This is a genomic window from Acinetobacter sp. BHS4, from assembly GCF_018454425.1.
In the GTDB taxonomy this organism is placed as follows: Bacteria; Pseudomonadota; Gammaproteobacteria; order Pseudomonadales; family Moraxellaceae; genus Acinetobacter; species Acinetobacter pittii.
In genome coordinates this window covers 461,370-576,120 of record NZ_CP075323.1, presented here as the reverse complement: position 1 = coordinate 576,120, position 114,751 = coordinate 461,370, and the positions used below count along the sequence as shown (strand labels likewise).

Annotated in this window: 119 protein-coding genes, 8 tRNA genes, 6 rRNA genes and 2 pseudogenes (1 of these 135 running past the window's edge); 51 read left to right on the top strand and 84 right to left on the bottom strand. The window is 40.0% G+C overall.

Annotation, left to right across the window (positions count from 1 at the left end):
* Positions 1–90 precede the first annotated feature (90 nt).
* The 4 genes from tgt to secF all read left to right on the top strand — a co-directional run bounded on the left by tgt (position 91) and on the right by secF (position 4,578).
* Entirely contained in the window at positions 91–1,224 is a 1,134-nt protein-coding gene (gene tgt, locus KIP84_RS02855) for a tRNA guanosine(34) transglycosylase Tgt (protein WP_213689285.1), read from the top strand.
* A 97-nt stretch (positions 1,225–1,321) separates the two neighbouring features.
* Complete coding sequence (gene yajC, locus KIP84_RS02850) at positions 1,322–1,651, top strand: preprotein translocase subunit YajC (RefSeq protein WP_002116168.1); 330 nt, start codon at positions 1,322–1,324, stop codon at positions 1,649–1,651.
* 51 nt (positions 1,652–1,702) lie between these two features.
* Positions 1,703–3,604, top strand: coding sequence for a protein translocase subunit SecD (gene secD, locus KIP84_RS02845; protein ID WP_002116237.1), 1,902 nt, complete (start codon positions 1,703–1,705; stop codon positions 3,602–3,604).
* Between the two features lie 8 nt (positions 3,605–3,612).
* A complete protein-coding gene (gene secF, locus KIP84_RS02840) occupies positions 3,613–4,578 on the top strand; it encodes a protein translocase subunit SecF (RefSeq protein ID WP_016802533.1) in 966 nt (321 codons plus the stop codon).
* A gap of 66 nt (positions 4,579–4,644) precedes the next feature.
* Here the strand turns inward: secF and coaBC are convergent, their stop codons facing one another.
* A complete protein-coding gene (gene coaBC, locus KIP84_RS02835; protein WP_002116235.1) occupies positions 4,645–5,898 on the bottom strand; it encodes a bifunctional phosphopantothenoylcysteine decarboxylase/phosphopantothenate--cysteine ligase CoaBC in 1,254 nt (417 codons plus the stop codon).
* A gap of 100 nt (positions 5,899–5,998) precedes the next feature.
* On the opposite strand from coaBC, the gene radC reads away from it, so the two are divergent.
* Positions 5,999–6,718, top strand: a complete 720-nt coding sequence (gene radC / locus KIP84_RS02830; RefSeq protein WP_085920667.1) for a DNA repair protein RadC — start codon at positions 5,999–6,001, stop codon at positions 6,716–6,718.
* Positions 6,719–6,779: 61 nt separating this feature from the next.
* Positions 6,780–7,691 carry a bestrophin family protein gene (locus KIP84_RS02825; RefSeq protein WP_213689284.1) on the top strand — a complete coding sequence of 304 codons (912 nt, stop codon included), beginning with the start codon at positions 6,780–6,782 and terminating at the stop codon, positions 7,689–7,691.
* 3 nt (positions 7,692–7,694) lie between these two features.
* On the opposite strand, the gene KIP84_RS02820 is transcribed toward KIP84_RS02825, so the two are convergent.
* Positions 7,695–8,546, bottom strand: coding sequence for a PHP domain-containing protein (locus KIP84_RS02820; protein WP_213689283.1), 852 nt, complete (start codon positions 8,544–8,546; stop codon positions 7,695–7,697).
* Between the two features lie 44 nt (positions 8,547–8,590).
* Between KIP84_RS02820 and KIP84_RS02815 the strand changes: the two genes are divergently transcribed.
* Genes KIP84_RS02815 through mnmC form a run of 4 tightly spaced genes read left to right on the top strand, consistent with a single transcriptional unit; the run spans position 8,591 to position 11,939 of the window.
* The gene (locus tag KIP84_RS02815) at positions 8,591–9,205 is read left to right on the top strand and encodes a septation protein IspZ (protein WP_005064166.1); all 615 of its coding nucleotides are present in this window, start codon (positions 8,591–8,593) and stop codon (positions 9,203–9,205) included.
* A gap of 34 nt (positions 9,206–9,239) precedes the next feature.
* A complete protein-coding gene (locus KIP84_RS02810; RefSeq protein WP_002116400.1) occupies positions 9,240–9,542 on the top strand; it encodes a YciI family protein in 303 nt (100 codons plus the stop codon).
* 4 nt (positions 9,543–9,546) lie between these two features.
* The gene (locus tag KIP84_RS02805) at positions 9,547–10,041 is read left to right on the top strand and encodes a hypothetical protein (RefSeq protein ID WP_213689282.1); all 495 of its coding nucleotides are present in this window, start codon (positions 9,547–9,549) and stop codon (positions 10,039–10,041) included.
* 23 nt (positions 10,042–10,064) lie between these two features.
* Complete coding sequence (mnmC, locus tag KIP84_RS02800; RefSeq protein WP_213689281.1) at positions 10,065–11,939, top strand: FAD-dependent 5-carboxymethylaminomethyl-2-thiouridine(34) oxidoreductase MnmC; 1,875 nt, start codon at positions 10,065–10,067, stop codon at positions 11,937–11,939.
* Positions 11,940–11,975: 36 nt separating this feature from the next.
* On the opposite strand, the gene KIP84_RS02795 is transcribed toward mnmC, so the two are convergent.
* Positions 11,976–12,290 carry a rhodanese-like domain-containing protein gene (locus KIP84_RS02795; RefSeq protein ID WP_002116171.1) on the bottom strand — a complete coding sequence of 105 codons (315 nt, stop codon included), beginning with the start codon at positions 12,288–12,290 and terminating at the stop codon, positions 11,976–11,978.
* A gap of 91 nt (positions 12,291–12,381) precedes the next feature.
* Between KIP84_RS02795 and KIP84_RS02790 the strand changes: the two genes are divergently transcribed.
* From KIP84_RS02790 to KIP84_RS02780, 3 genes are all read left to right on the top strand, one after another.
* The gene (locus KIP84_RS02790; RefSeq protein ID WP_002051423.1) at positions 12,382–12,870 is read left to right on the top strand and encodes a YajQ family cyclic di-GMP-binding protein; all 489 of its coding nucleotides are present in this window, start codon (positions 12,382–12,384) and stop codon (positions 12,868–12,870) included.
* Between the two features lie 34 nt (positions 12,871–12,904).
* Complete coding sequence (locus tag KIP84_RS02785; RefSeq protein ID WP_005804736.1) at positions 12,905–13,399, top strand: DUF4442 domain-containing protein; 495 nt, start codon at positions 12,905–12,907, stop codon at positions 13,397–13,399.
* A gap of 76 nt (positions 13,400–13,475) precedes the next feature.
* Entirely contained in the window at positions 13,476–13,982 is a 507-nt protein-coding gene (locus KIP84_RS02780) for an ester cyclase (protein ID WP_017400288.1), read from the top strand.
* A gap of 70 nt (positions 13,983–14,052) precedes the next feature.
* Here KIP84_RS02780 and KIP84_RS02775 read toward each other — a convergent pair whose 3' ends face one another.
* Genes KIP84_RS02775 through KIP84_RS02765 form a run of 3 tightly spaced genes read right to left on the bottom strand, consistent with a single transcriptional unit; the run spans position 14,053 to position 15,805 of the window.
* A complete protein-coding gene (locus KIP84_RS02775; RefSeq protein ID WP_002116010.1) occupies positions 14,053–14,469 on the bottom strand; it encodes an acyl-CoA thioesterase in 417 nt (138 codons plus the stop codon).
* Position 14,470: 1 nt separating this feature from the next.
* Complete coding sequence (trxC, locus tag KIP84_RS02770) at positions 14,471–14,908, bottom strand: thioredoxin TrxC (protein WP_003655112.1); 438 nt, start codon at positions 14,906–14,908, stop codon at positions 14,471–14,473.
* On the bottom strand, positions 14,909–15,805 hold the full coding sequence (locus tag KIP84_RS02765; protein WP_075383769.1) for an alpha/beta hydrolase: 897 nt from the start codon (positions 15,803–15,805) through the stop codon (positions 14,909–14,911). It lies immediately after the preceding gene.
* 192 nt (positions 15,806–15,997) lie between these two features.
* On the opposite strand from KIP84_RS02765, the gene KIP84_RS02760 reads away from it, so the two are divergent.
* The 3 genes from KIP84_RS02760 to KIP84_RS02750 all read left to right on the top strand — a co-directional run bounded on the left by KIP84_RS02760 (position 15,998) and on the right by KIP84_RS02750 (position 19,351).
* A complete protein-coding gene (locus KIP84_RS02760; protein WP_002116083.1) occupies positions 15,998–16,333 on the top strand; it encodes a TIGR01244 family sulfur transferase in 336 nt (111 codons plus the stop codon).
* Positions 16,334–16,698: 365 nt separating this feature from the next.
* The gene (locus tag KIP84_RS02755; protein ID WP_213689280.1) at positions 16,699–17,895 is read left to right on the top strand and encodes a hypothetical protein; all 1,197 of its coding nucleotides are present in this window, start codon (positions 16,699–16,701) and stop codon (positions 17,893–17,895) included.
* Positions 17,896–17,977: 82 nt separating this feature from the next.
* Positions 17,978–19,351 (top strand): dihydrolipoyl dehydrogenase, encoded by a 1,374-nt coding sequence (locus tag KIP84_RS02750; protein ID WP_086393606.1) that lies wholly within the window; start codon positions 17,978–17,980, stop codon positions 19,349–19,351.
* 62 nt (positions 19,352–19,413) lie between these two features.
* Here the strand turns inward: KIP84_RS02750 and KIP84_RS18960 are convergent, their stop codons facing one another.
* The 7 genes from KIP84_RS18960 to KIP84_RS02715 all read right to left on the bottom strand — a co-directional run bounded on the left by KIP84_RS18960 (position 19,414) and on the right by KIP84_RS02715 (position 25,419).
* Positions 19,414–19,944 (bottom strand): hypothetical protein, encoded by a 531-nt coding sequence (locus KIP84_RS18960; RefSeq protein WP_336031740.1) that lies wholly within the window; start codon positions 19,942–19,944, stop codon positions 19,414–19,416.
* Between the two features lie 136 nt (positions 19,945–20,080).
* Positions 20,081–20,195, bottom strand: a 5S ribosomal RNA gene (gene rrf / locus KIP84_RS02735).
* Positions 20,196–20,227: 32 nt separating this feature from the next.
* Positions 20,228–20,362 (bottom strand): hypothetical protein, encoded by a 135-nt coding sequence (locus tag KIP84_RS18915; protein WP_017481231.1) that lies wholly within the window; start codon positions 20,360–20,362, stop codon positions 20,228–20,230.
* A 21-nt stretch (positions 20,363–20,383) separates the two neighbouring features.
* Positions 20,384–23,274 (bottom strand): 23S ribosomal RNA (locus KIP84_RS02730).
* Positions 23,275–23,614: 340 nt separating this feature from the next.
* A tRNA-Ala gene (locus KIP84_RS02725) sits at positions 23,615–23,690 on the bottom strand.
* 55 nt (positions 23,691–23,745) lie between these two features.
* A tRNA-Ile gene (locus KIP84_RS02720) sits at positions 23,746–23,822 on the bottom strand.
* A gap of 59 nt (positions 23,823–23,881) precedes the next feature.
* Positions 23,882–25,419 (bottom strand): 16S ribosomal RNA (locus tag KIP84_RS02715).
* Together the 16S, 23S and 5S rRNA genes with 2 tRNA genes alongside form the textbook arrangement of a ribosomal RNA operon.
* A 541-nt stretch (positions 25,420–25,960) precedes the next feature.
* Between KIP84_RS02715 and KIP84_RS02710 the strand changes: the two genes are divergently transcribed.
* Genes KIP84_RS02710 through KIP84_RS02700 form a run of 3 tightly spaced genes read left to right on the top strand, consistent with a single transcriptional unit; the run spans position 25,961 to position 28,187 of the window.
* A complete protein-coding gene (locus KIP84_RS02710; protein ID WP_002117836.1) occupies positions 25,961–26,464 on the top strand; it encodes a YfiR family protein in 504 nt (167 codons plus the stop codon).
* Between the two features lie 5 nt (positions 26,465–26,469).
* On the top strand, positions 26,470–27,693 hold the full coding sequence (locus KIP84_RS02705; protein ID WP_005065229.1) for a diguanylate cyclase: 1,224 nt from the start codon (positions 26,470–26,472) through the stop codon (positions 27,691–27,693).
* 14 nt (positions 27,694–27,707) lie between these two features.
* Positions 27,708–28,187, top strand: a complete 480-nt coding sequence (locus tag KIP84_RS02700) for an OmpA family protein (RefSeq protein WP_213689279.1) — start codon at positions 27,708–27,710, stop codon at positions 28,185–28,187.
* 50 nt (positions 28,188–28,237) lie between these two features.
* Here KIP84_RS02700 and KIP84_RS02695 read toward each other — a convergent pair whose 3' ends face one another.
* Positions 28,238–29,248, bottom strand: a complete 1,011-nt coding sequence (locus KIP84_RS02695; protein WP_005804928.1) for a metallophosphoesterase — start codon at positions 29,246–29,248, stop codon at positions 28,238–28,240.
* 106 nt (positions 29,249–29,354) lie between these two features.
* Here KIP84_RS02695 and KIP84_RS02690 point away from each other — a divergent pair, with 106 nt between their 5' ends.
* Positions 29,355–30,980: a phospholipase D family protein gene (locus tag KIP84_RS02690; protein ID WP_005804927.1), complete on the top strand. Its 1,626-nt coding sequence runs from the start codon at positions 29,355–29,357 to the stop codon at positions 30,978–30,980.
* Here the strand turns inward: KIP84_RS02690 and KIP84_RS02685 are convergent, their stop codons facing one another.
* The gene (locus tag KIP84_RS02685) at positions 30,981–31,790 is read right to left on the bottom strand and encodes a lysophospholipid acyltransferase family protein (protein ID WP_005804926.1); all 810 of its coding nucleotides are present in this window, start codon (positions 31,788–31,790) and stop codon (positions 30,981–30,983) included.
* 218 nt (positions 31,791–32,008) lie between these two features.
* Between KIP84_RS02685 and hflX the strand changes: the two genes are divergently transcribed.
* The 4 genes from hflX (at position 32,009) to KIP84_RS02665 (ending at position 34,968) form a co-directional block, all read left to right on the top strand.
* Positions 32,009–33,352: a ribosome rescue GTPase HflX gene (gene hflX / locus KIP84_RS02680; RefSeq protein WP_213689278.1), complete on the top strand. Its 1,344-nt coding sequence runs from the start codon at positions 32,009–32,011 to the stop codon at positions 33,350–33,352.
* A gap of 33 nt (positions 33,353–33,385) precedes the next feature.
* Complete coding sequence (locus KIP84_RS02675; RefSeq protein ID WP_005299915.1) at positions 33,386–33,757, top strand: hypothetical protein; 372 nt, start codon at positions 33,386–33,388, stop codon at positions 33,755–33,757.
* Positions 33,758–33,767: 10 nt separating this feature from the next.
* The gene (locus KIP84_RS02670; protein ID WP_005804924.1) at positions 33,768–34,442 is read left to right on the top strand and encodes an LrgB family protein; all 675 of its coding nucleotides are present in this window, start codon (positions 33,768–33,770) and stop codon (positions 34,440–34,442) included.
* Between the two features lie 82 nt (positions 34,443–34,524).
* Positions 34,525–34,968: a DUF2147 domain-containing protein gene (locus KIP84_RS02665; protein ID WP_213689277.1), complete on the top strand. Its 444-nt coding sequence runs from the start codon at positions 34,525–34,527 to the stop codon at positions 34,966–34,968.
* Between the two features lie 90 nt (positions 34,969–35,058).
* On the opposite strand, the gene KIP84_RS02660 is transcribed toward KIP84_RS02665, so the two are convergent.
* From KIP84_RS02660 to pdxA, 3 genes are read right to left on the bottom strand one after another with little or no spacing between them, the layout of a single operon-like run.
* Entirely contained in the window at positions 35,059–35,901 is an 843-nt protein-coding gene (locus KIP84_RS02660; RefSeq protein WP_213689276.1) for a symmetrical bis(5'-nucleosyl)-tetraphosphatase, read from the bottom strand.
* Positions 35,902–36,714: a 16S rRNA (adenine(1518)-N(6)/adenine(1519)-N(6))-dimethyltransferase RsmA gene (gene rsmA, locus KIP84_RS02655; RefSeq protein ID WP_005065242.1), complete on the bottom strand. Its 813-nt coding sequence runs from the start codon at positions 36,712–36,714 to the stop codon at positions 35,902–35,904.
* 23 nt (positions 36,715–36,737) lie between these two features.
* Positions 36,738–37,721 carry a 4-hydroxythreonine-4-phosphate dehydrogenase PdxA gene (gene pdxA, locus KIP84_RS02650; RefSeq protein ID WP_079381136.1) on the bottom strand — a complete coding sequence of 328 codons (984 nt, stop codon included), beginning with the start codon at positions 37,719–37,721 and terminating at the stop codon, positions 36,738–36,740.
* 173 nt (positions 37,722–37,894) lie between these two features.
* On the opposite strand from pdxA, the gene rplM reads away from it, so the two are divergent.
* The 9 genes from rplM to KIP84_RS02605 all read left to right on the top strand — a co-directional run bounded on the left by rplM (position 37,895) and on the right by KIP84_RS02605 (position 43,395).
* Positions 37,895–38,323 carry a 50S ribosomal protein L13 gene (gene rplM, locus KIP84_RS02645; protein WP_002117832.1) on the top strand — a complete coding sequence of 143 codons (429 nt, stop codon included), beginning with the start codon at positions 37,895–37,897 and terminating at the stop codon, positions 38,321–38,323.
* A 12-nt stretch (positions 38,324–38,335) separates the two neighbouring features.
* Positions 38,336–38,722, top strand: coding sequence for a 30S ribosomal protein S9 (gene rpsI, locus KIP84_RS02640; RefSeq protein ID WP_002048725.1), 387 nt, complete (start codon positions 38,336–38,338; stop codon positions 38,720–38,722).
* A 174-nt stretch (positions 38,723–38,896) separates the two neighbouring features.
* The gene (locus KIP84_RS02635; RefSeq protein ID WP_005065247.1) at positions 38,897–39,550 is read left to right on the top strand and encodes a glutathione S-transferase N-terminal domain-containing protein; all 654 of its coding nucleotides are present in this window, start codon (positions 38,897–38,899) and stop codon (positions 39,548–39,550) included.
* 6 nt (positions 39,551–39,556) lie between these two features.
* A complete protein-coding gene (locus tag KIP84_RS02630; RefSeq protein WP_213689275.1) occupies positions 39,557–39,991 on the top strand; it encodes a ClpXP protease specificity-enhancing factor in 435 nt (144 codons plus the stop codon).
* 17 nt (positions 39,992–40,008) lie between these two features.
* Positions 40,009–40,665: a hypothetical protein gene (locus KIP84_RS02625; RefSeq protein WP_213689274.1), complete on the top strand. Its 657-nt coding sequence runs from the start codon at positions 40,009–40,011 to the stop codon at positions 40,663–40,665.
* Between the two features lie 341 nt (positions 40,666–41,006).
* The gene (locus tag KIP84_RS02620) at positions 41,007–41,366 is read left to right on the top strand and encodes a roadblock/LC7 domain-containing protein (RefSeq protein WP_213689273.1); all 360 of its coding nucleotides are present in this window, start codon (positions 41,007–41,009) and stop codon (positions 41,364–41,366) included.
* An 82-nt stretch (positions 41,367–41,448) separates the two neighbouring features.
* A complete protein-coding gene (locus tag KIP84_RS02615) occupies positions 41,449–42,414 on the top strand; it encodes a hypothetical protein (RefSeq protein ID WP_213689272.1) in 966 nt (321 codons plus the stop codon).
* An 8-nt stretch (positions 42,415–42,422) separates the two neighbouring features.
* Entirely contained in the window at positions 42,423–42,983 is a 561-nt protein-coding gene (locus KIP84_RS02610; protein ID WP_213689271.1) for an ATP/GTP-binding protein, read from the top strand.
* Positions 42,976–43,395: a roadblock/LC7 domain-containing protein gene (locus KIP84_RS02605; protein ID WP_213689270.1), complete on the top strand. Its 420-nt coding sequence runs from the start codon at positions 42,976–42,978 to the stop codon at positions 43,393–43,395. The genes KIP84_RS02610 and KIP84_RS02605 overlap by 8 nt, the downstream gene beginning before the upstream one ends.
* 54 nt (positions 43,396–43,449) lie before the next feature.
* Here KIP84_RS02605 and KIP84_RS02600 read toward each other — a convergent pair whose 3' ends face one another.
* The 6 genes from KIP84_RS02600 to KIP84_RS02575 are packed head-to-tail and all read right to left on the bottom strand — an operon-like array spanning position 43,450 to position 51,791.
* A complete protein-coding gene (locus tag KIP84_RS02600; RefSeq protein WP_213689269.1) occupies positions 43,450–45,390 on the bottom strand; it encodes an acetyl/propionyl/methylcrotonyl-CoA carboxylase subunit alpha in 1,941 nt (646 codons plus the stop codon).
* 18 nt (positions 45,391–45,408) lie between these two features.
* Positions 45,409–46,245, bottom strand: a complete 837-nt coding sequence (locus KIP84_RS02595; protein WP_213689268.1) for an enoyl-CoA hydratase-related protein — start codon at positions 46,243–46,245, stop codon at positions 45,409–45,411.
* 16 nt (positions 46,246–46,261) lie between these two features.
* The gene (locus KIP84_RS02590) at positions 46,262–47,419 is read right to left on the bottom strand and encodes an acyl-CoA dehydrogenase family protein (RefSeq protein WP_213689267.1); all 1,158 of its coding nucleotides are present in this window, start codon (positions 47,417–47,419) and stop codon (positions 46,262–46,264) included.
* A 42-nt stretch (positions 47,420–47,461) separates the two neighbouring features.
* A complete protein-coding gene (locus KIP84_RS02585) occupies positions 47,462–49,075 on the bottom strand; it encodes an acyl-CoA carboxylase subunit beta (protein WP_213689266.1) in 1,614 nt (537 codons plus the stop codon).
* Between the two features lie 2 nt (positions 49,076–49,077).
* Positions 49,078–49,965: an SDR family oxidoreductase gene (locus KIP84_RS02580; RefSeq protein ID WP_032006036.1), complete on the bottom strand. Its 888-nt coding sequence runs from the start codon at positions 49,963–49,965 to the stop codon at positions 49,078–49,080.
* 20 nt (positions 49,966–49,985) lie between these two features.
* Positions 49,986–51,791, bottom strand: a complete 1,806-nt coding sequence (locus KIP84_RS02575) for an acyclic terpene utilization AtuA family protein (protein WP_213689265.1) — start codon at positions 51,789–51,791, stop codon at positions 49,986–49,988.
* A 186-nt stretch (positions 51,792–51,977) separates the two neighbouring features.
* Here KIP84_RS02575 and KIP84_RS02570 point away from each other — a divergent pair, with 186 nt between their 5' ends.
* Positions 51,978–52,577, top strand: a complete 600-nt coding sequence (locus KIP84_RS02570; RefSeq protein WP_069122268.1) for a TetR/AcrR family transcriptional regulator — start codon at positions 51,978–51,980, stop codon at positions 52,575–52,577.
* A 31-nt stretch (positions 52,578–52,608) separates the two neighbouring features.
* On the opposite strand, the gene KIP84_RS02565 is transcribed toward KIP84_RS02570, so the two are convergent.
* From KIP84_RS02565 to rlmJ, 11 genes and pseudogenes are all read right to left on the bottom strand, one after another.
* Complete coding sequence (locus tag KIP84_RS02565; RefSeq protein ID WP_130122076.1) at positions 52,609–53,772, bottom strand: acyl-CoA dehydrogenase family protein; 1,164 nt, start codon at positions 53,770–53,772, stop codon at positions 52,609–52,611.
* Between the two features lie 141 nt (positions 53,773–53,913).
* The gene (locus KIP84_RS02560; RefSeq protein WP_057068173.1) at positions 53,914–54,477 is read right to left on the bottom strand and encodes a DUF4256 domain-containing protein; all 564 of its coding nucleotides are present in this window, start codon (positions 54,475–54,477) and stop codon (positions 53,914–53,916) included.
* 167 nt (positions 54,478–54,644) lie between these two features.
* Positions 54,645–55,040 (bottom strand): DUF2007 domain-containing protein, encoded by a 396-nt coding sequence (locus tag KIP84_RS02555; protein ID WP_213689264.1) that lies wholly within the window; start codon positions 55,038–55,040, stop codon positions 54,645–54,647.
* Positions 55,041–55,186: 146 nt separating this feature from the next.
* A 5S ribosomal RNA gene (gene rrf, locus KIP84_RS02550) occupies positions 55,187–55,301 on the bottom strand.
* Between the two features lie 186 nt (positions 55,302–55,487).
* Positions 55,488–58,378, bottom strand: a 23S ribosomal RNA gene (locus KIP84_RS02545).
* A gap of 340 nt (positions 58,379–58,718) precedes the next feature.
* Positions 58,719–58,794, bottom strand: a tRNA-Ala gene (locus tag KIP84_RS02540).
* A 55-nt stretch (positions 58,795–58,849) separates the two neighbouring features.
* A tRNA-Ile gene (locus KIP84_RS02535) sits at positions 58,850–58,926 on the bottom strand.
* A gap of 59 nt (positions 58,927–58,985) precedes the next feature.
* Positions 58,986–60,523, bottom strand: a 16S ribosomal RNA gene (locus KIP84_RS02530).
* Between the two features lie 443 nt (positions 60,524–60,966).
* Positions 60,967–62,053, bottom strand: a pseudogene (locus KIP84_RS02525) (DUF6670 family protein).
* A gap of 17 nt (positions 62,054–62,070) precedes the next feature.
* On the bottom strand, positions 62,071–62,904 hold the full coding sequence (gene pssA, locus KIP84_RS02520) for a CDP-diacylglycerol--serine O-phosphatidyltransferase (protein ID WP_151302285.1): 834 nt from the start codon (positions 62,902–62,904) through the stop codon (positions 62,071–62,073).
* Positions 62,905–62,945: 41 nt separating this feature from the next.
* Entirely contained in the window at positions 62,946–63,803 is an 858-nt protein-coding gene (gene rlmJ / locus KIP84_RS02515; protein WP_002119552.1) for a 23S rRNA (adenine(2030)-N(6))-methyltransferase RlmJ, read from the bottom strand.
* A gap of 117 nt (positions 63,804–63,920) precedes the next feature.
* Here rlmJ and KIP84_RS02510 point away from each other — a divergent pair, with 117 nt between their 5' ends.
* Positions 63,921–64,526, top strand: coding sequence for a 2OG-Fe(II) oxygenase (locus KIP84_RS02510; RefSeq protein WP_213689262.1), 606 nt, complete (start codon positions 63,921–63,923; stop codon positions 64,524–64,526).
* A gap of 67 nt (positions 64,527–64,593) precedes the next feature.
* Positions 64,594–65,121 (top strand): hypothetical protein, encoded by a 528-nt coding sequence (locus KIP84_RS02505; protein ID WP_005804635.1) that lies wholly within the window; start codon positions 64,594–64,596, stop codon positions 65,119–65,121.
* Positions 65,122–65,183: 62 nt separating this feature from the next.
* Here the strand turns inward: KIP84_RS02505 and KIP84_RS02500 are convergent, their stop codons facing one another.
* The 4 genes from KIP84_RS02500 to KIP84_RS02485 all read right to left on the bottom strand — a co-directional run bounded on the left by KIP84_RS02500 (position 65,184) and on the right by KIP84_RS02485 (position 69,463).
* Positions 65,184–65,429 carry a DUF2789 family protein gene (locus tag KIP84_RS02500; protein WP_002119522.1) on the bottom strand — a complete coding sequence of 82 codons (246 nt, stop codon included), beginning with the start codon at positions 65,427–65,429 and terminating at the stop codon, positions 65,184–65,186.
* Between the two features lie 172 nt (positions 65,430–65,601).
* Complete coding sequence (locus KIP84_RS02495) at positions 65,602–66,588, bottom strand: malate dehydrogenase (RefSeq protein ID WP_002119517.1); 987 nt, start codon at positions 66,586–66,588, stop codon at positions 65,602–65,604.
* A 211-nt stretch (positions 66,589–66,799) separates the two neighbouring features.
* Positions 66,800–67,462: a hypothetical protein gene (locus tag KIP84_RS02490; RefSeq protein ID WP_005804634.1), complete on the bottom strand. Its 663-nt coding sequence runs from the start codon at positions 67,460–67,462 to the stop codon at positions 66,800–66,802.
* A gap of 57 nt (positions 67,463–67,519) precedes the next feature.
* On the bottom strand, positions 67,520–69,463 hold the full coding sequence (locus KIP84_RS02485) for a lytic transglycosylase domain-containing protein (protein ID WP_213689261.1): 1,944 nt from the start codon (positions 69,461–69,463) through the stop codon (positions 67,520–67,522).
* Positions 69,464–69,750: 287 nt separating this feature from the next.
* On the opposite strand from KIP84_RS02485, the gene miaB reads away from it, so the two are divergent.
* From miaB to ybeY, 3 genes are read left to right on the top strand one after another with little or no spacing between them, the layout of a single operon-like run.
* Positions 69,751–71,202 carry a tRNA (N6-isopentenyl adenosine(37)-C2)-methylthiotransferase MiaB gene (miaB, locus tag KIP84_RS02480; RefSeq protein WP_063097843.1) on the top strand — a complete coding sequence of 484 codons (1,452 nt, stop codon included), beginning with the start codon at positions 69,751–69,753 and terminating at the stop codon, positions 71,200–71,202.
* A 37-nt stretch (positions 71,203–71,239) separates the two neighbouring features.
* On the top strand, positions 71,240–72,328 hold the full coding sequence (locus tag KIP84_RS02475) for a PhoH family protein (protein WP_002119513.1): 1,089 nt from the start codon (positions 71,240–71,242) through the stop codon (positions 72,326–72,328).
* Between the two features lie 9 nt (positions 72,329–72,337).
* Positions 72,338–72,814: an rRNA maturation RNase YbeY gene (gene ybeY / locus KIP84_RS02470; protein WP_213689260.1), complete on the top strand. Its 477-nt coding sequence runs from the start codon at positions 72,338–72,340 to the stop codon at positions 72,812–72,814.
* A gap of 51 nt (positions 72,815–72,865) precedes the next feature.
* Here the strand turns inward: ybeY and KIP84_RS02465 are convergent, their stop codons facing one another.
* The gene (locus KIP84_RS02465; RefSeq protein ID WP_213689259.1) at positions 72,866–73,750 is read right to left on the bottom strand and encodes a TonB family protein; all 885 of its coding nucleotides are present in this window, start codon (positions 73,748–73,750) and stop codon (positions 72,866–72,868) included.
* A 232-nt stretch (positions 73,751–73,982) separates the two neighbouring features.
* Between KIP84_RS02465 and KIP84_RS02460 the strand changes: the two genes are divergently transcribed.
* The 3 genes from KIP84_RS02460 to KIP84_RS02450 all read left to right on the top strand — a co-directional run bounded on the left by KIP84_RS02460 (position 73,983) and on the right by KIP84_RS02450 (position 76,174).
* Positions 73,983–74,654, top strand: coding sequence for a hypothetical protein (locus tag KIP84_RS02460; protein WP_213689258.1), 672 nt, complete (start codon positions 73,983–73,985; stop codon positions 74,652–74,654).
* Positions 74,655–74,812: 158 nt separating this feature from the next.
* Positions 74,813–75,526: a DUF3108 domain-containing protein gene (locus KIP84_RS02455; RefSeq protein ID WP_002119525.1), complete on the top strand. Its 714-nt coding sequence runs from the start codon at positions 74,813–74,815 to the stop codon at positions 75,524–75,526.
* A gap of 72 nt (positions 75,527–75,598) precedes the next feature.
* On the top strand, positions 75,599–76,174 hold the full coding sequence (locus KIP84_RS02450) for a xanthine phosphoribosyltransferase (RefSeq protein ID WP_002119547.1): 576 nt from the start codon (positions 75,599–75,601) through the stop codon (positions 76,172–76,174).
* 51 nt (positions 76,175–76,225) lie between these two features.
* Here KIP84_RS02450 and wrbA read toward each other — a convergent pair whose 3' ends face one another.
* The gene (gene wrbA, locus KIP84_RS02445) at positions 76,226–76,828 is read right to left on the bottom strand and encodes an NAD(P)H:quinone oxidoreductase (RefSeq protein ID WP_171518721.1); all 603 of its coding nucleotides are present in this window, start codon (positions 76,826–76,828) and stop codon (positions 76,226–76,228) included.
* 361 nt (positions 76,829–77,189) lie between these two features.
* On the opposite strand from wrbA, the gene KIP84_RS02440 reads away from it, so the two are divergent.
* Positions 77,190–78,437: a YihY family inner membrane protein gene (locus tag KIP84_RS02440; RefSeq protein ID WP_213689257.1), complete on the top strand. Its 1,248-nt coding sequence runs from the start codon at positions 77,190–77,192 to the stop codon at positions 78,435–78,437.
* A 103-nt stretch (positions 78,438–78,540) separates the two neighbouring features.
* Here the strand turns inward: KIP84_RS02440 and KIP84_RS02435 are convergent, their stop codons facing one another.
* Positions 78,541–79,182 carry a fumarylacetoacetate hydrolase family protein gene (locus KIP84_RS02435; protein WP_005078301.1) on the bottom strand — a complete coding sequence of 214 codons (642 nt, stop codon included), beginning with the start codon at positions 79,180–79,182 and terminating at the stop codon, positions 78,541–78,543.
* Between the two features lie 39 nt (positions 79,183–79,221).
* Positions 79,222–79,719, bottom strand: a complete 498-nt coding sequence (locus tag KIP84_RS02430) for a YcxB family protein (RefSeq protein WP_213689256.1) — start codon at positions 79,717–79,719, stop codon at positions 79,222–79,224.
* A gap of 223 nt (positions 79,720–79,942) precedes the next feature.
* On the opposite strand from KIP84_RS02430, the gene KIP84_RS02425 reads away from it, so the two are divergent.
* Positions 79,943–80,635: a nitroreductase family protein gene (locus KIP84_RS02425; RefSeq protein WP_174723009.1), complete on the top strand. Its 693-nt coding sequence runs from the start codon at positions 79,943–79,945 to the stop codon at positions 80,633–80,635.
* A 114-nt stretch (positions 80,636–80,749) separates the two neighbouring features.
* On the opposite strand, the gene KIP84_RS02420 is transcribed toward KIP84_RS02425, so the two are convergent.
* Together KIP84_RS02420 and KIP84_RS02415 are read right to left on the bottom strand one after the other, a co-directional pair.
* Positions 80,750–80,826, bottom strand: a tRNA-Arg gene (locus tag KIP84_RS02420).
* A gap of 88 nt (positions 80,827–80,914) precedes the next feature.
* Complete coding sequence (locus tag KIP84_RS02415) at positions 80,915–81,034, bottom strand: hypothetical protein (RefSeq protein WP_227504977.1); 120 nt, start codon at positions 81,032–81,034, stop codon at positions 80,915–80,917.
* A 372-nt stretch (positions 81,035–81,406) separates the two neighbouring features.
* Between KIP84_RS02415 and KIP84_RS02410 the strand changes: the two genes are divergently transcribed.
* Positions 81,407–83,611, top strand: a complete 2,205-nt coding sequence (locus KIP84_RS02410) for a hypothetical protein (RefSeq protein ID WP_213689255.1) — start codon at positions 81,407–81,409, stop codon at positions 83,609–83,611.
* Positions 83,612–83,675: 64 nt separating this feature from the next.
* On the opposite strand, the gene KIP84_RS02405 is transcribed toward KIP84_RS02410, so the two are convergent.
* From KIP84_RS02405 to KIP84_RS02390, 4 genes are all read right to left on the bottom strand, one after another.
* Positions 83,676–84,269 (bottom strand): HAD-IB family hydrolase, encoded by a 594-nt coding sequence (locus KIP84_RS02405; protein ID WP_213689254.1) that lies wholly within the window; start codon positions 84,267–84,269, stop codon positions 83,676–83,678.
* Between the two features lie 105 nt (positions 84,270–84,374).
* Positions 84,375–84,451: transfer RNA gene (locus KIP84_RS02400), tRNA-Arg, on the bottom strand.
* 39 nt (positions 84,452–84,490) lie between these two features.
* Positions 84,491–84,567 (bottom strand) — tRNA-Arg (locus tag KIP84_RS02395).
* 10 nt (positions 84,568–84,577) lie between these two features.
* Positions 84,578–84,668, bottom strand: a tRNA-Ser gene (locus KIP84_RS02390).
* Between the two features lie 261 nt (positions 84,669–84,929).
* On the opposite strand from KIP84_RS02390, the gene rnr reads away from it, so the two are divergent.
* From rnr to KIP84_RS02370, 4 genes are all read left to right on the top strand, one after another.
* Positions 84,930–87,347 (top strand): ribonuclease R, encoded by a 2,418-nt coding sequence (gene rnr, locus KIP84_RS02385; RefSeq protein WP_213689253.1) that lies wholly within the window; start codon positions 84,930–84,932, stop codon positions 87,345–87,347.
* Positions 87,348–87,482: 135 nt separating this feature from the next.
* A complete protein-coding gene (locus KIP84_RS02380; protein WP_213689252.1) occupies positions 87,483–89,537 on the top strand; it encodes a M3 family metallopeptidase in 2,055 nt (684 codons plus the stop codon).
* 40 nt (positions 89,538–89,577) lie between these two features.
* Positions 89,578–89,787 carry a YheV family putative zinc ribbon protein gene (locus tag KIP84_RS02375; protein WP_002117042.1) on the top strand — a complete coding sequence of 70 codons (210 nt, stop codon included), beginning with the start codon at positions 89,578–89,580 and terminating at the stop codon, positions 89,785–89,787.
* Between the two features lie 11 nt (positions 89,788–89,798).
* Entirely contained in the window at positions 89,799–90,230 is a 432-nt protein-coding gene (locus KIP84_RS02370) for a hypothetical protein (protein WP_213689251.1), read from the top strand.
* Between the two features lie 163 nt (positions 90,231–90,393).
* On the opposite strand, the gene KIP84_RS02365 is transcribed toward KIP84_RS02370, so the two are convergent.
* From KIP84_RS02365 to KIP84_RS02345, 5 genes are all read right to left on the bottom strand, one after another.
* Positions 90,394–92,589, bottom strand: a complete 2,196-nt coding sequence (locus KIP84_RS02365) for a TRAP transporter large permease subunit (RefSeq protein WP_063097833.1) — start codon at positions 92,587–92,589, stop codon at positions 90,394–90,396.
* A 179-nt stretch (positions 92,590–92,768) separates the two neighbouring features.
* On the bottom strand, positions 92,769–93,344 hold the full coding sequence (gene rrtA / locus KIP84_RS02360; RefSeq protein ID WP_005078319.1) for a rhombosortase: 576 nt from the start codon (positions 93,342–93,344) through the stop codon (positions 92,769–92,771).
* Between the two features lie 84 nt (positions 93,345–93,428).
* Positions 93,429–94,517 (bottom strand): hypothetical protein, encoded by a 1,089-nt coding sequence (locus KIP84_RS02355; RefSeq protein ID WP_014207738.1) that lies wholly within the window; start codon positions 94,515–94,517, stop codon positions 93,429–93,431.
* Positions 94,518–95,287: 770 nt separating this feature from the next.
* Positions 95,288–95,677 carry a hypothetical protein gene (locus KIP84_RS02350; protein ID WP_014207739.1) on the bottom strand — a complete coding sequence of 130 codons (390 nt, stop codon included), beginning with the start codon at positions 95,675–95,677 and terminating at the stop codon, positions 95,288–95,290.
* A gap of 6 nt (positions 95,678–95,683) precedes the next feature.
* Entirely contained in the window at positions 95,684–95,941 is a 258-nt protein-coding gene (locus tag KIP84_RS02345) for a succinate dehydrogenase assembly factor 2 (protein WP_002117064.1), read from the bottom strand.
* A gap of 188 nt (positions 95,942–96,129) precedes the next feature.
* Between KIP84_RS02345 and KIP84_RS02340 the strand changes: the two genes are divergently transcribed.
* Positions 96,130–97,302, top strand: a complete 1,173-nt coding sequence (locus KIP84_RS02340) for an acyl-CoA dehydrogenase family protein (RefSeq protein ID WP_213689250.1) — start codon at positions 96,130–96,132, stop codon at positions 97,300–97,302.
* Positions 97,303–97,352: 50 nt separating this feature from the next.
* On the opposite strand, the gene KIP84_RS02335 is transcribed toward KIP84_RS02340, so the two are convergent.
* From KIP84_RS02335 to KIP84_RS02190, 30 genes and pseudogenes are all read right to left on the bottom strand, one after another.
* On the bottom strand, positions 97,353–98,843 hold the full coding sequence (locus KIP84_RS02335; protein WP_213689249.1) for an NAD(P)/FAD-dependent oxidoreductase: 1,491 nt from the start codon (positions 98,841–98,843) through the stop codon (positions 97,353–97,355).
* 181 nt (positions 98,844–99,024) lie between these two features.
* The gene (gene rplQ, locus KIP84_RS02330) at positions 99,025–99,402 is read right to left on the bottom strand and encodes a 50S ribosomal protein L17 (RefSeq protein WP_002049717.1); all 378 of its coding nucleotides are present in this window, start codon (positions 99,400–99,402) and stop codon (positions 99,025–99,027) included.
* A gap of 18 nt (positions 99,403–99,420) precedes the next feature.
* A complete protein-coding gene (gene rpoA, locus KIP84_RS02325; RefSeq protein WP_002116730.1) occupies positions 99,421–100,428 on the bottom strand; it encodes a DNA-directed RNA polymerase subunit alpha in 1,008 nt (335 codons plus the stop codon).
* 17 nt (positions 100,429–100,445) lie between these two features.
* A complete protein-coding gene (gene rpsD, locus KIP84_RS02320) occupies positions 100,446–101,072 on the bottom strand; it encodes a 30S ribosomal protein S4 (RefSeq protein WP_000135204.1) in 627 nt (208 codons plus the stop codon).
* 12 nt (positions 101,073–101,084) lie between these two features.
* Complete coding sequence (gene rpsK / locus KIP84_RS02315) at positions 101,085–101,471, bottom strand: 30S ribosomal protein S11 (protein WP_001040166.1); 387 nt, start codon at positions 101,469–101,471, stop codon at positions 101,085–101,087.
* A 19-nt stretch (positions 101,472–101,490) separates the two neighbouring features.
* The gene (gene rpsM / locus KIP84_RS02310; protein WP_000090816.1) at positions 101,491–101,847 is read right to left on the bottom strand and encodes a 30S ribosomal protein S13; all 357 of its coding nucleotides are present in this window, start codon (positions 101,845–101,847) and stop codon (positions 101,491–101,493) included.
* A gap of 106 nt (positions 101,848–101,953) precedes the next feature.
* On the bottom strand, positions 101,954–102,070 hold the full coding sequence (gene rpmJ / locus KIP84_RS02305) for a 50S ribosomal protein L36 (RefSeq protein WP_000867907.1): 117 nt from the start codon (positions 102,068–102,070) through the stop codon (positions 101,954–101,956).
* Positions 102,071–102,090: 20 nt separating this feature from the next.
* A complete protein-coding gene (gene secY / locus KIP84_RS02300; RefSeq protein WP_213689810.1) occupies positions 102,091–103,410 on the bottom strand; it encodes a preprotein translocase subunit SecY in 1,320 nt (439 codons plus the stop codon).
* 45 nt (positions 103,411–103,455) lie between these two features.
* Positions 103,456–103,896 carry a 50S ribosomal protein L15 gene (gene rplO / locus KIP84_RS02295; protein WP_002116985.1) on the bottom strand — a complete coding sequence of 147 codons (441 nt, stop codon included), beginning with the start codon at positions 103,894–103,896 and terminating at the stop codon, positions 103,456–103,458.
* Positions 103,897–103,899: 3 nt separating this feature from the next.
* Positions 103,900–104,076 carry a 50S ribosomal protein L30 gene (gene rpmD / locus KIP84_RS02290; protein ID WP_000849088.1) on the bottom strand — a complete coding sequence of 59 codons (177 nt, stop codon included), beginning with the start codon at positions 104,074–104,076 and terminating at the stop codon, positions 103,900–103,902.
* A gap of 6 nt (positions 104,077–104,082) precedes the next feature.
* On the bottom strand, positions 104,083–104,580 hold the full coding sequence (gene rpsE, locus KIP84_RS02285) for a 30S ribosomal protein S5 (protein ID WP_001141025.1): 498 nt from the start codon (positions 104,578–104,580) through the stop codon (positions 104,083–104,085).
* Between the two features lie 2 nt (positions 104,581–104,582).
* Positions 104,583–104,933 (bottom strand): 50S ribosomal protein L18, encoded by a 351-nt coding sequence (gene rplR, locus KIP84_RS02280; protein WP_002049741.1) that lies wholly within the window; start codon positions 104,931–104,933, stop codon positions 104,583–104,585.
* Positions 104,934–104,947: 14 nt separating this feature from the next.
* A complete protein-coding gene (gene rplF / locus KIP84_RS02275) occupies positions 104,948–105,481 on the bottom strand; it encodes a 50S ribosomal protein L6 (protein WP_002116801.1) in 534 nt (177 codons plus the stop codon).
* Positions 105,482–105,494: 13 nt separating this feature from the next.
* Positions 105,495–105,890: a 30S ribosomal protein S8 gene (rpsH, locus tag KIP84_RS02270; RefSeq protein ID WP_002049732.1), complete on the bottom strand. Its 396-nt coding sequence runs from the start codon at positions 105,888–105,890 to the stop codon at positions 105,495–105,497.
* 11 nt (positions 105,891–105,901) lie between these two features.
* Positions 105,902–106,207: a 30S ribosomal protein S14 gene (rpsN, locus tag KIP84_RS02265; protein ID WP_002049689.1), complete on the bottom strand. Its 306-nt coding sequence runs from the start codon at positions 106,205–106,207 to the stop codon at positions 105,902–105,904.
* Between the two features lie 9 nt (positions 106,208–106,216).
* Complete coding sequence (gene rplE, locus KIP84_RS02260) at positions 106,217–106,753, bottom strand: 50S ribosomal protein L5 (protein ID WP_002116961.1); 537 nt, start codon at positions 106,751–106,753, stop codon at positions 106,217–106,219.
* Positions 106,754–106,768: 15 nt separating this feature from the next.
* Positions 106,769–107,086: a 50S ribosomal protein L24 gene (gene rplX / locus KIP84_RS02255; protein ID WP_002116820.1), complete on the bottom strand. Its 318-nt coding sequence runs from the start codon at positions 107,084–107,086 to the stop codon at positions 106,769–106,771.
* Positions 107,087–107,095: 9 nt separating this feature from the next.
* Positions 107,096–107,464 (bottom strand): 50S ribosomal protein L14, encoded by a 369-nt coding sequence (rplN, locus tag KIP84_RS02250; RefSeq protein WP_001982634.1) that lies wholly within the window; start codon positions 107,462–107,464, stop codon positions 107,096–107,098.
* 92 nt (positions 107,465–107,556) lie between these two features.
* Positions 107,557–107,814: a 30S ribosomal protein S17 gene (gene rpsQ, locus KIP84_RS02245; protein WP_002116661.1), complete on the bottom strand. Its 258-nt coding sequence runs from the start codon at positions 107,812–107,814 to the stop codon at positions 107,557–107,559.
* A complete protein-coding gene (gene rpmC / locus KIP84_RS02240; RefSeq protein WP_000849928.1) occupies positions 107,811–108,008 on the bottom strand; it encodes a 50S ribosomal protein L29 in 198 nt (65 codons plus the stop codon). Before rpmC ends, rpsQ begins: the two co-directional genes overlap by 4 nt.
* Positions 108,008–108,421 carry a 50S ribosomal protein L16 gene (gene rplP, locus KIP84_RS02235; protein ID WP_002049688.1) on the bottom strand — a complete coding sequence of 138 codons (414 nt, stop codon included), beginning with the start codon at positions 108,419–108,421 and terminating at the stop codon, positions 108,008–108,010. The genes rpmC and rplP overlap by 1 nt, the downstream gene beginning before the upstream one ends.
* A pseudogene (gene rpsC, locus KIP84_RS02230) lies at positions 108,361–109,177 on the bottom strand (30S ribosomal protein S3). The gene rplP and the pseudogene rpsC overlap by 61 nt, the downstream one beginning before the upstream one ends.
* A 1-nt stretch (position 109,178) precedes the next feature.
* A complete protein-coding gene (gene rplV / locus KIP84_RS02225; protein WP_001982638.1) occupies positions 109,179–109,508 on the bottom strand; it encodes a 50S ribosomal protein L22 in 330 nt (109 codons plus the stop codon).
* 11 nt (positions 109,509–109,519) lie between these two features.
* Positions 109,520–109,795 carry a 30S ribosomal protein S19 gene (rpsS, locus tag KIP84_RS02220; RefSeq protein WP_001138119.1) on the bottom strand — a complete coding sequence of 92 codons (276 nt, stop codon included), beginning with the start codon at positions 109,793–109,795 and terminating at the stop codon, positions 109,520–109,522.
* 13 nt (positions 109,796–109,808) lie between these two features.
* Positions 109,809–110,633: a 50S ribosomal protein L2 gene (gene rplB, locus KIP84_RS02215; RefSeq protein ID WP_002049686.1), complete on the bottom strand. Its 825-nt coding sequence runs from the start codon at positions 110,631–110,633 to the stop codon at positions 109,809–109,811.
* Between the two features lie 11 nt (positions 110,634–110,644).
* Positions 110,645–110,965: a 50S ribosomal protein L23 gene (gene rplW, locus KIP84_RS02210; protein WP_002049693.1), complete on the bottom strand. Its 321-nt coding sequence runs from the start codon at positions 110,963–110,965 to the stop codon at positions 110,645–110,647.
* Positions 110,962–111,564, bottom strand: coding sequence for a 50S ribosomal protein L4 (rplD, locus tag KIP84_RS02205; protein WP_002049755.1), 603 nt, complete (start codon positions 111,562–111,564; stop codon positions 110,962–110,964). The genes rplW and rplD overlap by 4 nt, the downstream gene beginning before the upstream one ends.
* A gap of 11 nt (positions 111,565–111,575) precedes the next feature.
* Positions 111,576–112,214 carry a 50S ribosomal protein L3 gene (gene rplC, locus KIP84_RS02200; protein ID WP_014207747.1) on the bottom strand — a complete coding sequence of 213 codons (639 nt, stop codon included), beginning with the start codon at positions 112,212–112,214 and terminating at the stop codon, positions 111,576–111,578.
* A gap of 58 nt (positions 112,215–112,272) precedes the next feature.
* On the bottom strand, positions 112,273–112,584 hold the full coding sequence (gene rpsJ, locus KIP84_RS02195; RefSeq protein WP_000070912.1) for a 30S ribosomal protein S10: 312 nt from the start codon (positions 112,582–112,584) through the stop codon (positions 112,273–112,275).
* Positions 112,585–112,837: 253 nt separating this feature from the next.
* Entirely contained in the window at positions 112,838–113,566 is a 729-nt protein-coding gene (locus KIP84_RS02190) for a type 1 glutamine amidotransferase (protein ID WP_002116949.1), read from the bottom strand.
* Positions 113,567–113,734: 168 nt separating this feature from the next.
* Here KIP84_RS02190 and KIP84_RS02185 point away from each other — a divergent pair, with 168 nt between their 5' ends.
* Positions 113,735–114,751, top strand: partial view of a PLP-dependent transferase gene (locus KIP84_RS02185; RefSeq protein ID WP_213689248.1) — the 5' portion only. The gene runs 174 nt beyond the window's last position; only the first 1,017 of its 1,191 coding nucleotides appear in the window; its start codon is at positions 113,735–113,737; its stop codon lies beyond the right edge, outside the window.

Genomic DNA, 114,751 nt, shown 5'->3' with positions numbered 1-114,751 from the left:
TAGTAGAACTACGTCGCAGAATCAAGGAAAATAGCCCTCTTTTTAGCAGCGAACTGTTTCTTCGCCTCTGCTCGTGTTCAGGATTTTTAGATGAAGTTTGAAAAAATAGGTCAGTCGGGGCGCGCCCGTCGTGGTCGTTTAACTTTAGAACATGGTGTTGTTGAAACACCTGTTTTTATGCCAGTGGGGACTTACGGCACAGTCAAAGGCATGTTACCTCGTGACATCGAAGACATTCAGGCACAAATTATTTTAGGAAATACATTCCATTTATATTTGCGTCCGGGTCTTGAAGTGATTAAAGAACACGGTGGTTTGCATGACTTTATTAAATGGAATAAGCCAATTTTGACTGACTCTGGCGGTTTCCAGGTTTTTAGTCTTGGCGCAATGCGCAAAATCAAAGAGGAAGGTGTTACTTTCCGCTCACCGATTGATGGTTCAAAAGTATTTTTATCACCTGAAATTTCTATGGAAATTCAGCAGGTCTTGAACTCTGACATCGTTATGATTTTTGATGAATGTACACCTTACCCTGCGACACATGAAGAAGCTCAAAAATCATTGCAGCTTTCTTTACGCTGGGCAAAACGTTGTAAAACTCATCATCATGATGAGCTCAAAAATCACAATGCGTTATTTGGCATTATTCAAGGTGGCATGTATGAAGACTTACGCGATGAGTCTTTAAATGGCCTTTTAGAAATCGGCTTTGACGGTTATGCAATTGGCGGTTTATCTGTAGGTGAACCTAAAGAAGAGATGATCAAAGTTTTAGATTATCTGCCAAATAAAATGCCACATGACAAACCGCGTTATTTGATGGGCGTTGGTAAACCAGAAGATATCGTTGAAGCGGTGCGCCGCGGTGTCGATATGTTTGACTGTGTAATGCCGACTCGTAATGCTCGAAACGGTCATTATTTTGTCACTGATGGTCTGGTACGTATTCGTAATAGCAAATATCGCCATGACCAGAGCCCGCTCGATCCACATTGCGATTGCTACACTTGTAAGAACTTTACTCGTGCTTATCTATTCCACCTTGAAAAATGTGGAGAAATGTTGGCATCTATGCTCGGTACTATTCATAACTTACGTTATTACCAACGTTTAACTGAAGATATGCGTGATGCATTAGACAATGGCACATTTGATGAATTTGTTCAGGACTTTTATGCCCGTCGTGGTTTAGAAGTTCCACCATGTCCGGTTGATGAATAAGCCAGATTTGCGCTCAACCTCAAGACAAGGTAAATTGCAAAACGAATTAGGATTATGTCAGTTATCTGACTCATATTTTTAACTTTAGGAAATCAAAATGAGCTTTTTAATTTCTGCTGCTCATGCAGCACCGGCAGCTGGCCCAACTAATGGTATTTTGCCAAACATCTTGATGATTGTCGTATTCGTTGCAATCTTTTATTTCTTAATTTGGCGCCCTCAAGCAAAACGTGCTAAAGAACACCGTTCTTTAATCGAGAGCTTAGGTGTTGGTAGTGAAGTTGTTTTCGCTGGTGGTTTAATGGGCAAAGTAACCAAAATTGAAGGTGACTATGCAGTTGTTGAACTTAGCCGTGGTGTAGAAGTAAAAATTCAGCGTGCCAGCGTAATTTCAGTATTACCTGAAGGCACTCTAAATAACCTTTAATCATAAAACAGTCGTGCTTTAGCACGGCTTTTTCATTTAAGAAGAAAGCGAATGCGTTACCCTGCATGGAAATATTTACTGATTCTGGTTGTTCTGGTAATCAGTACATTATACGCACTGCCTAGTCTATATCCGGATGAGCCCGCTGTTCAAATTTCCGGTGCCAAAGCTGGTACCCAAATTGATCAAAGTGTGGTGAAAAAAGCAGAGCAAATTTTAAAAACAGCAAATATTGCGAGCCATGACAATACTTTTACAAATAATGCTGCCCTATTGCGTGTCAGTTCATCTGAAGCGCAGTTAAAGGCAAAAGAAGTATTACGTCGTGACTTAGGTGATGAATATGTTGTCGCCCTAAACCTTGCACCAACCACACCAGAATGGCTGCAAAAGATTGGGGCAAAACCAATGAAACTTGGTTTGGACTTACGTGGTGGTGTCCACTTCTTGCTTGAAGTAGATATGGACAAAGCCGTTGCCCAACGTATGGAAACCTCTGCCACCGATTTGCGTCGTCAGTTCCGTGAAAACAAGATCAAATTTAATAGTCTTGCATTAACAAATAATGTGATCACTGTTCAATTTGCTGACAATGCTGACCGTGATGCAGCAATGGATTTTTTACGTCGTAATGGGAATGAATATACTCAACAGGCATTAGCAAGCTCTACAGGTTCTACTTTAAAGCTTACTTATACCGATGTACGTCGCCAAGAAATTCAGTCATATGCAGTAAATCAGAACTTAACAACATTACGTAATCGTATTAACGAACTTGGTGTTGCAGAAGCATTGGTACAAAGTCAGGGTAGCAACCGTATTGTTGTTGAATTACCGGGTGTACAAGATACAGCTGAAGCTAAACGTGTTTTAGGGCGTACTGCGAACCTCGAATTCCGTTTAGTTTCTGACTTAAATGATCAATATATCGATCCATATACGGGTAAATATAATGGTCAACCTTTACCTCCGGGCACAGAAGTTTTTGCTTACGAGTCTCTAGATAGCGGCCGTCAACTCTTGTTGCAACGTAACCGAATCTTGACTGGTGAGCGTGTTCAAAATGCAAGCTCTGGTTTTAGTCAGGACTCTGGCGGTGCCGAAGTAAATATTACGCTCGACAGCGCTGGCGGTAAGCTAATGTCCGATGCAACCCGTAATGCTGTTGGTAAACGCATGGCGGTATTGTTCATCGAGAACAAGCAAAAAATTAACTATGTCACAGATCCAAAAACTGGGGCACAAACAGAAGTTCGTACGCCATACACTGAGTCTGTAGTCATTAACGCTGCAACAGTTCAAGCTGTTTTAGGTTCGACTTTCCGTATTACCGGTTTAAGTTCTCCTCAAGAAGCATCTGAACTTGCATTAATGCTTCGTGCTGGTGCTTTGGCTGCGCCAATGTACTTTGTTGAAGAACGTGTAGTAGGTCCAAGCCTTGGTCAAGAAAACATTGATAAAGGTGTATTGTCTACTCAAATCGGCTTCTTGCTCGTTGCAATCTGGATGGTGGTTTTCTTCCGTGTATTCGGTTTAATTGCGAACTTTGCTCTTGTGTTTAACTTGGCAATGATTTTAACCGTGATGTCATGGATTGGAGCTTCCCTCACCTTACCGGGTATTGCCGGTATCGTTATTACCATTGGTATGGCGGTCGATGCGAACGTATTAATATGTGAGCGTATCCGAGAAGAAATGCTCTGGGGGGCCTCACCCAAACAGGCCATTGTGGCCGGTTATGATCGAGCCTATAACACCATTTTTGACTCGAACTTAACCACGTTCCTCGTTGCATTCATTCTGTTTGCAATTGGTACAGGCCCAATCAAAGGTTTCGCCGTGACATTAATGATCGGTATTATTTGTTCGATGTTTACTGCAATTACAGTAACTCGTGCAATCGTACAAATCATTTATGGCAAACGTCGTAATTTGAAAAAGTTGAGCATTTAAGGAGATCGATGATGACTAAAGTGACTCAACAAGATTCAAAACAATATGGTCGTCCGGATGATGCAAAAATCATCCCATTCATGAAGATTGCCAAACCTGCGGCGATCTTCTCGATCCTTATTACTTTGGCAAGTATTTTCTTTATTGCGACTAAAGGTCTTAACCTCGGTTTGGACTTTACAGGTGGTGTTTCAGCTGAGCTTAACTATGCTCAACCAGCCAATCAGTCTGAAGTTATTCAGGCGCTCGATAAAGCTGGTTTTAAAGATGCTGTAGTACAAACTTTAGGCAGTAATAAAGACTTACTTGTGCGTATGCCAGTACAAGAAGTTAAGGTTGAAGATCTTAATAACGCGATCACTAAGGCTGTACAATTACCAAATAATGCTGCCGAAGTTCATAAAGTGGACTCTGTAGGTGGTCAAGTTGGTAACGAGTTATATATTCGTTCTGCTGGTGCCGTTGCACTTGCACTTATCTTAATGTTGATCTACGTAACCATTCGCTTTGAGTTTAAACTCGCGATGGGTGCCGTAATGTCTTTATTCCACGACATTATCATTATTATTGGTGCTTTTGCATTATTTCAATGGCCATTTGACCTTACAGTGTTAGCTGCGGTACTTGCTGTTATTGGTTTCTCGCTTAACGATAACATTGTAGTGTCAGACCGTATCCGAGAAAATTTCCGTAAGATTCGCGGTGCGACTCCTCGTGAAATCGTCGATATTGCGTTAACAGAGACTTTACGTCGTACCATTCATACCTCAATGACATTATTACTTGTTGTACTTGCAATGATGTTCTTAGGTGGTGATGGTCTACACTGGTTCTCTGTGGCAATGTTTGTTGGTGTATTTGTTGGTACTTATTCTTCGATTTATATCGGTACTGCATTTGCATTATGGCGTGGTCTTAACCGCCAAGACTTCATTGTTCAGGTTAAGCCTGAATTTGAGGATGAAATTCCTTAAGCTGTCTAAAACAAGACAAATAAAAAAACCGCGATTCATTCGCGGTTTTTTTATTTGATTCAAAAATTATTTACGACGCAGGGCATCCGAAATTGCTTCAACCAATTGTTGAGAAATTTCTTGTTTAGATGCTTTCTCTAACTCACGCTTTTTCATGTGATAGCTTTCAGCAAAGAAAACTGTCATCGCATTCTCATCAGAAGCAAACCCAATATCAGCACGTGATACATCGTTACACGCAATCATATCTAGTTTTTTAGCAACGAGTTTCCCTGCCGCATATTCTTCAACATTTTGCGTTTCGGCTGCAAAGCCCACCATAAATGGACGTTTTTCCTGACCTGCGATTGTCGCCACAATATCCGGATTTTTAACAAGGGAAACATTCAGCTCATCCCCTGCTTTTTTAATTTTATGCTCAGCAACTTCTGCTACGCGATAGTCTGCGACTGCGGCAGTGGCAATAAAAATATCGCAGCCTGTTTCTAGTGAACTCATACTGACGTCAAGCATTTGTCGTGCTGAGGCAACATTTACACGTTGAACACCATTTGGCGTATCTAAACTTACAGGTCCAGCAATCAGAGTCACTTGCGCGCCAGCAGCATAACAAGCAGCGGCTAAAGCAAAGCCCATTTTTCCCGTACTATGGTTTGAGATATAACGGACAGGGTCAATCGCTTCACGTGTTGGCCCAGCAGTAATAACTACTCGCTTACCTGCCAACAGTCCAAATTTCTCAGCGATGGCACGTTGAGCTTGATGGAAATAGCCAGCGACTTGGCGAGCAATTTCTTCTGGTTCTGGCATACGGCCTAAGCCAACATCACCACAAGCCTGCTCACCCGCATCCGGCATGATCACATGTACGCCATCTTCGACCAAGGTTTGCAAATTACGTTGAGTTGCTTTAGCCGCCCACATTTGCTGGTTCATCGCCGGAGCTACCCAGACAGGAGATTTTGTTGCCAAAAACACCGTGCTGAGTAAATCATCTGCCAAACCATTCGCAAATTTAGCCAATGTGTCACAACTTGCAGGTGCGACCAGTAATAAATCAGCCCAACGTGCTAATTCAATATGTCCCATACCCGCTTCAGCCGCTGGGTCTAGAAGTTCAGTATGAACAGGATTACCAGAAAGAGCCTGAAAAGTTAATGGTGTAATAAATGCCTGCGCACCATGTGTCATCACCACTCGCACGTCAAAGCCATAATCTTTGAGGCGGCGGACTAAGATGGCACTTTTATAGGCAGCAATTCCGCCAGTAACAGCTAAAACAATGTTTTTATGAGGAATAACGCTTAGATCAAAGCTCACGAACAGGATACCTTTCTGTTGCAGTGGCGCTCACAATAGCATTAAATACGCGCAGACCCAAGATTGATTGGGCAAACAAAATAAATTTTTAAGCAGAATATTGCTGGGGAATATGAATACTTCTATTAAAAATTGGCCAGAACAAGAACGGCCAAGAGAACGGTTATTACAACAAGGCCCTCAAAGCCTTTCTGACTCTGAACTACTCGCGATCTTTCTTCGCTCAGGTTCACGTCAACATTCAGCAGTAGAGCTCGCACGTTTACTGATTCAACAGTTTGGTAGTCTAAACGCTGTTTTCGATGCATCTTACAATGAATTAGCTCAATTTAATGGTATTGGAGCTACCAAGTATTCTCAATTACTGGCCGTAAAAGAGCTTGGACGGCGTTATCTCGACTATCATTTTAGTCAGACTGAGCTAAGCCTTCATTCTTCTCATTTAGTTCTAGATTATTTGCGTTACGAATTAAAAGGTGAAAAACAAGAAGTCTTTGCCGTACTTTGCTTAGATGCCGAGTTGAGAAAACTACATTTTAAAAAGTTATTTTTTGGTTCAGTTCAACACTGCGCTGTTTCAGTGAATCAAACCTTACGTTATGCCTTACAACAGCACGCTTGCCAATTAGTAATAGCACATAACCACCCATTTGGTTCCCCACAGCCCTCTCCTGAAGATATTAAACTCACACAGCAACTTGAACAGGCCTGTCAGCTTGTCGAAATTCGTCTGCTGGACCATTTTATTATCTCGCCCGAAGGTAGCTTTTCATTTGCTGAACAACAACTGCTCAACCCTACCTCAATAGCCGTTCAATGATATTGACAAAGCTTCACTAAGCTTAGAATATCAAAACAAAAATAGCGACGTTTAAAATAAAATGATTGTTCGTGAACAGCCCAGTATTTTTAAAGTTTTATTCTCTTGGCGAGGGACGATTTTACCTAAAATTTTGCCCTCTTTAGGGGTAGTAATGCTGATTTCGGCAATCATTGGTGGGGTTGAATATATTAACCTCTATCGTTTTCCAGAAATTCCTTTAGTTGGCTTTACTTTAATTGGTGTCGTACTTTCTATTTTTTTAGGTTTTAAGAATACTGCATGTTATGACCGCTGGTGGGAAGCCCGAAAATTATGGGGGGTCCTGATTGCGACTTCGCGACATTTCGACCGTGACTGCCGGATTTTAACTCAAGCCCGCCGTGAACGTGTCATTCAGCACGTTATTGTATTCGCCAATGTGTTACGTGACCGTTTACGCCGTCAAACAGCCAACCCCACCGAGCTAATACAAACCAGTGGCATGAGTCAACAAGCACTTACCCAACTTTACCAACAAAATAATGCACCTCAATATACGCTTAGCCTTATTCAATGGGAATTATTACAAGCGCTTAAAGAAGGGGAAATTTCAGATATTATTTATGCTCAAATGAATAAAAATGTTTCAGATTTAAGTGTTGTACAAACTGGCTGTGACCGGATTGCCAATACACCTATTCCATTTGCTTATTCAGTTTTACTTAATCGCACAGTCTATTTTTTCTGTTTTATGTTGCCTTTTAGTCTTGGGTCATTACTTGGATTAGCAACGCCTTTACTCGTCGGAATTTTGGCATACACATTTTTAGGTCTAGATGCACTAAGCTCTGAAATTGAAGAGCCATTCGGTACGCAAAGTAATGACTTACCGCTAGATGCTATGGTACGTAGTATCGAGATTGAACTTTTAGGGACGCTCGGTAAACCTACTCCACCACCAATTCAAGCTCAGGATAACAACCTACTGTAGAGTTTAAACAAAGCGCTCCCAAATCCCATGCTGCTTATCAGTTGGTTTAGGTGTATTTCCTAGTTTAATCCATGGCATATTTTCACCATGAAAATCACTGCCAATTGAAACTGCCAACTGATATTGTTCAATCATTCGATCAATCATTTGGCGGGTAGATAGAGGTTCCATTGGTGGAGGTAACTCAATTGCATCTCCACCTGATGTCGCGAATAATTCAATTAAATAACGAACATTAGTTGCAGATAAATCATAACGGGTCGGGTGTGCTAATACTGCGAAGCCTTTACTTTGATGAATCACATGAATGGTTTCTTTTAAGCCTAGTCCTTCAAACTTTACAAAAGCACGTTTTCCTTCTTTTAAGAAGCGATCAAATGCTTGTTGAGGACGAGTCACGACATTTTTCTCGACCAATGTTTTAGCAATATGAGTTCTTGTTACCCTATCCGCCTGATTTTCTACTTTGGCAAGAACATCATCATAAATCTGAAAACCAATACATTTTTCTAATAGCTCACAAATCACTTTAGCTCTTTGCGCTCTAATTCTTTTTTGTTGTTCTAATGCTTCTAAAATTGGTGCTTCATCTTGCATATTTAAAGCAACAATATGTACACCATAACTCTTCTTAGTGGTTGGGCGCGACCATTGACTAGAAATCTCTGCGCCAGAAATAATATTTAAATCATGGCCTTGTGCAGCAATTTTTGCACGCTGCAACCCATCCATTGTATCGTGGTCAGTCAAAGCCAACGTATGCAAGTTCACATCAATAGCAGCTTGCACCAGCAATTCCGGAGACAAAGTTCCATCAGAAATATTGCTATGTGTATGTAAATCTATGCCTTGCATCTTTTATACTATGCCATTCGCCAAACCTGATCAGATACTCTAACATGAAAGCACTTCTGGACTTTGTTCCATTAATTATTTTCTTCTATTTATATAAAACAGTTGATCCAACTGACACCCAGCATCCTTTACTGAAACTGATCGGGTCTGCTGGTGGTGCCGATAATAATAATATTCTTGTAGCGACGACTGGCTTAATTATTTCAATGCTTGTGGTATATGGTGCCCTATTCGTTTTCCAAAAATTCCGTCTTGATAAACAACAGTGGTTTGTATTGTTTATGACTGTCATTTTTGGTGGTATCACCCTCATGTTAAGTGACGATTTCTATATTCGTCTCAAAGCTGCGATTTTAAATTTAGTTTTCGCAGGCGCATTCTTGGTTTCACCTTGGTTTGGTAAAGACCGTAAACCGCTCATTCAACGCTTATTTGACCCTATTTTAGATTTGAGTGAAAAAGGTTGGAAAAATCTCAATTTCGCTTGGGCTGCGATGTTTGTCGTGATGTCTTGTCTGCATGTATTCTTCGCATTTTTATTTCACGGTGGAAAATATTGGGGCGAATTTACTGCATTTGGTGACATGATCGTGATGTTTTCATTTATCATTATTCAGTTCATTATTTTACGCAAACATTTTAAGTCACCAGACGCTTAAAGTGCTTCCAGATTGATTATAGAGATACGATTACATGCCTTTTTTTGTTCTAAGCTGTACCGATAACGAAGGAACTTTAGAAAAACGCTTGGCAGTACGCCCTCAGCATATCGAACGCTTACAAAAACTCGATGATGAAGGCCGCCTTGTTACAGCGGGTGCTATGCCAAAAGATCCTAATGATCCGCAAGCAGGCTTCTATGGTAGCACCATGATTGTTGAATTCGACAGTCGCGAAGCATTAGATGAATGGTTAAAAGAAGAACCATTTCTTAAAGAAGGCATTTATGCTCACGTTGATGTAAAACCGTTTAATAAAGCATTTCCAAAAGGGTAATCGCATGCAGCTTGCAATCAAAAGCTTTCTTGGCTTGTGTTTGATATGTTCAACTGCTGGAGCAGTTGAACCTGCTGCGACACCAGCAACTCCTTCCCCAAGTGCGCCTTCAACTCAAGCCGCTAAACCAGCTCCAACATCTGCAACTGGAGTCAAAACAGCAGCGACGACAGCAGCGATGACAGCACCAACTGCAACACAACCACTTACAGCAGAACAGCTCGCAAAGAACAAGCAACAGCAAGACGCAAAAATCAAAGCCTTAGTTCAAGATCAAGCATCTCGCTTAAAACAGCTAGAACATGCCAACCTTGAAGCATTGGCTCAGAACCAAGAGTTACAGCTAAAAAATGATAATCTCTCTGTTCAGGTTCAAGTCTTACAAAGTGAACGAAGTGCGCAAATGTTTTTATATGGTGCTGTTACCTTAGCGGGTGGTGTATTGCTAGGTTTCTTTATTGCTAGTTATATTCATACAAAACGTCGACGCCAGTGGTAATACCAAGCGATCTATTAAATTCAATGAACGTATCAAACCGTATCCAAACAGCAGAGCTGGACTGGGAATTTGTCGATGGTATCGAGATTCCCATTTCTAAACAATTTGGTGATGTCTACTTTTCTAAAGATAATGGCCTATTTGAAACACGACATGTTTTTCTAAATGGTAACGACTTATCAGAACGATTAGCCAATCTAAAAGATTTTGAATATTTCAGTGTAGGAGAAACCGGTTTTGGTACAGGTTTAAATATTCTTGCACTCTGGCAACTTTGGCAACAAGTTCGCCCTAATAATCAAAGCCATTTACACGCAATTAGCGTTGAAAAGTTTCCATTAAGTAAAGCTGATCTTATTCGCGCTTTAAATGTCTGGGATGAACTTAAACCTCTTGCAGAGCAGTTAATTGAACAATATCCCCTGCCTATTGCCGGATGTCATCGTTTAACTTTCCCTAAAGAACGTTTTAGCATCGATTTATGGCTTGGAGATGCGCAAGAAATTTTTCCAAGCATGGCTAAAACTAAAGCTGTGAATGCCTGGTTTTTAGATGGCTTTGCACCGTCTTGCAACCCAGACATGTGGGAACAAAATGTTTTAAACAATATTGTCCGTCTTTCAGGTTATGGCACTACATTTGCCTCTTTTAGTGTTGCTGGCATTCTAAAACGTGGACTAAAAGCACATGGTATTGATATTTCTCGTCCACGTGGTTTTGGCCACAAACGAGAAATGCTCAAAGCAGCCTGGAATCTGCTTGAATCTGATGAAGGTTCCACAGAATTAGGGCAAACTCACGCATTGGCTACAGAGCAACAGCATATTGCGATTATAGGGGCTGGTGTAGCAGGTTTAAGCACGGCGTGGGCATTTGCAACACGTGGCCACCAAGTGACCTTATACGAGCAAAACAATGCATTATCGGGTGCCTCTGGAAACCCTTTGGCATTACTTAATCCGAAACTATGCCCAATTGAACAAAGTCATGAACACCTCATGACCTTAAGTTGGCAACATGCTTTAAATTTTTATAAAAAGTTTAATGCATTCCGTCCACTTCAAATTCAACAAATTGCATTGAAAAATGCAGAAGAACTTCTCGATTTGGTAAATCAGTATCCAGCAGAAGTTGTTACCCACTCAACGAACTTACTTGAAACTGATTATTCAAGCATATTACTAACTGAGGCTGGTTCCGTTTCACCACATCAATTACGTGATGAAATTTTGCAGCATCCATATATCAATCTCAAAATTGCCCATGTCACAGCACTTGTTTCTTCTGAAAATAAAGTTCAATTGCAAACCAATAATCAAATTATTGCAGAAGCAGATCACGTCGTTGTGTGCTGTGCTCGAGAAAGCGCTGCTTTATTTGACAGCTATCCACAGTTAAAACCAATACGTGGACAAGTGAGCTGGGTTGATAATACGTTTGCCCCACTGCCTTTAAATGAAGCTTATAGCTATGGCGGCTATTGCATGCAACTTGACGCCTCACAGATGATTTTGGGTGCGTCTTTCTACCTAAATCGTGAAGATCAAGATGTACTTCCCGAAGACCATGTGCATAACTTTGAATTAATCCACAGCGTATTCCCTGAATATGCTGAAAAGTTACCGTCACCTTCGACATGGCAAGGGCGTGCATCTATACGGGCACAAAGCTTGGATTATTTTCCGCTGGTTGGAAAAATACAGGACAATAGCCGAATTGCTACTTTTGCTGGGCTTGGCTCTAAAGGCTTCTTATTTGCCCCGCTGTGCAGTGAAATCTTAGTTGCTCAAATGTTAGGAGAAGCTTGTCCAGTACCAGACCGCTTATTACAAAAATTGAATCCTCAACGGTTCCAAAAGAAAGTGAAACCTAAAAAGCCTTATTTTAAACCGCAATAATTCATTTCAATAAAAAAGCACCCGAAGGTGCTTTTTTTATGCGCCCTGCTCTAGAGGCAAGCCAGCATCACGAGCTGCACGTGTCCCGCCCATCAGCACGACATATTCACGCGAGGCATCCAATCCTTCTAGTTTCTCAGCTGCACGAGGAGCTTTGCTACCACCACCACATAAAATATAAATCGGCTGACCCGCAGAGACCTGGTTCAAAATATCAGCATTCAAATCATTAATTGGGCGATTCACCGCACCTTTAACATGCCCTTCTGCATAAGCATTAGTATCACGGACATCCCAGATAACAGCATTTTCTGGGAATTCAAATGTTGTAATTTCTTGTTTACGGATCATTGTGCACTCCTTTGATGTAAACAACACTTGGCAAATGAAGAAAACCCTCTTAGCATCTCAAATATTCTTTCACTTTGTAAAGGTCTAAACTATGCCTTCTTTCGATATTGTCTCTGAATTAGAGTTATTTGAAGTTAATCATGCTGTACAAAACACACAAAAAGAGATTGCAACACGCTTTGACTTCCGTGGTCATGATGTTTCTATCGAATTAAATGAAAAAAATAAAGAAATCAAAATCAGTACCGAAAGTGATTTCCAGTGTGAACAAGTTTATAACATGTTAGAAAATCATTTTTATAAACGTAAAATTGATGTTCAAGCACTTGATCCACAAAAAGCTGCGGCTTCTGGTAAGAACTTTGTACAAGTCATTAAACTTAAAGATGGTCTTGACTCTGATACTGCAAAAAAAATTAATAAAGCCATTAAAGAAAGTGGCGTTAAAGTGCAATCTTCTATTCAAGGCGACAAAATTCGTGTGACTGATAAAAAGCGTGACACCTTACAACAAGTCATGACTTTTTTACGTGAACAACAATTCGGTGTGCCATTACAGTTTAATAACTTTAAAGATTAATATCTTGTCGGCCATTTAAAGCTAAGGTAATCCCATGTCTCAATCCAATCGTCTATCAAAACTGGTAAAAGCAACTTCAAAATTCCCTAAAGGCATTCGGAGCACGCTTTGGAGCAAGGCGTTTGGTCGTATCGTACCAATGGTGGGTACAGCAAATATCCGCTATCTGGAAGTAGACTCAAACCACGTTACTGTCCGTTTAGATAACCAAAAAAATATGCAGAATCATATTAAAGGCGTCCACGCTGCGGCTATGGCGCTTTTAGCAGAAACTGCAACAGGTTTTCTAACTGGTTTACATATTCCTGATAATCGTATTTTATTAATCAAATCATTACATGTAGATTATTTAAAAGTGGTTGAAGGCGGTTTGACTGCTACAGCGACATTGTCTGCTGAACAACAAAAGTTTATTGCAGATAATGAGAAAGGTGAACTTGTGATTCCTGTTACTGTGATTGATGACGCAGGCAACGAACCAATTCAATGCCAAATGCTCTGGGCATGGTTACCTAAACGTAAGAAATAATAACTAATCTAAAGTATTTTTAGACGGTTATTTACCTCAAGATATAAAACTAATATTTTGTATCTTGAGGTTAAAAATGAAAAAAATATTAATTCTTTCCTCTTTATTTACCAGTTTAATATTTACAACAATAACGGCTCACGCGACTGAACCCAGCATTAAAACCAGTAAAGCAACTTCGGCTAAATCAGAAGCTATTGATAAAGTAAGTGCTCAAAACAAAAGAATAGTGACCGACTTTTATGAAGGTGTCTTTTTAAAACATAAAGTCAAAGAATATGCAGACCGCTATATTGGTCAACAATACATTCAGCACAATCCTAATGTTCCAGATGGGAAAGCACCTTTCGTTAATTTCTTCACTGAAAAATTCCAAAAGAATCCGCAAGCTAAAAATGAGATTAAACGTGCGATTGCTGAAGGTAATCTTGTCGTTTTACATGTCCATTCGACTGAAAATGAAAAAGATCGAGGAAGAGCAATTGTTGATATATTCCGTGTTGAAAATGGAAAAATCGTAGAGCATTGGGATGTGATACAAAATATTCCTGAGCAAAGCAAAAATACAAATACGATGTTTTAATTTCTAAAAACTAGTTTTTCTTTTGAATAAAAATTAAAGCCTGAATACTAATATTCAGGCTTTCTGATTCTTATTGAGTTTCCAAAAACTTCTGTTTCGCTTCTTCAGGTATTTGACGCTTATTACCTTTTACATCTACTGCTACAAAGGTAAAGACTCCTTCAGTAATGCGTATTGGTTCACGAGAGTCATCATGACTATCCCAAACTTCAATTTGCATCTGAATAGAAGTATTTCCAACTTTTAAGATCTTGGTATAGCAGCTAATGACAAAGCCAACTTTTACCGGAACCAAAAAGGTCATTTGATTAATAGAAATCGTAGCACAGCGACCACGACTGAAACGTTCTGCGTGAATTGCTCCAGCCAAGTCCATTTGTGACACAATCCATCCACCAAATACATCACCACTCCAGTTTGTATCTGCTGGCATGGCAATCGTTTGTAAGGATAAAATTCCTTCTGGTTTGGTATAAGCTTCTGACACCTTAGCTCCCGAAATTCGTTTGAAGTTGTTGATCGAGCCACTGTTGCAATTCAGGCGCACGTAATGCACCGCTAATACGCGCGACCTCTGTCGTTTTATTCATTAAGACAAGTGTCGGAATACTTCTCACATGAAAAGCTTGGCTCAAGCGAGGAGATTCTTCGGTATCAATCTTGGCAAAGATAACGCCTGGATTCTGTTTTGCGACCTGCGCAAAATGTGGAGCCATCATTTTACAAGGTCCACACCATTCTGCCCATAAGTCTATAAGAATAGGTAGATCACTATTCGTGATGTAGTTACTAAAATTTTGCTCATTTAGCTCAATAGGTGCAAGCGGTAGTAATGGCTGGTGACATTGCCCACAGCTTGGTTGCTCTGGAAGTTTTTCTTCCGGAACTCGGTTTTTAGCACCACACGATGCACATACAATAATCATTTACATCACTCCTATATGCTGATGTAAAAATTCTAATTGGGTTGTCACTGCTTTTTCAAACCATGAACCGTGATAGATATCAAAATGTTTCATATCCCATTCATGATAACTCACAAAAGGCGCAATATTTGTCGCAGCTTCACGGCTTGACTCAATAGGAATAAGCGAATCTTTTTGAGCAGCAATAAATAAAACAGGAATATTAATCTGGCGCACAACTTGAATTGGACGATATCGCATCAGATTAAAAAAGACACGAGCTGGGACTTCCCCACTCCAATAATAGTCAGGATTTACAATCGATAAATAGCCATAATAACTATCTGCAGTAGGCATAAAGCATAGGTTATGTTGATCAACAACAGGTAATCTCTTTGGATTAAGCCCCATCTTTGATCCCATATAATCCTGACTCGATAGCTTTAATGCTTGAGGATAGCGCTGCAAAGGATAGAGCTTGGCAGTTTCAGCGCCATCTACATAGGGAATTTGTACTAAAACCGCTTGAATATTTTTTAACTCAGAAGCTAGGCTTAGTGCATATCCCCCACTTAAAGAAGTTCCCCAAAGCACAATCCTTCGGTTATCTACGAATTTACAAGTCGAAGCATACTGAATCACCGTCTTCCAATCTTCTAATTGTGAATTGATTGAGACCATTTCTCTAGGCTTGCCAGTACTACCACCCCAATATCTGTAATCAAATAAAATAACAGCGTAACCTGCTTGAGCAAATCGCTGGGCATACTGAATGAGTTTAAATTGACGCAATCCAGCAAAACCATGCGCCATGATAATTACCGCAGATTTATTATTTGTTTTTGGAATATAAAAGTCAGCTGCGATCATTTCCTGATCACATGGAACATATAAAGGCTCAACCGTATAAGCGTGCATATGTGCTCCGTGGCATTATGGTCGAAGTAATGAATTTACAAAAAACATCCTGATCGCCTTTTAAAAATCTAGAGCTGTTCTATGACATAAGTTTTATCTATGTAGGAACAACGTTTTAGTGTCTTGTATCTCAGGTTAAGCTTAATGCTATGATACAGCATAAGAGGTTTTGTTAAATTTTGGAGTGACGAAATGTCAGATAATGTTGGTTTCGCAGGTCAAATTGGTCCAGAACACGTTGGCCAAGTTGTAGAAAAAGGATTTAAATCTATTATTAATAACCGACCAGATATGGAAGGCGGCCCAGAACAACCTACAAGCGCTCAGATTGAAGAAGCAGCACGTCAAGTAGGCTTAGACTATGTTTATCAACCTGTTGTAGCTGGACAAATTACTGAACTAGATGTACGTACTTTTGCTAATCATTATAATGAATTGCCAAAACCTGTGCTGATGTTCTGCCGCACAGGAAACCGTTCAAACAACCTATATCAATTAGCAAAACAAATGGATTTATTAGACGATTAAGTTTAAGAAATTGGCACTCTTTAAAACCCTATTTTCTTCTTTAAAGTAGGGTTTTTTGATAAATTATTTTGCATATCTCTGCACGAACTCAACAGAACTAAAAATAATATTAATTTAGAGTATTTATATCTTTTGATTCATTTATTAATTTTCTATGAATAAATTTATTTTCGTTCTTTTAAGCTGTTTAATCGTTAGCGCATGCTCCTCAATGCAAGTAAAACCTACTGTGGGAGTAACGATGGGTACACGTATTTAATCAGTTACACTGCCTATAAATATCATGAGCAACCTCATGAAATATATGTTATTTTATAAATCTAAAAAATTATTTTAAATAACTTATCATTTTAATGGGGATAATCATGAAACTTACTCAAGGAGTATGTGGAGTTACTTTGGCTGCTTTTTTGACAGCTTGTGGTGGGGGTGGCAATGATGGCTACTATAATCAAAATTCAAATTCTGGTTCTACAACAACACCAACCACTCCATCACCAGATCAGGAGTTAGCGACTTCAGTTTTAAATAATGTAAAACAAGAAGGGAAATATCTATTTGGTGCCTATGATCTTAATGATGAAAAGCAATCAAAAGGTTATATTGATCATGCACTAGATACCTTCGCTCAAGGACCACTTAAGTTAACCTTAGACATTCGAAAAGTAGATCTTACTAAGTACTCCGACCACTATCGAGATAAATGTTTTATCAAGAGTACTACAGACTACCGCGCCTGCTATGTATTTAAAGGGGAAGAAATAAAAACTTTACTCACTGGATATAATGATTGGGACTTTGATATTACAGCAGACGACTTGAAGAACATTAAACTGGCAAACGACAATATATCTCCGAACTTACAGGACTATCAATCAAATACCAGAATTTATATTTTTAAAAATGAAAATAATGATAAAAACTTTCAAGATGTAACTATTACAGGTGCGTTTGCTTATCCTTTCCAACAGTCATGGGGACTTGAACAAACCAAGCAAAAAAGATTCGTATTAATTAATGCTGCCACAAGTGATTATAAAATTACGACAACCGCTCTAGTTCAAGATCCAGAGACTGGCCAACCAACTGAAAAAGAAGTAACCACGGGTGCAATGAGTGTTTATAAAGATAATACATCAATTGATGGTGATCTCTATGTAGTTCAAAGTGGTTCTGGTTTCAACGTACTCATTAATGACAATCCTAATGTCCCTTTTGCAGAGCCAATTTCATTTGTTGTGAACTCTACTCCTGGCAATACAAACAATGCAACATATAAAGTAATGGCTAATAATCACCAAATATTGAGCCTACCAAATATTACTAGCCTTGAAGGAAGTCGAGTTGAAAATGAATCACCAACAACGAATGCACAGAAATTTAACGGCAGTATTTATTTAGAAGGACAAAATATTTTTACTTTCAAACAAAGCTCGAATGGCACTACATTAGACTTTAAGCATGTTATTAATGGGATAAGCATTGAAGGTCAGTCTATTAATCAAAATGGGACTGTTTCAACAACCCTAAAAACACCTTTTATGCAAAAATTTACATTTTAAAGCTAAATAATTAGGACGAAACCCTCTGTTTAAGAGGGTTTTTCTATATATTCTAAATATCTATTAAAATAGCTTAATGACAATGTTCGATATTATTATCATTGGCGCAGGTACTGCTGGTATTAGCGCATACAAAGAAGCCGTTAAACATACCAACAATATTTTAATTATAAATGATGGACCATGGGATACCACTTGTGCCCGTGTAGGCTGTATGCCAAGTAAAGTTCTCATCTCTACAGCAAACCGTATGTTTGATATTCAAAATGCTCAAGAGGTTGCTTTAGACGTATCTGCAAATATTAATACTAATCAAGTGATGCAGCATGTACAAAATTTACGTGATAGATTTACACAAGCAACTTTAAAAGATGTAGATCAATGGCCGACTGAGCATAAAATTTCTGGCAAAGCACATTTTATTGATGCACAAACTGTAGAAGTTAACGGAAAACAGTACAAATCAAAAAGTTTTATTCTGGCGGTTGGTTCAACTCCTAATTATGATCAAATTTGGAAGCAAGAATTAGGAAATCGGCTTATAACAACAGACCAAATATTTGAGTTAAAAACACTTCCTAAATCTATTGCTGTAATTGGTAGTGGTGTGATCGCTCTTGAGATTGCACAAGCTATGCATCGTCTAGGTGTAGAAACAACAATCTTCGCTCGCAGTAAACGAATTGGAATCCTAACTAGTTCTAGAGTTCAACAGCTTGCTCAAAAAGAGCTAGGAAAAGAATTAACAATTCTATTCGAGACTTTACCGAGTGAAGTTAAATGCAGTAAGGAAAACGCTGTATTAACTTACCAATTTGATGAAACAGAGAAAACTCTCGAAGTTGAATATGTTTTAGCTGCAACCGGCCGTACAAGTTTAATTGATACTTTAAAACTAGAAAATATTGATAATTCATTCAAAGATATTAAGTTATTACCTGTAAATGCTAAAACTAAGCAGCTAGATACATATCCAATTTTTGTTGTCGGTGACGCTTACACCTCAACACCACTACAACATGAAGCAGCTCATGAAGGTAAAAAAGTTGTTTATAACTGCTTAAATTATCCGCAGGTAAACTCAGTTAAGACACTTACTCCATTAGGAATTGTCTTTAGTCATCCTGAAATGGCGATCGTAGGTCAAAGTTATAAGCAATTAAAAGATGAAGGTATAGATTTTATTACAGGCGAAGCCTCTTATGAACGACAAGGAAGAGCTATAGTTCTTGGAAAAAATAAAGGTGCTATTGAAGTTTATATAGAACGAAAAAGCCAAAAGCTTCTAGGTGCTGAGCTATTTACAGAAGCAACTGAACATATGGCCCATTTATTAAGCTGGATAATCGGTGAAGAATTAACGCTAAATGATATTCTAGAGAAACCCTTTTATCATCCGACTTTAGAAGAAGGTCTTCGCACTGCTCTAAAGCATGCGCGTAGACAACTGAAATAATCGATTTTAGAAGAGCTCTTTATTAATAAAAATTGGCTCTTCTCTACTTCACATTGCTTTAATTAATTCATTTGATGGGAAATAACCGCAACTAATGAAGCATTCTTTTCAGATGAACTAGTATATATCCATGTTTCTAAAGCCTTCCCATTTTTAGAAATAATATAATTTGTTGTGGTCAAATTCTTATCTTTATATACTTCTTTTTTATAAGTTAGGCCCGTAGATTCTGGAGGTAGCCAGCTTTCTAAATTCTTCTGAATTTCAGTTGAATTTCCTTTATTTATAAATAATGAACATACGCCATTATCGAGTTGAGTAATAACAAATTTTCCTTCAGAGGAACTTATCATCCATGCATGACCATTATAATCTTTTAAAAAATGTGCAGCATATTCATTAGGCATTTGGATAAATCCCATATTTTTTGCTTGTTTATTTATTAATTCAGGATTTCCTCTAGAACTTACACAAATATTTAAAAAGGCTTTTGTACTATACAAACTTTTCACAGTTTCATTAGCATATATAGAACTACAACTGAGTATTGTAGACAATATGAAGGAAAATATTTTAAATTCTGAAAATTTCATGATTAATACTCTTATTATCATTTTAAATAATGTGATTTATATCATAATTCATTCTAAAGTTAGTCGGGGATTTAGATTTTTTTATCACAATAAAAAAACACCCCCATTCTTGCGAATGGGGGTGTTTGTAATAATGAGCTGGCGATGACTTACTCTCACATGGGTAACCCCACACTACCATCAGCGCTAAGAGGTTTCACTTCTGAGTTCGGGAAGGGATCAGGTGGTTCACTCTTGCTATGGTCGCCAGCACAACTGTTTATGGATACTTGCTTCGTTTTATTCACTGTGTGATACGTTGCGTTTTCCAAATTTTTACAGATGGGCTGATTGAATCTGATTTTTCGTTGTTCATTTTAGCTAAGTGTTTAACTAAATCAAGTTGCTTTGCATGTTTATGAATCGATTGATGCTTCATATACAACTGCTTGGGTGTTGTATAGTCAAGCCTCACGAGCAATTAGTATTGGTCAGCTTCACATATCACTATGCTTCCACATCCAACCTATCAACGTCCTAGTCTCGAACGGCTCTTTAGAGGAATAAATTCCTAGGGAAATCTTATCTTGAGGTAGGCTTCCCGCTTAGATGCTTTCAGCGGTTATCCCTTCCGAACATAGCTACCCGGCGATGCGACTGGCGTCACAACCGGTACACCAGAGGTTCGTCCACTCTGGTCCTCTCGTACTAGGAGCAGATCCTCTCAAATTTCCAGCGCCCACGGTAGATAGGGACCGAACTGTCTCACGACGTTCTAAACCCAGCTCGCGTACCTCTTTAAATGGCGAACAGCCATACCCTTGGGACCTGCTTCAGCCCCAGGATGAGATGAGCCGACATCGAGGTGCCAAACACCGCCGTCGATATGAACTCTTGGGCGGTATCAGCCTGTTATCCCCAGAGTACCTTTTATCCGTTGAGCGATGGCCCTTCCATACAGAACCACCGGATCACTAAGACCTACTTTCGTACCTGCTCGACTTGTGGGTCTCGCAGTTAAGCGCGCTTTTGCCTTTATACTCTACGCGTGATTTCCGACCACGCTGAGCGCACCTTCGTACTCCTCCGTTACTCTTTAGGAGGAGACCGCCCCAGTCAAACTACCCACCAGACACGGTCCTCGTCCCGGATAACGGGACAGAGTTAGAACCTCAACATTACCAGGGTGGTATTTCAAGGACGGCTCCATTGGAACTAGCGTTCCAACTTCAAAGCCTCCCACCTATCCTACACAAGTAAGGTCAAAGTTCAGTGTCAAGCTGCAGTAAAGGTTCACGGGGTCTTTCCGTCTAGCCGCGGGTACACTGCATCTTCACAGCGATTTCGATTTCACTGAGCCTCTGCTGGAGACAGCGCCGCCATCATTATGCCATTCGTGCAGGTCGGAACTTACCCGACAAGGAATTTCGCTACCTTAGGACCGTTATAGTTACGGCCGCCGTTTACTGGGGCTTCGATCAAGAGCTTCGCTTACGCTAACCCCATCAATTAACCTTCCAGCACCGGGCAGGCATCACACCCTATACGTCCACTTTCGTGTTTGCAGAGTGCTATGTTTTTAATAAACAGTTGCAGCGGCCTGGTTTCTGCGGCTGTCGTCAGCTCAGGAAGCAAGTTCCATCACCAACAACAGCGTACCTTCTCCCGAAGTTACGGTACCATTTTGCCTAGTTCCTTCAGCAGAGTTCTCTCAAGCGCCTTGGTCTACTCGACCTGACCACCTGTGTCGGTTTCGGGTACGATTCCTGTGTAACTGAAGCTTAGAGACTTTTCCTGGAAGCATGGTATCAGCCACTTCACTGTACAAGTACAGCTTGCTATCGGATCTCAGTATAGAGTACCCCGGATTTGCCTAAGATACATACCTACATCCTTCCACCTGGACAACCAACGCCAGGCTGACTTAACCTTCTCCGTCCTCTCATCGCATTACACAGAAGTATTGGAATATTAACCAATTTCCCATCGACTACGCCTTTCGGCCTCGCCTTAGGGGTCGACTCACCCAGCCCCGATTAACGTTGGACTGGAACCCTTGGTCTTTCGGCGAACGGGTTTTTCACCCGTTTTGTCGTTACTCACGTCAGCATTCGCACTTCTGATACCTCCAGCATACTTCTCAATACACCTTCATCGGCTTACAGAACGCTCCCCTACCACTTGACTAATGTCAAATCCGCAGCTTCGGCACATAGTTTTAGCCCCGTTACATCTTCCGCGCAGGCCGACTCGACTAGTGAGCTATTACGCTTTCTTTAAAGGGTGGCTGCTTCTAAGCCAACCTCCTAGCTGTCTATGCCTTCCCACATCGTTTCCCACTTAACTATGATTTTGGGGCCTTAGCTGGCGGTCTGGATTGTTTTCCTCTTGACTACGGACGTTAGCACCCGCAGTCTGTCTCCCGGATAGTACTCATAGGTATTCGGAGTTTGCATCGGTTTGGTAAGTCGGGATGACCCCCTAGCCGAAACAGTGCTCTACCCCCTATGGTATTCGTCCGAGGCGCTACCTAAATAGCTTTCGGGGAGAACCAGCTATCACCAGGCTTGATTAGCCTTTCACCCCTATCCACAAGTCATCCCCTGGCTTTTCAACGACAGTGGGTTCGGTCCTCCAGTTAGTGTTACCCAACCTTCAACCTGCTCATGGATAGATCGCCTGGTTTCGGGTCTATACCCAGCAACTAAACGCCCTATTAAGACTCGATTTCTCTACGGCTCCCCTATACGGTTAACCTCGCTACTGAATATAAGTCGCTGACCCATTATACAAAAGGTACGCAGTCACACCACGAAGGTGCTCCCACTGCTTGTATGCATGCGGTTTCAGGATCTATTTCACTCCCCTCACAGGGGTTCTTTTCGCCTTTCCCTCACGGTACTGGTTCACTATCGGTCAGTCAGGAGTATTTAGCCTTGGAGGATGGTCCCCCCATATTCAGACAAGGTTTCACGTGCCTCGCCCTACTCGTCATCATTATGTGTGCCCTTTCGTGTACGGGAATATCACCCTCTACGTTCGCACTTCCCAGAGCGTTCCACTAAAACACACATAACTTAATGGGCTGATCCCCGTTCGCTCGCCGCTACTGAGGGAATCTCAATTGATTTCTTTTCCTAAGGGTACTGAGATGTTTCACTTCCCCTCGTTCGCCTTGCAACACTATGTATTCATGTTGCAATACCTACCTTAAAGTAGGTGGGTTCCCCCATTCAGAAATCTCCGGATCAAAGGATATTTGCCGCCTCCCCGGAGCTTTTCGCAGGCTATCACGTCTTTCATCGCCTCTGACTGCCAAGGCATCCACCACATGCACTTAATTACTTGACTATACAACCCCAAACAGTCGATGTTACCTACAAGTTAGTAACTTCAACATTTCAGTTTAGAGTACTGTGTATTTAAACACTGTACAGCTTCAATCTAAATTCATATACCAAAACGCTTGATTCAGTTAATTTGCTAGTTCTCAATTCATCTAGATTAATTGCTTAATCTAAACTCTTGAGTGAACAATTTATTTCAGACTCAATTTTGCCAATCTGTTAATGAATAAACATGCCTTCGTCAGGTCATGCTTAATACCGTGATACTTAAATCACAGAAGTTAATAAACCAAGATCTAAATCTCTATTTACTAATTTCTGTAATCCGAACTTCTCTTAAGTTCTGGTGGAGACTAGGAGAGTCGAACTCCTGACCTCCTGCGTGCAAAGCAGGCGCTCTACCAACTAAGCTAAGTCCCCAGCTTACATCATCAGTCATGTATCCTTTATCTATAACTTCAACCAATCAAAGTCATGGTGGGTCTGACAAGACTTGAACTTGTGACCCCACGCTTATCAAGCGTGTGCTCTAACCAACTGAGCTACAGACCCTCAGATACATCTATGAAGAACAACTTGTTGTGGATTCTTACCAATCGTCAATCTTTCGTTAAGGAGGTGATCCAGCCGCAGGTTCCCCTACGGCTACCTTGTTACGACTTCACCCCAGTCATCGGCCACACCGTGGTAACCGCCCTCTTTGCAGTTAGGCTAGCTACTTCTGGTGCAACAAACTCCCATGGTGTGACGGGCGGTGTGTACAAGGCCCGGGAACGTATTCACCGCGGCATTCTGATCCGCGATTACTAGCGATTCCGACTTCATGGAGTCGAGTTGCAGACTCCAATCCGGACTACGATCGGCTTTTTGAGATTAGCATCCTATCGCTAGGTAGCAACCCTTTGTACCGACCATTGTAGCACGTGTGTAGCCCTGGCCGTAAGGGCCATGATGACTTGACGTCGTCCCCGCCTTCCTCCAGTTTGTCACTGGCAGTATCCTTAAAGTTCCCGACATTACTCGCTGGCAAATAAGGAAAAGGGTTGCGCTCGTTGCGGGACTTAACCCAACATCTCACGACACGAGCTGACGACAGCCATGCAGCACCTGTATGTAAGTTCCCGAAGGCACCAATCCATCTCTGGAAAGTTCTTACTATGTCAAGGCCAGGTAAGGTTCTTCGCGTTGCATCGAATTAAACCACATGCTCCACCGCTTGTGCGGGCCCCCGTCAATTCATTTGAGTTTTAGTCTTGCGACCGTACTCCCCAGGCGGTCTACTTATCGCGTTAGCTGCGCCACTAAAGCCTCAAAGGCCCCAACGGCTAGTAGACATCGTTTACGGCATGGACTACCAGGGTATCTAATCCTGTTTGCTCCCCATGCTTTCGCACCTCAGCGTCAGTGTTAGGCCAGATGGCTGCCTTCGCCATCGGTATTCCTCCAGATCTCTACGCATTTCACCGCTACACCTGGAATTCTACCATCCTCTCCCACACTCTAGCTAACCAGTATCGAATGCAATTCCCAAGTTAAGCTCGGGGATTTCACATTTGACTTAATTAGCCGCCTACGCGCGCTTTACGCCCAGTAAATCCGATTAACGCTTGCACCCTCTGTATTACCGCGGCTGCTGGCACAGAGTTAGCCGGTGCTTATTCTGCGAGTAACGTCCACTATCTCTAGGTATTAACTAAAGTAGCCTCCTCCTCGCTTAAAGTGCTTTACAACCATAAGGCCTTCTTCACACACGCGGCATGGCTGGATCAGGCTTGCGCCCATTGTCCAATATTCCCCACTGCTGCCTCCCGTAGGAGTCTGGGCCGTGTCTCAGTCCCAGTGTGGCGGATCATCCTCTCAGACCCGCTACAGATCGTCGCCTTGGTAGGCCTTTACCCCACCAACTAGCTAATCCGACTTAGGCTCATCTATTAGCGCAAGGTCCGAAGATCCCCTGCTTTCTCCCGTAGGACGTATGCGGTATTAGCATTCCTTTCGAAATGTTGTCCCCCACTAATAGGCAGATTCCTAAGCATTACTCACCCGTCCGCCGCTAAGATCAGTAGCAAGCTACCTCTCTCCGCTCGACTTGCATGTGTTAAGCCTGCCGCCAGCGTTCAATCTGAGCCATGATCAAACTCTTCAGTTAAAATCATTTTGCACCTTATTTAAAGACAAGGTGCCAATTCTGGCTCATCAATTACTGACTTAAATTTCGCTCAAATAAACTTCGAGTAATTTAAACCAATCAATCAATGAAAATTATTTCGATTAATCAATCAGTAAAAATCCACACAAGTTGTTCTTCAATTCTCTTAATGATCTTCTTCCTGGTTCGTCACCAGCAAGCTAGGTCGGCTATATTACTCTTAATCTCTTAAAAGTCAACAGGTAATTTCGATATTTTTAAAACTTATCTCTCAAACCAACTTACCATCAAATTCATCACTTAAAGCAATTAACTTAATCACAAGTAACTGTTTTTCAACAAGTTTCTATCTGCATCACCGCCGATGGATGTGCATTATAGACCATTAACTTACCTTTGCAACCCTTTTTTTAAATCAACACCATCAACTGGATACTTTTTAAGCTTTTCGGTCACTTTTAGATGAGATATTAAACTTTTTTTACGTTATCAACTTCATGTAGAATAGATTATTCGTGCAATAGTTTGGCATTAACTCACCATGTGGCAGTTCGCTAAAAAAGTATTTGTTTGCATACTTGTAGTGCTTGCTACGAGTGGGCCTTGTTATGCCAATTCAAAACATAATTTCTATGTACTTACTTTATCTATCCTAAGCTACAGTAAGTGGGAGAATGTAAATACTCCTACTCTTTGTGTAATTGATAATCCTTCTATTACATCTACTTTTCAATCTTATATCCAGCAAATGTCTTATAATTATCGTGTTCAAACTGTAAATGCGAAAGATTTTGCTCGGTCACATTGTCAGGCTGTCTATTTTTCTAGTACTTCTCCGCAGCAACAACAAAACCTTATTCAAAACTATCCTTATCATTCTTTACTTTCTTTAAGTATTAATAATTCAGAGTGCGAGATAGGAAGTATCTTTTGTTTATATACTCAGAATAATTACACTACCTTTAAAGTTAACTTAGATGCTTTAAGTCACTCCAAAGTCCATATTGATCCGAGAGTATTACTCTTGGCTAAGAATGCGGAGTAAGGGTCATGATATCAAAGTTGTATCAGTCCACTTCACTACACGCATTATTTAGAAAATCTCAATTTACTATTTTTGCTATTACTTTTTTTATTTGCTCTTTTACGTTTGTCTCAATTTCCGTTTTTACTATGGAAACTTATGCCAAACAGAATTTGCAATTGCTTAGTCATACTCTATTAGAGCGTATTCAGCCCGCAGTCGTGTTTAATGATAAAATTACAATAGAGCAGATTTTGAATGAATATACGAATGATCATTCAATTCGTACTATTCATATTTATGATTCAGAACATCATCTGATCGCCCAAAGTTTTAAATTATCAAGTCAAACTTCAATTTTAGAAGGCTGGTTTGATCACTGGTTTTTAAATGAGCCTGTTCATCTTACAATTTATCATCATGAGCAAAATGTAGGTGAACTTACACTTTTTGGTAGCTCTGAAAAAATATTGCAGTTCCTAAAAATGATTATGGTAGGACTTGCGATTGCAATGTTGTTTATTGTTTGCGCTTTATGGTGGTCAGTGAACTTAACTTATCGTCAAATTATGCAGGCTATTTACCCACTTACTAATATTGCTCAAATTGTAAGTGAACAAAAAGCTTATAATCTTCGTTTTCCTTATAACCGAATTAAAGAATTTCAAGATTTAAATACCGTTTTTAACGAGTTACTTGAAGAAATTCAAATATGGGATAACCAGCTACAAAAGGAAAATCGTAAATTATCCTTTCAGGCTCATCACGACCAACTCACCTTATTACCTAATAGACATTATTTTTACCAAATCCTTTTAGACATGTTTGAAGATAAAGGGTTTGATAATAAGTCTGCATTATTATTTATAGATAACAATAACTTCAAAGCAATTAATGACCAATTTGGCCATTTAGCTGGCGATGAAGTTTTAAAAGAAATGGCGAATCGCCTGCAAACTCGTTTGCGTCATCAAGATTTTATTGCAAGGTTAGGTGGTGATGAATTTGCTGTCATTTTGCATTCCATTAGTCATGCTGATCATTTAATATCTATTGCTGAAAATTTACTCGAAAGCTGTAAAGAACCTTTGCATCTAAATGGTCAAACCATTTACTTCAGTTTCAGTGTAGGTATTGCTTTATCACAATTTGCATCTAGCCCCGAAGATTTCATTATGCAAGCAGATCAAGCAATGTATAAGGCTAAAAATTCGGATGAACACTGGTTTATCTATAAACCTGAAAATTAAATTTAGGCTAATCTATGAATACAAGATCTTTAAAACTCTCTTTTATTGCATTGCTATGCATTACTCTTGCAGGGTGCCTGAGTTTTGGTCCATTAAAATATCGTCAAGTAAAATTGCTCAAAAAAGAAGGTTTCATTCTTACTGATGAAGGCTGGACTTTAGGTTTACCAGAACGCTTATTATTTGACTTTAATAATGCGCAGTTAAAACAGAGTCATGAAGCTGAGTTAGTACGTCTGGCAAATCAACTGAATAAATATGACCTGAATAAATTGAAAATTGTTGGTCATACTGATGATGTTGGTGATGCTACATATAACCAAAAGTTATCTGAAGAGCGTGCTCAAAGTGTGGCAAACCTTTTCTTAACACGTGGATTTAAAAAAGAAAACATCTACGTAATTGGTCGTGGTTCAACACAACCTTATGTGCCAAATACAACCAATGAAAACCGTGCGATTAACCGACGTGTTGCGATTGTCGTTATTCCATAAGTAAATTTAATTCATAAAAAAGCCAATCCTCTGTGATTGGCTTTTTTATTTTAAACTAGCTCAATAATATCAATGGTTGGTGGCACTCTGAAACGCAAAGGAATTCCAACCATTCCTGTGCCAACGGTAACAAAGACATCCGCATGCTCATGAGAGTAGAAACCGCGCTTATGACCTAAAATTGATACTTTTTTCATAATATAGTTAGTCAACCATGGAAGCTCTACCTGCCCTCCATGTGTATGCCCAGATAACATTAATGGTCGATTCGGTAATTTAGGTACCATATCTACCGTATCTGGGTTATGAGATAAAATTAACCAAGGCTTGTCTTGCGGTAAATCTGGCATAGAACGCATATCGGTTTTGCCTGCCCAGAGGTCACCAATACCAATCAAACGAAATTCTTCAAAATCAACAATCTTACCTTCGATATCAACAACTTCATTATAAAATAGGGCATCTTTTAATAGTTGCTGAATTGGTGGGCCAGGATATTGCTCATCATGATTTCCAGGAACCGAATATACAGGTGCCTGAATTTCTTTTAAAACTCTTAACTCTTCAATCAATCTGTCTTCCGGCTCATATGTCCAATCACCAGCGACTACCACTAAATCAGGTTGCTGTTCATTTAATTTTCTAACTATGGTTTTGAGCTGACGTTCATGCCCTGAAAATAAACCAATATGTAAATCTGCAATTAAGGCTACTTTTACTGGCTTATCAAAACTACGATCTGGGTTTAAGCGATATTGATGAGTATCGACACGCACTAAATGAGGTTCGATAAATCGGGCGTAAATTAACACGCCACTTAAGAAAAAGATGAAAATACCTTGATGAATTGAGTAGTAACCAATCCAAGCAGCATATAAATTAAAAAACCAGAGAGGAATAAGTAGATAAGAGAGATAAAATGCGAGTAGATGTACAAAAGCTTTAAATGGATGAATCGTCTCGGTTCGTGATTGATGAATCCAAGCCTCAGAAATTCCCCATAGAGCAAGTATTGAAAAAATAAAGTAAAAACAAAAAATGATTGAATTCGGATTCCACATTACGACTCTCGACTTATCTTACATTGATTGCTAGTAATCAAATTCAATATTTATCTTTCAATATGCACGAATTATACTCTAGCTCACCTTATCGTATGTACTGATTATGGCACAATCCTTTCATTCCAAACAGCTTCAAACGAATCAACAAGCTAAAGGCTTTTTGATAAAAGCCTCTATAGTCCTATGTTCAAGTTTTGCTGTGGGTTTGACAGGATGTAGTACTCTGCCAAAACATGGTGTTGAGCCTGTGCAATATGCAAAGGACATTGATACCTCTGAGACTTCACTTGCCAAAATTATTACACCTTTACGCCAGCAAAATCCAAAGTTAACGGGTTTCCATGTTCTAAATGATCCTCTGGAGGCTCTCGCGGCTCGACTTAGATTAATTGATAAAGCCGAAAAGACTTTAGACTTACAATATTACATTTGGGATAATGACAAAGTTGGTGCTTTAGCCTTGCACGCGATTATTCGTGCAGCTGATCGAGGTGTAAAAGTCCGACTTCTTATTGATGACAATAATGCAAAAAAAATGGAAGGGATTTTACTGGCCCTTTCTCAGCATAAAAATATTGAAGTTAAGCTTTTTAATCCCTACCGTTTCCGCAAATATCGTGCGATGGATATGGTGCTTGATTTAAAACGTATCAATCGTCGTATGCACAATAAAAGTTTTATTGCCGACAATGAGGTTGCTCTTATTGGCGGGCGTAACATGACCAATCAATATTACAATGTAAGCGATAGCTATCAGTTTTCTGATGTCGATGTAATGTTGGTAGGCGCTGCTGTTGATGATATCGTAAATTCGTTTGACGATTACTGGAATCATGAATATGCATATTCAGTTCAAAGTATCGTAAGTCCTGAGCAGCACCGTTTACGCTATGAAGGCTTAAAAGAACAACTCGAAGCACACTATCAACAAGCTACCGTCCAAAACTTTTTAAACTTAACCGCAAAATCTCATGCATTTGATCAATGGCTAAATCACAATATTCAATTTGATTGGGTCAAAGCAGAAGTCGTAAAAGACTCACCGGATAAAATCAAATCGAAAGCTAAGAAAGAAGAACACCTCAATTTCCAGTTAATTAATCATTTGGAAAAACCAGAAAGTAACGTTGACTTAATCTCTGCTTATTTTATTCCTGAAAAACAAGGTGCCAAGATTTTAAGCACGCTTGCCAAAGAAGGTGTTGAGGTTCGAGTTTTAACGAACTCTTTCAAAGCGAATGACGTTGCTGTTGTACATGCCTTTTATGGGAAATACCGTAAAGAGCTGCTTAAAAACGGCGTACAACTTTATGAATTTTTACCAACACCAGATAAAAGAGATTTAAATAAAAATACAGATGAGCTTGCCACTAAAGCTAAAGTAAATATGAAAGGGCTAAGCCGATCAAGTTTGCATACTAAACTTATGGCATTAGATGAGCAGGTTTTTATTGGTTCATTTAACTTTGATCCGCGCTCAGCTTACTTAAATACTGAAATTGGTGTGATTTTAGATAGCCCATCACTGGCTAAGACGATTCACCATACAATGGATGAAAATTTAAATAAGTATGCTTATAAATTAAAGCTCGACACTAACAATCATATTTATTGGCAGCAAGAAACTCCAAATGGTCCTGTAATTTATAGACAGGAACCTGAGATGAAATGGTGGCAAAAAGCAGGCATGAAATTTCTTTCATGGCTGCCACTTGAAGGATTTATGTAATTAGTTTTTTGGCTTAAGTACTTTTTGATGTAGTTGAGCCAAACCTTCTACCATTTTTTCTTGAACTTCGCGCGTTAAACTTTTGACGTCATGCCCTTCCACTGAAATAGGAGGCAAAGTTAACAGATGAGCTGTTACTTTAGGCATTTCAAGTACGCGTTGAATATGTTCGGCAAATGTCATGTCACCAATGAATGGCGCAACTGTATCTAATTGCCCATCGCGATTTACATAACAAATCAAACAAACCTGTACTGGACGCTGTGCTTCAATCGCTGCTCCTAGTAGTCGTCCATGTACTTTTTTAACAGAATGTCCATCTGTAGTTGTGGCCTCAGGGAAAAATAATACGGGAATATTCTGTTTTAAAAATTCAGCAATTTGCTCACGAATTCTGACGGAATCGCCAGATCCACGCTTAATAAATAACGTTCCACCACTTTTGGCTAAATTTCCAAGAATAGGCCAATTTTCAATTTCGGCTTTAGCCAGAAAGAAAACTCGTGCACCAGAACCTAGAACTGCAACATCTAGCCAAGAAATATGATTACTTACCCATAAAGCTGGTTCTCTAGGAATTGTGCCATGTACTTCTATATCTAAATTAAAAACCTGACATAAACGGCGGCAAAAGTATTGGACATAACGTGTATTAACAGGATTATTAGGATCTTTATAAAGCCCATGTCGATAAACTAGATAAAAACCTTCACTAATTGCGGCCGTGGCAGAAGTGACCTTTTTTCCGTATAAACCTATTTTTGATAATTTCTTTAACGTTGAATTAACTATACTTTGCGTTTGAGCCATAAAATTTCACTAACGATTAATCATTGTTATACCCATCTCAAGTCATTCTATACGTTTCGTAATAAACTTGCATTGACGTTAGAGAACGGCAAATAAAATAAATCTGAACACTAGGCTAATCTCATGTAACTAATCTAAAGGATAAGAACAAACGCTTTCCCCTTTTGCTTAAGTTTCCTCTAGAATAAAGTTTTCCCATTTTCAGGATTTATAGCCACGTGGAATATGTTGATCGGCATCAAGGCGGTGAACGCACAATCTTAGTGAGTGTTTCTGTACAATTATTAGATGATCTGGATGCCGAAGAGTTTGCTCTACTTGCACAGTCTGCTGGTGCAGATATCCTTGAACATATTAAGGTTCAGCGTAATAAGCCTAATCCTAAATTTTTTATTGGCTCCGGAAAAGTCGAAGAAATTGCAGAGCAAGTTCAGGAACTAGAGGCAAGTCTGGTTATCTTTGACCATGCGTTATCACCTGCTCAAGAACGAAATTTAGAAAGAATATTAAAATGCCGAGTTATTGACCGTACAGGCTTAATTTTAGATATTTTTGCGCTGCGTGCCCGTACGCATGAAGGTAAGTTACAAGTCGAACTTGCTCAGCTTAAACATTTATCTACTCGTCTTATTCGGGGTTGGTCTGCCGATTTTGAACAACAAAAAGGTGGTATCGGCTTACGTGGTCCCGGTGAAACACAACTAGAGACAGATCGCCGTCTCATTCGTGTTCGTATTACCCAATTAAAAGATAAATTAGACAAAGTACAACAGACTCGTATGCAAGGGCGTGCTGCAAGACAAAAAGCAGCTATTCCAACGGTTTCATTAGTAGGTTATACCAACGCTGGTAAATCGACTTTATTTAATATTTTAGCTAATAGTGATGTCTACGCAGCTGATCAACTATTTGCAACACTTGATCCAACCCTACGCCGTTTAGACTGGGATGGTATCGGTACTGTTGTGCTAGCAGATACAGTAGGTTTTGTACGAAACTTACAGCATGATTTGGTTGAATCATTTAAAGCAACACTTGAGGAAACACTAGAAGCGACCCTTTTACTGCATGTTATTGATAGTAGTAGCCATGACATGCTTGACCAAATTGAAGCGGTTGAAGGCGTATTAAAAGATATTGGTGCTGATGCTCCCGTACTTCGGGTGTACAACAAAATTGATCTAAGCGGTGAAGAGGCCAAAATTATTTATGCTGAGCCCCACGTCCCAGATCGAGTGTATGTTTCAGCTCATTCTGGTCAAGGTCTAGAGTTACTCCAAAAAGCAGTACAAGAATGCTTAATGGGCCAAATTCAAAAGTTTTCACTCGTTCTTAAGCCTGCTTATGGCAAATTACGTACTCAACTTTATGCCTTAAATGTGATTGAGTCTGAACATTATGATGATGCGGGCTTATTACATATTGATGTGAAGATTGCACCACATAAGTTAGAAAAGCTTATTCGCCAAGCAAAACTGCCCTTAGAAGAAATCTTGGGAGAACGCGCTAATCAATTTAAGCGACCATTGGAAGAGTTTGAAATCAAGGGCGAGATCAGTTAAAACTCGATAAGTAAACTTTTAGAGATAAAAAATATGGATAAGATCAAAAGTATAGACTGGACAGCATGGGTAGCAACTTTACTACTCATTATTGGTTTTCGTGAAGGCTCTGTCATCGTCATGCGTGCTTTTGGTCATCCAGAATTAGGTAATCTGGTCGGGTTAATCAGCTTACTCACTGTTTTGATTATTTGGAGAAAGTTCAAAAAAATCCCTCTTCGAATAGTTGATACGAATAATAAAATCATGAAAGAAAGTGGTTTTGCCTTTTTACCTGTTTGTGCCGGCTCCTTAATTATGTTGGTGCATATGGGTAAAGAAATTCCACTATTTCTTTTTGTTTTAGTGGTCAGCACCCTTATACCTTTGTGGGTCTATGCAAAAATGGCAAAACGTTGGTTATAAGGAGAATAAAATGTTTACGATTTTCTACGGATTTTTGATCACACTCATTGGTTATCTGTGTGCAAAGCCTTTAAACCGACGTTTCCCGCAAGTTCCACTTTTAGTTTTCGGCATGTTCATTGTAATTGGCTTACTTTCAGTTTTGCATGTGCCATATGAGCAGTATCGTCTTTATGTGAATGACTTATTTGGTCATCTATTAGGTTATGTCACTGTAGCCTTAGCCATTCCCTTAGCTGCAATGCGTTACGATGATCTTCCAATTAAATCGGTCATTGGTATTTTACTTTTTGCAAGTATTAGCGCCGTTGCTCTACCTATGGGGCTGGCTTACTTGTTACATATGTCTGAACCTACAATTCTTGCATTTGCCACCCGTGCAGTAACTACTCCAATTGCTCTGAACATCGCAACTTTATTACATGCTCCTGAAACACTTGTGACCCTTATTGTTATTTTGTCTGGGGTAATTGGCGCTGCATTCTCACCATTCTTACTTAAACATATTCATGATGAGAGAGCATCAGGTTTAGCCTTAGGTTTAGCTGCACATGCCATCGGAACAGCTCAAGCTTGGCAACGCGGACCCGTTGCAGGTCGTTACGCTGCATTTGGTATGGCATTGAATGGTGTATTTACTGCAATTTGGCTACCAACATTAATGTTGTCTTTTGGAACACCATAATTAAGAAGTTGATTAAATAAACATTGAACGGTCTATCAATTCCAAATAAGATGACCTTTCAAAGTTAAAAGGATTTTTAATTATGGGGAAAATTTTTATTGGAGCTCTGCTCTTATTGGGGATTAATACTGCTACATTTGCAGCAGATATTACAGGTCTCTGGCAAACAATTGATGATAAGACAGGTGCTCCCAAAGCACAGGTAGAAATACGAAAAGAAGCGAACGGGACATATGCCGGGAAAATTATCAAAGTAACGCCACGCCCAGGTTATACGCCTAAAGAAATTTGTGATAATTGCCCTGCGCCATATACCAATAAACCGATTTTAGGTCTGGATATCACAACTGGTTTAAAACAGGTAGATGGACTGAACTATACTGGCGGTAAAATTTTAGATCCGAATACTGGTAAAGTTTACGGGCTTAAAGCAAAACTTAGTTCAACTGGCAAACGCTTACATATGCGCGGTTATCTCGGAGTTTCAGCTTTAGGGCGTAATCAAATCTGGATTCGAGTAGAATAAGAGTTCCCAATAAAAAAGCCGCTTATGCGGCTTTTTTACTTTCACACGGGCACAACTCTCGTCTTGCGCTCGTGAAAAGCATGGCTTTTCCTATACTTGTACAGGATTTTCGACAGCAAAGATTTCTTTGTCTTCAAGGCGATAAGCCATTAACTTTCGTCCCCATACACAGCCGCCATCAATATTCTGGATCTGCTCATTAATAGTTCTACCTTCTAGCGCAGCCCAATGACCAAAAATAATCTGATGAGTTTGTGCAGCTTTGCTCGGAAATTTAAACCAAGGTAAATAACCTTCCGGCATCGGTGCATCCAAAGAGTCTTTAAAACTAAACTCTAAAGCCCCTTCAGCATTGGTTAAACGCATGCGAGTCAAATAATTGGTAATACAACGTAAACGCGCAGAACCAGTTAGGTTATCTTCCCATAGATCTGGTTTTGAACCATACATGTCTGCTAAAAAAGCATCCAATACAGACAAATCTTCGTTTGCGAGTACAGCCTCAACCTCTTTTGCTAACGTTACAGTTTTTTGCGCATCCCAAATACAAGGTATGCCAGTATGAGTAAGGATCGTATGCTCGTTTGGCAATAAACATAATGGCTGTTTACGTAACCAATCGATTAACTCATCACCATCAATCGCATCAATAACGTCCTGCGTGCGATCTTTTTCTTTAATCTCTTTTAAACCACGCGCACCCGCAATTAAAGTCAGGTCATGATTTCCAAGTACAGTTGCAGCAGCTCCACGATCAGCAAGCTTTTTAATAAAACGTAATGCCCCTACTGAGTTTTCACCACGTGCCACTAAATCCCCAGCAAACCATAAAAAGTCTTGATCCGGATCAAAACGTATTTCTTTAAGCAATGCTTTTAGAGCTTCAAAACACCCCTGCACATCACCAATAACATAGTTAAAACGCTTAGTCATTTACGCCACCATTTGATCGGCCAAAGCAACAAATTGGGCAAGTGTTAAGGTCTCTGGACGAGCCATCGGATCAACACCAGCTTTTTCAAAGCCATCTTCTGCAATCATACCTTTAAGACTGTTTCTTAAAGTTTTGCGGCGCTGAGTAAATACATGGGCAACCAGTCGAGCTAAAGCTTTTTCATCTTTTGCTGTAATTGGCTTTTGATCATAAGGAACAAGGCGGAAAACCGCACTCGTTACTTTAGGTGGCGGGTTAAATGCACCAGCCGGCACTTCAAATAAAAATGTTGGTTGACAGTAATACTGAATCATCACCGACAAGCGTCCATATTCTTTTGTATTCGGTTCAGCAGTAATACGGTCAACCACCTCTTTTTGCAGCATAAAGTGCATATCTTTAACTTTGCTGCCAAATTCCAAGAGATGAAAAAGTAATGGGGTTGAAATGTTATAAGGTAAGTTACCGACTACACGTAATGGTCGGCCATCTTTTACCAGTTCGCTAAAGTCATATTTTAATGCGTCAGCTTCTATAATCGTCAAACGTTCAGGATGTGGAACACGTTCTGGTAACCCAGCAGCTAAGTCACGATCTAATTCCACTACTGTTAATGCATCACACTCCCCAATTAAAGGAGAGGTTAAGGCAGCTAAACCAGGTCCAATCTCGACAATATTGTCGCCTGTACGCGGACTTACAGAGCGCACAATTTTGGCAATGACTCGTTGATCATGTAAGAAGTTTTGACCAAAACGTTTACGAGCTTTATGCCCTTCATCTTTCGGGTTTAGGGCATTAATTTGATACATAGAACATTTCCAACATGAAAAATTTAGCTCGCTGCTAAAGATAAAGCTAAATCAACAGCGACATTTAAACTTGAGCTTTTTGCCAAACCAGTCCCAGCCAAAGACAACGCAGTGCCATGGTCAACCGAAGTTCGAATGAAAGGCAAACCCAATGTAATATTGATGGCTTCACCAAACCCTTGTGATTTTAACACAGGTAAACCTTGATCATGGTACATGGCAAGTACAGCATCTGCATTTTTAAGATGTTCTGGAGTAAACAAGGTATCTGCTGGCAAGCTTAAACTCATTTTAAACCCTTGCGCTCGATAACTTTCGAGTACTGGATTAATGGTCTCAATCTCTTCACGACCCAAATAACCATCTTCACCTGCATGAGGATTTAAGCCACACACGAGTACACGTGGGTCTGTAATCTTAAATTTAGTTTTTAAGTCATGCAGCAAAATATCAATAACCTGATGCAATCGCTCTTTGGTAATTGCATCTGCTACATCTCTTAAAGGTAAATGTGTAGTCGCTAAAGCGACACGCAAGGTTTTGGTTGCAAGCATCATAACGACACGCTCTACACCTGCAAACTCTTGATAGTATTCAGTGTGACCACTAAACAAAATACCAGCATCATTAATAACCGATTTTTGCACGGGTGCCGTGGCTACTCCCACACTTTTACCAGACATTGCATAATCAGCTGAGCGACGCAGTTGCTCTAATACATAAGCTGCATTAGCTGGGTTTAATTGACCATCAATGACAGCTGCTTCTAAAGGCACATGTTCTATATAGAGTTCATTCAGAGATGATGACTCAGGCTGTCTGGTATATTCTATAAATTGAATATCGATCCCAAGTTTTTGGGCACGTTGCTCTAATAAGTCTCGGTCACCCAAGATAACAACAGGGCGTTCATCAACCCGCTTAGCCAAGCTCAAACAGATATCTGGACCAATACCAGCCGGCTCACCGGAAGTGACATATAATGGCAGCACAATCACTCCAGACACATAACAAGAATTTGTTTGATTTTAACATATCTGACATTCATCAGTTTATGGATTAAATTATATGGCTTAAACTGGATTTTTCTTGTGAGTTTGGACAAACTCGTTTAGAATGCTCGCTCCTTTTGTTTGGACAGATTCCATAGTCCAAACCAACTATAATAGGTAGTGGTTTAATGAAAACTCTCAGCGCTAAGCCAGCTGAAGTTCAACATGACTGGTATGTTGTTGATGCTTCTGGCAAAACTTTAGGTCGCCTTGCGACTGAAATCGCTCGTCGTTTACGCGGTAAGCACAAAACTTCTTATACTCCTCACGTTGACACTGGCGATTACATCGTTGTGATTAATGCTGAACAAGTTCAAGTGACTGGTAAAAAATCACTTGATAAGAAATATTATCGCCATACTGGTTTCCCTGGTGGTATCCGTGAGACTAACTTCGAGAAGTTAATTGCTCACAAACCTGAAGCTGTTCTTGAAAAAGCGGTTAAAGGCATGTTACCAAAAGGTCCTCTTGGTTATGCAATGATCAAAAAAATGAAAGTGTACGCTGGTACTGAGCATCCGCATGCTGCTCAACAGCCACAAGTTTTGGACATCTAAGGGATACAGCACATGGCTACTAATTATGGTACAGGTCGCCGTAAGACCGCAACTGCACGTGTTTTCTTGTCAGCTGGTACAGGTAAACTCGTTATTAACAACCGTACTTTAGAGCAATATTTCGGTCGTGAAACTGCTCGTATGGTTGTTCGTCAACCTTTAGAACTTTTAGAAGTTACTGAAAAGTTTGACCTTTACATCACTGTTAAAGGTGGTGGTATCGGTGGTCAAGCTGGCGCGATCCGTCACGGTATTACTCGTGCGCTTATCGCTGCTGACGAAACTTTAAAACCTGTTCTACGTCAAGCTGGTTTCGTTACTCGTGATGCTCGTGAAGTTGAACGTAAGAAACTTGGTTTACGTAAAGCTCGTAAGCGTCCTCAATTCTCTAAACGTTAATTCGTTTATCGAGTTGGACAAAAAGCCTTGGATTTTTCCAAGGCTTTTTTATTATGAAAATAGAGCCACAAAATGCAAACTTATAAATATAAACAAACTATCTCTTTAGAACCGTGATTTCCTACGGCATTTTTAGTATCCTAATCGATTCACTCAACCACGTCGTCTTGTGATATGTCGGTCGAAAACACCTCTATTCAGGGGATTACCCTTTACAGTCATGCTGATGATTTCCGTTCTCATTGGATTCGTTTCTTATTAGCAGAAAAACAAATCAAATATCAATTAATCATAACTGACCATGAAGACGAAGATTTAGCCAGCTTAAATCCTTACAACCAATTACCGATGTTGGTCGAACAAAATCTTAAATTATTTTCAGCGCCTATCATCGCTGAATATTTAGATGATCGTTATCGTCAAAGTAAGCTTTATGCTGATGCACCTATGATGCGTGCGGAACAGCGTCAGTATATCTGGAGACTTGAAAACGACTGGTTTAAGTTAGCAGATCACATGTTAAAACATGCTGACTCACTAAATGTCGAACAAAAGCAAAAAGCTCAAAAAGAACTACGTGAAACATTAATTTCACTTACTCCCCTATTTCAGCATTTTCCGTATTTCATGTCTGAGAATTTTACAATCTTAGACTGCATGCTTGCCCCTATCTTTTTAAGATTAAATAGCATGGGAATTGATTTACCAAAACAGCACTGTCGACCTATATTTTTGTACTGTAAACGTATCTTTGAACGGCCTTCTTTTGCTAAATCAATGACGCCTCAAGAGAAAAACCGTTACAATGAACTATTAAATATGGAATAGCGTGATATGTCTGAGCAAACTATTGATTTAACCCCTACACGTCCTTATCTTGCTCGTGCAATCTATGAATGGATTTGTGATAACCAGCTTACTCCTTATCTATTAGTTGATGCGACACAACCGTATACCGACGTTCCGCAACAATTTGTTAAAGATGGGCAAATTGTTCTAAATATTGTGCCCCATGCAGTTCATCAATTGCTTATTACCAATGAAGCTATTACATTTTCAGCTCGCTTTGGTGGAGCATCAAAAGACATTTATGTCCCTATTCAAGCTATTCTAGGGATTTACGCACGTGAGAATGGACAAGGTTTATTCTTTGATCCTGAAGAATATGCCAATGTAACACCTGTAGAAAATACAGTAGAGTCAGAAGTACAAGAAGCAACTGAAACAACATCGACTAAGAAAAAACCATCGTTAAGAATTTTAGATTAAATTTAGAGGAAGAAAGCATGGCATTTGATTTAGTCCAATACTTTGCTGAGCAGATAAAAATTCAAAAGCCTCAGCTTTTAAATCAATATCCAGTTAATGAAAAAAATAAACTGATTGATGAGGTGAATATTCTTACGCTTGGAAAACTGATTAGTTTATGGCGTCAGAATGATAATAAGATTTATCAAGAAATCAAAACCTCAGATCCACTTTATATTCAAGAAGTTGCTCGTCATTTAACGACTTCTAAACATAATCAGTCGACTTTAAAAAATTCAGAACTAGAACAGAGTATTTCTGAAATTTTAACTTTGCAGTTAGCAGAACTTAATCAGCTCGATGAAACAGGTGGTTTTGGACATAATGGCTTAAAAGAATTAATTTTAGGTCAGATTGAACACTTATCAGGTCAAGCTGAAGATTGGGTTTGGTCAACAAACCACCTAAATGAATTAATTGGTTCTAAACCTGTGGAACAAGAAGAGCTATCATTGGATACTACAATGAAGGAGTTCAATCAAATGGTTCACCAAGCCCAACCTCATCATGATGACGTGCATATTGAAGAACAAGCAGCCGAAATTTCTGTACCTACATGGTCAAAGATTGTTGCCCCTATAGTTGCTTTAGCAATTTTAGGTTATCTCTACTGTATTTATACACAGCTCGTTTAATTTCATTATAAATATTTAAAAAGAGGAACTGATAGTTCCTCTTTTTTCTATTTAAATAAACATAATTTATTAACAAATATTATTTTAACATTCTATTACAATTATTAAATTTAAAATAAAAAATATATAATGTAAACACGAGCACAGTATTAAAAGTATAATGCATAAATAATCTTGTAATATTTTTTGTAATATGACATTTTTGGTCACTTATTTCCTTAAACAACAATTTCAATCTTCTCCTTCTTGATTGACTTCAAATTGAGCAGAAATATAATGATTTTTAACTACTTTTAAATAAAAAGTAGTAAATATAATTTTAGAATCCTGAGAGATAAAAAATGGCTAAACTTTCTTTAGATAGCTTAACGGAAATTGATGGTTTTATTGCATCTGCACTTGTTGATTCTGAAAGTGGATTATCACTTGCAACTCAAGGCGGTGGGGAAATTGATTTAGAACTAGCAGCAGCTGGAAACACCGAAGTCATTCGAGCAAAGCGAAATATCTCTAATGCTTTGAAATTAAATGATAATATTGAAGACATTCTAATTACATTAGGTAAGGCTTACCACTTAATTCGTCCTTTGGAAAGTAATAACAATTTATTCCTTTACTTAGTCCTTGACCGTAGTAAGTCAAATTTAGCAATGGCTCGCCATGAGTTAAAGTCATTTGAAAAAGAGTTAGACTTTAGCTAATTGATTTAATTTATGCTCTTTATAATAATTATAAAGAGCATAGAAAATCACTATATTATTTAATAAAACTTAAAATGATACTATGGATAGTCATTGCATAAATATTGCGGTTTCTGGTTTAAGCTTAAAAGTTTCAGATGAATTAAAAATCTTAATCCGTGATTTAATATCTAATCAATATGGCATTAACTGGGTTAATATTTCTAGCAATCATATTGATTTACTAATCATTAACGAAAACTTTTTTGATTCAGATAATATTCAAAACATTCTTCAAAAGAAAAAATTTCCTTATTTAAAAATTAGTAAAACTCCCTCAAAAAATGGATATCAAGTTGATGAACACACCCTGCATCTGCCATTAGAAAAAGTAGAGTCTGTACTTAACTGGATAGAAATAAACTTATTACCGTATTTGAACAAAAAAAATACTACTGTAGTTTCAGATTTATCAAATGAGCTACTGTTGATTGATGATAAGTTTATAAGGAATTTACACAGTCCAGAAAATGCCAGGCTACATATTTTTGATGATAAAGGTACTCTAGCCATTATTGATAATAGAACTCAAATTGCTTGGTTAGAGCCATCACGCCAACATACGCAAACCAATCAAAGCTTTGATTTTACTTTTGCTAATACTTCAGACTTCACTAAGGTTTCGCGTAAAAAAGATTATTATTTACAGGACTGGTTATGGAATCTGATTTGGAATTCAAACAATTTTGAAAATCTAGCCTCGAAGGATAGCTATTTTAAAATTGATCATTGGCCACAACCCTATCAAAAAGAATATAGAAAAGTGAGCCTACAACTCTCTGCATGCTTTATACAGGGAGCAAAAATTACTGATGTGGCTAACCAGCTTAACTTATCAATTGATGATGTCTTACGTTTCGTTACAGCTTGCTTAATGGCAAATAATGGAAAATTTGTTTCTGCAAATAAATGCACTTACACACCAAATTCGTACTTAAAAAATTCAAATACAGAGAATCATTTTTTTAAAAATTTTATAAGGAAAATTAGACGGCGATTTGGTCTTTAAGGTAAGTTATGATTATACAGCAATATAAAATTATCTTTGCAGGTAGTATGGGGGCAGGAAAAACTGAAGCGATTAAATCGCTATCTGAAATTCCAATTCTAGAAACAGAAGCATTTAATACAGATGTTCAAAGCCATAAGAAAACCCAGACTACTGTAGGCATTGATTATGGCGAAATTACTTTAGATGATGGAATTAAAATCGGACTCTATGGAACCCCAGGACAAAGCCGTTTTGATTTTATATGGTCGGTCATTTGTGAAGGTGCAATCGGTGTTATTTTATTATTAGATCATAATAGCTCTAATCCAATTGCCGAGCTAGAAAGCTACTTAGAAACTTTTAAAAATTATAACGATAATATTGCGATTGGTATTACTCATGTTGACGAAAATAAAGAGTCATCACTTCAACAATATCGTCATTGGATAAAGGCAAATGCACTACCATACCCTCTTTTTTTTATTGATGCACGTGATCAAGAACAAATTTTAATGATGGTTGAATCATTAATTGCATCAATTGAAGTCAAGGTAGGCTCAACATCTCAAGGGAATGATCATGCTTAGTATCCCAACTCAAAAACGAACCGCTCCAACACAGTTACTACAACTTGCAAAAGCCGAAGCTCATAATATTTTGATGAATACGCGTGGTGTAGATTTTGTCATGATTTGCTCTTCTGATGGTTTTGAATTAGCAACAGTGAGCCATAAGAACCACCATAACACTACTAAGTTAGCAGCCGTAAGTAGCTCAATTTTGGCAATGGTCACTGCATTTTTAAAAGAGATTCAACTCACTGGTTGTAACAACATTACTTTAGATGCAGATAATGGCAAAGCTATTCTGACCGCTATTCCTGCTGTTCATCACCCGATGGTTATGGTTACGCTAAGCAATAAAGAGGTTCTTTTAGGACAACTATTATATAGTCTAAAAAAAGCAAGTCAGTTAATTGCAGAGGCCGATGGAGAATAACTCAGAACTCCTCATTTAAAATAAAATACCGCTCATATAGAGCGGTATTTTTTACTAGATTTGAATAGTAAATAACATTTGCCGTTTTTTTACTTGCTGCCCTTGCTGACCTAAAACATCATCAACTACACCATCCACATCCGATTTAATCTGCTGTTGGATTTTCATAGCTTCAAGAACTAATAAAGTCTGACCTTTCACGACTTGGTCACCTTTATTAACCAATATATTCACTATCGCACCATCCATTGGCGCACGAATTTTGCCATCACCAGCGACATCAGCTATCTCTGGGGTGGCATAAGTTACGTTGCGAATTGCGACATTGCCATTATCTCGATCTAAATAAAGCTGATCATCATTTAATACATATTGCACACGGCGACGTACACCATCAATTAAATAAACTAATTGCTCTGGCGTTCTCTCAAGCACTTCAATACAAACTGATTGATCACAGAGCTCTACTGTAAACGTATTATTTACAGATGAAAGTTGCAATTGAATTTGCTGTTCATTACATTTCAACTTCAAAGGTAACGGCATGCCAAGACCTGTTTGCCATGCCACAGTTCCTTTACTTTGACTAAATAATGCTGCAGCAATGGCTAAGCTTTCTAAAGATAAAACCTGCTTATGTAGACTACTATCATCTTGAAAATGCTGCTGAATAAATGCGGTATTGGTATCACCGGCCACAACAACCGGATGACGCAGTAAATTGACCAAGAACTGCTTATTGCTATTTACACCCAGCAAAACACAGTCATCGACGGCACGCGCCAATAAGCGAATCGCATCCTCACGGGTTTTCCCATATGCAATCACCTTCGCCACCATCGGATCGTAAAATGGACTAACCTCATCAGTTGCCAACATCCCATGATCAATCCGTACATTTGGCAAAGTTGCGGGCTTCCAACGTAAGACTTGACCTGTTTGTGGTAAGAAATCTTGGCGCGGGTCTTCTGCATACAAGCGCACTTCGATGGCATGTCCATGTAAGGTCAACTCTTGCTGTTTTAAAGGTAACTGTTCACCATTGGCAACACGCAACTGCCATTCAACCAAGTCTAATCCAGTAATAAGTTCAGTCACAGGATGTTCTACCTGTAAGCGGGTATTCATTTCCAAAAAGTAAAATGCACCCGATGCATCTAGCAAAAATTCAACTGTACCAGCTCCGACGTAAGCACATGCTTTTGCCGCTGCTACGGCTGCCTCACCCATTTTCTGACGAAGTTCAGGCGTCATGACCGGACATGGAGCTTCTTCAACAACCTTCTGATGACGGCGCTGGATTGAACAATCGCGCTCAAACAAATACACATAATTACCATGTGTATCACCAAAAACCTGAATTTCGACATGGCGTGGAGCAATGACTGCTTTTTCTAAAATCAACTCCCCCGAACCAAAAGCATTTTCAGCTTCTGAACGTGCGGTTTGTAATGCCTCAAACAACTCGGATGCTTGCTGTACCAAACGCATGCCACGACCACCACCACCCGCCGAAGCTTTGACCATAATTGGAAAGCCAATCTGCTCAGCTTGAGTTGCTAAATATTCAAGGTCTTGTCGGTCACCTTCATACCCCGGCACACAAGGAACGCCCACCTCAATCATGGCGATTTTTGAAAGGCGTTTACTGCCCATTAACTCAATTGCAGAAGCGGTAGGCCCAATAAACGTAATCTGGTTGTCGATACATGCTTGAGCAAAATCAGTATTTTCTGACAAAAAACCATAACCCGGATGAACTGCATCAGCACCTGTCTTTTTGCATGCATCTATTATCTTGGTAATTGAAAGATATGACTCAGATACTTTTGAAGCACCAATATAGACAGCTTCATCGGCCTCTTGCACATGGCGAGCATGACGGTCTGCATTGGAATAAACTGCGACAGTTTGATAGCCCATTGCCTTAGCAGTTTGCATGACTCGAACTGCAATTTCACCACGATTGGCAATCAGTACTTTTGAAAATTTCATTATTTTTATCCCTATCGCTTATGATTCATCGGCCCAATTCGGCAACCGTTTCTGGATAAAAGCCATCGTACCTTCTTGTCCCTCAGTACCACCAACTGCTTGTGCAAACTGCTGTGCAGCATCATCTAACAAATCACTCAAAGGCTCATTGAGCGTTCGATGTAACAGTGCTTTAGTCACGCGGGAAGCCTCGGGTGCGGCACGTTTAATGTGTTGAATGGTTTCCTGTAAAGCTTGTTCAAGTTCAATTTCATTATGTGCAATTTGATGAACCACACCGACACTCAGTGCTGTATGTCCTTCAAAACGCATGCCGAGTAAAGCAAGTCGGCGTGCCTGAGTCAGGCCAATACGTTTCACCACAAAAGGAGCAATTTGCGCAGGAATTACACCTAGACCTGTTTCAGGTAAACCAAACTGGGTATTGTCACGACTAATGGCAACATCGGAAACACATGCCAGACCAAATCCCCCACCTAACACCGCACCCTCTAAAATGACCACAACAGTCTGTGGTGCAGCTTCAACTTGCTCAAGCATGGCACCAAAACGGCGGTTAAAGTCAGTATAAGGTTGTAGACTGCCGGCAGTAGTCGCTTCAATTCGTAAAGTAGCCATATCTTTAATGTCACCACCTGCACAAAAAGTACCGCCTTCACCACGGATGATCACCGCACGAATCGAAAGGTCATCGCGAATGGCAGCAAAAACTTGCTGAATTGCATTGACCATATTCAGGTTCATGGCATTGCGACTCTCTGGTCGATTTAACCAAAGGTATAAAATACCGCCGTCCTGTTCCAATTGAATACTGTCATCTATATCTAAAACTTGTAGAGATGCTGAAAGTGTCATGGTGTATTCCTTATATTTATTTGTGCTTTTTAGGCAGAATATCCATCAACTTACAGATAATTCCCAACATAATCTCATCTGCCCCGCCCCCAATAGACCCTAGGCGGCCATCACGATACAGCTGCGACGCAGGGTTATCCCACATGAAGCCATTGCCGCCCCAGTATTGCAGACAACTATCAGCAACTTCACGAGTTAAACGTCCAGCTTTGAGCTTTGCCATAGACGCCAACATCGTGACATCCTCGCCCGCAATATGCTGTTCGCATGCTTGATAAGTTAATGCTTTGAGTGCTTCCACTTCGGTCATAAGTTCAGCAAAGCGGAAATGGATATATTGGTTATTAATGAGGGGTTGACCAAAAGTAGTACGCTCTTTGGTGTAATTAATTGTTTGCTGAATACAATGCTGCAAGCCGCCAATCGCATTAGCACATGCCCATAAGCGCTCTTCCTGAAATTGCATCATTTGCATCATAAAACCCATACCTTCAACACCCACCAAGTTACGCTGCGGTACACGTACATTGTCTAAATAAACTTGTGCTGTGGTTGTTGAACGCATCCCTAATTTATTAAGTGGCTCTGAAAAACTAATCCCTTTAGTTTTTGCTGGCACAATAATCATTGACTTATTAACGTGAGGTTTATCATCAGACGTGTTGGCTAAAAGACAAAAGAAGTCGGCCTGCAATGAGTTGGTAATCCACATTTTGCTGCCGTTAATGACATAGTCATCGCCATCTTTTTTTGCAGTTGTTTTAATAGCAGCAACATCCGAACCAGCATGTACTTCTGATACTGCAATGGATGCAACATATTCCCCTGCAATCGCTGGTGTTAAAAACTCATCACGTAATTCTTTACCACCAAAACGTGCCAAAGCAGGTGTTGCCATATCGGTTTGTACACCAATAGCTAAAGGCACCCCGCCACAAGCCGCATAGCCAATTTCTTCTGCAACCACGAGGTTATACGAATAATCTAACGCTAAACCGCCATTTTCTTCTGGCTTGCAGATTCCTAATAAACCAAGATCCCCCATCTTCTTAAATACTTCATGGATTGGGAAACGTCCCGCGGCCTCCCATTCTGGAATATGTGGATTCAGCTCATTTTGAACAAATTGACGAGCTGTACGGCGCAATGCTTCATGTTCATTAGTAAATTTCATTGTGTTATTCCTATTAATTTTTTTAATTGCGGTAAAGGTTGATTAAAAACGGGACACACCAAAACGAGTTGGATTTAGCTCTCGTTGCTGTGCTTCATAAATGGTCTGTAAAAGGAAAATTAATAATTTTCGGGTATCTCGCGGGTCAATAATGCCATCGTCATGTAGCATGGCCGTATTGAAAAGCGCGGTGGATTGCTGTTCTAATTTCATAGTCGTACTTTGCTCAAGAAAATCGAGCATTTGCGGATTAGGCTCCTGACCAGAAGCTTTTTGCTTTCCTTCAGCCACAATGCGTAGCACCTTTCCAGCTTGTGCAGCACCCATTACAGCAACATGCGAATTTGGCCATGCAAAAATAAAGTCTGGCGATAAACTCCGACCACACATTGCGTAGTTACCTGCACCATATGAGCCTGCCACAACAATTGAAATTTTAGGTACAGAACAATTGGCAACCGCTTGAATCAGTTTTGAGCCATGCTTAATAATGCCATTTTGCTCGGCATCGGTTCCCACCATAAAACCTGTTGTGTTATGCAAGAACAATAATGGACGCTTGGTCTGTTCACACAGGTGTATAAATTGAGCTGCCTTCGCCGCCCCTTGAGGTGTAATCGGACCATTATTGGTAATAATACCGATGTGTAATCCGCCAATCTTCGCCCAGCCACACACCGTTAAATCATCATATTCCTGTTTAAATTCTAGAAAATCTGAATCGTCAATAATGCGGGCAACCACTTCTTTCATATCAAATGGTTGTTTAGGATCACTTGGAATCACACCCAATAATTCCTCGGTATCGTAACGAGGTTCTTTATAAGTTACATCAACTGGTTTGATTTGCTCTTTCCAGTTCAGATGTTCAAAAATTTCACGTGCAAGTCGAATACCATCAGCATCATTTTCAGCCAAATATTCTGCTGTTCCAGCGACCTGCGCATGCATTTCTGCCCCGCCCAACTCTTCAGCTGTTGCTACTTCACCAGTGGCAGCCAAGAGTAAAGGGGGACCTGCAAGAAGCATCTCGGTTTGCTTACGTACAGCAATTACATAATCTGAAAGACCGGGCTGATAAGCACCGCCTGCCGTTGCATTACCATGCACCACTGCAAGCTGTGGAATACCTGCCGCAGAAAGACGTGCCTGATTGGCAAATGTCATACCACCATAAGTAAATACTTCAGCAGCATAATTTAAGTTGGCACCTCCACTTTCGGTCAGCGTAATCAGCGGGAGTTTTTGTTCCAAAGCAATTTTTTGCAAGCGCAAGGTTTTCTGTACACCCATGGGTGACATGGTCCCACCTTTAATTGCACTATTACTTGCTGAGACCAGACAACGCACACCACTGACAAAACCAAGGCCAGCAATTACCCCGCCTCCAGCTTCTGAACCATCTTTATCATCATGCATGTTGTAGCCGACCAAGCCACACAGCTCAACAAAAGGTGAATCAGCATCGAGTAACAATCGTACACGCTCATGCGGCAGAATCCTGCCCTTTTTATCGAATTTCGGTTTAGCAGCATACGATTTATCAATGCTTTTTTGCTGAATTGCACGGACTTCACTCAGTTGAGTAAGCAATGCCTCTTTATTCTTTTGATACTGTTCACTACCAACAGCAATTTCGGATTGGAGAATAGTCACTGTTACTCCTCCTCAGCCTCAGTCTTTTTCTGAAAAATTTCAGGAATAAACGCGCGATGGAAACCATTATAAGACTGACTATTTGTCGCATCAGCTAATGGATACATTCGTGTTCCTTGCGATGCAGCGCCATCAATACGCAAAGTTACACCTGACACAAAAGCCGCAGCATCTGACAGTAAATAACAAATCGCCGATGAAACTTCTGATTCAGTTCCCATACGTTTTAACGGAACATTTCCAGCAAGGCTTGGAATAATTACTTTGGCAAAATCACCGCTATAATTATCCATACCGGATGACACAATCCACCCCGGTGCAACCGCATTTACACGAACGCCAGATTTGCCCCACTCAACCGATGCTGTTTTAGTTAAGTTATCAACCCCTGAACGCGCAGCACCAGAATGTCCCATTCCCGGCATACCGCCCCACATATCAGCAGTCATATTTACAATACTGCCACCATGTTTAGCCATCCATTGGTTATAAGCTTCACGCATTAGATAGAAAGTTGCGTGTAAATTATTACGCACGACTGCATCGAAACCATTCGCTGAAATATTCTCTAAAGCTGAGGGGAACTGGCCGCCAGCATTATTTACCAAGCCATCTAGTTTGCCGAATTTCTCAATCACTTCGGCAATCATATTTTTCACTTGTTCTTCTTCACGGTTATCACAAACAATGAAATGAACTAAGCCCCCATCTTCTATAATTTCTTGGCTTACTTTCTCTAATTTTTCAATTTTTCGTCCTGTAATCACTACTTGAGCGCCGAGGGCTGCAAGCTCATGTGCCGTACAACGTCCTATTCCAGAGCCACCACCTGTCACAATAATGACTTTATTGGCGAAAGCATCTGGTCTAAATATTGATTGATAACTCATCTTTGTCCCATCCATTTATTTTATTTTTCTAAAAGATGTGCCGGAACTTTTACAGGCATATCCAATAATTGTTGCGCAAAGGCCTTCCCTTGCGGATCTATGCGTAGGCTTGCAACACCACCACCACCCAAGGCATTTTCCAACATAAAATTTAGTGCATTCAAACCCGGCAACTCATAACGGATTACTCGCCCTTTCTCAGCATCTAAGACATGTTGCATATAGCTTGCAACAGTCTCTTCAGTCAGTGCTGCACGAATCCATGGCAAATATTCTGCTTTACGTGCAATCACACCGATGTTGCTATGATTGCCTTTATCACCACTACGGGCATGCGCAATTTCAATCAAAGGAACTTCAATTTCATCTCCTTGATAAATTGCATTTTCACCTGCCTTTAAAGTAGGCAATTGCTCTGTAGAAATTCTTTGTGGAACCTCAACTAGATAACGTTTGCCTTCAAAATCAATTTCGACATTGACCTGATCTTTATCGATTAAAAATGAAAATAATTTAATCACTGGAGATGCTTTGGGTCGGCCTCCAACAATTCCTGCCAAGGCTGGAGCCATACCTGTTGAAGCTTGTGCAATTTCAGATGCAAAGAATATACATGCTTCTTTAAACATGTGTTTTACAGCTATTTTGACCACAACTTCACGACTATTTAATGTTTGGGCATGTTTGCCGTAGGTACTTTCAATACCTAAAATTTCAACAGACTTTTCACTAAATGACGGCACTGAGCGCATTGCTAAAACACGTTCGCACTTAGCCAAAATCGCATCGGCAATGACTTGTGCTTTTTGTGGTGCCTCACGTCCTGCAATTAAAAAACTCACTAAAACCCGATATCCATCTGGATAGGTCGCACTGACTTTATACTGGGCAGTCGGTGCTTGTCCTTTTGCCCCTGTCACACGAACTCGGTGCTCCCCAACTTGTTCTAAATGCACCTGATTAAAATCAGCAATTACATCGGGTAGTAAATATGCTTGAGGATTGCCTATTTCATAAACAATTTGCTCTGCAACTGTAGCAGTAGAAACCAGACCACCTGTACCTTGAGGCTTAGTTACAACAAATGAACCATCTTCACTCACTTCAACCACTGGAAAGCCCATGTTGTCGAAACCCTGAACTAAGCGCCAATCGGTAAAGTTACCACCCGTACATTGGGCACCACATTCAATCACATGACCTGCCAACGAACCTTGCGCCAATTTTTCATAATCATCGAGCGACCATTGATATTCATGAAGTAAAGGGGCAAGCACCACAGCAGAGTCAACTACACGGCCAGTAATCACAATATCTGCGCCTAAGTCTAAGGCGTCACGAATAGCAACCGCACCTAAATAGGCATTACTACTCGCCACCTGTTCTGGCAAAGCTTCCCCACTAAACATTTCCTGAATATTCTGTGATTTTAGCTGCTCATGTTTTGGCAAAAGATCATCACCTAACACCACGGCAACTTTCAGGTCTAGACCATATTCTTTAATTATTTTTTGCAAGGCATCACGACACGCCAGTGGATTAACACCACCAGCATTACTAATCACCTTAATCTTTTTCTCTGCAATTTTTTTAAGTAGAGGCGCCATGACACGACTGACAAAATCTAAAGCATAGCCATGTTTCGGCTCTACCATTTTCGCTTTGGCCATAATCGACATGGTGATTTCTGACAAGTAATCAAAAACCAAATAATTAATATCGGTTAGATGTACCAATTGAAAAGCAGCAGTATTGGTATCTCCCCAAAAACCTGAGGCACACCCTATTTTTACGACACGCTCATCATCCTGTTGATTACTTGCCATCTTATTTCTCATTATTTTGTTTAAAAATTACACTCAACATTACCAAGCAAGCGCTTGGTTTGTAAAGAGCAAAATGTTATTGTGAAATTGACTAAAACTGCCAAACTCGACAACTAGCCTAAAACATGGTGAGATTTAGCAAAATTTTTTCCGTAAATATTTTTATATAAAGGATCCAGCTTTCGTATGATTGCGACTTCAATTGAACAGATTCCACATATTTCTTGCTTTGACGATAGCCCTCGTGGTCGTTTATTACAGGGAGCTGCCTATCTATTTCACAAACAAGGTTATGATAAAACCACTGTCCGCGAACTTGCTCAATTTATTGGAATTCAATCAGGTAGCTTATTTCATCACTTCAAGAGTAAAGATGACATCCTCGCTCACGTGATGGAGCAAACTATCATTTACAATCTTGCTCGTTTAGAAGAGGCAGCAGCTCAATCTACCGATCCAGAACACCAATTACGCGCCCTTATTAAAGCAGAACTCATTTCAATTACTGGAGATACTGGTGCAGCCATGGCTGTTTTAGTTTATGAGTGGTTTGCGCTGTCAAAAGAAAAACAAGATTATCTTTTAGAAATGCGTAATGAATATGAACAAATCTGGTTAGATGTCATTGAAAAGTTACGCACTCAAGGCAAGATAAAACATGATGCCTTTATTTGGCGAAGATTAGTTGGTGGTGCGATTTCATGGACTGTCACTTGGTATAAATCTGAAGGTAAAGTCAAAATTGATGAGTTAACTGAAATGGTCTGGGAGATGGCTTTGAAATAAAAAAGGTGGCTCAATGACCACCTTTGCAGAATCAATAACCAAGCTGCTTACTAATCAAATCTTTCATAATTTCTTCAGCACCACCGCCAATCATATTGACCTTTACTTCACGGTAAATACGTTCAGACTTAGTACCTCGCATAAACCCCATACCACCTAATGTTTGCACAGCTACATCAGCACAAAATTGCATAGTGCGAGTCGCAACATTTTTCAGCATCGAGATTTGAGCGACTAACTCAGGCCCTTGTAGTTTTGGCTGAGTCATTTTCCATGCAGTTTCTTCAAGTAATGCCCGTGTTGAGGTTAATTGCGTTGCCATATCTACCAATTTATGACGAACCACTTGATGATCTATTAATCGCTTACCAAAAGTTTTTCGTTGCTGTGCCCAATCTAAAGCTTCTTCATAACAGACTAAAGCATAGCCATACGCCACTACACCCAAAAAAAAACGCTCCATATTAAAATTATTCATAATGACTTTAAAACCAGCATTTTCCTTACCAAGAAGATTTGCTGCAGGTACTCGCACTTGATCAAAATGTAAATGCGCCGTATCAGAAGCCCACCATCCCATTTTCTTTAAAGGTGTTTTAGTAATTCCTTCACTGTGAGCATCAATGAGCAACATTGAAATGCCTTCTGCGCCTGTTTTAGTTGGGTCTGTACGCACGGCAACAGTATAGTAATCAGCACGAATTCCAGATGTGATAAATGTTTTCTCACCCGAGACAACATAATAGTCACCATCACGAACAGCTCTAGTTTGTAATGCGGCCACATCAGAACCACCACCTGGTTCTGTAATCGCCAATGCTGAAATCTTTTCTCCAGAAATAATCCTTGGTAAAACTTTTGACTTTAGTTCTTCACTTCCAAAATGCTGAATCGGTGGTGCTCCAATTGTATGTACCATTAGTGAAATATGTACTCCACCCGAACCAGCTTTTGCCATTTCTACACCAGCCAGTAATGAATAAAATGGATCTGCATCAGGAATACCGCCATATTCCTCAGAAAAACCTAAACCTAATAGACCAATTTCAGCAGCCTTCTTATATAGCTCTCTTGGGAATGTCTCAGCCTCATCCCATTCATTAACGAAAGGAGCTATTTCTTTTTGTACAAATCGACGAACATTATCAGCAAAAGCAATATGTTGTTCATTATAGTAAATTGGGTTTGGTTGCATTTCTACAGATGTCCTGATGTTTTTATTTAATTCCAGAACATATCTTGTCATGTTTGCCATCAATCAAAAGTTGCAAGAATCTCCATTTTCTTGGCATAAAACATCAAAGCCTCTTCTTTTTATTCAAATACAATGCAATGCCTATACTCTTAAGCAACAACGGAAACCACGGGCAGCATAATAAGACTGCGCTCCATTATGATAAATAAAGACACGACCATATCGACGATCAGCAAAAAGTGCTCCATCTAGTTTACGAATCTCATTTGGGGTTTTGAGCCAACTTGATGTTTTAAGATCAAACTCTTCAATTTCTTGTAGTTGGTAATATTGCTCTTCTGTTAAAAGTTCAACTCCCATTTCCTTAGCTACATCTATTGCGCTATTTTTAGGAGGATGATCTTTTCTAGATTCTAGAGCCTCACGATCATAGCAAAGGCTTCTACGACCTTTAGGTGTCTCAAGAGAGCAATCTACAAATAAATATTCGTCTTTCTGCTGATCATAAGCAATAACATCAGGCTCCCCTCCTGTATTTTCCATTTCCAGCAATGACCAAAGTTTATCAGGAACCTTAATTAGTTTATTTTGCACATCCGACCAATCTATTTCTGTATGACGATGTGTATTTTTTTCAAATCTATTCTTTAATAATTCAAGGAGTAACTCTATTTGCTTTTGAGTTAGCTGTTTTTTATCTACCATTAAATAAGTCCTTATATTTATTAAATTGAACGGCCATCAAAATAATTTATTTTATTTAATATCAATGGCTTCTCCGCCTAGTACATTAATTACAGAGATAGAACTAAATCCAATACCTCTACATTAGGTTCTATAATTAAGATAATCAATAATCGTTTACTATATATTTAATTCCAAAAGTGTCCACAACGCTTACATCTATTACCATTTCTAAAAGAAAATAAAGGTAGGCCCAAAAACATAAACGCTAAAAAGGCAGATTTTTTTCCTTTATTATTAACTTTTATATCCGAGCTTCCACACTCAGGGCAACATTCTTTACTCTCCCCAAACTTTTGTTCAAGCTCATCACTAAAGTCTTTTTCAAGAAATGACTTCGCTTCATCAACATAGTTTTCTGGAACTAATAAACGAACCCCACCTAAAGCATTAGAATAAAACCAATCCATATTAATTGTATGCTCATTTTCAATATAAACAGGAATTCCAAATGCTTCTAGTTGAGTCTTTGCAATTTGTGCCTCATAAGGAAATGAGAAAGTTTTAATTACGATCCATTGCATATTAAATTTCTAATTAGGTAAATAATTTTAGAGTAGCTTTATTTCTTTATAATTTGAATAAGTTTTAATGTTTAAAGATTGAGGATACAAATTCCCCTAATAAAAAAACACCCCCACTCTTGCGAACGGGGGTGTTTAGAATAATGAGCTGGCGATGACTTACTCTCACATGGGTAACCCCACACTACCATCAGCGCTAAGAGGTTTCACTTCTGAGTTCGGGAAGGGATCAGGTGGTTCACTCTTGCTATGGTCGCCAGCACAACTGGTATGGATACTTGCTTCGTTTTATTCACTGTGTGATACGTTGCGTTTTCCAAATCTTTACAGATGGGCTGATTGGTCTGATTTTTCGTTGTTCATTTTAGCTAGTAGTATAACTAAATCAAGTTGCTTTGCATGTTTATGAATCGATTGATGCTTCATATACAACTGCTTGGGTGTTGTATAGTCAAGCCTCACGAGCAATTAGTATTGGTCAGCTTCACATATCACTATGCTTCCACATCCAACCTATCAACGTCCTAGTCTCGAACGGCTCTTTAGAGGAATAAATTCCTAGGGAAATCTTATCTTGAGGTAGGCTTCCCGCTTAGATGCTTTCAGCGGTTATCCCTTCCGAACATAGCTACCCGGCGATGCGACTGGCGTCACAACCGGTACACCAGAGGTTCGTCCACTCTGGTCCTCTCGTACTAGGAGCAGATCCTCTCAAATTTCCAGCGCCCACGGTAGATAGGGACCGAACTGTCTCACGACGTTCTAAACCCAGCTCGCGTACCTCTTTAAATGGCGAACAGCCATACCCTTGGGACCTGCTTCAGCCCCAGGATGAGATGAGCCGACATCGAGGTGCCAAACACCGCCGTCGATATGAACTCTTGGGCGGTATCAGCCTGTTATCCCCAGAGTACCTTTTATCCGTTGAGCGATGGCCCTTCCATACAGAACCACCGGATCACTAAGACCTACTTTCGTACCTGCTCGACTTGTGGGTCTCGCAGTTAAGCGCGCTTTTGCCTTTATACTCTACGCGTGATTTCCGACCACGCTGAGCGCACCTTCGTACTCCTCCGTTACTCTTTAGGAGGAGACCGCCCCAGTCAAACTACCCACCAGACACGGTCCTCGTCCCGGATAACGGGACAGAGTTAGAACCTCAACATTACCAGGGTGGTATTTCAAGGACGGCTCCATTGGAACTAGCGTTCCAACTTCAAAGCCTCCCACCTATCCTACACAAGTAAGGTCAAAGTTCAGTGTCAAGCTGCAGTAAAGGTTCACGGGGTCTTTCCGTCTAGCCGCGGGTACACTGCATCTTCACAGCGATTTCGATTTCACTGAGCCTCTGCTGGAGACAGCGCCGCCATCATTATGCCATTCGTGCAGGTCGGAACTTACCCGACAAGGAATTTCGCTACCTTAGGACCGTTATAGTTACGGCCGCCGTTTACTGGGGCTTCGATCAAGAGCTTCGCTTACGCTAACCCCATCAATTAACCTTCCAGCACCGGGCAGGCATCACACCCTATACGTCCACTTTCGTGTTTGCAGAGTGCTATGTTTTTAATAAACAGTTGCAGCGGCCTGGTTTCTGCGGCTGTCGTCAGCTCAGGAAGCAAGTTCCATCACCAACAACAGCGTACCTTCTCCCGAAGTTACGGTACCATTTTGCCTAGTTCCTTCAGCAGAGTTCTCTCAAGCGCCTTGGTCTACTCGACCTGACCACCTGTGTCGGTTTCGGGTACGATTCCTGTGTAACTGAAGCTTAGAGACTTTTCCTGGAAGCATGGTATCAGCCACTTCACTGTACAAGTACAGCTTGCTATCGGATCTCAGTATAGAGTACCCCGGATTTGCCTAAGATACATACCTACATCCTTCCACCTGGACAACCAACGCCAGGCTGACTTAACCTTCTCCGTCCTCTCATCGCATTACACAGAAGTATTGGAATATTAACCAATTTCCCATCGACTACGCCTTTCGGCCTCGCCTTAGGGGTCGACTCACCCAGCCCCGATTAACGTTGGACTGGAACCCTTGGTCTTTCGGCGAACGGGTTTTTCACCCGTTTTGTCGTTACTCACGTCAGCATTCGCACTTCTGATACCTCCAGCATACTTCTCAATACACCTTCATCGGCTTACAGAACGCTCCCCTACCACTTGACTAATGTCAAATCCGCAGCTTCGGCACATAGTTTTAGCCCCGTTACATCTTCCGCGCAGGCCGACTCGACTAGTGAGCTATTACGCTTTCTTTAAAGGGTGGCTGCTTCTAAGCCAACCTCCTAGCTGTCTATGCCTTCCCACATCGTTTCCCACTTAACTATGATTTTGGGGCCTTAGCTGGCGGTCTGGATTGTTTTCCTCTTGACTACGGACGTTAGCACCCGCAGTCTGTCTCCCGGATAGTACTCATAGGTATTCGGAGTTTGCATCGGTTTGGTAAGTCGGGATGACCCCCTAGCCGAAACAGTGCTCTACCCCCTATGGTATTCGTCCGAGGCGCTACCTAAATAGCTTTCGGGGAGAACCAGCTATCACCAGGCTTGATTAGCCTTTCACCCCTATCCACAAGTCATCCCCTGGCTTTTCAACGACAGTGGGTTCGGTCCTCCAGTTAGTGTTACCCAACCTTCAACCTGCTCATGGATAGATCGCCTGGTTTCGGGTCTATACCCAGCAACTAAACGCCCTATTAAGACTCGATTTCTCTACGGCTCCCCTATACGGTTAACCTCGCTACTGAATATAAGTCGCTGACCCATTATACAAAAGGTACGCAGTCACACCACGAAGGTGCTCCCACTGCTTGTATGCATGCGGTTTCAGGATCTATTTCACTCCCCTCACAGGGGTTCTTTTCGCCTTTCCCTCACGGTACTGGTTCACTATCGGTCAGTCAGGAGTATTTAGCCTTGGAGGATGGTCCCCCCATATTCAGACAAGGTTTCACGTGCCTCGCCCTACTCGTCATCATTATGTGTGCCCTTTCGTGTACGGGAATATCACCCTCTACGTTCGCACTTCCCAGAGCGTTCCACTAAAACACACATAACTTAATGGGCTGATCCCCGTTCGCTCGCCGCTACTGAGGGAATCTCAATTGATTTCTTTTCCTAAGGGTACTGAGATGTTTCACTTCCCCTCGTTCGCCTTGCAACACTATGTATTCATGTTGCAATACCTACCTTAAAGTAGGTGGGTTCCCCCATTCAGAAATCTCCGGATCAAAGGATATTTGCCGCCTCCCCGGAGCTTTTCGCAGGCTATCACGTCTTTCATCGCCTCTGACTGCCAAGGCATCCACCACATGCACTTAATTACTTGACTATACAACCCCAAACAGTCGATGTTACCTACAAGTTAGTAACTTCAACATTTCAGTTTAGAGTACTGTGTATTTAAACACTGTACAGCTTCAATCTAAATTCATATACCAAAACGCTTGATTCAGTTAATTTGCTAGTTCTCAATTCATCTAGATTAATTGCTTAATCTAAACTCTTGAGTGAACAATTTATTTCAGACTCAATTTTGCCAATCTGTTAATGAATAAACATGCCTTCGTCAGGTCATGCTTAATACCGTGATACTTAAATCACAGAAGTTAATAAACCAAGATCTAAATCTCTATTTACTAATTTCTGTAATCCGAACTTCTCTTAAGTTCTGGTGGAGACTAGGAGAGTCGAACTCCTGACCTCCTGCGTGCAAAGCAGGCGCTCTACCAACTAAGCTAAGTCCCCAGCTTACATCATCAGTCATGTATCCTTTATCTATAACTTCAACCAATCAAAGTCATGGTGGGTCTGACAAGACTTGAACTTGTGACCCCACGCTTATCAAGCGTGTGCTCTAACCAACTGAGCTACAGACCCTCAGATACATCTATGAAGAACAACTTGTTGTGGATTCTTACCAATCGTCAATCTTTCGTTAAGGAGGTGATCCAGCCGCAGGTTCCCCTACGGCTACCTTGTTACGACTTCACCCCAGTCATCGGCCACACCGTGGTAACCGCCCTCTTTGCAGTTAGGCTAGCTACTTCTGGTGCAACAAACTCCCATGGTGTGACGGGCGGTGTGTACAAGGCCCGGGAACGTATTCACCGCGGCATTCTGATCCGCGATTACTAGCGATTCCGACTTCATGGAGTCGAGTTGCAGACTCCAATCCGGACTACGATCGGCTTTTTGAGATTAGCATCCTATCGCTAGGTAGCAACCCTTTGTACCGACCATTGTAGCACGTGTGTAGCCCTGGCCGTAAGGGCCATGATGACTTGACGTCGTCCCCGCCTTCCTCCAGTTTGTCACTGGCAGTATCCTTAAAGTTCCCGACATTACTCGCTGGCAAATAAGGAAAAGGGTTGCGCTCGTTGCGGGACTTAACCCAACATCTCACGACACGAGCTGACGACAGCCATGCAGCACCTGTATGTAAGTTCCCGAAGGCACCAATCCATCTCTGGAAAGTTCTTACTATGTCAAGGCCAGGTAAGGTTCTTCGCGTTGCATCGAATTAAACCACATGCTCCACCGCTTGTGCGGGCCCCCGTCAATTCATTTGAGTTTTAGTCTTGCGACCGTACTCCCCAGGCGGTCTACTTATCGCGTTAGCTGCGCCACTAAAGCCTCAAAGGCCCCAACGGCTAGTAGACATCGTTTACGGCATGGACTACCAGGGTATCTAATCCTGTTTGCTCCCCATGCTTTCGCACCTCAGCGTCAGTGTTAGGCCAGATGGCTGCCTTCGCCATCGGTATTCCTCCAGATCTCTACGCATTTCACCGCTACACCTGGAATTCTACCATCCTCTCCCACACTCTAGCTAACCAGTATCGAATGCAATTCCCAAGTTAAGCTCGGGGATTTCACATTTGACTTAATTAGCCGCCTACGCGCGCTTTACGCCCAGTAAATCCGATTAACGCTTGCACCCTCTGTATTACCGCGGCTGCTGGCACAGAGTTAGCCGGTGCTTATTCTGCGAGTAACGTCCACTATCTCTAGGTATTAACTAAAGTAGCCTCCTCCTCGCTTAAAGTGCTTTACAACCATAAGGCCTTCTTCACACACGCGGCATGGCTGGATCAGGCTTGCGCCCATTGTCCAATATTCCCCACTGCTGCCTCCCGTAGGAGTCTGGGCCGTGTCTCAGTCCCAGTGTGGCGGATCATCCTCTCAGACCCGCTACAGATCGTCGCCTTGGTAGGCCTTTACCCCACCAACTAGCTAATCCGACTTAGGCTCATCTATTAGCGCAAGGTCCGAAGATCCCCTGCTTTCTCCCGTAGGACGTATGCGGTATTAGCATTCCTTTCGAAATGTTGTCCCCCACTAATAGGCAGATTCCTAAGCATTACTCACCCGTCCGCCGCTAAGATCAGTAGCAAGCTACCTCTCTCCGCTCGACTTGCATGTGTTAAGCCTGCCGCCAGCGTTCAATCTGAGCCATGATCAAACTCTTCAGTTAAAATCATTTTGCACCTTATTTAAAGACAAGGTGCCAATTCTGGCTCATCAATTACTGACTTAAATTTCGCTCAAATAAACTTCGAGTAATTTAAACCAATTAATCAATGAAAATTATTTCGATTAATCAATCAGTAAAAATCCACACAAGTTGTTCTTCAATTCTCTTAATGATCTTCTTCCTGGTTCGTCACCAGCAAGCTAGGTCGGCTATATTACTCTTAATCTCTTAAAAGTCAACAGGTAATTTCGATATTTTTAAAACTCATTCTCAAAACCAACTTAACATCAAATTCATCACTTAAAGCAATCAACTTAATCATAAGCAACTGTTTTTCAACAAGTTTCTATCTGCATCACCGCCGATGGATGTGCATTATAGACCATTAAATTCCCTTTGCAATACCTTTTTTAATATTAACGCAACAACAGTTCGCTTTTTAATCAAAAATGATAAAAATAGTCATTTTTTATATAAACATGGTTGTAAAAGCATCAATTTATCTAAAATTTTCTCGTCTTGATTCTTTTCTTGCCATCTAAGTGGGCGACAATCAATATATTCACAGTACCCACCCTCTCCTTGCAAACACTGTTCATTCCAGCTTAATTGATATTGAAAGCTTCCCACATATCCAGCCGCCAAACCAAACTTATAGTCACCTCGGCTTTGTGCATAAAGTTCAAAAATTATTTTTCCATTTTTCTCACATTGCCAAGAAAACTCCCTAGGCAAGTACATCTCTTTACCATTCGGTGTTTTAACCTTTGGATAAACTCGGTGGATATGTAAATTTACGTCTTCTGTAAAACTTTCAACAGGCTTCCCAAATTCTTGAATATCTAATCTTGAACATAGGATGATATTCCACTGATTTCTTATTTGTAAGAATGTAAGCTGAGTAGTTTCATTTAAGTTAATAATTTGGCACGTATAGAAACATAAAGATAAGAACGGCAAGTGCAAAGCTCGCGCGTGTTTAAATCGCCCCAACCCTTCAATTTGATATTTCTGTCCTTTATAAAAAATTTCCCCTTCACATACACATAGTGTTGACCAATAGTCAGAAACACCCCACTGCAAAGCAGAGGCATTAGATATATTTTCTGGAATCTGAATCGTAAGATCACACCCCATTTCTGGGTCTAATCGTTGAAGGCGAATCACGGGAATTTGCCATTGAATCAGGTCGGTTTTATCAAATTGATATAGCGCCGAATCAAACTGGCATTGGCGTCGAATAGAATATGTTTTTAAATGTCCCACACTATGTTGGCTATTACTTACAAGCACTGTTGCAGTGTCGATAGCTGAAGTTGTAATGCTGTGGGTGTTATAACATAGAGGAATACGTGGCTGTCCCACTAAACTAATATAATTAAAATAACGAAGTGGGGTTGGTAAATTAGGAAGGATCAAGCCTTGATAAACAATTTTAAAAAAGCCACGAGAAGGTTGATAAACAACCCCCTCTTTAGCATTAGGGCCCAGCTGCTGTAATTGATTAATTTCATTTATCAACTTAGGCATACTGAACCTCTTCTATTTTATGTTTTTATTGTTTCATTACTCTTGCGTGCAAATAAAGTCGTAACAAAACCAGATAGAGCATAGATAATTGAAACTGTCAAAATGCCCATTGGAATATTATAAGTGATTGCCGCAAAAATCAGTACTACTGGCAACATAACTACAAAAGGAACGCGTTTACGATCCATCTGTTTGAAAGAATAATATTTAATATTGGAAATCATGAGTAATCCCACAATTACCATAAGAACAGCATTAATAGTTTGAATCGCAATATCACGTAAATCAAAAATGAAAGGATAATCGCGAGCAACCCAGACGAGTGAAATAATGATAATAGCAGCGAGTGGACTTGCAATGCCGATAAAATAACGCTTATCGACAACGCCTATTTGCACATTAAAACGCGCTAGTCGGAAGGCTGCGCAGGCTGTATAAACAAAACAACAAGCCAGACCAATACGACCTAAATCATGCAAACTCCAGCTATACATCAGCATTGCTGGAGCCACACCAAAAGCTAACAAGTCCGAGAGAGAATCATATTGTTCGCCAAAAGCACTTTGTGCACCAATCGCTCGAGCAACTCGACCATCTAAGCCATCTAATAGCGCTGCAATAAAAATGGCATAGATCGCTTGGTTAAAATCTCCATTCATACTTGCAATGATGGAATAGAAACCGGACAACAGAGCAGCGGTTGTAATTAAGTTAGGCCAAAGATAAATACCTCGGCGCTTCACTTTTTGTCCTTCTGGATTATCTTCTTCTTCAACCACTTCAAATGTAATCCCATCAAATGAATGTTCATTATGAGTTAAATCTTGCTCTGGTTTAGGCGCATTTGTCATTATTTTCTATTCCAAACATGTGCATTGATTTAAGTTAACTGTTACTCACCTACCAACCAGCGAACAGCAGCATGACCACCAGTTTCTTGCATGCGAAGATGCGGGAATAACCACTGTAGTGCTTGGTCTGCTTGTTCAGAGAACTGCCAAGGTGGGTTAATCACTAATAGACCACAACCATTTAGACCTACAGGTGTGTCATCTGGCCATACACAAATTTCACAAACTAACTGACGGCGGATGCCCGTTTTAAACATTTTCTTTTCAAAACGCTCAATCATCGCTCGGTCTTTGATTGGATACCAAACTGCAAAAACGCCTGTTGGCCATTTTTTATAAGCTTGTTGTAAAAGTTCAACTAATTGCGGAAAGTCTTTACGTTCTAATTCGTAAGGAGGGTCGATCATAACCAGACCGCGCTTTTCTTTTGGCGGAATTACGCCAAGCAAGCCTTCATATGCATCGCGCTCATGTAAACCTGCACGTTTATCACGAATGTTATGACGTAATTGCTGAAATACATCGCGCTGCATTTCAAATATAGTCGCTTTGTCGATTTCACGCATGCCTTGCAGGGCAAACCAAGGAGAACCAGGATAACTCCCCTTACCTTCTTCAGAACGCAATTGTTCGACTAACTTCAAATATTGTTGGATTGCTTCAGGTGCCTGACGCTTTTCCATTTCAGATAGTTGAACTAGACGATGAATGCCTGTGAGAAATTCTCCAGACTTTTGTGCAGGTGCCAGAGATAAATCATATTTGCCGGCCCCTCCATGCGTATCGATATAACGATAAGGTTTATCTTTAGCATTTAAACGGTTGAGAAGCTGTAGCAAAAGCACATGCTTCATAACATCTGCAAAGTTGCCCGCATGGAAATGGTGACGGTAATTCATGTTGACTTTAATTCCTCAATTCAACAAATAGTTTAACATGAAAAAAATATTCTTTCGTAAGGTTGTGATCATCTAAAATAGAGCTGCTTGATATTTTTACGATCTACTCGAGGTTATATGCGTTCTCACTCACTTCCTGATTCATGGAATTTGGATCAAATTTTAGATGATTTAAATGCGCATGGCTTTGCCATTATAAATCAAGCATATCCAGATCAATATCGCGCACAGGTTTCTCAAGAATGTAGCCATCATATGGATGAGTTTAGAGAAGCAGGCATTCAAAACGGCGTTGTAAGTAATATTCGTAGCGACCATATTCTCTGGATTAATGACCGGCTCCCTATTGCTCAGCAACATATTGAAACCTTAACTTTATTTTCACGAAGTCTAAATCAAGCATTCTATTTAGGGATTAAAGAGGTTGAAGCTCATTTTGCTCGTTATAATTTGGGTGAATTTTATGCTTTACACCGAGACAATCCTCAACAAAAAAATGATCGTATTATCTCAACTGTCTATTATCTACATCCAGAATGGCAAGAGGATTGGGGTGGGCAATTGCGACTACAAGATAAAAACGAGAAATGGCATATTGTTAATCCCGAACCCAATCGACTGGTAATATTTCAAAGTGATTTACTACATGAAGTATTAACTTCAAAACAGCAAAGACTCTCTATTACAGCTTGGCTTCGTAGTGGAAATTCCATTTGGGTCTAAAGGTTACTCTTTAAATTTGGTAAATGAACCCGATATAAGAGCTATTGATTAAAAAAGGTGATGGCGTATGTCTATTGAAAGTAAAACAATTGTGAGCCGAATTGGTGAAACAGACCAACTTTATTTGACTGAAAATACGCCTGAGCTTGCTTTAGAGCGTGCCGAGTTACGCATGCAACTTGTAGTATTAAGTCGTGTTCGCCAAGAACAACTTCATTTCTTACAAGAAGCTATTGTCTTGCTTGAACAAGCCCGTATGGAATATGAAGAAATGCCATTGAGCTTATACCTTAATTTGTCTCTACACTTAGCCAAAGCCTATATGCTTTATTTTGAACTCAATAAAGAAAAACGTTTTGCGCTGATTACTCAACAAATTTTGAAGCCATTAGCACATCATGAACATGCTGATATCTATTTCTTCTTAGCATATGCGTCAGCAGCACGACAAGAGTCAGCATTAACCCGACATTGGTTAACTAAATATTTATCAACGTCTACATGTGATCTTGAATTGCTTCATGGCCAACCTGTATTTGACCTTGTACGTCATGAGCCATGGTATAAAGATAAATTAAAAGTAAAGACACATTAAACTATTAATGCAATAAAGCCTGTTTTACGTATTACTTGTAAAACAGGCTTTATTTTTTGAAATTATTTTTTCACACTGTCTTCATGCAGTTGTTCATTAAGCTCATCAATAACCACAATCCATTCATCATCTTTTTCCCAATGACTCTTCAAAAAATCGCTTTGACCTTTTGACCAAAAAGACGCTTCATGTAATTTTTGCTCGGCTGGCAATTGATGTGTTTTGATAAAGTTTTCAATACTTGCTTCATCAGAATCTAAACCCAACTGATCAAATAAAAGCTCTAAAGTCGGTTGCTGTTCAAACATTGTTATTCTCCTATAACTTCTTTTAAATCATCTATTAACTAATCTAACAATAAAACGTTTTTACTTGCATGATAGTGTCTATATTTTCTTGTTGCTTTTTGTGTTTGCTTTTTCAGAATTCAATAAAAAAGCACTCTAAAAGAGTGCTTTTTTAACTCATCAAACTGATGAATTATTTCACCATGTCAGCAATTGCTGCACGTTCTTCTTCAAGCTCGTTTAGAGTGAAGTTGATACGCTCACGGCTGAATTCATCGATTTCTAAACCTTGAACGATTTTGTATTCACCGTTTTCAGTTGTAACAGGGAAACCGAACATAACGCCTTCAGGAATACCATAAGAACCATCAGATGGAATACCCATAGTTACCCATTTGCCGTTTGTACCAAGCGCCCAGTCACGCATATGGTCAATTGCAGCGTTAGCAGCAGAAGCAGCAGAAGACAAACCACGCGCTTCGATGATCGCAGCACCACGTTTACCAACAGTTGGAAGGAATACGTCTTTGTTCCAAGCTGGATCGTTGATTTTGTCTTTTAAGCTTTCGCCATTTGCAGTTGCAAAACGGTAGTCAGCATACATTGTTGGAGAGTGGTTGCCCCAAACTGTTAAGTTTTCGATGTCAGCAACTGCAACACCAGCTTTTTGAGCAACTTGAGTCAACGCGCGGTTGTGGTCAAGACGCAACATAGCTGTGAAGTTTTTCGCTGGAAGATCTGGAGCAGATTTCATTGCGATGTAAGCGTTAGTGTTTGCAGGGTTACCTACAACTAATACTTTAACGTTACGGCTAGCAACTTCGTTTAATGCTTGACCTTGGCCGATGAAAATTTCACCGTTAACTTTTAACAAGTCAGCACGTTCCATACCAGGACCACGTGGACGAGAACCTACCAACAATGCGTAGTCAGCATCTTTAAATGCAACTTTCGGATCATCAGTCCCGATCATGCCAGCCAATAAAGGGAAAGCACAGTCATCAAGTTCCATCATTACGCCTTTAAGCGCTTGTTGTGCTTTTTCAACTGGAACTTCAAGCAATTGTAAAATAACAGGTTGATCTTTACCTAACATTTCACCGCTTGCGATACGGAATAGTAAGCTGTAACCAATTTGACCTGCAGCGCCAGTCACGGCAACACGAACGGGTTGCTTCATGTAATTGTCTCCAATGAGTGTCCTTAATCGGGCTAAATAGGAATTCCATCTAACCAAATCATCATAAACGGCAAAGATTGTACTCTAAAGATTTGGCAGATGCATGTAAAAGCGACTCGTTTTCACCAAAAGTCTGATAGAAAATACAAATTAATCTTTACAAATAGATTCAATGTATGGTCAGCATTTCCTTACGAAATGTTCGTAATCTTTAATAACTACCTTTAATCATGATTTCACCAGGGCAATTCGATACCACATGATTTGCACACTGTTTATATTGGCCCTTTACCGTGTAACAAACTTTCACTTCCGTTAAAACCACATCCGAACGTGATAATTGACAACTAAAACGGATACCATTTTGAGGTAAACTCGGATTAAGGCGTACAAACTGCTGTCTTAAAGCGGATTGCTGCATTTCAACATTTGTTGAACTTGTGAGACTAGCCGGAATTTTTAAACGTTCAGCAAAATTAATAACCGTACGGAAATATTGGCTTGCATTCATAGGAACGCATCCGCCTACACTTTTCCATAGCTGTACACGAGCATTATTATCAGGCATAACCCGAGCTACGACTTTGGCTTGCAATGGAGACAAGGTTGCAGAACTGTCTGTTGAGCAATTACTTTGGTTTGTTTCTGGCATGAGGCCTGTAATTGTCAGTGAATATCCTTCAAGACATTTACGTTGTTTTTGTTTAGAGGGATCTAATGCACATGCGGCAGGTGTCATTTGCACATGCATAACATACCCCTGTAAATTAACAGGTTCGGCATGTAAAACGGAACTCATCAACCCTACTCCCGCACAGATGAGCCACCATGCAAGTTGCAAAATTGAACGAAGTTCCAAATATCTATATTTCATTTAATTAAAACTTGAATATGCCAATTAAAAGAAGATCCATCATCAACCACCTTAAAGTTAAGGTGACGTACGCATTGGAATGACTTTCATACGCTGCGATAACGACTGGGCGCCTTGCCCCAATATTACGCCGTAATGTGTTGCATTCGTCATAACGTGCTTGACGTAGTCTCTGGTTTCTAACAATGGAATTGTCTCAGTATATTGGTCAGCCGAAATTGATTGATAGTCCGGCTGCCAACGTCTAGCCCGATTAGGCCCCGCATTATAACCTGCTGTCGCCAAAACAGGGTTATTGCTTAATTGTCCCTGAATCATCGACAAATAAAATGTTCCATATCGAATATTGGTATTCATTTCATTTAATGCAGCCGGATTATAAGTTTCACCCATTTGACGTGCAATCAACTTCGCCGTATCAGGCATAATTTGCATAAGACCGCCCGCCCCAACGTGAGAACGCGCAGAAGTAACAAACCGACTTTCTTGACGCATTAAACCATAAGCCCATGCAGGATCAATTCCTGCATTGTAACTATGACTTACGACATTAGTCTTATGAGGAGTCACATAGCGATAAGTATCATTATGCTTATTTGTTGTACGATCTGCTGCATAAATTGCACGGTCATACCAGCCCATGTCATGAGCACGCTTTGCCGCAGCTAAAAGTAAACCATCATCGTGCTGAAGATATGCTTGACGAACTGCCCAATTCCACTCTCGATTCGTGTAAGTTGGATTTGCATTAATACGTCTTAAAGTAAAAGCACGATTAAAGTGAATATTCTGATCTAAACGTCTTAAATCACTTGCCGTTGGCTGATCATCATAAGGTTGATGGTTATAACGTTCACCTAAGCGATCTTTTGCTAAAAGGTTATGATAGTCATCACCAGCCTGAGCTAGTTTTCTATAAATTTGTTGTGCTGTTGCTTTAGAAGCACTATCACCACGCTGCTCTGACGCACGAGCAAGCCAATATTGCCAACGGTCTTCTTGTTTTTGGGTTACCGTCATACTATCGATAGCGCGAATTAAACTTTCCCACGCCCCAAAACGAATCGCCTGACGCGCATAAATTTCAGCTTCTTCCGGACTTAATGGATAACCATAACTTGCATCAAAGTATTGAAGAACTTCACGATTAAAATTATTTTTCATTACAGTGGTGCCACCAATATAGGCTACCGTACGATATAAATATTTTTGTACATTTAGTGGCGTACCTTGGGCAACACGCTGCACATTTGAAAAAGCATTACTTAAGTCATTATTAGCTAAACGCCCTAACGCAAAAATCAAATAAGCATAATCTGCATCATTTGTCTTAGGCGCACTCCATAAATAATTGAGTGGGTTCGCCTGAATTTGGTTAAGCTGAGCCAAAGACAAATTCAAACCCAGAGTCTGTGCTGTCGCGAGCGCCTGTCCCGACAAACCTGCACGCAATTGTACCCACAGACGCTGTTGTTTATCTTGTGCGCTCATTAAAGGGCTAGATAACATCATGCGCCCTAAACCTAAGCAAGATTCTGGTTGTGATTCAGTTGCTAACCAAACATCTTTATATTCAGCAAAAACTAATGCATCACCACTTTTCGCCCGTACCTGTGCCAAAGCACAATTTTCGGCTTGGTCAGGGTTGGTGACATAAGATAAGACGGGTTGAGCAGATGCAAAGTCAGCTTGTTTAACTTTTTCTTCGACATAATCGGCTGCTAATTTTTCAGCCATTGCTGATTGTGGATAGCGTTGAGCAAAGCTTACGATAGAGGCAGTAGGTTGAAAGCCAAGGTTTATATTAAGTTTCCAATATTCTGGATAGTATCCCAACACATCATTTTGCATAGCAAGCTGATATTGGTCTAATAACGCGGTATTACCACTATTTGCAGCATTTAGTGCATCATTAAACTGCTCTTCGGCAGCATAGGTAAATGAACAACCAAGTAAACACATAGCTCCTAACCAGCTACGATGCATATATTTATTTTTCATTACACGACTATGGATTGATGAGCTCTTTCTACTTGGTCTCATATATATGCTAAACCTTGACTATTCACCTTCAACGCATAGTTTAATTATTCTTCGTGCTTTCTTTTGTTGTGTTATGTAACTCTATGATTCAACATCATTAAAATTCACCTAATTTACTTCACAAAAACTGTGTCATGTTCTGAAAGTTTACTGTTATCGGTTCAGCTCAAATACTGCTATAATAGATGGTTTGACCCATTTTGGGCCAATTTATTCTTTTTTAGATCGATCTGTTAGGAGCCTGCATGACGGTTCAAACCTTCATTCCCAATGGTGCCAAAGCTGCCTCAGAAAACACTGTTACCCAGCCAACGCACACCACTGATGTTTCAATAAAAAAACTTTATATTGAAACTCAAGGGTGTCAGATGAATGAGTATGACAGTCACCGTATGGCAGACCTTTTAGGAGATTCTCACGGTTACGTTTTGACGACCAACCCTAATGAAGCAGACATTCTGCTCATGAATACGTGTTCTATTCGTGAAAAAGCGCAGGAAAAAGTATTTAGTGAATTAGGTCGCTGGCGCAAACTAAAAGACAAAAATCCTGATCTTGTGATTGGTGTCGGTGGATGTGTTGCGTCTCAAGAAGGTGACAATATTCAAAAACGTGCGCCTTATGTAGACATGATTTTTGGCCCACAAACATTACACCGTTTACCGCAAATGCTTGATCAACATAATGCTCAAGTAGAAAAACCTAAAAAAGATAAAATCAAACTGGTTGATATTTCTTTCCCAGATATTGAAAAATTCGACTTTTTACCCGAACCACGTGTAGAAGGCTTTAAAGCATTCGTTTCTATTATGGAAGGCTGCTCTAAATACTGTTCTTTCTGTGTAGTTCCCTACACACGCGGTGAAGAAGTTTCTCGTCCATTAGATGATGTACTTGCAGAAATTGCAGGTCTTGCGGAAAAAGGTGTCCGTGAAATTTCACTTCTGGGTCAGAATGTAAATGGATATCGCGGAGAAACCTTTGAAGGTGGCATCTGTACCTTCCCTGAATTGTTACGACTCGTTGCAGAAATTCCAGGTATTGGACGTTTACGTTATACAACATCGCACCCACTTGAGTTCTCTGACGAGCTAATTCAGTGCTATGAAGATTTGCCTCAAATGGTGTCGCATTTACACTTGCCTGTTCAAAGTGGCTCTAATGATGTCTTACAGGCAATGAAACGAAATCATACGATTGATGTTTATATCGACAAGATTGCCAAATTAAGAAAAATACGCCCTGATATGCACTTATCGAGTGACTTTATTATTGGTTTCCCTGGTGAAACTGATAAAAACTTCGCCGAAACACTTCAATTTATCAAAGACTTAGATTTTGATCACTCATATAGCTTTGTTTATTCAAAACGTCCAGGTACACCTGCATCAGATTTGCCTGATACTACGCCTGAGCACGTTAAGAAAGAGCGTTTAGCTCAAGTTCAAAAAGTGATTAAACAGTCTAGCATTGAAAAAACTGATGCAATGCTTGGCAAAATTGAACGTGTTCTTATTGAAAAAGTTTCGGACCAAGACCCTAATATTTTACTAGGTACAGCCGATAATACACGTCTAGTTACTTTTGTAGGTGATGCTTCTTGGGTAGGTCGTTTTGCAGAGATCGAGATTACTGAAATTAAAACTTTAAATTTAGTTTACGGTGAGCTCTTGAATCTTGAGCCTGACGTGGCGTAATGTAGAGGTATTCTAAAGTCTACTGAAAGGTTTTCTCTTGACTGCAGCGATTCGACGTACCGTAACATTTCCTGAAATTTCAATGGAACGTTTAAAGAGCATCTTGGGTGCCTATAATGGGCACCTTAAGCAAATTGAACAGCGTTTAGATGTCAAAATTACTCATCGTGGAGATGTTTTTCATATCGATGGTGAGATAGATGCTGTTGGGAGAGCCGAAGCATTATTGCAACGACTCTACGAAGAGTCTGAGGTATCCCAGCAAATCAGTGCAGATCTGTTGCATCTGTTAATTCAATCTTCTCAAACTGAACGTAATTTCGAGTTAGTTGGAGAAGAAATGGATGAACATGATGCACCAATGGATGTCTATTTCCAAACTCGAAAAGGTCGTATTAACCCACGTGGTGCCAATCAAAAACGCTACGTACAGCGTATTTTGCAAAGCGATATTTCTTTTGGTGTTGGCCCTGCGGGTACAGGTAAAACCTATTTAGCAGTTGCCGCCGCAGTAGATATGCTTGAACGTAACGAAATCCAACGGATTTTACTTGTACGTCCTGCTGTAGAAGCTGGAGAAAAGCTAGGTTTTCTACCGGGTGATTTAACTCAGAAAATCGACCCATACCTACGCCCTCTTTACGATGCTCTTTACGAAATGCTCGGCTTTGAAAAAGTTGCCAAATTAATCGAGCGTCAAGTGATTGAAGTTGCACCTCTTGCATATATGCGTGGTCGTACACTTAACCATTCATTTGTAATTTTGGATGAAGCTCAAAACACAACACCAGAACAAATGAAAATGTTCTTGACCCGTTTAGGTTTTGGTTCTCGTGCAGTGATTACAGGTGATATTACCCAAGTAGATTTACCTCGAGGCCAACAATCTGGTTTGGCACATGCACTACGTGTACTCGAGAACATTAAAGAAATTCATATTACCCGTTTCCATTCCCGTGACGTTGTACGTCATCAACTTGTTCAAAAAATTGTTGAAGCGTATGAAGGTTGGGATGGTGAACAACAGCGTCTTAATGCTGAAGCACGTGCTGAACGTAAAGCACGTCAAGAAGCATTAGTTGCTGAAAACGATACAGCAGCAGACTTGCAACACCAGGATGCTTAAGGATTCATTTTGAAAATCAGTTTAAGTTTACAACAAGACTTTCAATCACCTGAGTTAGAGCTCAAACGCGCTCAACTCAAAAAAATTATTGAGACCACTTTACGCCACGTTGGTTATAAAGAAGATTGTGAAATTGGAGTTGCTTGCGTAGATCTGGATGAAAGCCAGCAACTCAATTTGCAATACCGAGAAAAAGATAAACCAACTAATGTTTTATCTTTCCCAAGTGATATTCCAGAAGAAATTCTACCAATGCTAGATGCCTTACCTCTAGGTGATTTGGTTATCTGCATTCCAGTGGTATTACAAGAAGCATTAGAACAGAAAAAAACTGCCCAAAATCATTTTGCACATCTGTTAGTACATGGTGTTTTACATTTACTAGGTTATGACCACGAAACTAGTGATGAAGATGCTGAAGAGATGGAAGGCTTAGAAATTGAAATTTTAGCAAAACTCAATATTTCAAATCCTTATCAGGAATAATGCGATGATTCTTAAAATGTGGATATCCTAAAAGTTATCCACATTTTTTAATTAGTGAACCTCAAATTCAGCTTCAGCTGGGTCAAAACGCCAAGTACGTACAATACGCAACTCCGAAATATCTTTCATATTGGCATCAAAATGCCCAAATGGTGCGCCGCGGCGTACTGAAGACTTCGCTGCTTCGTCTAGTATTGAATGCCCTGAACTTTCAAGCAGACGGATTGCACGAATTCCCCCTTGAGCATTCAAAATAACCATTAAACGCACTTCACCTCTTAGCTGTTGCTGTTTGGCTTCTTCAGGATAATAGCGATTACCGTAAAGCTCTACTTTTTCACGAAATTTATCTAAATAAATAGCTGAAGCATCTTTCTTTGCTTGAATACCATCTACTGTTTTAATTTTTTGCTGACGGCTGAAATCTTGTTGGCGTTGCAAATATTGTGCTTCAAGGCTTGCAACCATGGCAGCTTTTGCTTGAAATTGACTTTGTAGTTGTTCTAGTTCTTTTTTTCTTTGGCTTGCATCCGCTTGTTTCTGCCAACTCAAAACCGTCATTAAAACTTTTTCTTCAAATTTAAGCTCTCTTTGTTGATGAATCTTTTGCAAACTTTCTAACTCAGTATCTCCAGTTGAAGCATCATTGAGCATCGGATTTGGAGTATCACTAGAAGTCCGATGAGCTTCACGAAATGCGCCCGAGCCTTGCTGATCTGTTTGCGCTAAAAAATCTGCCTGATGAACTGGCTCATTGCTTGGCCGAATTGAAATTGCAATTTCTTTAGTAGATTGCTCTGATGGGCTAGGCATGGCAAAGTGAATGAGCAACACAAAAATATGCAGTAAGATTGCCAATATTGTTGCAGCAATAAAGACTCGGTCTTGCCACCAATAATGAAAAGGCTCTATGGATAAACTTCTTTTGTTCAACATAATCTTAAAAGCATATAAATGCCTTTTCCCCACGGTTTAATACCGAATAAAATACAAACTGATATTCAAATATGGATAAAAGTGTGATTCACTTCAAATATAGGGTTTTATCCATTTTCATTTTGTCAAAATGTATCAAGTAAATTTGCTACACTGCAATATCAAAACCCGTTTTTTATCATAATAAAGATTGTGTGGGCTCTTTAGTAAATTATCTTCTGGAAGTTCTTTTATGCAAACGCTATTTTCCTCATTAGTCAGACGCCTTCAAAAAGTCTATAAAAAAGCAGAAGCATTCATTGAGGAAGAAAGAGATTTTACATTATCGCAAACCTTTCTGAATGCCACTTTGCAACGTTATGTCACCAATAATGTTGAGTTTTTAGATGACCTACATGCAGATCTTTATCATGACTGGTTAAGGTTATATGCAACCATGCATGTAAAAGGTTTAGAAACCACTCTATCGGTTGATTTAAAACTGGTCCAGATGGAATTTAATAAAGAACAACAGCTCTTGGTTTTTGAACAAATTAGCAATACACAAATTATTGAAGCGAAATATAAAAACTTTTGGCAAAAGATCGCCGTAAAAGCCGCAGTTTTTTATTACCATAAAATTTTGAAAAAAGACCCTTTGGGAATGATTCTTGAACGTTTTAATGTAGCAGAAGAACGCGATGAACTCATATTTCTTGATCTCAATCGTTGGTTTGGCAAAAAAGCCAGCATCATCGAGACATTAGGCAAAGTACATATAAATTACGCACGAGTGCGTGAAGCTGAGTTAGTTGTATTTGGAAATGTGAATTTAGCAGCCTTACTTTCTCGTGATCAGGACGACGATTTTGAAGAAGAATTCGCAGATTCTGAAATAACGCCAATTCAGCAAAAAAATGAATAAACGGTTTATAAATGAAGATGAATTAACTGCCAAAAAACACAAATAGATTACACATTTAGCATAAATCCTGATTTTTTCTCCATGATCAACAGGCATAATATGTTTAAGTTACAGATGCATCAGCACTGACTTTTTAGTCTGTACAAGGATATTTACTTATGGCAACAAAATTTCTGAAATCGTTTGGCATCGCAACAGGTATTTCAACAACTTTGCTTTTTGCAGGCTTCTCAAGCCATGCACTTGCCATGAGCCCATTTCAGGCAAATTATCAGTTTACTTATAATAATAAAGGCATGGGGTCGGCTACACGTGCTTTAAGCCAGCAAGGTAATAACTGGACTTATAAATTCACTGCAAAAGCAGGTGGAATTGCGTCCGCCAGTGAAACAAGTAAATTTAGTTTCACCAATGGTAAAATTGGGTCTCAAAGTTTTAGCCGTACCAGCAAAATTTTGATTCATAACAACACCATGAGTATTAACTTTAATCCAAATAGCAAAACTATCTCTACCAAGAAAGATGATAAAGCTCGTTCATTTGCTTGGCAGGCAGGCGTTCTTGATGAGTTAAACGCAGAGTTACAACTGCGTGAAGACTTAAAAAATGGTTCACTGAAGTCCTCTTATCCACTTGCAGATGCAAAAGAAGTTGAAAATCGTCGATTTGTAAAACAAGGTAATGAGAAAATTAAAACCTCTTATGGAACATTCGATACCATTAAAGTGGTTTTACAACACAACAAACCTGAACGCAGTACAATCTTTTGGTTAGCGCCGAAATTAGATTATTTACCAGTTAAAGTAAGTCATATTGATGGTAAAACTTCTTATGGATTGTTATTAACAAGTTATACAGGTAAGACGAATTAAAGCTTGCATTTTTTTGGATGCTTTTTAAAATACGCATTTGCTTTAAAAAGCATCCGTCTAGAGGATTCTCCCGTGCACGCACTAGAACAGAAAATCTTAACAGAAGGTATCGTTCTATCTGATCAAGTCTTGAAAGTCGACGCTTTCTTAAACCACCAAATTGATCCTGTATTAATGCAGCAGATTGGTAAAGAATTTGCCGCTCGCTTTAAAGATGCAGGGATTACCAAGATTATTACCATTGAAGCATCAGGTATTGCACCTGCAATCATGGCAGGTTTAGAACTTGGTGTACCTGTAATTTTTGCTCGCAAATATCAGTCATTGACCTTAAAAGATGACTTATATCGCTCTAAAGTATTTAGTTTTACTAAACAAACTGAAAGCACGATTGCGATTTCAAATAAACATCTTCATTCAACTGATAAGGCATTAGTTATTGATGACTTCTTGGCAAATGGTCAAGCAGCATTAGGCCTGATTGATTTAATTCACCAAGCAAATGCAGAAGTTGTAGGTGTGGGTATTGTGATTGAGAAATCATTCCAACCAGGTCGTGATTTATTGCTTGAAAAAGGCTACCGCGTTGAATCATTAGCACGTGTACACTCTCTTACAGATGGCAAAGTTACTTTTGTAAAAGAATAAGATGTACACCTAAAAAAGAGCGGATATCCGCTCTTTTTTATTTGCTCAAAACTAAACTAAAAGCTTTTTGGCAACCTCTCCTAAACGTTTGCCTTGAGCTTCACACAAAATCTTTTCATCCTGACTTAAGTTTTGGTCATGACGCGGTCCACTTACATGGCTTGCGCCATAAGGTGTTCCCCCTGTTTTAGTATTAGATAAGGCTGGAATTGCATTAGGTAATCCCAAAATCATCATGCCATGATGAAATAACGGCGGTAGCATAGTGAGTAAAGTACTTTCCTGCCCACCATGCATTGAACCAGAAGAAGTAAAAACGCAAGCAGGTTTATTATGTAATGCCCCGTTGAGCCAAAGACTGGTTGTTTGATCCCAAAAATATTTCATTTCACTTGCCATATTGCCAAAGCGAGTTGGAGAACCTAACGCTAAACCTGAACAATTCGTTAGATCATCTAACGTACAATAGATATCACCTTCTTCCGGAATGCTTGGCTCGGCTATTGTGACAGCTGGAGCAATATTTGGTACTGTCCGAATTTTCACTGACATACCCGCAGACTCAACACCGTTGGCAATTAAATGAGCCATTTCTTTAGTAGAACCATATTTGCTGTAATAGAGTACAAGAATGTAAGGTTGCATCGGTTTCATAAATTTTGTTAAAAAGAACACTATACGGGATTTTTTATTTTTTTGGCGCAACCAATTTTATGAAATTCTAGAGGTGATTGATGGTGCAGTACAAAAGATAACACGAGCAAATTTCTCAGACTCATCGAGTAAAAAGTTTATCTACTTTTGGTAAACCCTTGCTTAGACAACAGAAAGCCTACTTTGTTGAAAAAAGTTTATGGCTACAATTCTTTCTATAGCACATAGTAAACTTACAGAACGACTTTAATTCTATAAGTTATTATTTTGCTTTAATCTACGATTTGAGTACTTAAGCTCATACTTTGATAAGCTATCAATCGCCCAACATGATGATTAAAAAAATCGGGATAGACGACGCATGTTACAACGTTTTTTAAGTAAGCTTCCTTTTTATAATAAAACCTGGTTTCAGTTCGTTTTATATGTATTTAAGCGTTTTGAAGCTGATCGGTGCCGTGAACAAGCTGGCTCTCTCACCTATACAACGCTATTCGCAGTTGTGCCGATGTTAACAGTTTTTTTAGTAATTATTTCTTCAATCAAAGCGTTAGAACCCGCAAGACAACAGCTGCAACATTTAATCTATAGTAATTTTTTACCGAAGAGCACGATCGCATTTGATAAAGCGCTAAATGCTTTTACAGAAAAATCTAGTAACTTAACCGTTATTGGTGTGCTTTTTTTATTCGTTACTACTGTCTTAATGCTGACCTCAATTGAAACCGTCTTTAACCGTATTTGGCGTGTAAAAGAAACTCGTAGTGGCATTATGGGCTTTATGCGCTATTGGACAATCATCTCTTTAGGTCCCATTATTTTAGGAAGCGCATTTGTTATTTCATCAACAGTTGCATCGATGAACTTATTAAGCAATAACTTCACAGGTTATCAACTTGATGGGGCATTTCTACTCTGGCTAATTTCTTTTGTACTTACTATTTTGGGTTTCTTCATTTTATATTGGACCATTCCCAATCGCACAGTCCCAGTTTATGCAGCAGGAATAGCGGCTTGTTTAAGTGCTGTACTGTTTGAAATACTCAAAAATTTCTTTAGCTTTGTGATGTCAAATTTCACTAGTTATGAAATTATTTATGGTGCATTTGCAGCAGTGCCAATTTTCCTTCTATGGATCTTCCTGTCATGGAACATTATTTTACTTGGTGTAGAAGTAAGTTTTGCTCTAACTGCTTTTCACTCGGGTAAAGAGCAGAAACGTCATCCTGTTTTAATGCTATTAGATATTCTCGAGCTGTTTCATAAAAAACAGAAACTCGGTGAAAGTGTAAGTGACAAAGAAGCTTTAGAAATTTTAGGTCGCGGAGAAATTGGCCGCTGGCCAGCTTATGTACTTTTACTTGAAGAGCAAAATTTGGTTAAACGTACCGATAAAGATGAATATGTGCTTGCGCGCAATTTATCCCAAGTTGACTTCTGGAGCTTTTTCACTGCTCTTCCATACCCTTTACCATTACGTGAAGATGTTTTGAATGTACATGATGACGATGAATGGATGGAAAAAATAGGACCCGCCTTGGTCGAATCTAATGATTATTTAGCAGCAAAACTTTCTATTCCGCTCTCAACAATTTTTGAAGAGAAATAAGAAAGTAGAACTCTTCAATAGTATAGACACTCTTTCCTACCCAATAAAAAACCCTATTATTAAAAAAATAATAGGGTTAAAAATTGGCAATTTTAGGAGTGGGTTATGCTTTTACAAAAGTTTCCCATGCAAAATCTTGCGTTGCACCTTTTAATGTCATTTTCAACTGATCACCTGCATGTAATGGTCCAACCCCAGCAGGTGAACCTGTCATAATCACATCACCTGGCTCTAGTGAAAAAACCTGATTAATATCAGTTAAAAGTTCACCAATAGTAAACATTAACAGTGCAGTATTACCATCTTGACGCAATTCATCATTAATATGGAAAGTGAATTTGGTCTCTTGCCAATTTGTAATTTCTTTTGTATCAACCCAATCTGCCAAAACACAAGCACCATCAAAAGCTTTAGCTCGCTCCCATGGGTGGCCTTTACTTTTCAGATCATTCTGTAAATCACGCATTGTTAAATCAAGACCTAAAGTTACTGCTCCAATCGCTTTTAAAGCTTTTTCAGGATCTGTTTCACCTTTCAAAGGTTGATCAATACGTAACACCAACTCACATTCAAAATGGCAACTGCCCCACGCTGGATTCCAAGAAATACCGTCATTTAAACCAATCAAACTACTCGGTGGTTTAATAAATAATATAGGGCTGTCAGGCATAGCATTATTTAATTCTTTGACATGATCGGCGTAACTTCTGCCCACGCAAACGATTTTTGAAGGACGTGTATTCATGAGGCTTCCTTTGTTGTTGCAGCTAATAATTCCAATAATTTATTTCTTAAATGTATTTTCAAATATGATTTGATCTGAAACCTGTGCAAATGCGCGCTTTGGTACAATAATTACAGTTTTATTCTTTAGCTCAAGCATGTAGGTCAATTTACCTTTAGCAAAAGTTTGCACATCCGTATATTGCATCACTTGCTTACGACCATTGGCATAAAGCTCAAAGTAATCTTGATATAAGTCGATTCCCTGCTCACTCTTTCCAAACTGGTAACGAACAAATTGACGCTTAAATAACATAGGTAAAAGCCAGTAACGCATCAGGCCTTGCATCACCAGAAAAAATACGCCTAACCCGACATAATATCGTCCAACCCCAGAGAGACCTAAATAAAATCCCCAAATAATAATTGCGATACTAATTGCAGGTGTAAGAAAACGGGTAAATTGCTTTTTCCCAAATGTCACTAATGAAAATCCATCTTGTGACTCTTCTAAATTCAAATAGTAACGTAAAGATAAAGCTGTTTTTTGCTCAGTCATTGCACTGCATCAATACTCAATAAATCGAAACTATTAGAGCATATTCATTTCAGCTTTAAAATGAATCAAAGGCTATTTTTTATTTTGTTTAAAAGTAGAGCTTATTATGAGATTCGAAGATCAACTACGTTGCGTATATAGAACGTAGATTCATATTTTTTGAGCTTATTTCAGTTTTTAAAATTTCTACAATAAGAGCATTACCTTCTTAGTGAAATGTCTCATGTCTTTCTTTGCAAAATTATTTGGCTTAAATCAAAAAGCAACAGTCTCAAAAGATGTGGTTACTCAAGCCACTCAAGAGTCCTCTCTTTTCAATCAACCAAGCTTTTTAGAATTAATTAAAAAACGTCGTTCTATTTATTCGATCGGGAAAAACTTACAACATACTCCTTCGGAGATTGAAGGATTAATTCAAGAAGCGGTCAAACATAGCCCCTCAGCATTTAACTCTCAGTCATCTCGCGTTGTAATTTTATTTAATGAGTCTCATCAAAATTTCTGGAATATTGTTTTAGATGTATTAAAAACGATTGTTCCTGCCGAAGTACTAGCGGGAACTGAACAAAAAATTCAAAGTTTTGCAGCGGGTGCTGGTACAGTTTTATTTTTTGAAGACCAAGATGTGATTAAAGGTCTACAAGAGCAATTTGAATTGTATGCTGATAATTTCCCAGTCTGGTCTGAACACTCAACAGCAATTGCACAATTTGCAGTATGGAATGTATTGGCTGAACAAGGTATTGGAGCTTCTTTACAACATTACAATCCAATTATCGATGAGAAAATTAATGCTGCTTTTGATATTCCTGCTCAATGGAAACTAAGGGCCCAATTAGTATTTGGTTCAATTGAAGGCGAAGCAGGTGAAAAAGCTTTTATTGAAGACGAAAGCCGTTTTAAAACATTTGGCTAATTTTTTCAACTTCAAATTATTTAAGAGCTGGTTGCCATGAGCACTAGCTTTTAAATCGAACTAATAAAAAACAGGTACAAAAAAACCGCTATATATAGCGGTTAATTCTTCAAGTGGTGCGCTCAGAGAGATTCGAACTCCCGACCCCTTAGTTCGTAGCCAAGTGCTCTATCCAGCTGAGCTATGAGCGCGTACTTGATGTTGCGCATTATACGCATTTTTTAAGGCTTAGGAAGCCTTTTTTCATTTTTCTGTCATCAAACGTCTAGTTCTTAGCCATCACTCTAGTTTACATAGCTTTGTAGCTAAAGTTATTGAAACTTTGCTCACCAAAGATGTATCTGAAATATTTTTTTTCAAATAAGTTTTATAGAATTTTTGAAGCTTTTTGCCATCTATCTAGAAGATAAAGGCTACTGTTTTAGTCAACATTATATAAATAATATATTTCTGGTTGAACCTAACCATTATAAGACTGTTTGAAATTTGACTAAGATAATGGTTCAAATAAGTGAAAATATGATTAAAAAAATAATTAGTTAAAATCATATAATATAAAAATTATTATTATTTTTATGTCTAAATTAAATAAATTATTATTTCTTTAAATATTATTTAATAACAAAAAATGTGACTAAAAATACACATTGACAGCTTTTGAGATCTAACCAATACTAAATCGCAATTATTGAGATACACATCTCATTAATTATAAAGCGCAATAAATAATACTTACTTAAAAATACAAAATTATATAGGAAATAGACCAACATGTTCTTACTAACAAACCTCGTATCTTCGATATCAAAAATTACTCAAGATTTGGGTAATATTGTATCGGTAAACACAAACGTAAACACAGGTTCCGCTGTTAATGTAAACGTTTCTGATATAAACATTTCTGATGTAAATATCTCTACATCAGGTTTACTCTCTAATGTAATTTCAACGGTAACCAACACCCTGACAACAACCACAACAGGCTTAATTTCTGATGTGGTTGGCACTGTAACCGGTACTGTCGGTTCTACAAATCCATTAGAAACAGTAACCAATGTTGTGGGTGGTGTAACTGGCGGTATTGATCTTGGAACCTCTCCAATTGCTCCAGTTATTGACGTTGTTCAAGGTGGTATCGACATTCTTCAGGGTGTTGAAAGCCTAAAAACTGAAATCATCAATACAGGTATCGACACTGTTGCTGATACTATCATTGGTGTCCTTCCTCAAACTGAACACCCTGTTTCTGAAATTGCTGATCTTGGCACTTTAACTTTCGAAACTTCTCGTGACACAGTAAATGGCACGCTTGAAGTCATTTCTGATCTAGTGGGAGGAGACATTCAAGGCGCAACTGAGTCTGCTACTGGTGTCGTTGAAACATTAATCACTAATGGTACAACTGCTACAGGTATTGTTACTGACGTTGTCGGAAGCATTACAGACGTCGTTGGTGGTGTAACTGGTGGCGTTGATGGCAACCCGCTTGAAGTAATTACTGACATCATCGGTGGCGTAACTGGTGGCGTTGACGGTAACCCACTTGAAGTAATTACTGACATTATCGGTGGTGTAACTGGTGGTGTTGACGGTAATCCGCTTGAAGTAATTACTGATATTATCGGCGGCGTAACTGGCGGTATCGGTGATGGCACATCTCCAATCGCTCCAGTCATTGATGTCGTTCAAGGCGGCATTGATATTCTACAAGGTGTAGAGAGCCTAAAAACTGAGATCATCAATACTGGTATCGACACTGTTGCTGATACTATTATAGGTATTCTTCCACAAACTGAATATCCTGTTTCAGACCTAGCAGATCTTGGCACTTTAACTTTCGAAACTTCTCGTGACACAGTAAACGGTGCACTTGAAGTTGTTTCTGATTTAGTCGGTGGCGATATTCAAGGTGCTACTGAATCTGCTACCGGTATTCTCGATACACTGATTACAAATGGGTCAACTGCTACTGGAATTATTAATAACATTATCGGCGGTGCAACAAGTGGTGATAGCCCACTTGGCGTGGTAACCGACATTATTGGTGGTGTAACTGGTGGTGTTAGTGGTAATCCTCTTGAAGTCGTGACTGACATTATCGGCGGTGTAACTGGTGGTGTTGACGGTAACCCGCTTGAAGTAATTACTGACATCATCGGTGGTGTAACTGGTGGTGTTGACGGTAACCCGCTTGAAGTAATTACCGACATTATTGGCGGTGTAACTGGTGGTATCGGTGGTGGAACTTCGCCAATCTCTCCAGTGATTGATGTTGTTCAAGGCGGTATTGATATTCTTCAGGGCGTAGAAAGCTTAAAAACTGAAATTATCAATACTGGCATTGATACAGTTGCAGATACAATTATCAGCATTCTTCCACAAGCAGAACATCCTGTTTCTGAACTTGCAGACCTCGGCACATTAACTTTCGAAACTTCTCGTGACACAGTAAATGGCACACTTGAAGTCATTTCTGATCTAGTGGGTGGAGACATTCAAGGTGCTACTGAATCTGCTACTGGTGTTCTCGATACGCTAATTACAAATGGCACAACTGCTACTGGTTTAGTAACAGAAATCATTGGCGGATTGACAGGAACTATTGGTGGGGTAACTGGTGGGGATAGCTCACTAGGCTTAGTCACTGATTTACTTGGCGGTTTAACTGGTAGCGTAGATGATGATAACCCTCTTGGCTTAGTGACCGACCTTCTAGGCGGCTTAACTGGTAGCGTTACTGGCGGTACAGACAACCCTATCGGCATCGTAACAGATATCGTGGGTAGCTTAACGGGCGGTGTGACTGGTGAAGGTGGATTAGATGTTATTTCTAATTTACTAGGCGGATTAACTGGGGGTAGCTTACTCGGTGGTGTAACGTCGACAGTATCAAGCGTAACTAATACAACGCATACTATCGTACCTACATCATTACTTACCGATAACTTCTTAGAAAACTCTTTCAATACTGTTTAATATAAGTCGTTAAAATAAAGCCACTTATTACAAGTGGCTTTATTTATTAATATATTTTTAAATATTAATTTACTTCTTCCCATCTATAATATTTCTTATGAGCCAGCTCTAACATTGCATAATCATTAGGTGTATCACCATAAGCATAAATTGTAGAATACTGAGTTAAATCATAATTGTTTTTTATTCTATTTACTTTTTCTAAATAACCGCAATCACCATTAATAAAATCACCTGTTAAAATACCATCACGTATTTCAAGTTGATTACATATAACGTCTAAATCTAAAGATTGACACCAGCTTTCTAAATAAACACCTAATGATGCAGATACAACAACAATCTGATCACCTTGTTGTTTATGCCAGAGAATACGTTCCAAAGCATTTTGACGCACACAGGTAGGAAGGATATTTTTAGCAAACTCTTGCCCCATATATTTTAGGGAAGCCGCATCATAGCCCACGTATCCCACCTGACAGAGTTTAGTTCGGATAGTTTTATCGGTTACCCATCCAAGCTTATAACCCGCTATATAAGGTGCAAGTCGAATACCACCTAGTATTTGAGCTTTTTTATTTAAAGAAAATTTAAGGAATAGACTGAATGTATCGCTGTGAGTGATCGTGCCGTCAAAGTCAAATAAAGCTAAGTTCATTTATGATTATCTCTAATATAATTAAAAAGTTATAAATTTAGATTTTTTAAAGTACTAAAAAACAGGCACAAAAAAACCGCTATAAAAGCGGTTAATTCTTCAAGTTGGTGCGCTCAGAGAGATTCGAACTCCCGACCCCTTAGTTCGTAGCCAAGTGCTCTATCCAGCTGAGCTATGAGCGCGTAACTTGTGTGCCTTTCAGCGATTCGTTCTATTTTACTTGGTGCGCTCAGAGAGATTCGAACTCCCGACCCCTTAGTTCGTAGCCAAGTGCTCTATCCAGCTGAGCTATGAGCGCATTAAGTAAATGGCGGTGAGAGAGGGATTCGAACCCTCGATACCAGTAATAGGTATGCTTCCTTAGCAGGGAAGTGATTTCAGCCACTCATCCACCTCACCGGAACGAGCCGCCATAATACAAACTAAAACCCTATTGTTCAAGTCATCATAGTGAAATTTTCTTGTTTTTTAGTTCAATGAATTATTTTTTAAGCAATTTTCTCATTATTTTCGTCTTTTTAGATCAAACGCTTGTTAAGATAGATATTATTTCTTCATCAAAATACTGTAGTGCATAACACATTATTGCAAACCTAAACGTGCAGTTCGGGTCTGCATGACTTATGCTAAACTTATCTGCCAAGCGTGAAACCAAACGACATGACAAAAAACTGGGCTGACCCCGAAGCGAAAGCTGAAGCTGAACGTTATGACAATCCTATTCCAAGCCGTACTCTTATTTTAGATACATTGGAACAATTGCAGACACCGCAATCTCATGCAGAACTTGTCGATCATTTTAATATTCATGACCAAAAAAGTATTGAAGCACTCAGTCATCGCTTAAGTGCTATGGTTCGTGACGGCCAAATCATGAAAGACGGGTTTAAATTTCAGTTGGTGGCAGATCAACCGACCTATGAAGCAACTGTTTATATCAATAGTAAAGGTTTAGGCACAGCACATATTGATGGTCAAAGTGACCTTTTACTTCCTGAACGTGAATTACGTTTAGTCTTTAACGGTGACCGAGTTAGAGTGCGACAGACTTCAGTTGATCGTAAAGGCAAACCTTGGGGATTTATCACAGAAGTTTTACAACATCGTGTTAAACAATTAATTGGTAAATTGTCGGTTCACGATGGCGAATATTTTATTCAGCCCAACAATCCAAATCAGCACCAGCCTATTCCTTTAGAAAAAGAACTGGTAACACATGCTGAAGCAAATGTTGGCGATATGCTACGTGTCGCAATAGATAGTTATCCGACTCGTGAAGAATTTGCGACGGCGCATATTATTCAATCTATGGCCGACAAAGCTGATACAGAAATTATTATTCCGCAGACTATTCTTGAGTTTGGCTTACCTTACGAATTTCCAGATGAAGTTATAAAAGAAGCTGAAAGCTTTAAAGAACCATCTGCTCAAGACCGTGAAGGCCGCATTGATTTACGAGATTTAGCATTAGTTACGATCGATGGTGAAGATGCTCGAGATTTTGATGATGCGGTTTATGCTGAAAAACGTCCAGGTGGCGGTTATCGTGTAGTTGTCGCAATTGCTGATGTTAGCCATTATGTACGCTTAGACTCAGCCCTCAATGAAGAAGCTGAGGAACGTGGTACTTCGGTATACTTCCCGCATTTCGTATTACCAATGCTACCAGAGGCATTGTCAAATGGCTTATGCTCTCTGAACCCTCATGTAGACCGCTTATGTATGGTCTGCGACTTGAAACTCTCTCGTACAGGCCGTGTAACTGGTTACGATTTTTATCCATCAGTGATGCATTCAAAAGCACGTTTGACCTATACACAGGTAGCACAATATTTTGACGGCGCAACAGATGCGATTCCAAAAGATCGTGATGTTCATAAATCTTTAAATACGCTTTTCCAGCTTTATCAGATTTTGAAAAATTTACGTGCTGATCGTCATGCAATGGAATTTGAAACCATTGAAACTTACATGACTTTTGATGAGCTAGGCGGGATTAAAGAAATTTTGCCACGTACACGTAATGAAGCACATAAACTTATTGAAGAGTGCATGTTACTTGCTAACGTTGCTGCAGCTGAATATGCATTAAAACATGATGTTCCAATGTTGTATCGCGTGCACGAAGCTCCAGAGTTCTCACGTATTCAGAAAGTAAAAGACTTTGTTAAATTACTGGGGCTACCCTTCCCTGACCAACCAACTCAAGCAGACTATCAAAGAGTAATTGAAGCAACTAAAGATCGTATTGATGCACCAAGTATTCATGCCGTCTTATTACGTTCAATGATGCAAGCTTATTATGGCGCAAAAAATGCAGGGCACTATGGTTTGGCTTATGAAGCTTATACGCATTTCACTTCGCCAATTCGTCGTTACCCAGACCTATTATTACACCGTGCCATTAAAGCTCACTTAAAACAAAAGCCTTATCCACTCTCTGGTGCTGCGCTAGATGATGCAGGTGAACATTTCTCTCAAACAGAGCGCCGTGCTGATGAAGCTTCTCGTAGCGTAACAACTTGGTTGAAATGTCACTACATGCAGCAGCATCTAGGTGATGAATTCATTGGTATTGTAAGTGCGGTGACCGAATTCGGTTTATTCGTGACACTGAAAGATCTATATGTCGATGGTATGATTCATATTAGCCAACTCGGCGATGACTTCTTTATTTATGACCAAGCGAGTCAAAATCTAGTAGGTCAAAATCGTGGTCAAGTCTTTGGTTTGGGCGATGAAGTTAAAATTCAGGTCGCTGGTGTCAATCTGGAAGAACGTAAAATTGACTTCCAGCTCATTAAGCAAGTTACCCATGCAGGCCGAGTAGTTCGTAGCCGTGCGCCGCGTACGACTAAAACTACTACGCAGGCGACTGAAGAAGTTTTCAGTAAACCAACTGTCAGCAGTGATGGTGAAAGACCTGTTCACAAAAAGAAAGAAAAAAGTAAGCCAAGTTCTTACACCAAAAAATCTGGTAAGAAAACCTCAGCAAAAGCCGAGACTAAATCAGAAAAGGTGAAAAAAAAATCTAAGCCTAAAAAGAAAAAGTCGAATGCAAAATCAAAGGCTGAATAGTGAGTAAATAATTATCACACTTCAGAAATAAGTCTCCAATAGGAGGCTTATTTCTTTTTAAAAAGGGTTATTTTACACATTAAGCTTGATTTCCAGCCTGAGAGGACCTACATCTAATACCATGTTTAAAAAATAATGTGGCTATTAGCAATGACTTTACAGCAAGCGACTTTACCAACTCCGCGTTTTGACCAAATTGAATTAGAAAATTTAAAACAAGACATCCAGCAAGCGATCCAAGCAGGTCAGGAATTTTTAAATACTCTTACGGCTGCACCTACAGATGCAGCTCAGCAACTTGCCGTACTTGAGCAAGTCGATACGCTTGAAAATAATCTAAGTGAATCATGGGGCGTTTTATCGCATTTAAATGCGGTAATGAGCAATGCAGAAACGAGAGAAGTCTATCAATCTTTATTACCAGCATTAAGTGAATATTACACTCAGCTTGGTCAACACACGGCGCTTTATCAAACCTATCAACACATCCATGATGGTCAAGGTTATAGCTCTCTTAGCCCTGCACAGCAAAGTGCTATCCGTCTAGCTTTACGTGACTTTAAACTTTCAGGTGTAGCCTTAGAGGGTCAAGAGAAAAAACGTTATGCAGAAATTTCTGCGCGTCTTTCACAGCTTTCTTCTGATTTTTCAAACCACATACTTGATGCAACACAAGCTTACTTTAAACCACTTACCGAAGATCAGCTAAAAGGTCTTCCAGAAAGTAATATTGAGTTATTAAAACAGTACGGCAAACAACGTGAACTTGACCAAGCTGTAGCAACCCTAGATTTCCCAGCATATTTTGCAATCATGACTTATGCAGATGACCGTGCATTGCGTGAAGAGCTTTATAGAGCTTATGTAACTCGTGCATCTGATCAGTCTGAACAAGCTGAGTTTGATAACAGTAAAATTATGGAAGAAATTTTGAGTCTTCGTCAGGAAATGGCGAAACTACTTGGTTTCAATAACTATGCTGAATATTCTCTGGCAAGCAAAATGGCGCCAGACGTAAAAACAGTACATGAGTTTTTGGTTGACCTAGCAGAACATGCGCGTGTTCCTGCGCTTCAAGAAGTTGCAGAACTTCAAGATATTGCTAAACAAGATGGTGTGGATGAGCTTAAACCTTGGGATACAACTTACTATTCTGAAAAGCTGAAACAGCAACAATTCAACCTATCTCAAGAAGCGTTAAAACCTTATTTCCCTGCCCCTAAAGTTATTCAGGGATTATTCCAGATTGTGCAGCGTCTATACGGCATTAATATTATTGAAAGACAAGCACCTGTCTGGCATCCAGATGCACGTTATTTTGAATTAGAAGACCAAGGCCAAGTGATTGGTGGCTTCTTCTTTGACATCTATGCGCGTACAGGTAAACGTGGTGGCGCATGGATGAATGGCTTCCGCTCGCGCATGCAAACGCTTCATGGTTTACAAAAACCAATTTGCTATATGGTGTGTAATTTTACTCCTCCAGTAGGTGACCAACCTGCTTTATTGACTCATGACGAAGTGATTACTTTGTTCCATGAGTTCGGACATGGTTTACATCATATGTTGACCGAAGTAGATAATATCTCGGTTGCAGGAACTCATGGTGTTGCTTGGGATGCGGTAGAACTACCAAGCCAGTTTATGGAATTCTGGTCATGGGATAAAGAAAGTCTAGATGTATTAAGTGAACACATCGATAGTAAACAGACTTTGCCACAAGAATTACTAGATGCTTTATTAAATGCTCGCTTCTTCCAATCTGGTATGCAAACTTTACGTCAGCTTGAATTTGCATTATTTGACTTGACCATTCACACCAAAACGCCAGCCCTGAACAGTGAGCAAATTCAGCAAACCTTAAACGATATTCGTAAGCAATATGCGGTCGTTCCTACTGTCGACTACAACCGTTTCCAACATAGTTTTAGTCATATTTTTGCGGGCGGTTATGCCGCAGGTTATTACTCTTACAAATGGGCAGAAGTCTTAGCAAGTGATGCATTTGATCGTTTTGAAAATGAAGGCATTTTTAACACTCAAACAGGTAAAGAATTCCGTCAGGCAATTCTAGCTGTGGGTGGAAAAGACACGGCGCTTGAGGCATTTGTTAATTTCCGCGGACGCGAGCCTAAAATTGACGCATTGTTACGTCATCAAGGTTGGACGAATGACAACAAAACCGCTTAAACTATGGGCCTAAATTGATCGTGTGGTTAGGGTGATAAAGATGAAAAAACGTTTCATTGCTGGGGCAAAATGTCCAAAATGTGAAGCCATGGATCGGATTATCATGCTAACCACCGCAGAAGACGAATGGATTGAATGTATCGAATGCGGTTATAGCGAAAATCGTCCGACTCATGTTGATGAGCCTGAAACACCTGCTGAACCGGATGAAATTGGGGTAATACAGTTCAAGCCACGTCGTCCCGACTAAAGGTCTTAAACATGCCACTACAAAGAAAACAAAACTCAAAATTATTATGGATTTTAATTGGGGGCTTAAGCATTCTCGTAGTGCTTTTTTTTGCAGCGCAATGGTTTTTAAAAAAAACCGAGTCGTCAGCACCACTGGTTGATCCACAACCTGTCTCGACTCCTGCTCCTGCTAAACCGAAACCAGCTGAGCCATTACCAAGTTCTGAACCCTTAGCTGAAAATGCAAGCTCTCAGCAACTTGTCAGTGAAAATGTGCTTAAAGAGCCTGTCCCAGCACAAGAGTCTTTAGCAAAAGAAGAAGTATCTAAACTTGAAGATATTCATCGCCAGCTAAAAGATCAGGAAGCCACCTTAAAAGCTCAGCATGCAGATGCGGATCAACTAACTAAACTCAAAGAAGAACAAGTTAAATTGCTTGAAGCTCAGCTTAAACAGCAATAGTTTTTCAATGAACTCTTAAAAAAAGCTAAAGCTGTACATCTTTAGCTTTTTTGGCCGGATTTAAATAATTCTAATCATCTTGTTCTAAATTTACTCAATCTACTTATTAAAAAAGCCCTCCATTTAGGAAGGCTTTTTTGTATAACCAATACTTTGATTTAAGTTATTTATACCAATCGAACAACTTAAATACATATGGCACATAAGTCACTAATACCAATGATGAGAACAAGACAATAATTGGTAGCAACCAGCGCTCATAACGGAAGTAGAAGCTTGTATATTTCTCTTTCGCTTCAGCATCAGCAGCATTCACCTCATCATCTCCGACAGATAGTCTTGTTAAGAGATGGTTCAAGGCAACTGGCGGTGTTACATAGCCAAACTCGAATGCAACCAACACAATCATCCAGAAATGAATTGGATGAATACCATTTTCGTATGCCACAGGCGCAATAGTTGCAGCAACTAAAATTACAGCACCAAATGGATCTGTACACATACCAATAATGGCAAGTAATAGCGCAATACATGCAAGTGAAATGTAAATACTGCCCAAATGAGTCGGTAATAATTCGACCACTTCAGAGCGTTCAATTAAACCACCTACACTTGCGGACAATGCCATCAAGATAATTAAAGCACCGATATGACCTACAGTTTCTGAGGTCGCAAAACGAAGTGCTCCACCAAAACCGAGACGGTATTGAGAGCTATGGGGATCATGTGCACGAAGAAATGGTGATTTTTGTTCGTGTTCACGAACAATCGCTTCATGAATATTGATTGCAGGCGCTTCTTTAGTCGCAACCAATTTGTCATACAAGATCATTGCGATCAGAACTAATGGCAAAATTACTGGTGCAGTAAATTCGTTCATTCCTGTATCTAATGCATATTTATAGATCGCAAGAACAACAGCAGTGATCAGAATGTATGGAATTACAGGTACAAAGGCACGCATCATGCCCGGAATCGCAACTTTTGGTGAATTCACACGGAATTTTTCTTCAGCTAAAAGTAGTGAAACACCCAAGAAAATAAATGCAGTTAACCAAAATACATAAATACCATGCCCAAATAGCTCATCCGACGTAACATGACGGCTATCAAGCATTGCAATTAAAACGACCAGTAGACATGGACGTACAACTACCCCTAAAGAACCTGACATTGCAGACACAGCCAAAGCATATTGACGGCGAGCACCCGCATTCCAGACTTCTTTATAAATAATTGCACCTGCTGCGATAACGAAAATACCTGATGCACCTGTATAAGCTGTTGGTACAGCAGCAGCAATTAGAATTAACCAAGTTAAGGTTTCTGGTGCCAAGTTCCATGGACGAAGCACATTAAGGAACAAGTCCATAACGCGTGTTTGAGTTAAAAGCATACCTGCCCAAATAAACAAGGCAAGGTTTAAGAAGATACCCGAGAACTCAACCAATAAACCAAGGTAAATACCTTGCCCCATTGGGTAATCCATAAAGAACGTAAATACAATGCCTGTAATTAGGGCCATGTAAGCGTATAAAGGCACCGATAATAAGGCTAAGCCTATATTCCCGCCTTCACGCTTTGGTGGAGGTGAAACAAATAATTGATACAAACTAATTAAAGTCAGAACAACAAATAGAATCATCCAGATCCAGTAAATCGTTACTGTTTCATAGGTAGGTGTTACCCCAGAATTTATGACTGAACGATACTGACTAATGACAGAACAGCTAAGTAGTGCATTACCAATCAACATAAACAGGGAATACACTTTGTAATCTATTTTTGTTGCTGGATTACGCAAGCCAATATGGTGATATTTCAACGATGCAGTAATCGCAGAAATCAGCACCATAAAGACTAGTAAAATGGCACGGTTCTCTGTACCAAATTTAAAAATACCAAAGAAACCTGTCTCGATAGCACGGTAAGTACGTACCCCTGGGTTAGCTTCGATATATTTAATAGTTTTATCATACGCCTGATATTTTTCATCACATTGTTGCTGCGCTGCGAGTAGTGATGCACGGACATCACTTTCCGATGCTGCACCAAAGAAACTCGCAAAATCATCAGACGCGTTCGCTTTCATTTGTTCTTTTACTTGAGCCTCGATATTTGGATGTCGATCACAAGTTGGCTTTTCAGGCTCAGCACGCAAAAAAGAATATTGCATACCTGTAGCAGGGTCGCCATAAAGACGTTCCCCGATACGTAATAATTGTCCGTGGATCATTTCCCCGGTACCAATAATTAGCGTCATTAATAGCAGAATGAGGATGACGAATGTTGAGATCCATTCGTTCCAGATATAACCCAGCAGACCTAATCCAGATCTTTTTTCTTGATGTTCTTGCATAAATATTCCAATTTTGTTCTCTCAAGTCCCTAAAAATTAAAGAATTGAGTCATGCAATTTTTCTTGGTCAGGGGTTAAATCCATCCCCCTTCTACCAATCCCTTTATTCAACGATCAAATTTGCATCAAACTTTGTTAATAAAGAATGACTAAAATCTCTTTTTTAACAGTTTGTATTGTCAATGTTTCTTTTTTAATCTCTGGAAAAGCCAATAGCATCCTCCAAAGATTGCGCCACCAATTGCTCCATATAGGTGAGCTTCAGTTAAAACTGGACTCCCTATTAACTGAGCGGTCCCTGTTTGCCCAAAAGTGTTTTCCCATATAAGTTTAGCAATAATTAACCCTAAAACTAGCAAAGCAAAATTTCGCTCTTTACGATATTGCAGATAGACTAAAGCAACCGCTGTATATAGCCCATGTAAGACACCAGATAGGCCCGCATAAGCTTCGATATAAGGTAAATAAAAGTAGAACACCAAACTAATAAAAGGTGGCAATAGCAAAAGTAGACTTAGAAGATGCCATGCTTTTGTATGCGGAAAGATAAAGGGTAAACAGGCGAATGCCATCATATTTAAAAGGAAATGAACCCATCCAACGTGTACCCAATGTGCAGTCCATAAACGCCAGAATTCGCCAAGTAAACTTTCGCGCCAATAAATAAAAGTATCGGGAAACACCTGTAGACAAGCAGATATGGAAATGCACACTGCGACCAGAAGCACTTTACTATTCAGTACATGATCCTTCATGGCACACTCCTTGAAATTAAACTTCTTACGATTATTGTAGAACTTAACAATAGACTCGCAAGAAGTTAGCCTTTCAAATATTCTTTACTGCGCTGCTGGTGGGGCAGATGAATCAGCAGGAACTTCAGAAGCGGCTCCCCCATCAAACAACTCATCTAGCTCTGCTGCACCTTCATTCTTATCATCCCAGAAATGAGACATGCCATCATCTCCGGTACGTACACCAGTATGCTCAGTCCAGTAACGGTCAGAAATACCACGTACAATAAGGCCAGCCATACTATCGATTAACTTAAAGTTAGGATTGACAGGTTTGTCATCAGCTTGAGACGCTGCATAAGATCTTAATGCATCACGGATTTTTGCATCATCACCGCTTGCTTGAGCAGCTACGGCATATAAGGCATGAGATAGGCGAACACCTTTTTTCTCACCAATCTGAATTGACTGTTTTAAAGTTTGGTATGGATCAGGTTTCCCTTCATCAGCACCTGGCAATAAAGTCCAGATAACTGCACGCGTTGCGTTAGGGGCGCCCCAGAATTTTTCATTATCTAGACAAACCATGCCACGCTCTACAATAGCAGCAATATCTTTAGGAACATTGACTGCGCCGCCTGAGTTAATATCGTTGGTCACAGCCTGAAGACCACTGATCATGCCAAGTAAATAAACGGTTTGATCAGTATCATTACGCATCGTTGGGCAAGAGTCACCTAAGTGATATTTATATTTAGATTCCCAACGATCAGCAAATAATTTATAGCCTGTATACTGACGTTCAGCTGCAATTGCTGCCCAACGCTTCTGTGCAATACGTGCATCTTGGGCTTCTGTCACTTGACCTGCTTTTGAAGCACGTAAATAACGCAGTTCTTGTTCTAAAGCTTGATTTTCCGCACATACACCTGATGCTGCATACATTAATACTGCAACACGTGTCGGATCTGCACCCATCCCTTTAGTCGACATGATTGCAGGTGTTAACGCACTACCGGTGTTACATACCATTTCAGCATCTTGCATTGCCAAAATAGGTGGAACGACGTGCTTTTCCGTAAAACCTAGAGCAACATTTGCTCCGGTTTTCACGACGTATGAACAACCTGATAAAACTGAAGCTGCAAGAAAACTCACCGCCAAACCTTGGCTTATTTTTTGGACTTTAGACATCTTCCTGTCCTCTATGTAATTTGTTTTTTCCTTTTCAGATGTACATTAGCAGATGCATATCTTGAATAAAAGAGTAATTACTCTAATTGTAGCGCTTATACTTTGACACACTTCACAGCAGATAAAATTGACAGTTTTTCGAGGAAACACAAATTTTAGGCAAAAAAAAGTAGCATTGCGACGGTTCAGCACATGCTACTTATTAACTGGGATAAGCTTTTAACGGCTTATATTATTTTTGTTCTATATAATCCTTAAGTAAAGTTCCTGCTCTTCCTACTACTACAGCCATAACGACTGCAATTAACAGAAACATCCACATTGAAATCTCCATGAGAGACCTCCTTACTACAATCGCACCCAGTTATAAACTGGACACTTGATGAAATTAATCGATTAACCAATTTTAATAATTGACTGATCGACGACCTTGCATCCTCTGTCTCTTAACCTTGTTAAAACTAACTTTGTTAAGATGTTCCCTGAGTAAAGTTCCTGCTCTTCCTATCACCACTGCCAGAATTATGGCAATGACCAAGAACGACCATGTTGGCATCTCCATTTTGAGACCTCCGACACACTTTACGTTGGTGTTTGTACTTTAACCGATCAAATAGCTACCCATAGGCGAAATTGTCAGACAATCATATTTCCTTGGCTTTTTTCTATATTTTAATTAGACAATCTGAAGTTTAATAAAGAAAAAAATTATTAAATTATTGTTTTATATAATTTTTAAATAAATATACAAATGTAGAATTGTCTAACAATTAATAGAGTTTTTCTAAAACTTTTAATCTTTTCCACTGCTGAATAGGAAGCTGATCGAACCAAACAATAGCTATGTTCGTAGGAGTTTCTTCAAGATAAATAACTACAAATAACTGATAATCAATTATTTTAGTAATTTCCGCACGGTAAATTTCTTTTTTCGAAAAATATGTAACCGACCATAATTTTTGATCTAAATATTCAATTTGAGATATTTGGGCTTGCTTTAGAAAGAAAATAAAACCAATAAATAGAAGAATGACAGCACATAGCCACCATATCGGTGTTAATAATTGATAAAGCAGGATTGCTAAACCCAAACCAACAAAAAGCTGAAATATTACCGAGACACGGCTATATTTCAGCTCAAAATTTAATTCTTTTATCAAAACAGTTTAGCCATGCACATACTGTTTTAGTTTATAAATAAATTCACGTAACTCAGTACGTGGAGGCTCAGAAACTTCCATGAACCAATCTAATAAATCTGGATCTTCTTGATCAACTAGCTCTGCAAATAATGCTTTTTCTGCTGGATCAGCTTTTAAATAATAATTTTTTACATACGGGTCAAAATAGACGTCAATTTCTTTTAAGCCACGGCGTGCTCGATAAATTACTTTACGTTCTTCCAAGGTCATTTCGTCAGACATTTACGTCCCCATCTGTGTTGATAGTGCGCCTAGTTTACCTGATCACATCCTAAAGATCGCTAAAAATATCAAATTGACCAAATTTATCATCTTGTCCGCATAATTGAGCATTCATCACATTGTGGGGCTTGAAATGCTTACGTATGTTTAGGGCATAACATCACACCTGAACCAAGGAAGAAATACAAATGCAATCTGGTGCCATCCGTCCTATTCCAAATATGTTACCGAGAAAATTATTCAATGAAGAACATGAAGCCTTCCGTGAGACAGTGCGTAAATTCTATGAAAAGGAAGTCGTTCCCAATATAGAGAAATATGAAAAACAGCAACATGTTGACCGAGATCTTTGGAATAAAGCTGGAGAATTAGGACTTCTTTGCACCACAATGCCAGAGGAATATGGTGGCTCTGGGGTAGATCGCCTATACAGTATGATTCTTATTGAAGAACAAGCATATGCGATGGACTCAAGTACTGGTTTTTCTCTACATTCTGATATTGTTGCTAATTACGTTAATAATTTTGGTAATGAAGAACAGAAACAAAAATGGTTACCCAAAATGGCAACCGGAGAAGTTGTTACTGCTATTGCAATGACTGAACCAGGCACTGGTTCAGATTTACAAGCGGTACGAACCACCGCCGTACTTGATGGTGACGAATATGTCATTAATGGTTCTAAAATTTTTATTACAAATGGCTACTTATGCGATATGGCCGTAGTCGTTTGTAAGACTGGTAATAGTGATAAAGGTTCGGCGAACTTATCCTTAATTATTGTAGAAGCAAATCGTGCTGGTTTTAGTAAAGGTAAACCTCTAAACAAAATCGGTATGAAAGGCCAAGATACCTGCGAATTATTCTTTGATAACGTTCGTGTTCCTAAAGAAAACCTTTTAGGCATGGAAGGTATGGGCTTTATCATGCTCATGAAAGAATTAGCATGGGAACGAATTTTAGTTGCTATTATTTGTCAGGCAGGTGCTGAAGCAGCATTTGCACATACTGTTCAATATACAAAAGATCGAAAAGCATTTGGTAAACCTATTGGTGCATTTCAAAATACACGTTTTAAACTTGCTGAACTTAGAACAGAAATCGATTTCTGCCGGACATATTTAGATCGTTGTATGGAATTACAACTTGAAGAAAAATTAAGTGTAGAAGCTGCAGCTGCTGCTAAATATAAAATTTCTGATATGTTCTCGAAGATTGTAGATGAATGTCTTCAATTGCATGGTGGTTACGGCTATATGCTTGAATATCCAATTGCACGCGCATACATTGATCATCGAGCAAACCGAATTTATGCAGGTACAAATGAAATCATGAAAGAATTAATTTCAAGAACACTTTAATACCTTCATAAGAAAAGGGACATTACGCCCCTTTTCTTATTTCATACGACTTAAGATACTAATTTTGGTTTACGCTCATTCGCTTCAGAACGCTTATGAAAATGAAGAATGCCATCTTCAAATTTTGCATTTTTCAAAGACTTTCTATCTTCTAAATAGTTATTAGTCACCTGCCATGGAGCACGCTTACCTTGTTTAGGAAGTTCATGTGCTGCACGGTTAATATAACCTGAAGATAGTTTACCCATTACTGTATCTTCTTCCATCACAGTCTTATCACCCGATGGAATCACTTCATCATAACTATTTTTGTCCATATAGTTTAATAAGCGACAAATATATTCGGCAGCTATATCTACTTTGAGTGTCCATGAGGCATTCACATAGCCAATAATCATAGCCATATTCGGCACATCACTTAGCATTATGCCGTTATAAAGCATATGTTCAGATGAGTTGATTGGTTTGCCATCAAGAGTAGCCTGAACTCCACCCATAATCTGAACTTGTAGTCCTGTTGCAGAAACAACGATATCAGCATCAAGATGTTTGCCAGATTTAAGTAAAACACCTTTTTCAGTAAATTTGTCGATCTGATCAGTTTCTACACTTGCTTTGCCTTCACGTAAAATCTTAAACAAGTCCCCATCTGGCACTACACATAAACGCTGATCCCAAGGATTGTATGAAGGTGTAAAATGCTTCATATCAACCTTACCTTTAAGCTGCACTTCAATTGCTTTTAAAAGTAAACGACGTACAGTTTTAGGATGTTTCTGAGACAACGCATAAATAGCGCGCTGCATACCAATGTTACGTGCGCGGGTAAATTTATAAGCTGCCTCTTCAGACATAAATTTACGCGTTTTTTCATAGATGAAATCGATAGAAGGAACGCTAGCAATATACGTTGGTGAACGTTGCAACATCGTCACATGACCAGCCCCACCTTTAGCCATTGCTGGTACTAAAGTAATCGCTGTTGCACCACTACCAATAATAACCACCTTTTTACCTGCATAATCTAAGTTTTCAGGCCAATGCTGTGGGTGAATGAGTTGGCCTTTAAATGCTTCTTGATTTGGGAAAGAAGGTGCATAGCCCTGATCATAATTATAGTAACCTGTACAACCTACAACAAAGTTGGCAATCCAAGTCTGCTGTTTTTTATTGCTATCTTCGACTACAACCTGCCATTTTTTTGAAGCCGAATCATAATTAGCAGAAAGTACGCGATGACCAAAATGAATTTTTTCTTTTAATTTAAATTCACTAATTACTTCACCTAAATATCCTTTAATAGAAGCACCATCAGCTAATACATTCGCTTTACACCATGGTTTAAAGTTGAAACCAAAAGTAGACATATCTGAATCTGAACGGATACCAGGATAACGGAAAAGATCCCACGTTCCACCAAAAGACTCACGACGTTCTAAAATCTCGAATTGTCTTTGTGGTGAATTTTTTGACAAATGGGCAGCGATTCCGATTCCTGAAATACCTGCGCCAATGATTAAAATATCAACTTGCTTTTCCATTTTATTTTTATACCCATTGTTGAGAATATAAGTTTATTAAAACACAATTTTGACAATACACAATGTCAAGTTTGACCGTTTATCTGCTTTTTTATGTCACTTGAGGACATTTTTATAATTTATTTTGTGAATAGAAATAAAAAAGACCGGTATAAAACCGGTCTTTTTTGAATAAAATCAATTATTCAGCTGAAGTGTTTACTTCACGATCTACAAGCTCAACGTAAGCCATCGGTGCTGCATCACCAGCACGGAAGCCCGCTTTAAGAACACGTAGATAACCGCCGTTACGTTCTTTGTAACGAGGGCCGAGTACGGTAAATAATTTACCAACAGTTGCAGCATTACGAGTACGAGCAAATGCTAAACGACGATTTGCTACAGTATCGTTTTTTGCTAGAGTGATTAAAGGCTCAGCAACACGACGTAATTCTTTAGCTTTAGGCACAGTTGTTTTGATCAACTCGTGTTCAAATAAAGAATTAGCCAAGTTTTGGAACATCGCTTTACGATGGCTGCTTGTACGGCCTAATTTCACACCACTATTACGATGACGCATGGTGATAGTCCTACTTAATTAACGGCTACGATAGGCAAAACGGTCGTCCATACGAAGACTAGCTGGTGGCCAGTTTTCAAGACGCATACCGAGTTGTAAGCCTTTCGATGCCAAAACATCTTTGATCTCTGTTAACGATTTTTTACCAAGGTTAGGAGTTTTTAATAACTCAACTTCAGTACGTTGAACAAGATCACCAATGTAGTAAATATTTTCTGCTTTCAAACAGTTAGCAGAACGAACAGTAAGCTCTAGATCATCTACTGGGCGAAGCAAGATTGGGTCAACTTCTTCACGAGGCTCTTGAGCAACTGGAGTTTGGTCTTTCTGAAGATCAACAAAAATTGCAATTTGTTGTTGCAAGATTGTTGCCGCTTTGCGGATTGCTTCTTCAGGATCAACCGTTCCATTTGTTTCGAGGTCGATTACCAGTTTATCTAAATCGGTACGTTGTTCTACACGCGCATTTTCAACGGTGTAAGAAACACGTTTAATCGGGCTATAAGAAGCATCTAATTGCAAACGACCAACAGGACGCGTTTCACCTTCAGGGAAACGAGAATCAGATGTTTCATAACCACGACCTTGAGCAACTTTCAAGCGCATTTTTAATGAGCCTGAAGCACTTAAAGTACCGATTAAATGTTCTGGGTTAACCACTTCAACATTATGAGGTAAACGAAGGTCAGCAGCAGTAATATCGCCAGGACCTTGTTTTTCTAATGTTAAATATGCTTCATTTTGATCGAACAGCTTAATAGACAATCCTTTTAGGTTCAGCAAGAGCTCGACGATGTCCTGCTGCAAGCCTTCTAAAGTACTGTACTCGTGCTCGACACCTTCTATTTCTACTTCAACCACAGCAGCGCCAGGTAAAGAAGACAATAGAATGCGACGTAAAGCATTACCTAGAGTGTGGCCAAAACCACGCTCTAAAGGTTCTAGAATCACTTTTGCCGAGGTCCCGCTTACCGCTTCGACCTTGATCGCTTGCGGAGTTAGAAACTCGTTTGCAGTACGCGTCATTATTGCTACCTCAAGGATTATTTAGAATACAATTCTACAATCAAGCTTTCGTTGATTTCAGCAGGTAAATCAGAACGATCTGGTGCAGCTTTAAACGTACCTTCAAGCTTAGAATGATCAACTTCGATCCAAGCTGGAATACCACGTTGTGCAGCTAACTCAATCGCGTTTTTAATACGCAATTGTTGTTTAGCACCTTCGTGAACCGCAATTACATCACCAGCTTTAACTTGAATAGATGCGATGTTTACACGACGACCATTCAAAGTAATGCTACGGTGACTTACTAACTGACGAGCTTCTGCACGTGTAGAACCAAAACCCATGCGATAAACAACGTTATCAAGACGGCTTTCAAGCAATTTCAACAAGTTCTCACCTGTTGCGCCTTTAACACGAGCTGCTTCTTTATAGTAGTTACTAAATTGACGTTCTAACACACCGTAAATACGACGGACTTTTTGTTTTTCACGTAATTGTAGTGAATACTCAGATTGCTTACCACCGCGTGCCTGACCATGTTGACCAGGTGCTTTGTTAGCTTTTTTAGTTTTGACGTCAAATGGTTTAACGCCAGATTTAAGTTGCAGGTCTGTCCCTTCGCGGCGAGAGAGTTTGCATTTTGGACCAATATAACGAGCCATGAATGTTTCTCCTTACACGCGACGTTTTTTAGGTGGACGGCAACCGTTGTGAGGAATTGGAGTCACATCGGTAATGCTGTTAATCTTATAACCCACTGCGCCTAATGCACGAACCGCAGACTCACGACCTGGACCAGGACCTTTTACAAGGACGTCCAGATTTTTCAAACCGTAATCTAAAGCTGCTTTACCAGCAACTTCAGCAGCTACCTGAGCAGCAAACGGAGTTGATTTACGTGAACCACGGAAGCCTTGTCCACCTGAGGTGGCCCAAGCCAATGCATTACCTTGACGATCAGTAATCGTAACAATGGTGTTATTAAAAGACGCGTGAATGTGTGCAACACCTTCAGAGACGGTACGAGTGACCTTCTTGCGTGTGCGAGTATCTTTAGCCATCTTTTAGCTTCCAGAAATCTTACTTTTTAATCGGTTTGCGCGGACCTTTACGGGTACGTGCGTTAGTTTTGGTGCGTTGACCACGGACAGGCAAGCTGCGACGATGGCGAAGGCCGCGGTAGCAACCCAAATCCATTAAACGTTTAATGTTCATGGAAATTTCGCGACGTAAGTCACCTTCGGTAGGAACCTTAGCAACTTCTGCACGAATCGCATCAAGCTGAGCATCGTCCAACTCACGGATCTTAGTAGTTTCAGTAATACCAACTGTAGCTAAGATATTCTTAGCAGTGTGGCGACCGATACCAAAGATGTAAGTGAGGGAGATAACAGCATGCTTGTTATCCGGAATGTTTACACCGGCAATACGAGCCATTCACTTTCTCCAAAAAGGCAGTAGAGATAATCAACCGCCCCACAAAAATCTTGAGGGGCGGATATTAACCCAATTCGCCTACTGAAATCAACAGGTCTTGATTAGATTAACCTTGACGCTGCTTATGACGAGGTTCTGCGCTACAAATTACGCGAATAACCCCATTACGACGGATAACTTTACAGCTACCACAAATTTTCTTTACAGAAGCTTGTACTTTCATGATGAAACCTCTAAGTGCGCTTATCCCTTAGGATGAGCAGTCGTTTTTCTCATTAATGTTTGATTATCATATTGATGAGATGTTAAATGCGCTTGTAGCTGAGCCATAAAGTCCATAACCACGACAACTACGATCAATAATGAGGTACCACCCAAATAGAATGGAATCGCAAAAGAGCTTTGTAGAATCATTGGCATTAAACAAATGACCGTAATATAAATCGCACCAATAAACGTCAAACGATTAAGAATATGATCTAAGTAACGAGCAGTTTGCTCACCTGGGCGAATACCAGGCACATAAGCTCCGCTGCGTTTTAGATTTTCTGATACTTCCTTAGGGCTAAATACTAAAGCCGTATAAAAGTAACAGAAAAAGATAATTAACGCACCAAAGAGCACCAAATACAAAGGCTGTCCAGGCGACAATACTAAAGCTAAATCTTGTAAGCTGCTTTTAATAAAACCAGCATTTGGATCTGCACTTCCCACCCATTGACCAAGACTTGCTGGGAACAAGAGTAAAGAACTTGCAAAAATCGCAGGAATAACACCAGCCATATTAATTTTTAATGGCAAATGCGTCTGCTGTGCTGTAAATATACGACGCCCTTGTTGCTTTTGCGCATAGTTTACTGGAATGCGACGTTGTGCTTTTTCAATAAACACAATAGCTGCCAATACACCTAAAGACAAAAGACCAAAGATTACAAGACCAATTAAACTTGTCTGACCATTATCTACAGAAGAAACTGATTGCATAATTAATTTAGGCAAACCAGCGACAATACCTGCAAAAATAATCATTGAGATACCGTTACCAATACCTCTTTCAGTGATTTGCTCACCCAGCCACATTAAGAACATAGTTCCAGCGACAAGTGAAGTTACTGCTGGGATGTAAAACGCAAGACCAACTGACAGAGTAATACCCTGACCAATCAAACCTGCACACATACCAACTGCTTGAACCACTGCAAGCAACAATGTGCCCTGACGCGTATACTGATTAATTTTACGCTTACCTTGCTCACCTTCCTTTTTCAAGGCTTCAAGTGATGGAATTACAGTGGACATTAACTGCACAATAATTGACGCAGAAATGTACGGCATAATCCCTAAAGCAAGAATAGACATTCGCTCTAAAGCACCGCCAGAAAACATATTGAATAGCCCAAGAATAGTTCCTTGGTTCGCATGAAATAAATTTTCTAACGCAGCATTATTAATGCCTGGTACTGGAATATGCGCTCCTAGTCGAAAGACCAGCAATGCACCGATTAGAAAACTCATCCGGCGAATAATTTCACGGTATTTCACATGAAATGGCTGACCTTTCATCATGTTGACATGACCTGAAGAACTAGGAGACATAGACACTCGAGATTACTCCTCGACTTTACCGCCAGCTGCTTCAATCGCAGCTTTAGCGCCTTTAGTCAATGCAACACCTTGAACAGTGAATGCACGAGTGATTTCACCAGAAAGTACGATACGAGCACGAATTTGGTCACGACGAACAACATTCGCAGCTTTCAAAGTTTCTAGGCTAACGATGTCGCCTTCAACTTTGCTTAACTCAGATAAACGTACTTCAGCAGTTTTTAAAGCGATTTGGCTAGTGAAACCGAATTTAGGTAAACGACGATAAATCGCAGTTTGACCGCCTTCAAAGCCTGGACGAACGCCACCACTTTTACGTGATTTTTGACCTTTGACACCACGGCCACCAGTCTTACCAACGCCAGAACCGATACCACGGCCTAAACGACGGTGTTCACGTTTTGCACCTTCTGCAGGCGCAAGTTCATTTAAACGCAGAGTCATGGCTTATTCCTCTACACTAACCATATAGTAGACTTTGTTGATCATACCGCGGTTAGAAGGCGTATCTTGCACTTCTACAGTATGACCAATACGACGCAGACCTAAACCTTGTAAGCAAAGCTTGTGATTTTTCAAGCGATGTGAAGAAGATTTAGTCTGGGTAACTTTAATCGTTTTCATGATTGATTACCCTTGAATTTCTTCTACTGATTTACCACGTTTCGCAGCGACTTTCTCAGGAGAAGTCATATCACGCAAACCTTTGAAAGTTGCGTTTACTACGTTTGCAGCATTAGTAGAACCATAACATTTAGCAAGTACGTTATGTACACCTGCAGCTTCTAGAACGGCACGCATAGCGCCACCAGCGATTACGCCAGTACCTTCAGAAGCAGGTTGCATATATACACGGCTTGCACCATGACGAGCATTCACAGGGTGTTGTAAAGTAGTACCTGCAAGGTCTACAGTAATCATGTTGCGACGTGCAGCTTCAAGTGCTTTAGAAATAGCAGCTGGAACTTCACGAGCTTTACCACGACCAAAACCAACACGACCATTACCATCACCCACAACAGTTAATGCTGTGAAAGAGAAGATACGACCACCCTTAACAACTTTGGCTACACGATCAACGGCAACCAGCTTTTCAACAAGACCTTCGTTTTGTTCAACTTTAGCCATGATTAGAACTCCAAGCCGTTTTCACGAGCAGCATCAGCCAAGGCTTTGATACGACCATGATATTTAAAACCAGAACGGTCAAATGCAACTTTAGTTACACCAGCTGCTTTCGCACGCTCTGCGATTAAAGCGCCTACTTTAGTAGCCGCGTCTACATTACCTGTAGTACCGCTACGTAAAGATGCATCCAAAGTTGAAGCTTGTGCTAAAACTTTGCCACCATCTGCTGAAATAACTTGAGCATAGATGTGACGCGGAGTGCGGTTTACACACAAACGAGTCGCACCCAATGCACGAATGTGCAAGCGTGTGCTTTTCGCACGACGCAAACGGGATTGTTTCTTTTCGTTCATAAGAACCTCGCGCCTTATTTCTTCTTAGCTTCTTTACGAAGAATGACTTCATCCGAATAACGAACACCTTTACCTTTATATGGTTCAGGAGAACGATATGCACGGATTTCTGCCGCTACTTGACCTAACAACTGCTTGTTTGCTGATTTCAAAATGATTTCAGTAGCAGTTGGAGTTTCCGCTGTTACACCTTCAGGTAAAGCGTAGTCAATTGGGTGTGAAAAACCAAGGTTAAGGTTTACAACAGTACCTTTAACCGCAGCTTTATAACCAACACCAACTAGCTGCAACTTACGTTCGAAGCCTTCACTAACCCCTTTTACAAGGTTATTCAATACAGCGCGAGCAGTACCAGCTTGCATCCAAGCATCTTTCGATTCTTTAACTGGAGCAAGTTGAAGTTTACCTTCTTCCTGTTTTAGCTCGACCAGCGCATGCAGGTTGAAAGACAATGTACCTTTGCTGCCTTTCACTTCGACCTGCCGGCCGTTCTGAGTAACTGCTACACCATTAGGTACAGTTACTGGGGCTTTAGCCACACGAGACATGAGGAATCACCTATTAAGAAACAAAAGCAATAACTTCACCACCAACGCCCGCAGCACGTGCAGCGCGATCAGTCATGATGCCTTTGCTTGTAGAAACAATTGCAATACCTAAACCTTGCTTAACGCTTGGAAGTTTATCTTTACCACGGTATTGGCGAAGACCTGGACGGCTTACGCGTTTAACCATTTCGATAACTGGTTTGCCTTCGAAATATTTTAAAGTAATTGTCAAAGTAGATTTTGTCTCTTCTTGAGCAACTTCTACATTTGAAATATAACCTTCTTGTTGAAGTACGTTTGCAATTGCAACTTTCAACTTAGAAGAAGGCATAGAAACAGTTTGTTTCTTAGCCATTTGTGCGTTACGAACACGTGTTAGCATGTCGGCAACGGTATCTTGCATACTCATTTAGTCGCTCCTTACCAGCTTGCCTTAACAACGCCTGGTACATCACCCTGCATTACTGTGTCACGTAATTTGTTACGGCTTAAACCGAACTTACGGAAGTAACCATGAGGACGACCAGTTAAACCACAACGGTTACGAAGACGTACCGGAGATGCATTACGTGGCAATGCTTGTAACTTTAACATCGCTTCGAAACGCTCTTCTTCACTTGCATTTACGTTTGCAATCGTAGCTTTTAATTCAGCACGTTTTGCAGCGTATTTAGCAACTGTTTTTTCGCGTTTCAATTCGCGATTAATCATACCTTTCTTAGCCATATCGACCTCTTATTTGAACGGGAAGCCGAATGCACGCATAAGCGCACGGCCTTCGTCATCGGTGCGAGCAGTCGTAGTAATAGTAATATCCATACCACGAATACGATCAATCTTATCGAAATCGATTTCAGGGAAAACGATTTGCTCTTTCAAACCCATTGAGTAGTTACCACGACCATCAAATGATTTCGAAGAGAAACCACGGAAGTCACGGATACGAGGGATTGCGATTGAGATCAAACGGTCCAAGAATTCGTACATTTGGTCGCCACGTAAAGTAACTTTACAACCAATCGGCCAACCATCACGGATTTTGAAACCAGCGATAGATTTACGAGCAAGTGTAATTACTGGTTTTTGACCAGCAATTAATTGCATGTCGACTACAGCGCCATCTAATAATTTCTTATCAGTTGCAGCTGCGCCTACACCCATGTTTAGGGTAATTTTTGTGATGCGTGGAATTTCCATCACGTTCTTAATGCTAAGTTCTTCTTGTAACTTCGCTTTAAGTTCTTCGTTGTAACGTGCTTTAAGTCTGGCCATTGCCTTTTCAACCTATTACTTCGCTACCGCCACTGATTCACCATTTGATTTATAAACGCGAGTTTTCACGCCATCAATCACTTGGTAACCAACACGGTCAGCCTTCTGGGTTGTAGCATTTAAAATTGCCACGTTTGAAATATGAAGCGAAGCTTCTTGAGTAACGATACCGCCTTCAGCGCCAGTTACACGATTCGGCTTTTGATGCTTCTTCACTAAGTTAAGGCCTTCAACCTTAACGCGGTCTTCAGAAACAGACAATACAGTACCCTGTTTGCCTTTTTCTTTACCTGCGATCACGATAACTTGATCGCCTTTTTTAATCTTAGCCATGATTGCCTCTTATAGAACTTCAGGAGCCAATGAAATGATTTTCATGAACTGTTCAGTACGAAGTTCACGAGTCACTGGTCCGAAGATACGAGTAGCAATCGGAGCTTTGTTGTTGTTCAGGATAACTGCAGCATTATCATCAAAACGGATCACAGAACCATCTGGACGACGAATGCCGAATTTAGTACGAACTACAACCGCATTCATCACGTCACCTTTTTTAACACGTGCGCGTGGGATTGCTTCTTTTACAGTAACTTTAATAATGTCGCCAACAGAAGCATAACGACGATGTGAACCACCAAGTACTTTAATACATTGTACGCGGCGAGCACCACTGTTGTCTGCTACGTCGAGCATAGTTTCGGTTTGAATCATTGCCCTACTCCAAAACCGAGCATCACCGGTCACAATTTCGAAAGGCTCAAAGAGTACTCGAAATTGACCGATGATGCAACAAGAACGTCGAATTACTCAGCAGCTGCTTCAACTACTTCCACTAAAGTCCAAGCTTTAGTTTTAGAAATTGGGCGGCTTTCTTTAATGGTCACAACATCGCCAAGCTTAGCAACATTGTTTTCATCATGAGCGTGTAACTTAGTTGAACGGCGAATTGACTTGCCATACAACGGGTGTTGAACGCGGCGTTCGATAAGAACAACAATAGACTTGTCCATTTTGTCGCTTACTACTTTGCCGGTTAACGTGCGGACTGTTTTTTCACTCATTGTCCGTTCCCCTGTTTTTCGGTAAGGAGTGTCTTAATACGAGCAATTGTCTTACGAGCAACTTGCACTTCATGCGATTTACCCAACTGACCAGTTGCTTTCGCCATACGAAGACGGAATTGGTTAAGCTGTTGCTCATCAAGCAAAGCTTTCAACTCTTCTACCGATTTTTCACGTAGATCTTTAGTTTTCATTACATTACCGTCCGAGTCACGATAGTGGTTTTAAACGGAAGTTTAGCAGCAGCTAAAGCAAATGCTTCGCGCGCTAATTCTTCGTTCACACCTTCAATTTCGTACAGGATCTTACCTGGTTGGATCTGGCAAACCCAGTACTCCACGCTACCCTTACCTTTACCCATACGCACTTCAAGAGGCTTTTGAGTAATTGGCTTATCCGGGAATACGCGAATAAAGATTTTACCACCACGCTTAATACGGCGGCTAATAGTACGACGTGCAGCTTCAATCTGACGAGCAGTCATACGACCACGTTCAGTTGCTTTAATTGCAATCGAACCAAATGATACTGTACTACCACGATGCGCTAGACCAGTATTACGGCCTTTGTGCACCTTACGGAATTTGGTACGTTTAGGTTGCAACATGGATTATTCTCCCTTGTCAGCAGCACGGTCACCGCGACGACCACGACGCTCTTGACCTTCACCACGACCACGACCACGTTTAGCTGGACGATCTTCAGCAGGAGCAGGGTTCATGACTTGTTTCATGCCACCTAAAATCTCGCCACGGAAAATCCAAACTTTAACACCAATCGTACCGTAAGTTGTTTCTGCACGCATAGTTGCATAGTCAATGTCTGCACGCAATGTATGCAAAGGTACACGACCCTCACGATACCATTCTGTACGAGCAATCTCTGCACCACCTAAACGGCCAGACACTTCAACTTTGATACCTTTAGCACCAGCACGCATAGTGTTTTGAACCGCACGTTTCATAGCACGACGGAACATTACACGCTTTTCTAATTGAGAAGCGATTGCTTCAGCAACTAAACGCGCATCTAAGTCTGGGCGATCAATTTCGTTGATACTTACTTGCGCTGGAACACCCATAATGCTGGTAAGTTCGCGCTGTAATTTTTCAATATCTTCGCCTTTTTTACCGATTACGATACCAGGACGAGCTGTGCTAATAGTTACTTTAGCAGCGCCTGATGGACGTTCGATAAGAATGTTGCTTACCATCGCATTCTTAAGTTTTTTAGTTAAAAACTCACGAACTTGAAGATCTTTAAGCAAGTATTCAGCGTATTGTTTCGGATTCGCATACCAGTTAGCGTTATGACGTTTCACAACACCTAGGCGGATACCGATTGGATGAACCTTCTGACCCATATCAAACCCCTACCTTAACGGTGATGTGACAAGTACGCTTAGTAATACGATCTGCACGGCCTTTAGCACGTGGCATAATACGTTTAAGGCTCATGCCTTCGTCAACGTAAATCGTAGATACTTTAAGATCATCAACATCTAAACTGTTATTGTGTTCAGCGTTTGCAATCGCAGATTCCAATGCTTTTTTTACTAAAACAGCAGCTTTTTTATTGCTGAAGTTTAAAATATTTAAAGCATGCGCAACAGATTTGCCGCGAATAAGATCTGCAACCAAACGTGCTTTCTGTGCCGAGATAGCGGCACCGCGTAATTTAGCAGTTACTTCCATCATGACACCTATTAACGTTTAGATTTCTTGTCAACACCGTGACCACGATAGGTACGAGTTGGCGCGAATTCACCGAGTTTATGACCAACCATATGCTCAGTAACAATTACTGGAACGTGGTTACGACCATTATGAACAGAAATTGTTAAACCAACAAAATCTGGAAGGATCATCGAACGACGAGACCAAGTTTTAATCGGCTTGCGAGAGTTACTAGCAACAGCCGCTTCAACCTTAGCGAACAAGTGCGCATCGACGAATGGGCCTTTTTTCAGAGAACGAGGCATTAGTCAGATTCCTTTACTTGACGCGACGGTCGCGAATAATCATCTTAGTCGTACGCTTATTGGTACGTGTCTTGTACCCTTTAGCTTTTTGACCCCATGGGCTTACAGGTTGAATACCTTTGTTACGCCCTTCACCACCACCGTGCGGGTGATCAATCGGGTTCATCGCCATACCACGTACGGTAGGACGAACACCACGCCAGCGCGAAGCACCAGCTTTACCCAATGAACGAAGGTTGTTTTCTTGGTTAGAAACTTCACCAATTACAGCGCGGCATTCAACATGTACTTTACGCATTTCGCCTGAACGAAGACGAATAATTGCGTAAGAACCATCACGACCCAACAACTGAACAGAAGCACCAGCAGAACGCGCTAATTGCGCACCCTTACCAATTTTAAGTTCAACGTTATGAAGTGTAGAACCGATCGGCATATTACGAAGTGGCAAGCAGTTACCTGGACGAATTGGAGCATCGTTACCAGATTGTACTTTATCGCCAGCACGTAAGCCTTTAGGTGCGATGATATAACGACGCTCACCATCAGCATATTTCAACAAAGCAATATGTGCTGTACGGTTTGGATCGTATTCAATACGCTCTACAACAGCTGGGATGCTGTCTTTGTTACGTTTGAAGTCAACGATACGGTAGTGCTGTTTATGACCACCACCAACGTGACGAGTAGTAATGTGACCGTTGTTATTACGACCACCAGTACGTTTTTTAGCTTCAACCAACGGTGCGTAAGGAGCGCCTTTGTGAAGATGGTCATGAACCACTTTCTCTACAAAGCGACGTCCTGGAGACGTTGGCTTACATTTTTGAATCGGCATAATTTTCGTCCTTATTCCGCTGCGCTTTCAGCGGTATCGCCCAAGTCAGCCATTTCAACATCTTGGCCAGCTTTCAGGGTGACGTATGCTTTTTTAACATCAGAACGGCGTCCTAATGTACGACCAAAGCGCTTAGTCTTACCTTTAGTAATAGTTGTGTTAACTTTAACAACTTCTACACCAAAAAGTTTTTCAACTGCTTTTTTGATTTCAAGTTTAGTAGCATTGATGTCTACTTTAAATACTTGAACACCAACAGTATCACCTAATACTTGTGCCTTTTCTGAGAAGACTGGTCCTTTTAGGACTTGATAGATACGTTCGTTGTTCATCCGAGTTCTACCTCAATTTTCTTAGCAGCAGCTACAGACATCACAACTTTATCAAACGCGATCAAGCTTACAGGATCGATTGCAGTTGCATCTACCACATCTACATGCGGAAGGTTGCGTGCTGCAAGATATAAGTTCTCATCTACAGCGTCAGTAACGATTAATGCACGAGCAGCATTTAAGTCGTTAAGCTTTGCAAGCAATTCTTTAGTTTTTGGAGCTGCAACTGCAAACTCTTCAACCAATACAAGACGATCTTGGCGAACAAGTTCAGCTAAGATACATTGCATTGCACCGCGGTACATCTTACGGTTTACTTTTTGAGACCAATCTTGTGGACGAGCAGCAAAAGTTTTACCACCGCCAACCCAGATAGGGCTACGAATAGAACCCGCACGAGCACGACCAGTACCTTTTTGACGGAATGGCTTTTTACCACCGCCAGAAACGTCTGCACGTGATTTTTGAGCACGAGTACCTTGACGACCACCTGCTAAGTAAGCAGTAACAACTTGGTGTACAAGAGCTTCGTTAAATTCACGTCCGAAAGCAACTTCAGACAATTCAACAGCAGAGCCGGAAACAGTTTTTAAATTCACGGTATTTCCCCTCAGGCCTTGATGGTAGGACGTACAATCACGTCACCGCCAGTTGCACCAGGAATTGCACCTTTAACAACTAAAACAGAACGTTCAGCGTCAATAGATACGATTTCAAGACCTTGTACTGTTACGCGTTCGTCACCTAAGTGACCAGCCATTTTCTTGCCTTTGAACACGCGTCCAGGAGTCTGGTTTTGACCTGTAGAACCTAATACACGGTGAGAAACTGAGTTACCGTGAGTAGCGTCTTGAGTACGGAAGTTCCAACGTTTAACACCACCTTGGAAACCTTTACCTTTTGATTGACCAGTTACGTCAACAATTTGACCAACTGCGAACAAATCAACGCCAATAGTACCGCCAACTTCACGACCTTCAAGCTCAGCTTCAGTAACACGGAACTCTTTAACTAAACGACCAGCAGCAACACCAGCTTTCGCGAAGTGACCTTTCTGAGCGTTAGTTACGCGAGATTCGCGACGTTCACCAGTAGTTACTTGAACAGCTTGATAACCATCAGTTTCAAGTGTTTTGATTTGCGTAATGCGGTTTGGATCGACTTCGATGACTGTAACAGGTACAGAAACACCTGCATCTGTAAAGATGCGAGTCATACCACATTTGCGACCGACTAAACCAATAGCCATGTGCATAAACCTCTAAAAAAGCGGCCTAATTAACTTAGAAGTTAATCAACCGAAAGCCTTAACCCAAAGCGATCTGAACATCAACACCAGCCGCAAGATCTAATTTCATCAATGCATCAACAGTTTTATCTGTAGGTTGAACGATGTCGATCAAACGTTTATAGGTGCGGATTTCGTACTGGTCACGCGCATCTTTGTTAACGTGCGGTGAAGTAAGAACGTTGAAGCGTTCGATGCGAGTAGGCATCGGAATTGGACCACAAACTTGTGCGCCAGTACGCTTAGCGGTTTCTACGATCTCTTGAGCAGATTGATCAATCAGACGATGATCAAAAGACTTCAAACGGATACGAATTCTCTGGTTAGACATACCAGTAAACTCCAAGCCAAACATATAAAGAATCACCCTTGACGCATCTCACCCATTGGTAAGTGTCAAAGGCAGTGAAAATCACTAAGGTCATGATCGATGCCACGACTGTAATGCACATTTACTACTTTCTTCGCAGTAAATGCCCCTCCTTTTGAGGGTCGCCCATTATAACGATTGTTTAAGTCTTATGCAATTCTCTTTTTCTATTTTTTGTTCAAAACGCACTTTAACCTAGTATTCTCAACTCACTCTAGGCATTTATGACAAATTCAATCGCTTTATTTAAGAGTTGATTACCTTGTTCAAATTTTTGTGCTTCTGAATATTGCAGTTCACTCACAGGCTGAACATATTCCCCATTAAAAATAGATAGCTCTTCTTCATTTTCAAGCAAGAGTTCTAACGTTGCTGGTGTCATTTCTGGATGAAATTGAAAACCAAGCACATTTTTTCCAATTTGATACATCTGATTACGACAAGCTATATTCTCGGCTAAGTGTATAGCACCTTTGGGTATTTCAAATGTTTCGCTATGCCACTGCATCACCTTTATCTTTTCAGGCAATGGAAAGCTGTCTTGAGGTAAATTTGCCACCCTTTGAACTGTCGACCAGCCAAGTTCCTGATAGCGGTTTCGACTGACTGCGGCGCCTAGTGCATTAGCAATTAGCTGTCCACCCAAACAGAGACCTATAGCAGGCTTTCCTGCTGCTAAATAACGACGCAACCATCTTTTCTCTATCTTAAGCCATGGATAATTCGCCTCATCATTTACACTCATGGTGCCACCCATGACTAATAATAAGTCAACCTCATCAATTTGTGGTAAAGCTTCTATTTCAAGTGACCGATCAACCGGAAGTGCAAAAAACTCCGTAGAACTAATAGTCGCGTGGTGGGCTTTTAAAAATGAATAACAACTCCCAAAACCCTCACCCGCGATATGTTGAAAATAATGAACTCTTAAATGCGACTTCATGCGCTTAAACCTATTGTTGTTAGAATGTTGTAGTGATCTTTGCAAAAATAAAGCCAAGTTTTTGTTTTATAGGTCTACTGTAACGAAACGTCTTACAAAACTTTATAAATCTAGCGAAGAATTTAAATTTCTCTTAATCTAACTTTATCATTTAAAACATAACGCACTATGAAAAAGCATAACGATTTCCAGACTCGTCTCATTCATGCCCCAAGAAAGGCTCCGCAATTCATTGAAACAGTGCAACCTCCCCTATTTCGCGCATCAACTATTATTTTCAAATCAACTTCGCACCTTTTTGATCGTCACTGGACTGATAAGTATGACTATAGCTATGGAACACATGGCACTCCTACCACATTCACCTTAGGCGACAATATTGCGCAAATTGAAGGTGGCTTGCATTGTTTACTTGCACCGAGTGGCCTATCCGCAATTAATATTGTGAACTCAGCATTTTTAAGCACTAATGATGAAGTATGGGTTCCAGACAATATTTACGGGCCAAATCTAGAACATTTAACTTATCTACAAAGTCAATATGGCATTATTGTTAAAGTATATAACCCCATTGACGCTGCAAGTTTTCAACCCACCGAAAGAAGTAAACTATTATGGTTAGAAGCTGCAGGTTCAGTTACTTTAGAATTCCCTGATCTTAAAAATCTAGTCAAAAAAGCTAAAAAAAATGGTGTATTGACTGCTCTAGATAATACTTGGGGAGCGGGGCTTGCGTTTAATGCTTTCAATTTTTCTGATGAACATCTATCTGTTGATTTAACCGTTCACGCACTAACCAAATATCCAAGTGGTGGTGGTGACATTTTAATGGGTAGCATTGTAACTCGTGATGAGAAACTTCATCACCGCTTATTCCGTACGCATGCTATTTTGGGCATCGCAATCTCTGGAGATGATGCAGCTCAAGTTCAACGCAGCCTTGCTCATATGTCTTTACGCTATGAACAACAGTCAGCCAATGCTCACACTCTACTTAAATGGCTAAAGAACCAGCCTCAATTTGCACAAGTTCTACACCCAAGTGATGAATCCTCACCAGGCCATCAATATTGGCAAGAAATCTGCATAGACGATCAAAGTGCTGGCTTAGTGAGTGTTATTTTTAAACCTGAATATGACATTACAGCAGTACGTCGTTTCTGCGATGCATTAGAGTTATTTAAG

What these genes read in the sequence shown, in the direction of transcription:
- tgt (WP_213689285.1), top strand. Translation starts at nt 91, where the DNA reads ATGAAGTTTGAAAAAATAGGTCAGTCGGGGCGCGCCCGTCGTGGTCGT.
- yajC (WP_002116168.1), top strand. Translation starts at nt 1,322, where the DNA reads ATGAGCTTTTTAATTTCTGCTGCTCATGCAGCACCGGCAGCTGGCCCA.
- secD (WP_002116237.1), top strand. Translation starts at nt 1,703, where the DNA reads ATGCGTTACCCTGCATGGAAATATTTACTGATTCTGGTTGTTCTGGTA.
- secF (WP_016802533.1), top strand. Translation starts at nt 3,613, where the DNA reads ATGATGACTAAAGTGACTCAACAAGATTCAAAACAATATGGTCGTCCG.
- KIP84_RS02825 (WP_213689284.1), top strand. Translation starts at nt 6,780, where the DNA reads ATGATTGTTCGTGAACAGCCCAGTATTTTTAAAGTTTTATTCTCTTGG.
- KIP84_RS02820 (WP_213689283.1), bottom strand. Translation starts at nt 8,546, where the DNA reads ATGCAAGGCATAGATTTACATACACATAGCAATATTTCTGATGGAACT.
- KIP84_RS02815 (WP_005064166.1), top strand. Translation starts at nt 8,591, where the DNA reads ATGAAAGCACTTCTGGACTTTGTTCCATTAATTATTTTCTTCTATTTA.
- KIP84_RS02810 (WP_002116400.1), top strand. Translation starts at nt 9,240, where the DNA reads ATGCCTTTTTTTGTTCTAAGCTGTACCGATAACGAAGGAACTTTAGAA.
- KIP84_RS02805 (WP_213689282.1), top strand. Translation starts at nt 9,547, where the DNA reads ATGCAGCTTGCAATCAAAAGCTTTCTTGGCTTGTGTTTGATATGTTCA.
- mnmC (WP_213689281.1), top strand. Translation starts at nt 10,065, where the DNA reads ATGAACGTATCAAACCGTATCCAAACAGCAGAGCTGGACTGGGAATTT.
- KIP84_RS02795 (WP_002116171.1), bottom strand. Translation starts at nt 12,290, where the DNA reads ATGATCCGTAAACAAGAAATTACAACATTTGAATTCCCAGAAAATGCT.
- KIP84_RS02790 (WP_002051423.1), top strand. Translation starts at nt 12,382, where the DNA reads ATGCCTTCTTTCGATATTGTCTCTGAATTAGAGTTATTTGAAGTTAAT.
- KIP84_RS02785 (WP_005804736.1), top strand. Translation starts at nt 12,905, where the DNA reads ATGTCTCAATCCAATCGTCTATCAAAACTGGTAAAAGCAACTTCAAAA.
- KIP84_RS02780 (WP_017400288.1), top strand. Translation starts at nt 13,476, where the DNA reads ATGAAAAAAATATTAATTCTTTCCTCTTTATTTACCAGTTTAATATTT.
- trxC (WP_003655112.1), bottom strand. Translation starts at nt 14,908, where the DNA reads ATGATTATTGTATGTGCATCGTGTGGTGCTAAAAACCGAGTTCCGGAA.
- KIP84_RS02765 (WP_075383769.1), bottom strand. Translation starts at nt 15,805, where the DNA reads ATGCACGCTTATACGGTTGAGCCTTTATATGTTCCATGTGATCAGGAA.
- KIP84_RS02760 (WP_002116083.1), top strand. Translation starts at nt 15,998, where the DNA reads ATGTCAGATAATGTTGGTTTCGCAGGTCAAATTGGTCCAGAACACGTT.
- KIP84_RS02755 (WP_213689280.1), top strand. Translation starts at nt 16,699, where the DNA reads ATGAAACTTACTCAAGGAGTATGTGGAGTTACTTTGGCTGCTTTTTTG.
- KIP84_RS02750 (WP_086393606.1), top strand. Translation starts at nt 17,978, where the DNA reads ATGTTCGATATTATTATCATTGGCGCAGGTACTGCTGGTATTAGCGCA.
- KIP84_RS18960 (WP_336031740.1), bottom strand. Translation starts at nt 19,944, where the DNA reads ATGAAATTTTCAGAATTTAAAATATTTTCCTTCATATTGTCTACAATA.
- KIP84_RS18915 (WP_017481231.1), bottom strand. Translation starts at nt 20,362, where the DNA reads ATGAAGCATCAATCGATTCATAAACATGCAAAGCAACTTGATTTAGTT.
- KIP84_RS02710 (WP_002117836.1), top strand. Translation starts at nt 25,961, where the DNA reads ATGTGGCAGTTCGCTAAAAAAGTATTTGTTTGCATACTTGTAGTGCTT.
- KIP84_RS02705 (WP_005065229.1), top strand. Translation starts at nt 26,470, where the DNA reads ATGATATCAAAGTTGTATCAGTCCACTTCACTACACGCATTATTTAGA.
- KIP84_RS02700 (WP_213689279.1), top strand. Translation starts at nt 27,708, where the DNA reads ATGAATACAAGATCTTTAAAACTCTCTTTTATTGCATTGCTATGCATT.
- KIP84_RS02695 (WP_005804928.1), bottom strand. Translation starts at nt 29,248, where the DNA reads ATGTGGAATCCGAATTCAATCATTTTTTGTTTTTACTTTATTTTTTCA.
- KIP84_RS02690 (WP_005804927.1), top strand. Translation starts at nt 29,355, where the DNA reads ATGGCACAATCCTTTCATTCCAAACAGCTTCAAACGAATCAACAAGCT.
- KIP84_RS02685 (WP_005804926.1), bottom strand. Translation starts at nt 31,790, where the DNA reads ATGGCTCAAACGCAAAGTATAGTTAATTCAACGTTAAAGAAATTATCA.
- KIP84_RS02675 (WP_005299915.1), top strand. Translation starts at nt 33,386, where the DNA reads ATGGATAAGATCAAAAGTATAGACTGGACAGCATGGGTAGCAACTTTA.
- KIP84_RS02670 (WP_005804924.1), top strand. Translation starts at nt 33,768, where the DNA reads ATGTTTACGATTTTCTACGGATTTTTGATCACACTCATTGGTTATCTG.
- KIP84_RS02665 (WP_213689277.1), top strand. Translation starts at nt 34,525, where the DNA reads ATGGGGAAAATTTTTATTGGAGCTCTGCTCTTATTGGGGATTAATACT.
- KIP84_RS02660 (WP_213689276.1), bottom strand. Translation starts at nt 35,901, where the DNA reads ATGACTAAGCGTTTTAACTATGTTATTGGTGATGTGCAGGGGTGTTTT.
- rsmA (WP_005065242.1), bottom strand. Translation starts at nt 36,714, where the DNA reads ATGTATCAAATTAATGCCCTAAACCCGAAAGATGAAGGGCATAAAGCT.
- rplM (WP_002117832.1), top strand. Translation starts at nt 37,895, where the DNA reads ATGAAAACTCTCAGCGCTAAGCCAGCTGAAGTTCAACATGACTGGTAT.
- rpsI (WP_002048725.1), top strand. Translation starts at nt 38,336, where the DNA reads ATGGCTACTAATTATGGTACAGGTCGCCGTAAGACCGCAACTGCACGT.
- KIP84_RS02635 (WP_005065247.1), top strand. Translation starts at nt 38,897, where the DNA reads ATGTCGGTCGAAAACACCTCTATTCAGGGGATTACCCTTTACAGTCAT.
- KIP84_RS02630 (WP_213689275.1), top strand. Translation starts at nt 39,557, where the DNA reads ATGTCTGAGCAAACTATTGATTTAACCCCTACACGTCCTTATCTTGCT.
- KIP84_RS02625 (WP_213689274.1), top strand. Translation starts at nt 40,009, where the DNA reads ATGGCATTTGATTTAGTCCAATACTTTGCTGAGCAGATAAAAATTCAA.
- KIP84_RS02620 (WP_213689273.1), top strand. Translation starts at nt 41,007, where the DNA reads ATGGCTAAACTTTCTTTAGATAGCTTAACGGAAATTGATGGTTTTATT.
- KIP84_RS02615 (WP_213689272.1), top strand. Translation starts at nt 41,449, where the DNA reads ATGGATAGTCATTGCATAAATATTGCGGTTTCTGGTTTAAGCTTAAAA.
- KIP84_RS02610 (WP_213689271.1), top strand. Translation starts at nt 42,423, where the DNA reads ATGATTATACAGCAATATAAAATTATCTTTGCAGGTAGTATGGGGGCA.
- KIP84_RS02605 (WP_213689270.1), top strand. Translation starts at nt 42,976, where the DNA reads ATGCTTAGTATCCCAACTCAAAAACGAACCGCTCCAACACAGTTACTA.
- KIP84_RS02600 (WP_213689269.1), bottom strand. Translation starts at nt 45,390, where the DNA reads ATGAAATTTTCAAAAGTACTGATTGCCAATCGTGGTGAAATTGCAGTT.
- KIP84_RS02595 (WP_213689268.1), bottom strand. Translation starts at nt 46,245, where the DNA reads ATGACACTTTCAGCATCTCTACAAGTTTTAGATATAGATGACAGTATT.
- KIP84_RS02590 (WP_213689267.1), bottom strand. Translation starts at nt 47,419, where the DNA reads ATGAAATTTACTAATGAACATGAAGCATTGCGCCGTACAGCTCGTCAA.
- KIP84_RS02580 (WP_032006036.1), bottom strand. Translation starts at nt 49,965, where the DNA reads ATGAGTTATCAATCAATATTTAGACCAGATGCTTTCGCCAATAAAGTC.
- KIP84_RS02575 (WP_213689265.1), bottom strand. Translation starts at nt 51,791, where the DNA reads ATGGCAAGTAATCAACAGGATGATGAGCGTGTCGTAAAAATAGGGTGT.
- KIP84_RS02570 (WP_069122268.1), top strand. Translation starts at nt 51,978, where the DNA reads ATGATTGCGACTTCAATTGAACAGATTCCACATATTTCTTGCTTTGAC.
- KIP84_RS02565 (WP_130122076.1), bottom strand. Translation starts at nt 53,772, where the DNA reads ATGCAACCAAACCCAATTTACTATAATGAACAACATATTGCTTTTGCT.
- KIP84_RS02560 (WP_057068173.1), bottom strand. Translation starts at nt 54,477, where the DNA reads ATGGTAGATAAAAAACAGCTAACTCAAAAGCAAATAGAGTTACTCCTT.
- KIP84_RS02555 (WP_213689264.1), bottom strand. Translation starts at nt 55,040, where the DNA reads ATGCAATGGATCGTAATTAAAACTTTCTCATTTCCTTATGAGGCACAA.
- pssA (WP_151302285.1), bottom strand. Translation starts at nt 62,904, where the DNA reads ATGACAAATGCGCCTAAACCAGAGCAAGATTTAACTCATAATGAACAT.
- rlmJ (WP_002119552.1), bottom strand. Translation starts at nt 63,803, where the DNA reads ATGAATTACCGTCACCATTTCCATGCGGGCAACTTTGCAGATGTTATG.
- KIP84_RS02510 (WP_213689262.1), top strand. Translation starts at nt 63,921, where the DNA reads ATGCGTTCTCACTCACTTCCTGATTCATGGAATTTGGATCAAATTTTA.
- KIP84_RS02505 (WP_005804635.1), top strand. Translation starts at nt 64,594, where the DNA reads ATGTCTATTGAAAGTAAAACAATTGTGAGCCGAATTGGTGAAACAGAC.
- KIP84_RS02500 (WP_002119522.1), bottom strand. Translation starts at nt 65,429, where the DNA reads ATGTTTGAACAGCAACCGACTTTAGAGCTTTTATTTGATCAGTTGGGT.
- KIP84_RS02495 (WP_002119517.1), bottom strand. Translation starts at nt 66,588, where the DNA reads ATGAAGCAACCCGTTCGTGTTGCCGTGACTGGCGCTGCAGGTCAAATT.
- KIP84_RS02490 (WP_005804634.1), bottom strand. Translation starts at nt 67,462, where the DNA reads ATGAAATATAGATATTTGGAACTTCGTTCAATTTTGCAACTTGCATGG.
- KIP84_RS02485 (WP_213689261.1), bottom strand. Translation starts at nt 69,463, where the DNA reads ATGAAAAATAAATATATGCATCGTAGCTGGTTAGGAGCTATGTGTTTA.
- miaB (WP_063097843.1), top strand. Translation starts at nt 69,751, where the DNA reads ATGACGGTTCAAACCTTCATTCCCAATGGTGCCAAAGCTGCCTCAGAA.
- KIP84_RS02465 (WP_213689259.1), bottom strand. Translation starts at nt 73,750, where the DNA reads ATGTTGAACAAAAGAAGTTTATCCATAGAGCCTTTTCATTATTGGTGG.
- KIP84_RS02460 (WP_213689258.1), top strand. Translation starts at nt 73,983, where the DNA reads ATGCAAACGCTATTTTCCTCATTAGTCAGACGCCTTCAAAAAGTCTAT.
- KIP84_RS02455 (WP_002119525.1), top strand. Translation starts at nt 74,813, where the DNA reads ATGGCAACAAAATTTCTGAAATCGTTTGGCATCGCAACAGGTATTTCA.
- wrbA (WP_171518721.1), bottom strand. Translation starts at nt 76,828, where the DNA reads ATGAAACCGATGCAACCTTACATTCTTGTACTCTATTACAGCAAATAT.
- KIP84_RS02440 (WP_213689257.1), top strand. Translation starts at nt 77,190, where the DNA reads ATGTTACAACGTTTTTTAAGTAAGCTTCCTTTTTATAATAAAACCTGG.
- KIP84_RS02435 (WP_005078301.1), bottom strand. Translation starts at nt 79,182, where the DNA reads ATGAATACACGTCCTTCAAAAATCGTTTGCGTGGGCAGAAGTTACGCC.
- KIP84_RS02430 (WP_213689256.1), bottom strand. Translation starts at nt 79,719, where the DNA reads ATGACTGAGCAAAAAACAGCTTTATCTTTACGTTACTATTTGAATTTA.
- KIP84_RS02425 (WP_174723009.1), top strand. Translation starts at nt 79,943, where the DNA reads ATGTCTTTCTTTGCAAAATTATTTGGCTTAAATCAAAAAGCAACAGTC.
- KIP84_RS02410 (WP_213689255.1), top strand. Translation starts at nt 81,407, where the DNA reads ATGTTCTTACTAACAAACCTCGTATCTTCGATATCAAAAATTACTCAA.
- KIP84_RS02405 (WP_213689254.1), bottom strand. Translation starts at nt 84,269, where the DNA reads ATGAACTTAGCTTTATTTGACTTTGACGGCACGATCACTCACAGCGAT.
- rnr (WP_213689253.1), top strand. Translation starts at nt 84,930, where the DNA reads ATGACAAAAAACTGGGCTGACCCCGAAGCGAAAGCTGAAGCTGAACGT.
- KIP84_RS02380 (WP_213689252.1), top strand. Translation starts at nt 87,483, where the DNA reads ATGTGGCTATTAGCAATGACTTTACAGCAAGCGACTTTACCAACTCCG.
- KIP84_RS02375 (WP_002117042.1), top strand. Translation starts at nt 89,578, where the DNA reads ATGAAAAAACGTTTCATTGCTGGGGCAAAATGTCCAAAATGTGAAGCC.
- KIP84_RS02370 (WP_213689251.1), top strand. Translation starts at nt 89,799, where the DNA reads ATGCCACTACAAAGAAAACAAAACTCAAAATTATTATGGATTTTAATT.
- KIP84_RS02365 (WP_063097833.1), bottom strand. Translation starts at nt 92,589, where the DNA reads ATGCAAGAACATCAAGAAAAAAGATCTGGATTAGGTCTGCTGGGTTAT.
- rrtA (WP_005078319.1), bottom strand. Translation starts at nt 93,344, where the DNA reads ATGAAGGATCATGTACTGAATAGTAAAGTGCTTCTGGTCGCAGTGTGC.
- KIP84_RS02355 (WP_014207738.1), bottom strand. Translation starts at nt 94,517, where the DNA reads ATGTCTAAAGTCCAAAAAATAAGCCAAGGTTTGGCGGTGAGTTTTCTT.
- KIP84_RS02345 (WP_002117064.1), bottom strand. Translation starts at nt 95,941, where the DNA reads ATGTCTGACGAAATGACCTTGGAAGAACGTAAAGTAATTTATCGAGCA.
- KIP84_RS02340 (WP_213689250.1), top strand. Translation starts at nt 96,130, where the DNA reads ATGCAATCTGGTGCCATCCGTCCTATTCCAAATATGTTACCGAGAAAA.
- KIP84_RS02335 (WP_213689249.1), bottom strand. Translation starts at nt 98,843, where the DNA reads ATGGAAAAGCAAGTTGATATTTTAATCATTGGCGCAGGTATTTCAGGA.
- rplQ (WP_002049717.1), bottom strand. Translation starts at nt 99,402, where the DNA reads ATGCGTCATCGTAATAGTGGTGTGAAATTAGGCCGTACAAGCAGCCAT.
- rpoA (WP_002116730.1), bottom strand. Translation starts at nt 100,428, where the DNA reads ATGACGCGTACTGCAAACGAGTTTCTAACTCCGCAAGCGATCAAGGTC.
- rpsD (WP_000135204.1), bottom strand. Translation starts at nt 101,072, where the DNA reads ATGGCTCGTTATATTGGTCCAAAATGCAAACTCTCTCGCCGCGAAGGG.
- rpsK (WP_001040166.1), bottom strand. Translation starts at nt 101,471, where the DNA reads ATGGCTAAAGATACTCGCACACGCAAGAAGGTCACTCGTACCGTCTCT.
- rpsM (WP_000090816.1), bottom strand. Translation starts at nt 101,847, where the DNA reads ATGGCTCGTATTGCCGGTGTAAACATTCCGGATAACAAGCATGCTGTT.
- rpmJ (WP_000867907.1), bottom strand. Translation starts at nt 102,070, where the DNA reads ATGAAAGTACAAGCTTCTGTAAAGAAAATTTGTGGTAGCTGTAAAGTT.
- secY (WP_213689810.1), bottom strand. Translation starts at nt 103,410, where the DNA reads ATGAAAGGTCAGCCATTTCATGTGAAATACCGTGAAATTATTCGCCGG.
- rplO (WP_002116985.1), bottom strand. Translation starts at nt 103,896, where the DNA reads ATGACTCTGCGTTTAAATGAACTTGCGCCTGCAGAAGGTGCAAAACGT.
- rpmD (WP_000849088.1), bottom strand. Translation starts at nt 104,076, where the DNA reads ATGAAAACGATTAAAGTTACCCAGACTAAATCTTCTTCACATCGCTTG.
- rpsE (WP_001141025.1), bottom strand. Translation starts at nt 104,580, where the DNA reads ATGGCTAAAGTTGAACAAAACGAAGGTCTTGTTGAAAAGCTGGTTGCC.
- rplR (WP_002049741.1), bottom strand. Translation starts at nt 104,933, where the DNA reads ATGAACGAAAAGAAACAATCCCGTTTGCGTCGTGCGAAAAGCACACGC.
- rplF (WP_002116801.1), bottom strand. Translation starts at nt 105,481, where the DNA reads ATGTCTCGTGTGGCTAAAGCCCCAGTAACTGTACCTAATGGTGTAGCA.
- rpsH (WP_002049732.1), bottom strand. Translation starts at nt 105,890, where the DNA reads ATGAGTATGCAAGATACCGTTGCCGACATGCTAACACGTGTTCGTAAC.
- rpsN (WP_002049689.1), bottom strand. Translation starts at nt 106,207, where the DNA reads ATGGCTAAGAAAGGTATGATTAATCGCGAATTGAAACGCGAAAAAACA.
- rplE (WP_002116961.1), bottom strand. Translation starts at nt 106,753, where the DNA reads ATGGCCAGACTTAAAGCACGTTACAACGAAGAACTTAAAGCGAAGTTA.
- rplX (WP_002116820.1), bottom strand. Translation starts at nt 107,086, where the DNA reads ATGGCTAAGATTAAAAAAGGCGATCAAGTTATCGTGATCGCAGGTAAA.
- rplN (WP_001982634.1), bottom strand. Translation starts at nt 107,464, where the DNA reads ATGATTCAAACCGAAACTATGCTCGACGTAGCAGACAACAGTGGTGCT.
- rpsQ (WP_002116661.1), bottom strand. Translation starts at nt 107,814, where the DNA reads ATGAGTGAAAAAACAGTCCGCACGTTAACCGGCAAAGTAGTAAGCGAC.
- rpmC (WP_000849928.1), bottom strand. Translation starts at nt 108,008, where the DNA reads ATGAAAACTAAAGATCTACGTGAAAAATCGGTAGAAGAGTTGAAAGCT.
- rplP (WP_002049688.1), bottom strand. Translation starts at nt 108,421, where the DNA reads ATGTTGCAACCTAAACGTACCAAATTCCGTAAGGTGCACAAAGGCCGT.
- rplV (WP_001982638.1), bottom strand. Translation starts at nt 109,508, where the DNA reads ATGGAAGTAACTGCTAAATTACGCGGTGCCGCTATCTCGGCACAGAAA.
- rpsS (WP_001138119.1), bottom strand. Translation starts at nt 109,795, where the DNA reads ATGCCTCGTTCTCTGAAAAAAGGCCCATTCGTCGATGCGCACTTGTTC.
- rplB (WP_002049686.1), bottom strand. Translation starts at nt 110,633, where the DNA reads ATGCCGATTCAAAAATGTAAGCCAACGTCTCCAGGACGTCGCTTTGTA.
- rplW (WP_002049693.1), bottom strand. Translation starts at nt 110,965, where the DNA reads ATGAACAACGAACGTATCTATCAAGTCCTAAAAGGACCAGTCTTCTCA.
- rplC (WP_014207747.1), bottom strand. Translation starts at nt 112,214, where the DNA reads ATGGCTATTGGTTTAGTCGGTCGCAAATGTGGTATGACTCGCATCTTT.
- rpsJ (WP_000070912.1), bottom strand. Translation starts at nt 112,584, where the DNA reads ATGTCTAACCAGAGAATTCGTATCCGTTTGAAGTCTTTTGATCATCGT.
- KIP84_RS02190 (WP_002116949.1), bottom strand. Translation starts at nt 113,566, where the DNA reads ATGAAGTCGCATTTAAGAGTTCATTATTTTCAACATATCGCGGGTGAG.